The 115,343-nt window shown below is 28.4% G+C and carries 107 protein-coding genes, 5 tRNA genes and 1 riboswitch (1 of these 113 running past the window's edge); of the genes, 98 read left to right on the top strand and 14 right to left on the bottom strand.

Annotated features, from left to right (window positions below; translation table 11 throughout):
* The 19 genes from yedF to QOZ84_RS13310 form a co-directional block, all read left to right on the top strand.
* Positions 1-410, top strand: the 3' portion of a protein-coding gene (yedF, locus tag QOZ84_RS13400; protein WP_026899780.1) for a sulfurtransferase-like selenium metabolism protein YedF. It extends 181 nt beyond the left edge of the window; the window shows 410 of its 591 coding nt (coding positions 182-591); its start codon lies beyond the left edge, outside the window; the stop codon is at positions 408-410.
* Between the two features lie 104 nt (positions 411-514).
* Positions 515-778 (top strand): putative Se/S carrier protein, encoded by a 264-nt coding sequence (locus tag QOZ84_RS13395; RefSeq protein ID WP_284133450.1) that lies wholly within the window; start codon positions 515-517, stop codon positions 776-778.
* Between the two features lie 17 nt (positions 779-795).
* On the top strand, positions 796-981 hold the full coding sequence (locus tag QOZ84_RS13390) for a DUF951 domain-containing protein (protein ID WP_284133449.1): 186 nt from the start codon (positions 796-798) through the stop codon (positions 979-981).
* 95 nt (positions 982-1,076) lie between these two features.
* The gene (locus tag QOZ84_RS13385) at positions 1,077-2,279 is read left to right on the top strand and encodes an aminotransferase-like domain-containing protein (protein WP_284133448.1); all 1,203 of its coding nucleotides are present in this window, start codon (positions 1,077-1,079) and stop codon (positions 2,277-2,279) included.
* 227 nt (positions 2,280-2,506) lie between these two features.
* Positions 2,507-2,785 (top strand): 30S ribosomal protein S6, encoded by a 279-nt coding sequence (gene rpsF / locus QOZ84_RS13380; RefSeq protein ID WP_284133447.1) that lies wholly within the window; start codon positions 2,507-2,509, stop codon positions 2,783-2,785.
* Between the two features lie 44 nt (positions 2,786-2,829).
* Positions 2,830-3,276 (top strand): single-stranded DNA-binding protein, encoded by a 447-nt coding sequence (locus QOZ84_RS13375; protein ID WP_026899785.1) that lies wholly within the window; start codon positions 2,830-2,832, stop codon positions 3,274-3,276.
* Between the two features lie 17 nt (positions 3,277-3,293).
* Positions 3,294-3,521 (top strand): 30S ribosomal protein S18, encoded by a 228-nt coding sequence (gene rpsR, locus QOZ84_RS13370; RefSeq protein WP_026899786.1) that lies wholly within the window; start codon positions 3,294-3,296, stop codon positions 3,519-3,521.
* A 96-nt stretch (positions 3,522-3,617) separates the two neighbouring features.
* Positions 3,618-3,932, top strand: coding sequence for a MazG-like family protein (locus QOZ84_RS13365; protein ID WP_284133446.1), 315 nt, complete (start codon positions 3,618-3,620; stop codon positions 3,930-3,932).
* 14 nt (positions 3,933-3,946) lie between these two features.
* A complete protein-coding gene (locus QOZ84_RS13360; RefSeq protein WP_284133445.1) occupies positions 3,947-4,903 on the top strand; it encodes a YybS family protein in 957 nt (318 codons plus the stop codon).
* A gap of 10 nt (positions 4,904-4,913) precedes the next feature.
* Entirely contained in the window at positions 4,914-6,908 is a 1,995-nt protein-coding gene (locus QOZ84_RS13355; protein WP_284133444.1) for a DHH family phosphoesterase, read from the top strand.
* A 1-nt stretch (position 6,909) separates the two neighbouring features.
* Positions 6,910-7,359 carry a 50S ribosomal protein L9 gene (rplI, locus tag QOZ84_RS13350; protein ID WP_284133443.1) on the top strand — a complete coding sequence of 150 codons (450 nt, stop codon included), beginning with the start codon at positions 6,910-6,912 and terminating at the stop codon, positions 7,357-7,359.
* Between the two features lie 23 nt (positions 7,360-7,382).
* A complete protein-coding gene (gene dnaB / locus QOZ84_RS13345) occupies positions 7,383-8,711 on the top strand; it encodes a replicative DNA helicase (protein WP_284133442.1) in 1,329 nt (442 codons plus the stop codon).
* 205 nt (positions 8,712-8,916) lie between these two features.
* On the top strand, positions 8,917-9,222 hold the full coding sequence (locus tag QOZ84_RS13340; RefSeq protein WP_284133441.1) for a hypothetical protein: 306 nt from the start codon (positions 8,917-8,919) through the stop codon (positions 9,220-9,222).
* A gap of 78 nt (positions 9,223-9,300) precedes the next feature.
* Positions 9,301-10,590 (top strand): adenylosuccinate synthase, encoded by a 1,290-nt coding sequence (locus QOZ84_RS13335; RefSeq protein ID WP_284133440.1) that lies wholly within the window; start codon positions 9,301-9,303, stop codon positions 10,588-10,590.
* A gap of 215 nt (positions 10,591-10,805) precedes the next feature.
* Positions 10,806-10,881: transfer RNA gene (locus QOZ84_RS13330), tRNA-Lys, on the top strand.
* A 5-nt stretch (positions 10,882-10,886) separates the two neighbouring features.
* Positions 10,887-10,961 (top strand) — tRNA-Glu (locus QOZ84_RS13325).
* Positions 10,962-10,969: 8 nt separating this feature from the next.
* A tRNA-Val gene (locus QOZ84_RS13320) sits at positions 10,970-11,045 on the top strand.
* A gap of 10 nt (positions 11,046-11,055) precedes the next feature.
* A tRNA-Asp gene (locus QOZ84_RS13315) sits at positions 11,056-11,132 on the top strand.
* Positions 11,133-11,144: 12 nt separating this feature from the next.
* A tRNA-Thr gene (locus QOZ84_RS13310) sits at positions 11,145-11,219 on the top strand.
* Between the two features lie 92 nt (positions 11,220-11,311).
* On the opposite strand, the gene QOZ84_RS13305 is transcribed toward QOZ84_RS13310, so the two are convergent.
* Positions 11,312-12,301, bottom strand: coding sequence for an ATP-binding protein (locus QOZ84_RS13305; protein WP_284133439.1), 990 nt, complete (start codon positions 12,299-12,301; stop codon positions 11,312-11,314).
* Between the two features lie 8 nt (positions 12,302-12,309).
* Complete coding sequence (locus QOZ84_RS13300; RefSeq protein WP_284133438.1) at positions 12,310-13,371, bottom strand: DnaD domain protein; 1,062 nt, start codon at positions 13,369-13,371, stop codon at positions 12,310-12,312.
* 148 nt (positions 13,372-13,519) lie between these two features.
* Here QOZ84_RS13300 and QOZ84_RS13295 point away from each other — a divergent pair, with 148 nt between their 5' ends.
* The 14 genes from QOZ84_RS13295 to QOZ84_RS13230 all read left to right on the top strand — a co-directional run bounded on the left by QOZ84_RS13295 (position 13,520) and on the right by QOZ84_RS13230 (position 28,871).
* Positions 13,520-14,992, top strand: coding sequence for a M1 family metallopeptidase (locus QOZ84_RS13295; RefSeq protein WP_284133437.1), 1,473 nt, complete (start codon positions 13,520-13,522; stop codon positions 14,990-14,992).
* An 87-nt stretch (positions 14,993-15,079) separates the two neighbouring features.
* On the top strand, positions 15,080-15,874 hold the full coding sequence (locus tag QOZ84_RS13290; RefSeq protein ID WP_026899797.1) for an MBL fold metallo-hydrolase: 795 nt from the start codon (positions 15,080-15,082) through the stop codon (positions 15,872-15,874).
* A gap of 36 nt (positions 15,875-15,910) precedes the next feature.
* Positions 15,911-16,390, top strand: a complete 480-nt coding sequence (rlmH, locus tag QOZ84_RS13285; protein ID WP_284133436.1) for a 23S rRNA (pseudouridine(1915)-N(3))-methyltransferase RlmH — start codon at positions 15,911-15,913, stop codon at positions 16,388-16,390.
* 513 nt (positions 16,391-16,903) lie between these two features.
* Positions 16,904-17,944 (top strand): S66 family peptidase, encoded by a 1,041-nt coding sequence (locus tag QOZ84_RS13280; RefSeq protein ID WP_284133435.1) that lies wholly within the window; start codon positions 16,904-16,906, stop codon positions 17,942-17,944.
* A 238-nt stretch (positions 17,945-18,182) separates the two neighbouring features.
* Positions 18,183-18,830 carry a hypothetical protein gene (locus QOZ84_RS13275; protein ID WP_284133434.1) on the top strand — a complete coding sequence of 216 codons (648 nt, stop codon included), beginning with the start codon at positions 18,183-18,185 and terminating at the stop codon, positions 18,828-18,830.
* A 363-nt stretch (positions 18,831-19,193) separates the two neighbouring features.
* The gene (locus QOZ84_RS13270; protein ID WP_284133433.1) at positions 19,194-21,251 is read left to right on the top strand and encodes an ATP-dependent nuclease; all 2,058 of its coding nucleotides are present in this window, start codon (positions 19,194-19,196) and stop codon (positions 21,249-21,251) included.
* Positions 21,251-23,212 carry a UvrD-helicase domain-containing protein gene (locus QOZ84_RS13265; RefSeq protein ID WP_284133432.1) on the top strand — a complete coding sequence of 654 codons (1,962 nt, stop codon included), beginning with the start codon at positions 21,251-21,253 and terminating at the stop codon, positions 23,210-23,212. Before QOZ84_RS13270 ends, QOZ84_RS13265 begins: the two co-directional genes overlap by 1 nt.
* Before the next feature lie 171 nt (positions 23,213-23,383).
* The gene (locus QOZ84_RS13260; RefSeq protein ID WP_284133431.1) at positions 23,384-23,548 is read left to right on the top strand and encodes a hypothetical protein; all 165 of its coding nucleotides are present in this window, start codon (positions 23,384-23,386) and stop codon (positions 23,546-23,548) included.
* A gap of 79 nt (positions 23,549-23,627) precedes the next feature.
* Positions 23,628-23,993: a hypothetical protein gene (locus QOZ84_RS13255; protein WP_284133430.1), complete on the top strand. Its 366-nt coding sequence runs from the start codon at positions 23,628-23,630 to the stop codon at positions 23,991-23,993.
* Between the two features lie 62 nt (positions 23,994-24,055).
* Positions 24,056-24,526, top strand: coding sequence for a hypothetical protein (locus tag QOZ84_RS13250; protein ID WP_284133429.1), 471 nt, complete (start codon positions 24,056-24,058; stop codon positions 24,524-24,526).
* A 4-nt stretch (positions 24,527-24,530) separates the two neighbouring features.
* Positions 24,531-25,274, top strand: coding sequence for a hypothetical protein (locus QOZ84_RS13245; protein ID WP_284133428.1), 744 nt, complete (start codon positions 24,531-24,533; stop codon positions 25,272-25,274).
* A 125-nt stretch (positions 25,275-25,399) separates the two neighbouring features.
* A complete protein-coding gene (locus QOZ84_RS13240; protein ID WP_284133427.1) occupies positions 25,400-26,314 on the top strand; it encodes an ABC transporter ATP-binding protein in 915 nt (304 codons plus the stop codon).
* Complete coding sequence (locus tag QOZ84_RS13235) at positions 26,314-27,564, top strand: ABC transporter permease (RefSeq protein WP_284133426.1); 1,251 nt, start codon at positions 26,314-26,316, stop codon at positions 27,562-27,564. Before QOZ84_RS13240 ends, QOZ84_RS13235 begins: the two co-directional genes overlap by 1 nt.
* 794 nt (positions 27,565-28,358) lie before the next feature.
* Positions 28,359-28,871: a DUF3189 family protein gene (locus tag QOZ84_RS13230; RefSeq protein ID WP_284133425.1), complete on the top strand. Its 513-nt coding sequence runs from the start codon at positions 28,359-28,361 to the stop codon at positions 28,869-28,871.
* Between the two features lie 603 nt (positions 28,872-29,474).
* Here QOZ84_RS13230 and QOZ84_RS13225 read toward each other — a convergent pair.
* Both QOZ84_RS13225 and gltS read right to left on the bottom strand, forming a co-directional pair.
* Positions 29,475-30,179: a DUF421 domain-containing protein gene (locus tag QOZ84_RS13225; protein WP_284133424.1), complete on the bottom strand. Its 705-nt coding sequence runs from the start codon at positions 30,177-30,179 to the stop codon at positions 29,475-29,477.
* A 628-nt stretch (positions 30,180-30,807) separates the two neighbouring features.
* Positions 30,808-32,067 carry a sodium/glutamate symporter gene (gene gltS, locus QOZ84_RS13215; RefSeq protein WP_331496587.1) on the bottom strand — a complete coding sequence of 420 codons (1,260 nt, stop codon included), beginning with the start codon at positions 32,065-32,067 and terminating at the stop codon, positions 30,808-30,810.
* A gap of 632 nt (positions 32,068-32,699) precedes the next feature.
* Here gltS and QOZ84_RS13210 point away from each other — a divergent pair.
* On the top strand, positions 32,700-32,867 hold the full coding sequence (locus QOZ84_RS13210; RefSeq protein ID WP_284133423.1) for a hypothetical protein: 168 nt from the start codon (positions 32,700-32,702) through the stop codon (positions 32,865-32,867).
* Between the two features lie 370 nt (positions 32,868-33,237).
* On the opposite strand, the gene QOZ84_RS13205 is transcribed toward QOZ84_RS13210, so the two are convergent.
* Positions 33,238-34,194, bottom strand: coding sequence for a PQQ-dependent sugar dehydrogenase (locus QOZ84_RS13205; RefSeq protein ID WP_331496590.1), 957 nt, complete (start codon positions 34,192-34,194; stop codon positions 33,238-33,240).
* A 586-nt stretch (positions 34,195-34,780) separates the two neighbouring features.
* Positions 34,781-35,266, bottom strand: a complete 486-nt coding sequence (locus tag QOZ84_RS13200; protein ID WP_284133422.1) for a DUF2798 domain-containing protein — start codon at positions 35,264-35,266, stop codon at positions 34,781-34,783.
* Between the two features lie 166 nt (positions 35,267-35,432).
* Here QOZ84_RS13200 and QOZ84_RS13195 point away from each other — a divergent pair, with 166 nt between their 5' ends.
* The 7 genes from QOZ84_RS13195 to QOZ84_RS13165 all read left to right on the top strand — a co-directional run bounded on the left by QOZ84_RS13195 (position 35,433) and on the right by QOZ84_RS13165 (position 42,724).
* Positions 35,433-35,864 (top strand): MarR family transcriptional regulator, encoded by a 432-nt coding sequence (locus tag QOZ84_RS13195; RefSeq protein ID WP_284133421.1) that lies wholly within the window; start codon positions 35,433-35,435, stop codon positions 35,862-35,864.
* Between the two features lie 342 nt (positions 35,865-36,206).
* Positions 36,207-37,106 carry an SH3 domain-containing protein gene (locus QOZ84_RS13190; RefSeq protein ID WP_284133420.1) on the top strand — a complete coding sequence of 300 codons (900 nt, stop codon included), beginning with the start codon at positions 36,207-36,209 and terminating at the stop codon, positions 37,104-37,106.
* Positions 37,107-37,537: 431 nt separating this feature from the next.
* The gene (locus tag QOZ84_RS13185; protein WP_331496585.1) at positions 37,538-37,795 is read left to right on the top strand and encodes a hypothetical protein; all 258 of its coding nucleotides are present in this window, start codon (positions 37,538-37,540) and stop codon (positions 37,793-37,795) included.
* A 155-nt stretch (positions 37,796-37,950) separates the two neighbouring features.
* Positions 37,951-39,057: a glycoside hydrolase family 10-like protein gene (locus QOZ84_RS13180; protein ID WP_284133418.1), complete on the top strand. Its 1,107-nt coding sequence runs from the start codon at positions 37,951-37,953 to the stop codon at positions 39,055-39,057.
* A gap of 272 nt (positions 39,058-39,329) precedes the next feature.
* Positions 39,330-40,658 (top strand): Na+/H+ antiporter NhaC family protein, encoded by a 1,329-nt coding sequence (locus QOZ84_RS13175; protein WP_284133417.1) that lies wholly within the window; start codon positions 39,330-39,332, stop codon positions 40,656-40,658.
* Positions 40,659-41,250: 592 nt separating this feature from the next.
* Entirely contained in the window at positions 41,251-42,129 is an 879-nt protein-coding gene (locus QOZ84_RS13170; RefSeq protein ID WP_284133416.1) for a radical SAM/SPASM domain-containing protein, read from the top strand.
* A gap of 250 nt (positions 42,130-42,379) precedes the next feature.
* Complete coding sequence (locus QOZ84_RS13165) at positions 42,380-42,724, top strand: phage holin family protein (RefSeq protein WP_284133415.1); 345 nt, start codon at positions 42,380-42,382, stop codon at positions 42,722-42,724.
* Positions 42,725-42,853: 129 nt separating this feature from the next.
* Here the strand turns inward: QOZ84_RS13165 and QOZ84_RS13160 are convergent, their stop codons facing one another.
* Positions 42,854-43,501, bottom strand: coding sequence for a glycosyltransferase (locus QOZ84_RS13160; protein WP_284133414.1), 648 nt, complete (start codon positions 43,499-43,501; stop codon positions 42,854-42,856).
* 222 nt (positions 43,502-43,723) lie between these two features.
* On the opposite strand from QOZ84_RS13160, the gene QOZ84_RS13155 reads away from it, so the two are divergent.
* From QOZ84_RS13155 to QOZ84_RS13075, 17 genes are all read left to right on the top strand, one after another.
* Positions 43,724-44,131, top strand: a complete 408-nt coding sequence (locus QOZ84_RS13155) for a bacteriohemerythrin (RefSeq protein ID WP_284133413.1) — start codon at positions 43,724-43,726, stop codon at positions 44,129-44,131.
* Between the two features lie 259 nt (positions 44,132-44,390).
* Positions 44,391-45,563 (top strand): NAD(P)-dependent malic enzyme, encoded by a 1,173-nt coding sequence (locus QOZ84_RS13150; protein WP_284133412.1) that lies wholly within the window; start codon positions 44,391-44,393, stop codon positions 45,561-45,563.
* A gap of 23 nt (positions 45,564-45,586) precedes the next feature.
* Positions 45,587-46,558: a 2-keto-3-deoxygluconate permease gene (locus tag QOZ84_RS13145; RefSeq protein ID WP_284133411.1), complete on the top strand. Its 972-nt coding sequence runs from the start codon at positions 45,587-45,589 to the stop codon at positions 46,556-46,558.
* A 250-nt stretch (positions 46,559-46,808) separates the two neighbouring features.
* Positions 46,809-48,407 (top strand): ATP-binding protein, encoded by a 1,599-nt coding sequence (locus QOZ84_RS13140; RefSeq protein WP_284133410.1) that lies wholly within the window; start codon positions 46,809-46,811, stop codon positions 48,405-48,407.
* A 1-nt stretch (position 48,408) separates the two neighbouring features.
* Positions 48,409-49,083, top strand: a complete 675-nt coding sequence (locus QOZ84_RS13135) for a response regulator (protein ID WP_284133409.1) — start codon at positions 48,409-48,411, stop codon at positions 49,081-49,083.
* Between the two features lie 365 nt (positions 49,084-49,448).
* Positions 49,449-49,868: a HutP family protein gene (locus QOZ84_RS13130; RefSeq protein WP_284133408.1), complete on the top strand. Its 420-nt coding sequence runs from the start codon at positions 49,449-49,451 to the stop codon at positions 49,866-49,868.
* 462 nt (positions 49,869-50,330) lie between these two features.
* Positions 50,331-51,329, top strand: coding sequence for an ABC transporter substrate-binding protein (locus tag QOZ84_RS13125; RefSeq protein WP_284133407.1), 999 nt, complete (start codon positions 50,331-50,333; stop codon positions 51,327-51,329).
* Position 51,330: 1 nt separating this feature from the next.
* A complete protein-coding gene (locus QOZ84_RS13120; RefSeq protein ID WP_284133406.1) occupies positions 51,331-52,206 on the top strand; it encodes an ABC transporter permease in 876 nt (291 codons plus the stop codon).
* Positions 52,199-52,993, top strand: coding sequence for an ABC transporter ATP-binding protein (locus QOZ84_RS13115; protein ID WP_284133405.1), 795 nt, complete (start codon positions 52,199-52,201; stop codon positions 52,991-52,993). Before QOZ84_RS13120 ends, QOZ84_RS13115 begins: the two co-directional genes overlap by 8 nt.
* Positions 52,994-54,035: 1,042 nt before the next feature.
* Positions 54,036-54,196: riboswitch (M-box (ykoK) riboswitch) on the top strand.
* 363 nt (positions 54,197-54,559) lie between these two features.
* The gene (gene mgtA / locus QOZ84_RS13110; protein ID WP_284133404.1) at positions 54,560-57,256 is read left to right on the top strand and encodes a magnesium-translocating P-type ATPase; all 2,697 of its coding nucleotides are present in this window, start codon (positions 54,560-54,562) and stop codon (positions 57,254-57,256) included.
* A 209-nt stretch (positions 57,257-57,465) separates the two neighbouring features.
* Positions 57,466-58,521: an ABC transporter substrate-binding protein gene (locus QOZ84_RS13105; RefSeq protein WP_284133403.1), complete on the top strand. Its 1,056-nt coding sequence runs from the start codon at positions 57,466-57,468 to the stop codon at positions 58,519-58,521.
* Positions 58,522-58,617: 96 nt separating this feature from the next.
* Positions 58,618-58,785 (top strand): hypothetical protein, encoded by a 168-nt coding sequence (locus QOZ84_RS13100; protein WP_284133402.1) that lies wholly within the window; start codon positions 58,618-58,620, stop codon positions 58,783-58,785.
* Between the two features lie 75 nt (positions 58,786-58,860).
* Positions 58,861-59,307, top strand: coding sequence for a MarR family winged helix-turn-helix transcriptional regulator (locus QOZ84_RS13095; RefSeq protein ID WP_284133401.1), 447 nt, complete (start codon positions 58,861-58,863; stop codon positions 59,305-59,307).
* Positions 59,308-59,382: 75 nt separating this feature from the next.
* Entirely contained in the window at positions 59,383-59,988 is a 606-nt protein-coding gene (locus QOZ84_RS13090) for a nitroreductase family protein (RefSeq protein WP_284133400.1), read from the top strand.
* Between the two features lie 248 nt (positions 59,989-60,236).
* Entirely contained in the window at positions 60,237-61,553 is a 1,317-nt protein-coding gene (brnQ, locus tag QOZ84_RS13085; RefSeq protein ID WP_284133399.1) for a branched-chain amino acid transport system II carrier protein, read from the top strand.
* A gap of 405 nt (positions 61,554-61,958) precedes the next feature.
* Positions 61,959-63,587, top strand: coding sequence for an amidase family protein (locus QOZ84_RS13080; RefSeq protein WP_284133398.1), 1,629 nt, complete (start codon positions 61,959-61,961; stop codon positions 63,585-63,587).
* A 216-nt stretch (positions 63,588-63,803) separates the two neighbouring features.
* Positions 63,804-64,148 carry a zinc ribbon domain-containing protein YjdM gene (locus QOZ84_RS13075; RefSeq protein ID WP_284133397.1) on the top strand — a complete coding sequence of 115 codons (345 nt, stop codon included), beginning with the start codon at positions 63,804-63,806 and terminating at the stop codon, positions 64,146-64,148.
* Positions 64,149-64,200: 52 nt separating this feature from the next.
* On the opposite strand, the gene QOZ84_RS13070 is transcribed toward QOZ84_RS13075, so the two are convergent.
* Both QOZ84_RS13070 and QOZ84_RS13065 read right to left on the bottom strand, forming a co-directional pair.
* Positions 64,201-65,154 carry an L-threonine 3-dehydrogenase gene (locus tag QOZ84_RS13070; protein WP_284133396.1) on the bottom strand — a complete coding sequence of 318 codons (954 nt, stop codon included), beginning with the start codon at positions 65,152-65,154 and terminating at the stop codon, positions 64,201-64,203.
* 31 nt (positions 65,155-65,185) lie between these two features.
* Entirely contained in the window at positions 65,186-66,385 is a 1,200-nt protein-coding gene (locus tag QOZ84_RS13065; RefSeq protein WP_284133395.1) for a glycine C-acetyltransferase, read from the bottom strand.
* Positions 66,386-66,573: 188 nt separating this feature from the next.
* Between QOZ84_RS13065 and QOZ84_RS13060 the strand changes: the two genes are divergently transcribed.
* From QOZ84_RS13060 to QOZ84_RS13025, 8 genes are all read left to right on the top strand, one after another.
* The gene (locus QOZ84_RS13060) at positions 66,574-67,236 is read left to right on the top strand and encodes a YitT family protein (RefSeq protein WP_284133394.1); all 663 of its coding nucleotides are present in this window, start codon (positions 66,574-66,576) and stop codon (positions 67,234-67,236) included.
* A gap of 269 nt (positions 67,237-67,505) precedes the next feature.
* Positions 67,506-68,696 carry a MerR family transcriptional regulator gene (locus tag QOZ84_RS13055; RefSeq protein ID WP_284133393.1) on the top strand — a complete coding sequence of 397 codons (1,191 nt, stop codon included), beginning with the start codon at positions 67,506-67,508 and terminating at the stop codon, positions 68,694-68,696.
* 335 nt (positions 68,697-69,031) lie between these two features.
* Entirely contained in the window at positions 69,032-70,255 is a 1,224-nt protein-coding gene (arcA, locus tag QOZ84_RS13050; RefSeq protein WP_284133392.1) for an arginine deiminase, read from the top strand.
* A 148-nt stretch (positions 70,256-70,403) separates the two neighbouring features.
* Positions 70,404-71,399 carry an ornithine carbamoyltransferase gene (gene argF, locus QOZ84_RS13045; protein WP_284133391.1) on the top strand — a complete coding sequence of 332 codons (996 nt, stop codon included), beginning with the start codon at positions 70,404-70,406 and terminating at the stop codon, positions 71,397-71,399.
* 112 nt (positions 71,400-71,511) lie between these two features.
* A complete protein-coding gene (gene arcC, locus QOZ84_RS13040) occupies positions 71,512-72,453 on the top strand; it encodes a carbamate kinase (RefSeq protein ID WP_284133390.1) in 942 nt (313 codons plus the stop codon).
* A 186-nt stretch (positions 72,454-72,639) separates the two neighbouring features.
* Positions 72,640-74,178 carry a YfcC family protein gene (locus QOZ84_RS13035; protein WP_284133389.1) on the top strand — a complete coding sequence of 513 codons (1,539 nt, stop codon included), beginning with the start codon at positions 72,640-72,642 and terminating at the stop codon, positions 74,176-74,178.
* A gap of 73 nt (positions 74,179-74,251) precedes the next feature.
* Entirely contained in the window at positions 74,252-74,677 is a 426-nt protein-coding gene (locus QOZ84_RS13030) for a hypothetical protein (protein WP_284133388.1), read from the top strand.
* A gap of 137 nt (positions 74,678-74,814) precedes the next feature.
* Entirely contained in the window at positions 74,815-76,305 is a 1,491-nt protein-coding gene (locus tag QOZ84_RS13025) for a phytoene desaturase family protein (RefSeq protein WP_284133387.1), read from the top strand.
* 126 nt (positions 76,306-76,431) lie between these two features.
* On the opposite strand, the gene QOZ84_RS13020 is transcribed toward QOZ84_RS13025, so the two are convergent.
* On the bottom strand, positions 76,432-77,157 hold the full coding sequence (locus tag QOZ84_RS13020; protein ID WP_331496584.1) for a tRNA 2-thiocytidine biosynthesis TtcA family protein: 726 nt from the start codon (positions 77,155-77,157) through the stop codon (positions 76,432-76,434).
* A gap of 307 nt (positions 77,158-77,464) precedes the next feature.
* Between QOZ84_RS13020 and QOZ84_RS13015 the strand changes: the two genes are divergently transcribed.
* The 4 genes from QOZ84_RS13015 (at position 77,465) to QOZ84_RS13000 (ending at position 82,103) form a co-directional block, all read left to right on the top strand.
* Positions 77,465-77,920 carry an S-ribosylhomocysteine lyase gene (locus tag QOZ84_RS13015; RefSeq protein WP_284133386.1) on the top strand — a complete coding sequence of 152 codons (456 nt, stop codon included), beginning with the start codon at positions 77,465-77,467 and terminating at the stop codon, positions 77,918-77,920.
* A gap of 5 nt (positions 77,921-77,925) precedes the next feature.
* Positions 77,926-78,651, top strand: a complete 726-nt coding sequence (locus QOZ84_RS13010) for a vitamin B12 dependent-methionine synthase activation domain-containing protein (RefSeq protein WP_284133385.1) — start codon at positions 77,926-77,928, stop codon at positions 78,649-78,651.
* Positions 78,623-81,016, top strand: coding sequence for a homocysteine S-methyltransferase family protein (locus QOZ84_RS13005; protein ID WP_284133384.1), 2,394 nt, complete (start codon positions 78,623-78,625; stop codon positions 81,014-81,016). Before QOZ84_RS13010 ends, QOZ84_RS13005 begins: the two co-directional genes overlap by 29 nt.
* Positions 81,017-81,143: 127 nt before the next feature.
* A complete protein-coding gene (locus QOZ84_RS13000; protein WP_284133383.1) occupies positions 81,144-82,103 on the top strand; it encodes a carbohydrate kinase family protein in 960 nt (319 codons plus the stop codon).
* Between the two features lie 306 nt (positions 82,104-82,409).
* Here the strand turns inward: QOZ84_RS13000 and QOZ84_RS12995 are convergent, their stop codons facing one another.
* Positions 82,410-83,639: an aminopeptidase gene (locus QOZ84_RS12995; protein ID WP_284133382.1), complete on the bottom strand. Its 1,230-nt coding sequence runs from the start codon at positions 83,637-83,639 to the stop codon at positions 82,410-82,412.
* A 333-nt stretch (positions 83,640-83,972) separates the two neighbouring features.
* Between QOZ84_RS12995 and QOZ84_RS12990 the strand changes: the two genes are divergently transcribed.
* From QOZ84_RS12990 to carB, 4 genes are all read left to right on the top strand, one after another.
* Complete coding sequence (locus QOZ84_RS12990) at positions 83,973-84,827, top strand: nitroreductase family protein (RefSeq protein ID WP_284133381.1); 855 nt, start codon at positions 83,973-83,975, stop codon at positions 84,825-84,827.
* 386 nt (positions 84,828-85,213) lie between these two features.
* A complete protein-coding gene (pyrF, locus tag QOZ84_RS12985) occupies positions 85,214-85,930 on the top strand; it encodes an orotidine-5'-phosphate decarboxylase (RefSeq protein WP_284133380.1) in 717 nt (238 codons plus the stop codon).
* A gap of 12 nt (positions 85,931-85,942) precedes the next feature.
* Positions 85,943-86,989 (top strand): glutamine-hydrolyzing carbamoyl-phosphate synthase small subunit, encoded by a 1,047-nt coding sequence (gene carA, locus QOZ84_RS12980; protein WP_284133379.1) that lies wholly within the window; start codon positions 85,943-85,945, stop codon positions 86,987-86,989.
* Positions 86,990-87,021: 32 nt separating this feature from the next.
* Positions 87,022-90,231, top strand: coding sequence for a carbamoyl-phosphate synthase large subunit (gene carB / locus QOZ84_RS12975; protein ID WP_284133378.1), 3,210 nt, complete (start codon positions 87,022-87,024; stop codon positions 90,229-90,231).
* A gap of 42 nt (positions 90,232-90,273) precedes the next feature.
* Here carB and QOZ84_RS12970 read toward each other — a convergent pair whose 3' ends face one another.
* Positions 90,274-90,987, bottom strand: coding sequence for a DUF3298 and DUF4163 domain-containing protein (locus QOZ84_RS12970; protein ID WP_284133377.1), 714 nt, complete (start codon positions 90,985-90,987; stop codon positions 90,274-90,276).
* 213 nt (positions 90,988-91,200) lie between these two features.
* On the opposite strand from QOZ84_RS12970, the gene QOZ84_RS12965 reads away from it, so the two are divergent.
* From QOZ84_RS12965 to QOZ84_RS12945, 5 genes are all read left to right on the top strand, one after another.
* Positions 91,201-92,073: a class I SAM-dependent methyltransferase gene (locus QOZ84_RS12965; RefSeq protein ID WP_284133376.1), complete on the top strand. Its 873-nt coding sequence runs from the start codon at positions 91,201-91,203 to the stop codon at positions 92,071-92,073.
* Positions 92,073-92,738 (top strand): RluA family pseudouridine synthase, encoded by a 666-nt coding sequence (locus QOZ84_RS12960; RefSeq protein WP_284133375.1) that lies wholly within the window; start codon positions 92,073-92,075, stop codon positions 92,736-92,738. Before QOZ84_RS12965 ends, QOZ84_RS12960 begins: the two co-directional genes overlap by 1 nt.
* Before the next feature lie 125 nt (positions 92,739-92,863).
* Positions 92,864-93,568, top strand: coding sequence for a peptide arginase family protein (locus tag QOZ84_RS12955; protein WP_284133374.1), 705 nt, complete (start codon positions 92,864-92,866; stop codon positions 93,566-93,568).
* A 96-nt stretch (positions 93,569-93,664) separates the two neighbouring features.
* Positions 93,665-94,171 (top strand): SEC-C metal-binding domain-containing protein, encoded by a 507-nt coding sequence (locus QOZ84_RS12950; RefSeq protein WP_284133373.1) that lies wholly within the window; start codon positions 93,665-93,667, stop codon positions 94,169-94,171.
* A 9-nt stretch (positions 94,172-94,180) separates the two neighbouring features.
* Positions 94,181-94,342, top strand: coding sequence for a hypothetical protein (locus QOZ84_RS12945; protein ID WP_284133372.1), 162 nt, complete (start codon positions 94,181-94,183; stop codon positions 94,340-94,342).
* A gap of 84 nt (positions 94,343-94,426) precedes the next feature.
* Here the strand turns inward: QOZ84_RS12945 and QOZ84_RS12940 are convergent, their stop codons facing one another.
* Positions 94,427-95,347 carry a pseudouridine-5'-phosphate glycosidase gene (locus tag QOZ84_RS12940; protein ID WP_284133371.1) on the bottom strand — a complete coding sequence of 307 codons (921 nt, stop codon included), beginning with the start codon at positions 95,345-95,347 and terminating at the stop codon, positions 94,427-94,429.
* Positions 95,341-96,435 (bottom strand): PfkB family carbohydrate kinase, encoded by a 1,095-nt coding sequence (locus QOZ84_RS12935; RefSeq protein WP_284133370.1) that lies wholly within the window; start codon positions 96,433-96,435, stop codon positions 95,341-95,343. Before QOZ84_RS12935 ends, QOZ84_RS12940 begins: the two co-directional genes overlap by 7 nt.
* Before the next feature lie 170 nt (positions 96,436-96,605).
* Between QOZ84_RS12935 and yabG the strand changes: the two genes are divergently transcribed.
* The 19 genes from yabG (at position 96,606) to QOZ84_RS12840 (ending at position 115,108) form a co-directional block, all read left to right on the top strand.
* A complete protein-coding gene (gene yabG / locus QOZ84_RS12930) occupies positions 96,606-97,466 on the top strand; it encodes a sporulation peptidase YabG (RefSeq protein WP_284133369.1) in 861 nt (286 codons plus the stop codon).
* Between the two features lie 147 nt (positions 97,467-97,613).
* A complete protein-coding gene (locus QOZ84_RS12925; RefSeq protein WP_026899885.1) occupies positions 97,614-97,880 on the top strand; it encodes a Veg family protein in 267 nt (88 codons plus the stop codon).
* 92 nt (positions 97,881-97,972) lie between these two features.
* On the top strand, positions 97,973-99,523 hold the full coding sequence (locus QOZ84_RS12920; protein WP_284133368.1) for a DUF3794 and LysM peptidoglycan-binding domain-containing protein: 1,551 nt from the start codon (positions 97,973-97,975) through the stop codon (positions 99,521-99,523).
* 109 nt (positions 99,524-99,632) lie between these two features.
* Positions 99,633-100,523, top strand: coding sequence for a 4-(cytidine 5'-diphospho)-2-C-methyl-D-erythritol kinase (ispE, locus tag QOZ84_RS12915; RefSeq protein ID WP_284133367.1), 891 nt, complete (start codon positions 99,633-99,635; stop codon positions 100,521-100,523).
* Positions 100,507-101,187, top strand: coding sequence for a GntR family transcriptional regulator (locus QOZ84_RS12910; protein ID WP_284133366.1), 681 nt, complete (start codon positions 100,507-100,509; stop codon positions 101,185-101,187). The genes ispE and QOZ84_RS12910 overlap by 17 nt, the downstream gene beginning before the upstream one ends.
* Positions 101,188-101,278: 91 nt before the next feature.
* Positions 101,279-101,935 carry a stage II sporulation protein R gene (gene spoIIR / locus QOZ84_RS12905; RefSeq protein WP_284133365.1) on the top strand — a complete coding sequence of 219 codons (657 nt, stop codon included), beginning with the start codon at positions 101,279-101,281 and terminating at the stop codon, positions 101,933-101,935.
* Between the two features lie 17 nt (positions 101,936-101,952).
* On the top strand, positions 101,953-102,462 hold the full coding sequence (locus QOZ84_RS12900; RefSeq protein WP_284133364.1) for a cell wall hydrolase: 510 nt from the start codon (positions 101,953-101,955) through the stop codon (positions 102,460-102,462).
* 144 nt (positions 102,463-102,606) lie between these two features.
* A complete protein-coding gene (locus tag QOZ84_RS12895) occupies positions 102,607-103,674 on the top strand; it encodes a D-alanine--D-alanine ligase family protein (protein ID WP_284133363.1) in 1,068 nt (355 codons plus the stop codon).
* Positions 103,675-103,688: 14 nt separating this feature from the next.
* Positions 103,689-104,498 carry a glutamate racemase gene (gene murI / locus QOZ84_RS12890; RefSeq protein WP_284133362.1) on the top strand — a complete coding sequence of 270 codons (810 nt, stop codon included), beginning with the start codon at positions 103,689-103,691 and terminating at the stop codon, positions 104,496-104,498.
* Positions 104,499-104,558: 60 nt separating this feature from the next.
* Positions 104,559-104,975 carry a YwiB family protein gene (locus tag QOZ84_RS12885; RefSeq protein ID WP_284133361.1) on the top strand — a complete coding sequence of 139 codons (417 nt, stop codon included), beginning with the start codon at positions 104,559-104,561 and terminating at the stop codon, positions 104,973-104,975.
* A 205-nt stretch (positions 104,976-105,180) separates the two neighbouring features.
* On the top strand, positions 105,181-106,566 hold the full coding sequence (gene tilS, locus QOZ84_RS12880) for a tRNA lysidine(34) synthetase TilS (RefSeq protein ID WP_284133360.1): 1,386 nt from the start codon (positions 105,181-105,183) through the stop codon (positions 106,564-106,566).
* A gap of 31 nt (positions 106,567-106,597) precedes the next feature.
* A complete protein-coding gene (gene ftsH / locus QOZ84_RS12875; protein WP_284133359.1) occupies positions 106,598-108,586 on the top strand; it encodes an ATP-dependent zinc metalloprotease FtsH in 1,989 nt (662 codons plus the stop codon).
* 324 nt (positions 108,587-108,910) lie between these two features.
* The gene (locus QOZ84_RS12870) at positions 108,911-109,888 is read left to right on the top strand and encodes a biotin--[acetyl-CoA-carboxylase] ligase (protein ID WP_284133358.1); all 978 of its coding nucleotides are present in this window, start codon (positions 108,911-108,913) and stop codon (positions 109,886-109,888) included.
* Between the two features lie 172 nt (positions 109,889-110,060).
* Entirely contained in the window at positions 110,061-110,657 is a 597-nt protein-coding gene (locus QOZ84_RS12865) for an ECF transporter S component (RefSeq protein ID WP_284133357.1), read from the top strand.
* Between the two features lie 17 nt (positions 110,658-110,674).
* On the top strand, positions 110,675-111,445 hold the full coding sequence (locus tag QOZ84_RS12860) for a type III pantothenate kinase (protein ID WP_284133356.1): 771 nt from the start codon (positions 110,675-110,677) through the stop codon (positions 111,443-111,445).
* Between the two features lie 100 nt (positions 111,446-111,545).
* Positions 111,546-112,520, top strand: a complete 975-nt coding sequence (gene dusB, locus QOZ84_RS12855) for a tRNA dihydrouridine synthase DusB (protein ID WP_284133473.1) — start codon at positions 111,546-111,548, stop codon at positions 112,518-112,520.
* A gap of 100 nt (positions 112,521-112,620) precedes the next feature.
* On the top strand, positions 112,621-113,100 hold the full coding sequence (gene greA / locus QOZ84_RS12850; protein WP_284133355.1) for a transcription elongation factor GreA: 480 nt from the start codon (positions 112,621-112,623) through the stop codon (positions 113,098-113,100).
* Between the two features lie 15 nt (positions 113,101-113,115).
* Positions 113,116-114,639, top strand: coding sequence for a lysine--tRNA ligase (lysS, locus tag QOZ84_RS12845; protein ID WP_284133354.1), 1,524 nt, complete (start codon positions 113,116-113,118; stop codon positions 114,637-114,639).
* 283 nt (positions 114,640-114,922) lie between these two features.
* Positions 114,923-115,108, top strand: a complete 186-nt coding sequence (locus QOZ84_RS12840) for a hypothetical protein (protein WP_284133353.1) — start codon at positions 114,923-114,925, stop codon at positions 115,106-115,108.
* The last annotated feature ends 235 nt before the right edge of the window (positions 115,109-115,343 follow it).

The raw sequence follows: 115,343 nt of genomic DNA, 5'->3' as shown, positions 1-115,343 counted from the left end.
AAAAAGATTTGATTGTACTAGAGATAAAAAAAGGAAAAGATGTTATAATAGAAAATAAAAAAAATGAGGAATTAGAAGATAAATGCATATTTATATCTTCTGATAAAATGGGACAAGGAAACGATGAATTAGGGGATGTGCTTATAAAAGGATTCATATATACACTAACAGAAGTTAAGCCTTATCCTAAACACATAGTTTTTGTAAACTCAGCGGTAAATCTTACAGCTAAAAATAAAGCAACAATAGAAAATCTTAAAATACTTGAAGAATGTGGTGTAGAAATATTATCTTGTGGTACATGTTTAGACTATTACGGACTAAAAGAAAGTTTAGAAGTTGGTTGTGTAACTAACATGTATAATATAGTGGATATAATGAAAAATACATCACAAACTATATCTATATAAAACAATGAAGTAAGGCTACATATTAATTATGTAGCCTTACTTTCATAAAAGAATATATAAGTAAAAGACTATAAAAATAAAATATTAGAAAGAGGATATAAGAAATGAATGAAATGTATATAGTATCATTTAACTCAACGCATCATGCAATAAGATCAGATAAGTTATTTGAGCAAAGTGGTATAACATCTACGACATTACCAACGCCAAGAGAAATAACTGCGAGTTGTGGAATATCAATTAGATTTTTATATAAAGATATAGAAAATATAAAAAAAATATTAGAAACAAATAGCATAGAATATAAAGGAATATACAATATAAAGAAGTTAGATGATGGAAAAAAAGAAGCAAAAAAGATAGGATAATAAAGGAGTGATTTTACATGCCTAGAAATATTAACGTAGGAGATATTGTCGAATTAAAAAAGCAACATGCTTGTGGATGTAAGGAATTTGAAATAACAAGAACAGGTATGGATATAAAAATTAAATGTACACAATGTTTAAGAGTTATTATGTTAGATAGAGAGACATTAGAGAAGAGAATAAAAAAGATAATTGATAAATAAAAAGAAAATTCAGACAATTTAAAAGTGAGTATCGAATTATAGAAGTAATTGTTATAATTAAAGTAGGGAAAACAATTTCAGGGGGTGCTTTAATTATGGCTATTAAATTTGCGAGAAGAATGAAAGGATTAAAGGGATCAGAAATACGTGAACTTTTAAAACTTACAGAAAATCCAGAAGTTATATCTTTTGCTGGTGGATTACCAGCACCAGAATTATTTCCAATAGAAGAAATGAAAAAAATATCAACATTAGTTTTAGAAGAATCAGGAGCAGCAGCGCTTCAATATTCTACAACAGAAGGATTTCCTGCTTTAAGAGAACATATAGCAGATAGAATGAATAGTAAAAATAAAACTAATATTACAAAAGATGATATATTAATAACTAATGGTTCACAACAAGGATTAGATTTTGCGGGGAAAGTTTTTTTAGATGAAGATGATGTAGTTTTATGTGAAAGTCCATCTTACTTAGGAGCGTTAAATGCATTTAAAGCATATTCTCCTAAATTTATAGAAGTACCAACAGATCAACATGGTATGAAAATGGATGAACTAGAAAAAATATTAGAAACTACTGATAGAGTAAAAATGATATATGTAATTCCAGATTTCCAAAATCCAACAGGTAGAACATGGCCTATGGAAAGACGTCAAAAGTTTATGGAAATAATAAATAAATTTGAAATACCAGTTATAGAAGATAATCCATATGGAGAATTAAGATTTGAAGGTGAAAATTTACCATCTTTAAAATCAATGGATATGAAAGGTTTAGTAGTTTTCTTAGGAAGTTTCTCTAAAATATTCTGTCCAGGATATAGAATAGGATGGACATGTGCTCCTAAGGAAATATTAAGCAAATTTGTATTTGTAAAACAAGGTGCAGATTTACAAGCATCAAGTATATCTCAAAGAGAAGTAAGTAAATTTATGGATATATATGATTTAGATGCACACGTTGAAAAATTAAAAGAAGTATATTCTAGACGTAGAGACCTTATGTTAGATACTATGGCTAAAGAATTACCAGAAGGATTAGAATACACTCATCCAGAAGGTGGATTATTTACTTGGGTAGAGTTACCAAGTCATTTAAATGCAAAAGTTATAATGCAAGATTGCTTAAAAAATAATGTTGCATATGTTCCAGGTGGATCATTCTTCCCTAATGGAGGAAAAGAGAACTGCTTTAGACTTAACTATTCAACTATGACTGATGAAAGAATCGTTGAAGGTATAACTAGACTAGGAGCTGTATTAAAACAACATATGGAAGTAAAAGCAAAAGCTTAATAAGTACATATGTTAAAAAGGGTGGTCATTAGGCCACCCTTTTAGTGGTATAGTAAAATCAATTAATACGTATTAATATAAAAAAATATGTAATACTACAAAAAGAGATTTAAAATCAAATTGACATTTATAAATAGTAATGATAGAATGTGTAAGTATGAGATTTAAATCTCATTTCTCTGCTCTATTAAGATAGAGCCGTTAAGTCCAAAGGGAGGTGAAAAATAATGAGAAATTATGAATTAGTTTTCGTAGTAAAGCCAAACGCTGATGAAGAAACAAGAGAAGCTGTACTTAACAAAGTTAAGGAAGTTGTTGCTACTGAAGGTGAAGTTGTTAAAGTTGACGTATGGGGAACTAAGAAATTAGCTTATCCAATAGCTAAGTTCAACGAAGGTCACTACGTATTAGTTAACTTTAAAGCTGGCGTTGAAGTACCTAAAGAAATAGACAGAAACTTAAAGATAAACGAAAACGTAATAAGACACATGATAGTTGTTGCTTAATAACTAGTTTTATTATGTAAAAGTATGTTAAAGGCGGTGTTATTATGAACCATGTTGTATTAGTGGGTAGATTAACAAGGGATCCCGAGTTAAGATACATCGCGGGAAGCGGAACTGCAGTTGCAAATTTTGCAATAGCTATAGATAGAGAATTTTCAGGTAAAGATGGGAAAAAAGAAACTGATTTTATAGATATACAAGTTTGGGGCAAATCTGCAGAGAATTGTGCTAACTATATAGGTAAAGGAAGTTTAGTAGCTATACAAGGTTCTATAAGAATCGATAGCTACCAAAATCAAGCTGGAGAAACTAGAAGAGCTACTAAAATAAATGCTACTAGGGTACAATTCCTAGATACTAAGAATAAATCTGAAAGTTCATATAAAGGAAATCATCAAGGGTTTGAACCGAACTTTGAGCCTAGCTTTGAACCAAAAGGACTAGATCCTCAAGGATTCCAAGCTATAGATGACGACGATATACCATTCTAAGAAGGAGGGAAATTACTATGATAAACAAAAAGAGACGTAAGAAAAAGAGAGTTTGTCAATTCTGTGCATCTAAAGATTCTAGAATAGACTACAAAAACACTCAAAGATTATCAAAGTACGTAACTGAAAGAGGTAAGATATTACCAAGAAGAATCTCTGGAACTTGTGCTAAGCACCAAAGAGAATTAACAGTTGCTATAAAGAGATCTAGAAACATAGCACTTTTACCATATACATTAGACTAAGAAAAGGACGAGCCCCGTGGCTCGTTTTTTTGTTTATCTGCTTAAATATGCTATGATTTATGTTATAATATTTATATATTAAGGAGGGGGGCAACTGTGAGATTAGATAGAGGTTCCGATGTGACTAGAAATGTTAAGATAATCGAATGGATGAAGACAGAGTTGCTAATGAGTATAGGAGATTTGTTCAATCTTATTTTAAAAGGGGTAAAACCGTTAGATGAAACACTTCAAGATACTTTAGCGAATATAATAATGATAACGTATCTTTTAGCAAAAAGATTAGGGATAAGTTTTACGGAAATAGATTATAAAGTAAAAGAAAAGATAAAACTAGGAATAAGTGAAGATCATAGTGTTGAAAGATGGTATGGAGACCTATCAGAATTAAAAAAACACATGGATCAATAAGGAGTGAATTTAATTTGAATAATAAAGTAAAGCTATCTCGAACATTGATGATAGTTACGCTTGGTATATTGTTAGCTGTAATAGCAGCCTATGTTCCTATGTTAGGGATATTAAGTGCTGTAATACCAGTACCTTATGCAATAATAGGTACTTTAACTGACAATAAATACTCAATATTATCTTTGATAATAACTTTCTTTGTACTTATGCTTGGAGTTGATCCAGTATATTCAGTTAGTATATGTATAGTTAGTGCGTTGCCGGGTATAGTTATAGGTAGTGTTGTTAGAGCTAACATGAAATCAGATGAATGTAATAAGTTTGAACCTATATATATTGGAACTATCGTAGCGGTAGTATCTATTATTATTTTTTATGTAGTATCAAATATAGTTTTTAAAACTAATATACTGGATTCTTTCACGAGTATTATGAAGGAAGCTATTAGTTCTCAGACAGAGCTTTTAAAAAGCTCAGGACTAAATTTAGCATCAGGTGCAAAAATAGAGGATCTTATGGATTCGATTTCTAACATGCTCCCAACTATGCTAATTTTCCAGGGTATGATAGTAGCATTTATTACGTACTATTTAGAAGTATTTATTTTGAAAAGGATAAAAACATTAAATGTAGAGTTTCCTAAATTCAGAGAATTTTATTTACCGGGTAATGCTATAATAATATCATTTATGTTATATTTGCTTGTGTTATTTATAGAGGTTATCGGAGTAAAATTACATACAGACTTAATAATGATGAATTTACAATTAGTATTTAGTTTTATGTTTATGATTCAAGGAATAGCAGTTGCTATACATTACTTTAATAAATGGTTTAGAGGCAGGGAAAATAAAAAAGTATTTATATCAGGGTTTATTTTATGTATATTTGGATTTATGGGAATATCTTTTGTAGGGATGTTAGATAGCATAATAGACTTTAGAAAGGTAAGAAGTTATAAATCCACATAGGAGGTTAGAAATGAGGAATAAACCAACCTTTAAAATAAATATACCAGAAGCAAATTTATATATATTAATTATAGGTATAGCTAGTATGTCATTACTTTTTTATAATTTTTATCTAGGATGTCTGCTTTTCTTTATTTTTTTATATTTAGTGTATCATAACTGGAAATTAACTAATATAAGAAAAAAAGAATGGACTAAGTATATTCAAAACTTGTCTTTAGACATAGATGAAACAACAAAAAAAGCTATAATGAATTTACCTATACCATTGTGTATACTTGAATTTGATGGAAAGATATCATGGTATAATAATAAATTTCATCATATGACAGAAAAAGAAAATTTGTTAGGCATAAATATTGATGATATTATAAAAAATCTAGATTTAAGAAAAGTATTAAATGAAAATAAAGAAATGTACACAGATATAAAATATAAAGATAGAGAGTACACTATTGTTTATAATGTTATAAAAAATGATCAAGAAAATAATGCTAAATATTTAATGATGTTATATTGGTTAGATAAAACTGAGTATTTAGATTTAGAAAAAAGATATAATGATGAAAAAAATTCGATGATGTTAATACAGGTTGACGGTTATGATGATGTACTAAAAAGTGCACCAGAAGAAAATAGACCGTTAATAAATGTAGAAATAGAACAAATATTAACCTCTTTAGAAGTAAGTTCACAAGGTGGTATAAAGAGGACATCAAAAGATAAATTTTTCTTTGTGATGAACAAAAAAGAATTGAAAAAATTAGAAAGTGAAAAATTCTCAATACTAGATAAAATAAGAAACATTGACTATGCAAATAATCTTCCTGTAACAATAAGTATGGGTATTGGTATAGATGGAGATACAATAAATGAGAATCTAAAACTTGCTTCTGGAGCTCTTGATTTAGCACTAGGTAGAGGTGGAGATCAAGCTGTAATAAAAACTAAAGATAAGTTTGTTTTTTACGGTGGAAAATCAAAAGCAGTTGAAAAGACAACTAAGGTGAAATCTAGACTGATAGGGCATGCTTTAAGAGAAGTTATAAGAGAAAGTGACCAAGTATATATAATGGGACACAAATATCCTGATATGGATGCTATGGGTTCAGCAGTTGGAATATATGACATATGTAAATCATGTAACAAGCATGCAAATATAGTACTAAATAGTTCTAATGAATCTATAGATGAATTTGTAAAAAGGATGAAAACCTCAGATTATTATAAAAATATATTTATAGACCATGAAGATGCTATAAAAAACTGTACAAAAAACACATTAATAGTGGTAGTAGATACTCACAGACCAAACTTTACAGAATGCCAAGAACTATTATCTGAATCAGATAAAGTTGTTGTTATAGACCATCATAGAAGAGGTGTAGAGTTTATTAATGATACAGTTCTTTTATTCCATGAAATATATGTATCATCTACATGTGAGATGGTTACAGAGTTAGTACAATATATGGAAAATAACATTAAAATAAACAAATTAACAGCAGAAGGTTTATTAGCGGGAATATGTTTAGATACTAAAAACTTTGCATTTAAGACAGGTGTAAGAACCTTTGAAGCTGCATCTTACCTTAAGAAAGTAGGAGCAGATACAATAGAAGTCAAAAAATTATTCAATTCAGAAATAGGTGATTTTGTAACTAAAGCAGAAATAATACAAAGTGCCAAAATAATTGAAGAGCATATATGCTTAGCATATACATCAACAGAAGCTGACAATATAAATATAGTAATAGCACAAGCAGCAGATGAGCTATTGAATGTAAAAAAAGTTGAAGCATCCTTTGTCCTAGGAATGAAAGATAATAAAGTATTTATAAGTGCGAGATCTTTAGGAAAAATTAATGTTCATGTACTTATGGAAAAGCTAGGTGGAGGTGGGCACATAGATATAGCAGGTGCTCAACTAAAAGATGTTTCACTACAAACAGCATATACAATGGTAAAAGAGATAATTGACACATGCTTAGAGGAGGAAGAATAAAATGAAAGTTATATTATTAAAAGATGTAAAAGGAACAGGTAAAAAAGGAGAAATGAAAGAAGTAAGCGATGGATATGCTAGAAACTTCTTACTTGCTAAAAAATTAGCTGTTGTAGCTGATAATACAGCTGTAAAAGAATTAAATGAGAAAGCTAAGGCTAAAGAGAATAGAGCACAAAAAGAATACGAAGCAGCAGTTGAATTAGGTAAAAAAATGGAAGAATTAAGTATAGTTATATACTCTAAAGCTGGAGAAGGCGGAAGATTATTTGGTTCAATAACTTCAAAAGACATAGCAGAACAAGTAAAGAAACAACACAATATAGAAGTAGATAAAAGAAAAATATCTTTAGATGAGCCAATAAGAGTATTAGGTTCAAGAATAGTAGAAATAAAAATACATCAAAAAGTAGTTACTAAAATAAGAGTTGATGTAAAAGAGAAACAATAGATATACACTCGAGGTGATTAATAATGGAGGATATGACAAGAATTCCTCCACATAGTGTGGAATCAGAACAATCTATATTAGGATCTATCTTACTTGATAAAGATGCTATGATAACAGTTACTGAGACTATAAGACCAGATGACTTTTATAAAGAAGCACATAAAATCATATATGAGTGTATGATAAAATTAAGTAATAAAAACGAACCTATAGATTTAATAACACTAACAGAGGAATTAAGAAGACAAGGACACCTAGATGATATTGGAGGAATAACTTATATAACCAGCCTTTCTACGATTGTACCAACTACATCAAATGTAAAGTATTACGCTGATATAGTAAAGGAAAAATCAGTTCTAAGAAAGCTTATAAAAGCCTCTAACGATATAATAAATTTAGGTTATGATGGATCGACAAAGATAGAAGATGTATTAGACAAAGCAGAAAAAAAGATATTTGATATATCACAAGAAAAGGCAAGTGATGATTTTAAATCTATAAATTCAGTATTAATGGATGCTTATGATATGATTGAGCACTTATATACCAATAAAACTGAAATGACTGGTATAACAACTGGATTTACAGATTTAAATAAAAAGATAAATGGAATGCAGAGAACTGATTTATTACTTATTGCAGCTCGTCCTGCAATGGGTAAAACTGCATTCTCTTTAAATCTTGTTCAAAATGCAGCTTTAAAAGGTGATGCATCAGTAGCTGTATTTAGTTTAGAGATGTCTAAAGAACAATTAGTACAACGTATGCTATCATCGCAATCTAATGTTGAACTTAGTAAGTTAAAGACAGGTAAATTAGGTGAAAATGATTGGCCGAGAATAATTGATGCTATGGCAGTTTTATCTAATGCTAAGATACATATAGATGATACTGCGGGTATAAAAATATCAGAGTTAAGATCAAAATGTAGAAAGTTAAAAATAGAGCAAGGTTTAGATTTAATACTTATAGATTATCTTCAACTTATGGAAGGTGAAGGTAATAATGAGAGTAGACAACAAGAGATATCTAAGATATCAAGATCTCTAAAAATGATAGCTAAAGAACTTAACTGTCCTGTAGTTGCATTGTCTCAGTTATCTCGTGCTCCTGAGCAAAGAGCTGACCATAGACCTATGCTATCGGATTTAAGAGAATCTGGAGCAATTGAGCAGGATGCAGATATAGTTATGTTTTTATATAGAGATGAATATTATCATCCAGATTCAGATAGAAAGAATATTGGTGAAGTAATAATAGCAAAAAATAGACATGGTGAAACTGGAGCAGTAGAGCTAGTATGGCTTGGAGAAGTGCAAAAGTTTGCAGATAAATCAAGAGAGTTGTAGTAAATTAATATCTACAAATATCCACAGAACATACTTTTGACCCACTCGAATGTTGTGGATACATGTCAAAAAACATGTATAAGTATTGAAAAATAGATAAAAAGTTATCCACACTGTCCACAGGTAGCATGTGGATAAATACAAAAGCAAGCTATTAGCTTGCTTTTGTTGTGCATAAATATAAATTTATATGGGGGAAAATAAATTGAATATAACGCTACTATATATTTATCCAAAAATAAAAGAAATAAACAAAGAAATAAATTTATTTAGAATAATTGATAATAATATAAAGGAAACTATAATAATTTATTGCTTAAAAGAAAAAGATAGTTATAAAGTATTTATGATTAATACCATGCTTGGAGAAACTCATGAAATTTGTAATGTAGCTGATTTAGTTCAATTAGATACAATAATAGACAAGTTTAAAAAACTAGAAAAACACATAATATGTATTGGCAATTTACAAGAAATAGAAAAATACATATTAAAAGTAGTGTTAAATTAAAAAAGTTTGAAAATATATCGAATGTTTGATACACTATATTAGTAAAGTGTTCGAATATCGATAGTAGAGGTGAATTATATGAAAACAGTTGCAGTTGTCGGATCTCAATGGGGAGACGAAGGAAAAGGTAAAGTTATAGATTATCTTGCTACACAAGCTGATGTAGTAATAAGAGGACAAGGCGGAAACAATGCAGGACATACTTTAGTAGTAGCAGGAAAGAAATTTGCACTACGTTTAATACCTTCAGGTGTTTTAAACCCTAACACAATAAATGTATTAGGTAATGGTATAGTATTTGATCCAAGAGGTTTCTTAGAAGAAATAGAAATGCTTAATAAAGACGGTATAGATACTAAAAATATAAAAATAAGTGATAGAGCTCACATTGTATTCCCATATCATAGAGAATTAGATGCTTTAGCTGAAGAAGCTAGAGGAGATAATAAAATAGGAACAACTAAAAAAGGTATAGGTCCTTGTTATATGGATAAAACTGAGAGATCAGGAATAAGAATATGTGACTTAATGGATAAAGAAATATTTGCTAGAAAGTTAAAGCCTCAAATAGAAGCTAAAAATAAATTAGTTACAAATATATATGGAAAAGAAGAAATGTTTGACTTTGAAACAATATATAATGAATACTTAGGATATGCAGATGCAATAAGACATTATGTTGCAGATACATCTGTTATAGTTTACGAAGCTGTAAAAGCTGGTAAAAAAGTTTTATTTGAAGGTGCTCAAGGTACATTATTAGACTTAGATTTAGGTACTTATCCGTTTGTTACTTCATCTCATCCAATATCTGGAGGATTTGCAGTAGGAGCTGGAGTAGGTCCTAATATGATAAAAGACGTTGTTGGTATAGTAAAAGCATATACTACAAGAGTTGGAGAAGGTCCTTTCGTTACTGAATTAGATAACGAAATAGGAGAAAGAATAAGAGTTCAAGGACATGAGTTTGGAACAGTAACAGGTAGATCAAGAAGATGCGGTTGGTTCGATGCTGTAATAGTTAAATATGCAGCTAGAGTAAACGGATTAACTAGTATATCATTCATGTTATTAGACGTTCTAAGTGGATTTGATAAAGTAAATATCTGTACAGCTTATAAAATGGGAGATAAAGTAATAACTAACTTCCCAGCTTCATTAGAAGACTTAGCAAAATGCGAGCCTATATATGAAGAATTAGATGGATGGAATGAAGATATAACTGGAGTAGAAAGATTTGAAGATCTTCCAGAAAATGCTAAAAAATATGTAGCTAGAATAGAAGAATTAGTTGATGTAAATATTGATATGGTTTCAGTTGGACCAAACAGAACACAAACTATAATCAGAAAAAACATATTTGGATAAAGAAAAAGTGTAGTGAGATAAAATCTCACTACATTTTTATTTTAAAATTAAACTATAAAAATAGCTAGATTTCAACGGTTTACGGGTAGTTTAACAAAAAATTATAATATTATTGAAAAAAATGTAAAAAAAGTGTTGACGAAAATATAAAAACCTAATATAATAATATTTGTAAGCGAGACATCGCGAAACAAGTCGAAAGACAACTAAGATATGATCCATTAGCTCAGTTGGTAGAGCACCTGACTTTTAATCAGGGTGTCCCGCGTTCGAGTCGCGGATGGATCACCATTTTAGGCCCATTGGTCAAGCGGTCAAGACACCGCCCTTTCACGGCGGTAACAGGGGTTCGATTCCCCTATGGGTCACCAAATTCCCAGGGACTATAGCTCAGCTGGGAGAGCACCTGCCTTACAAGCAGGGGGTCACAGGTTCGAGCCCTGTTAGTCCCACCATTTAAAATGCGGCCTGGTAGTTCAGTTGGTTAGAATGCCAGCCTGTCACGCTGGAGGTCGAGGGTTCGAGTCCCTTCCAGGTCGCCAATTAAATACTTTGCTAGTGTGGCTCAACGGTAGAGCAGCTGACTTGTAATCAGCAGGTTGTAGGTTCGATTCCTATCACTAGCTCCAATCAAACTCTTAGATTTTCTAAGAGTTTTTTTTATTTTAAATTGTATATAATTTAAAATAAAAAAAGTAGAAGATAGTGTTAACATCTTCTACTATATTTGTTGAGCCCATCTTAAATCGTCTCCTATAAATTTAACCATTCTAAACCTATCAAATATTCTTGAGAATATTCTTTGAGTATAGTCTTCACCTAATTGAGAAGGAGTTAAGTTTGTAGAGATTATTGTTTTCTTTCCGTTTAGTAATCTAGTATTTAAAATATTGAATAATTCACTGTTTGTGAATGAATTTGCTAGTTCAGTACCTAAATCATCAATAATTAATAAATCACATTCAAAAATGTTATTATAGTTATCTTTACTTATATGTTCGTCTGCATTTTTAAACTTATAATCTTCTATAATCTCAAACATCTTAAAGGCCGTTTGATATATAACTATATGCCCCTTATCTAGAATTTCTTTAGCTATACAGTTACTCATAAATGTTTTTCCTAAGCCTGTATCACCATAAAACAATAAGTTCTCGTTATTATCAATCTCAAAGTTTTTAACAAAGTCATCACATATATTAAAAATTTCACTTATGCTTTGTCTTGGAGAAACGTTAAAGCCTTCAGCTTTTTTTGCAGAAAATAAAGAACCATCAAAATTAGAAAAATTTTGAGTGTTAAGCATTCTAGATAAATTAGACATTTTGTAAGCTTCATTTACTATTTCTTGTTTAAAACAGTTGCATTTTTGTCCACTTTGTAAGAATCCTTTGTCGTTACACACTTTACAATTATACATAATCTCTAAATAACCACTAGGTACATTAAATTTATTTAGTAAAAAATCTTTTTTTTCTTTTAGTTTATCGATTTTATCTTTTGCATCAGCTACAATATAATCTTTATCCTTAGGATTTTGAAGAACCAATTTTATAAGGCTTAATCCTAATTTAGATATTTCCTCATCTATATCTTTAATTTCTGGAATTTGAGAATAAACATCTTTTTGTCTTTCTTCTAATTGAAGTTTGGCTAAGTCTCTTCTTTTTTCATATGATCTTAATATATCTCTTAAAGTTAATTCGTTCATTTAATCACCTACTTAAATTTATCTTTTTGACTTTCTTGAAGAATTTTTTCAAGTTCATCAGGACTATATTTATTAAAAGTTTGATTTATATTGTGGAACCTAGTTTTAACTGTCGGAAGAGATTTTTTATTATGAGAAGCAGAAGATTTTTTTTCGCTAGTTTTAGTTTGCTTATATTCTTCTTCAAATAATTTTAAATCACTTAAATTTTTAACATTTTTTTCATTCCACTTTTTAATTACACCATTTATAAATGTAATAGAAGGATTTGACACATTTTTAGCCTTAGAACACGCTTCAAGTATTAACTCTATGTCCATGTTGTAATCATCTAACCAAGTATCTATAGTGCGCTTCTCAGGATTAGATGCTTGTCTATAAAATCCTAATTCATTGAATACAGTTTTATATAAATTATAACGTTCACTTTTTAAAGCAAAGCTATTTTTAACGTCTTCAGTAGTATGTAAGTTAGAATCATACCAATTTCTAATTACACCTTCCATATATTTAACTGGTTTTGATGAACCAGTTGAATCCTTTATATATTGATAAGCATAAATCATTAAATCATAAGTTACATTGTATTTTTCCATTATGCTCATTATAGCTGTGCTTTCGCTTGGTTCTAGATATCTCCCAACTATCTTACTTATAGAAGAAAACATTTTGCTCATACTAGGGTTTTCAGCTGTAGAAGCAATTCTATCAGAATCAGATTTTATTGATGCTGTATTGATTAATGTATTTTCAGTACACAATCTTTTTAAATCTAAAAATTCTATTGAGTAATCAAAATCATCAGATCCTTCATTTTTATGCATTTTGATTATCCCTTTATTTTGCCAAAATTTCCATGCAGCTATTACATCAGAAAGAGGAATGTTTAAATCTCTAGCAATTGAATTATTATCATATTTAAGATTATTATTTCGGTCGCAAACTATTCTATATGCTAATAGATAAACTTTGACGTATAACCCGTCCGCCATTGGCATAAATATATCTATAAAGATATTTGCAATAGCAGTTTCGCCTAAGTCAGTTTCATTAACTTCTTTAAAAAACATTTTATCACCTCATTCTAGATTATATCATAAATATATAGTTTTAATTGTAAGCTATAAGTCATAACAATGAATTATAGCATAAAAATCATTATAAATTTATCTTGTATAAAAATAAATAAATTATTCATATTAAATGGGAGGGGATAATTTGGTAATAAATTTCAGTAAAAAAGTAAGAAAAAATTTATCAAGAATACTAGTATTAGCTTTGTTGATAGGAGGGGGAGGTCTATATTTACAAAGAGATAAAAAAAGTGTGCAAACATCAAATGCTGTTACTGAAAAAAGCATAAATAGATATACCATGGATGTAGTTTTTGATGATCAGACCAAAAGATTAATGTGTAATCAGAATATAGAATATGCAAATAACACAAAAAATGATTTAGATAAAATATACTTCCACATATATCCTAATGCATTTTCTAGAAAAGAATTTGCTCCTTTTGAAAAATCAGAAATGAAACAAGCATATCCTAATGGTTTTAATGAAGGGTACATAGATTTAAAAAATATTTTAAATAATAATGAAAAATTAGAATACAAGATAAAAGGTGAAAAGAATGATTTATTAGAAATAAAATTAGATAAGCAGCTAAAGCCAGGAGATAAAACATCAATAGATATGAAATATAATGTTAAGATACCTAATTCAGAAGGAAGATTTGGTTATGGAGATAATACTATAAATGTAACTAATTGGTTTCCTATAGCGTGTGTTCAAGATGAAAGAGGTTGGAACTTAAAAGGTTATGAAACTTTAGGAGATCCTTTTTATAGTGAAACTAGTGATTTTTATATAAATATACTAATTCCGCAAAAATATAAAATGGGTTCTACAGGCAAAGTAGTTAGTGAAAAATCAGATAAAGAAAAGAAACTTTATAAAATAGAAGCAAAAAAAGTGAGAGATTTTGCTTTTGTATTGAGTACTAAGTTTGATATAAACAGAGACTCATATAAAGATGTATCTATAAATACATATAATTTAAATAAAGAAATTTCAGGCGATGTTACTAAAATTGCAAAAGATTCTATTAAAATTTTTAGTGAGCTATTTGGCAAATATCCATATGATACATATTCTGTAGTGGCTAGTGATTTTTATATAGGTGGCATGGAATATCCTACATTAGTAATGATAGATCAAAGTTTATATAATAAAAAAGATAAGTTTTTATTAGAGTATGTAATAGCACATGAAACAGCTCATCAATGGTGGTATTCAGTAATAGGCAATGATGAGATAAGTGAACCTTGGTTAGATGAAGCACTTACTGAATATTCAACAGTTCTATATTTTGAAAAGAAATATGGAAAAGAAGTTGGAGATAAATTAATTAAAACTATGGAAATTCAAACAAAGAATCAAATTTGTGAAAATATATTTAAGCCAACAACTAAGTATAAAGATTCTACAGAATATAGTTTAAATGTATATACTAAAGGTGCTGTAGCTTTTAATGAAGTTAGAAATAAAGTTGGAGATAAAGTATTCTTTGATACATTAAAACAATACTACAGTACATATATGTATCAGAATGTAAATGGTGCAAAGTTTGTAGAGATGTGGAACAGTAAAGGTGTAGATATAGATAAAATTATAAGAGAATATAAGTAAATTTTACCCAGAGTATTAAATTTTTATTTAATGCTCTGTTTTTTTGGTATAATATATCTTATGATTATGAGAAAATGAGGTGACTGAATGCTAAAATATTGTTCAATAGGAAGCGGAAGTAGTGGGAACTGTCATTATGTAGGATATAAGGATACATCTATATTAGTTGATGCAGGTCTTAGTGGCAAAAGAATAACAACTGGGCTTAACGATATAGAGGTAGATATAGATAAAGTAAAAGGAATATTTATAACACATGAACATTCAGACCATATAAAAGGTGCGGGGATAATGTCTAGGAAATTTGACTTACCTATATTTGCAAATATAAAAACATGGTGTGCTATGAAAGATAAGATAGGCGATATTAAGGACCATAATATGAAGGTATTTGAAAATGATAAAACATATTCACTAGGGGATGTGGTAGTAAGACCGTTTTCAATATCTCATGATGCATCTGATGCGGTAGGATATAATTTTTATGCTGATAATGAAAAGATGTCTATAGCTACGGATATAGGAATGATAACAGAAAATTTGAAAAAACATTTATATAAATCTAAGCTAGTTATACTAGAGTCAAACTACGACCCTAACATGCTTATGATGGGATCTTATCCATATGCTTTGAAAAAGAGGGTAATGTCTGAGGAAGGCCATTTATCAAACGAAGATGCAGCTAATTTTTGTATTGAACTTATAAAAGAGGGAACTGAAAGAATTTTATTAGCCCATTTAAGTAAAGAAAATAACTTCCCAGAATTAGCTTATGAAACTTCTAAGGGAATATTAAGTCAAAGCGATATAATAGTTGGACAAGATGTTAAGCTAGATGTTTTATCTAGAGAACAGATATCGGATGTTTATAGTATAAAGTAGTAATTTTAGATAAGAACGGATTAAGGAGACAGTTTTATGAATATAACAGTTATTAGTGTAGGAAAGTTAAAAGAAAAATATTTAAAGTTAGGTATAGAAGAGTTTGTTAAAAGGCTATCTAAATATTGTAAATTAGATTTAGTAGAACTTGATGATGAAAAGTGCCCGGAAAATTTAAGTCCAAAGGATATGTTGATAGTTAAGGATAAAGAAGGTAAGAAGATACTTAGTAAGATTAAGAATAATAGCTATGTTATAGCTCTTGCTATTGATGGTAAGAATTTGTCGTCTGAGGAGTTAGCAGATACTATAAGCAAGCTTGGTGTTAGAGGACATAGTCATATAACTTTTGTTATAGGTGGATCGTTAGGGCTTTGTGATGAGGTTTTAAGTAGGGCTGATTATAAATTATCTTTCTCTAAGATGACTTTTCCACATCAAATGATGAAGTTGATACTTTTGGAGCAAGTTTATAGAGCGTTTAGAATAAATAACAATGAACCGTACCACAAGTAAGGGAGCACGATTTTAAATAGAAAATTGATTGTTTATTTTGAATTGAAATCTGATATAATAAATATATAAATAAAAAAATGCTTAGTGCGTCAACACTAAGCATCCTTAGAACATTTATTTTGTTTTAGGGCTATCAGATAAAAATCATATAATAACTTTAAGAATGAAAAGTACTAATCTTGCGAGGATGGGTACTTTTTTTCTTTGTTTTTAATCTCAATATCGAGACCAATGATATTAACCTTAATTCTTATGTAACTTGAAAATATATTATTTTTAAGCAGGATTACAATAAGTATTGTAGAAAGAATACATATTAATAAAAATTCAAACATATCTAATACCACCTCCTTTGAGCTTAGTGAAAATCACCAACAACCCAGGGAGGGTAAAATGTTCAAAACCTCCGTAGCCATCCATCTACGGGAATTAATTTACCAATATAGTATATCATAAATCAGATTAAATAATAATATAAATGATTTTAAAGTATGAACGAGGGGGACGCTATTGATGATAAATTTAATAAAACCAAAAGCGCTTAAAAAAGGAGATAAAATAGCAACGGTAAGCTTATCTTGGGGAGGAGCTGGTGATAGAGATATATTGTGGAGATATGAACAAGGTAAGGAAAGATTAGAAAAAGAATTTGGATTTGAAGTTGTTGAAATGGAAAATACTTTAAAGGGGAGTAATTACATATACAATAATCCACAAAAAAGAGCAGAAGATTTAATGAATGCATTTAAAGATAAATCTATAAAAGGTATTTTCTCTTGTATAGGTGGAGATGAAAGCATAAGAATATTACCATATATAGATTTTGATATAATAAAGAATAATCCTAAAGTATTTATAGGATATTCAGACACAACAGCATCACACTTTATATGTTTAAAAGCAGGCTTATCTACTTTTTATGGTCCATCAATTTTAGCAGAATTTGCAGAGAATGTTGAAATGTTTAATTATACTAAACACTGGTTTGAGAAAGCTGTATTTAATACTAATGAAATCGGAGAAATAAACCCTTCTGAAATTTGGACTAGTGAATATTTACCATGGGATATTACTAATAAAAATATACAAAGAAACACCTATAAAAACGAAGGATATGAAGTCTTACAAGGAAATGGAATAGTTAAAGGTAACTTAATAGGTGGATGTATAGAGGTGTTAGAGATGATTAAAGGAACTGAAATATGGCCACATAAAGAGATATGGAGAAATTCTATACTATTTATTGAAACATCAGAAGATACACCAGAGCCGACATACTTGGAATATTGGTTAAGAAATTATGGTTCTCAAGGGATTTTGAGTTTAGTAAATGGAATAGTAATTGGTAAGCCTTATGATAATAAATATTATGAAGAATATAAACTAGTAATATTAAAAATAGTAAGAGATGAATTAGGTTTAAAAAATTTGCCCATCATGTATAATATGAACTTTGGTCATACAGCACCGATGATAACAATACCTTATGGATGTATAGGAGAAATTGATTGCAAAAAAGCTACATTCAAAATATTAGAATCAGGAGTAATATAAACGTGATCCGTAGGGTACGTTACGGAGAACCGTATCACAAGTAACGGAGTGCGTTTTAGCTATTAAATCCACAATATATTAACGAATACTATTATTTAAATTTTATTTCTCAAAAGTATAGGGTTTAAAAATGATGATCTTAGTATTGTTGATAATGTAAAGAATACATATAAGATTGATAACTTTATATGTATAGGAGTAATCTATTTTACAGAGTGATTGTTTTAGGAGGAGTAAATTGAAGAATTTAAATAGGAAAGATTTGAGTAAGATATCAAGAGAAGATTTAGAATTAAATGAAAGAGATAGAGAATATGGACCAATAATAATACGTAAAGTAGTTACAACACTAGTAAAGCATGGATTGTTAAATATAAATGACATGGATAGAAGTGACGTTTTAGGTGAAACACTTAAACTTATTGAAGATATGGACTTTAAATTTGTTTTAGACTATAAAGAAAATATATTAGAGCATGCAAGAAAATTTCGTATGAATAATGAAATCCAGTTATCATATTTATTGTACGCAACTTGGTTTGAACATTGGATAAATGAAATGATATCTATTTTAGCAGGAAGAAAAGATTTAAATGACAAGGAAATCTATGAAATAATTCGAAACATATCTATTAGAGGTAAATATACTTGGTTATTAAAACTATTTGAATTTGAAGAAATTGATGAAGGACATTTAAAATTAATATTTAAGTTAATAGAGTTAAGAAATGGTTTTGTACACTATAAATGGAATGAAAAAAATGATGATTTAAAAGATAAAGAAACTATTGTTATGGAAAATATTGAAGAAACTGTAGAATATCTAATGGATATCGAAAATAAGTATATATATAATAATTCAAAAGAAAAATTATTATATATATGATGTATTTAATAAATTTAAAAATATTAGAAAAATATAGGCTAAAAGAGTATAAACCTAGAATAATGTAAGGCTATATATATTAGCAAAATTATGTTCTATAAATGAAATTAGTATGTAATAAAATTAATATTTACTATTAAGATAGTTAACTTTTATACATGATTTAGTAAAAACACTGAGTAATAAAAACGTATAGCTAGATATATACTAACTACGCTCCGCTAGCTGCTATACGGAGAACCGTATCACAAGTAAGTGATACGGTTTTTTTATAAGCAAATATAGTATTATCATACAATAAATAAAAAATATAGTAATTTATGGTAATATAATTATATATTTGAAAATAAAGGGGAATAAAGTATGTTTTTATCAAAATTAAGAATATGGAATTTTAGAAAATATGGTACAGAAGAAAATGGAGATGCAGGAATTGAGGTATTATTTAATGATAAGTTAAATCTAATTGTTGGTGAAAATGATAGTGGAAAAACAGCTATTATAGATGCAATAAAATTAGTTCTAGGTACTCAAAGTTATGACAATATTAGATTAGAAGAGAATGATTTCTATAGAAGAAAAGATGGAATCAGAGCAGATTCATTAAAAATTGAATGCACATTTGAAGAATTATCTGATTTAGAAGCAGGAAGATTTTTAGAGTGGATTTATATAGATACTGAAGGTAAAGCTAAATTGAAAGTTAGATTAGTAGCAAGAATAAAAGATAACAAAATAACAATAAGAAAAACTGGAGGTAAAGAAAGGTTAGATATTAACTTTGAAGCGTCAGAAAATCTAAGAGTTACATATTTAAAGCCGTTAAGAGATGCAGAACATGAATTAAATCCAGGATATAGATCAAGATTTGCGCAAGTATTAAAGAGCCATCCTATATTTAAAAAAAATGGGGATCCCCATAAAATAGAAGAAATTATGAAAGGTGCAAATAAAAACATTGAAGAATATTTTAAAGGGAGTATATCTCAAGATACTAGTGAAAATGTAGATAGTAATCCAGCAGAAGAGAATGAGTCAGAGCTTGATTATAAAGATGACCCATCAAGTATTATAAATTCAATTTCAGACACATTAAGCAACTTTTTAGGAAATAATAAAGATCAATATGATATCAATATTAATATATCTGAAATGGAATTAAACAAGATATTATCTAGGCTTATGTTAAAAATAGATGAAGATAAGGTAGGACTAGGAACGCTAAATCAATTATATATGGCGATGGAATTATTATTATTAGATATAAAGGAAAAAAATAATGAATTTGGGCTAGCTTTAATTGAAGAAATTGAAGCACATATACATCCACAAGCTCAGTTAAGAGTAATAAAACATTTAGAAGAAAATATTAAATCTCAAACTATACTTACAACTCATAGTATAACGTTAGCATCAATAGTTAATTTAAATAGTTTGATTCTTTGCAGGAATAATAGTGCGTATTCATTAAATAATAAATATACTCGTTTATCTTCAGGTGATTATGAATTTTTAGAAAGGTTTTTAGATTCAACAAAAGCAAATTTATTTTTTGCAAAAGGTGTGATTATGGTTGAAGGCGATGCTGAGAATATATTAATACCGACTATTGCGGAAATTATAGGAAAACCATTATATAAGCATGGAATTTCAATTGTTAATGTAGGAAATGTTGCTTTTTTAAGATACTCAAATATATTTATTTCAAAAAAAGAAGATAAAACAATAGGAATACCTACATCAATAGTTACTGATTTAGATGTAAGACCTATTCAGTATTACCAAGATGTGGATAATAAAAGTGCATTAAAAAAGTATACAGTATATAAAATAAAAAGTAACAATGAGCACTTTATAAAAGAAGAAGATTCAAAAAAGATATTAAGAGAAATTTTAGATAAAAAGCAATTAAGAAAAGATGATTTTGAAAAAAATGTTGAAATTATTGAAGATAATTATTATAAATATAAAGATATTGTAAAGAAAGAAAAAGAACAAAAATATAATTTAGATGATATAAAAGTATTTACAAATAACTGGACTATGGAATTTGATTTAGCATTAAGTTGTATAAGAGAGTACATATATGCAGCTATTTTAATAGCAAAACATATAAAGTCTAATGAAGATGTTATTGATAGTATTGATATAGAGAGGTATATTAATGATTCTAAAGAAGAAATAAATCAATTTATTGCAGACAGTAAAGATGATATGGATATAGCATATCAAATATATAAGCCACTATTAAAAGGAAATGCATCTAAAGCTGTGTGCGCACAGTATTTATCTAAAATTTTATTAAATAAATCAAATGAAAGTGGTGAATTAGTTAATAAAATTAATGAAGATGAGAATATAAAGTATATATTAGATGCTATACATCATGTGACTAATACTATAAGTGAGGATACAGAATAATGAATAGAATTCTTAATAATATTGAAATAACAGAAGATGATATTAGATATGCAGAGGAGATACTTTTTGGTAAAACTAATGTGTTTGATGATAAAGAGAGAAATCCAATAATAAAAGATTTCAATAAATCATTTGATGTAAATGCATGTCCAGGAAGCGGAAAGACTACAGTTTTATTAGCTAAATTAATTATATTATCTAGAAAGATGCCGCTAAATAATGGACAAGGTATATGCGTATTAACTCATACTAACATAGCTATAGATGAAATTAAAAGTAAGTTAGGTGATAAGAGTGATATACTATTTAAATATCCAAATTATTTTGGAACTATACAAAATTTTGTAGATAAATATTTATCGGTACCGTATTTTAAAAGAAAATATAAAGAAAATATTAAAAGTATAGATAATGATATATATTATGATCATATAAGAAAATTACCAAAACTAAGATATACTCAAATAAGAAATTCAATACAGTATTCTGTTCAAAAGGGATGGGGTAACTATACAAATGAATCTTATGATAAAAACTTTGTTACATTTATTGATAGTAAGTATTTTGATATAGATACTGAAGAAATAAAAGGAAGTAATGATACAGTATTGACCAAAAGGAAATTCTATGAAGAGCTAAAAGATATAATGATAAATAATTCTTTAGATAAAGGTATTTTAAGATATAAAGATGCATATTTTCTAGCAGGGTTATACTTGAAAGAGTTCCCAGAATTACAAAACTATTTCTCAAATAGATTTAGATATGTTTTCATAGATGAAATGCAAGATGTAGATGAAATTCAAATAAAAATTTTAGATAAACTTTTTAACGATAAGGTTATCATTCAAAGATTTGGAGATATAAATCAAGTTATAAATAACTTTAATAGTAATTCTAGTACCTGGGTATTTAACGAAGACATTAGGGCTATAAATTCGAGTAAAAGATATGGAGATGGAATAGTTAAGTTTTTAGAACCATTGAGAGTTGAAAAAATTGGTAGTATGAAAGGTAATGATAAGATTAATACTTTAAACCCTCATATAATAATATTTGATAACGTTACAATACATAATGTGGTTCCAAAATATATAGATATTTTAAGAGCGTATGATATTAAGGAAGATGAAAACAAAAAGATAAAAATAATAGGGAAAGTAGGAACTCCGGTTAGTGAGCAATATAAATCAATATCATCGTATATAAACGGATATAATACAAAAGGTAATAAACATGTATCTTTAAATAAAAAAATTATTAAGAAGTTAAATGAAATAAGTAGCCCTAAAGAATTTTATGAGTACTTATTGTCTGTAATTTTATTAGCAATAGATGCCAATAATAAAAAAATTAGTAAAGAAGAACTAATAAAATTACTGGAAGATAAATATATGAGTGAATTTATATCATATCGCTCTAACATATTAGATTGGACCAAAAATTTTAGAGTTGATACAAGTAATGTATTAGAAGAAATATTATTAAGAACTCAGGAATTATTTGATTATGTTAAAGAATTAAATTATAGTGGTGATATTTTAAAAAATAAGATTATTATAAACACTGCAGAAGAAGCTATGACTTCAGAGGAGACTGAAGTTAAAGAAGAAATTATAAAAATTAATAATATCAATACTATTAGTGGAACTAAAGGCGAGACACATAAATCAACATTATATTTGGAAAGTAAATTAAAATTCAATAGTGGAAAAGACATTAGTGATATTAGTAGGATTTTAGATTATATGGTAAATAAAAGAGAGGAAGTAGACGATAGCGATAAAGAAGCATTAATGAATGGGTATGTTGCCATGAGTAGAGCTGAAAAATTAACTTGCATTGCTATTCAGTATAATACAATTAAGGGGAGAATAAAAGATTTCAAAGAGTATGGATATGATATAATTGGATGCAATACGGATATGGACGTGTTAATAGATATGGAACTTAAAGAATAACTTTAAAATGAATAAATAGAAATGTTGAAGTTTAGAGTGGATGAACTTTAACAAGAAATAATGATTTCAGAAAGAGATACGATATATTTTGAGCTAGTAAGTCAATTAATGAAGAAGTTTGGACAAGTATTCGACGAAAGTAGTACAAGATAACAAAGGGAGAAATTACTATTGAAAATAGAAGATTTAGCAAAAGTAATAAAAGAAAGTAGAGAGTTGTTTAGTAAAGATGAATTAGCGTATCTTTCATTAAATATCAAAAATGATATGGTAATAAGAAATAAAATAGCATATAACCTACATATAGAATTGAAAAAATTAATAGTGAGGGTCTAGTGTCAAAGGGGTAAATTCTAGAATTGATTTGACTATATTAGAAAACAATGAGATAAAATATATAATTGAGTTGAAATCTATGTACACATTTGATGCAGTAGATGGATTAGATAAGTTCATAGGTTCAGCAAATAGAGACTTTGATAAAAATAGTAGTTTAAAAAATGATACTACAAATCAGTTTACCATAATAATAGGAACACATCTTAGAACCATACCAAAGGAAAAATATAAGGATTTTGTAAAGTACTATAACTCAATAAAGAGGTATATGAAAAAAATAAGTAGAGATAGAATTCTAATTGATAAAATGGATAGAAAAGTAAGAAGCGATTTTGAAAAAGATAGATACAAAGTAAAAGATATTATAATGAATGTATGTAATGCCTTTGGAAGTGATAAGGTTTTTATTTTGAAGAAGAATTTGAAGAGTGTCCTTATATAGATTTAGACAAAACAGACAAGACAGTTTTAGAAAATAGATATTTTGGAATCGATAGCTTTCCAATGCAAATGAAAGCTAACTCTGCATATGGAGTATTAGATACTTTTTGGGATTTAGAAAAAGATAAGACAAGATACTTAAAACAAGAAGAGAAATTTTTAAGAGCGTTGTTACTTATAATGAGTTATAGTGATGACATAATAATATCAGATGGATATTTTCATAATGAGCGTAAAAAGTATCTAAAAAAGGTATTGAATAAAAAAGAATTAGAATATATTAAACAAGTAAAAGACTCTCTATTTGATTTTAAAGAAATTGATTTTGATTATGATATTATAAATTCATTAATGAAATTAGCATTGAGGGAAAGAAATAATTTAACAGTATATATGATAGACCCAGAGATAGCATTAGAAATAAATTCTCTGTATAGCAATGTATACTTAGGGTTAAATGGGAACTTAGATATTGTAAAATATATTTGCAATGTAGAGGGACTATATATTAGGGATAGATATTTGGAGGAGTAAAAAATTGAAAAATAGTTGGTTTGCATATATAAAAATTAATGAAGATAATAATAAAATAAAAATATCTGGAATAAAATTTAAAGAATTCATACAAGGTATAGCTGAAAAACCTAAAAACTTATTAATTCTATCAGGGGATCCTGCAAATAGTGAAATAGACATTGAATGGAATTTAGAATATATTAGTAATTATAACTTAAGTGAATTTTATAAAGAGGAAGTATATGATTTTGGAGATTTCCATTGGATAGATTTTGAAGAAGAATATAATTTAAATAAGATTGATAAGTCTGATTTAGCTAAAATTTTGTATTTCAATCATAAATGTACACCATTTGATACATTTTTATTTGAGAGTTTGAACAACAAATACGCATATTTTGCTCATGATGATGATTATAGAGTTGATATATATATGAAAAATATTGAAGATTATAAACAAGTTATAAATCATAAGATTCTAAAGGAATTTAAAGGTAGAAAAAAAAATATAGCGAGTTTACCACAAGAAATATTAGATTATATATATGATTTATGCAAATATGGTATAGTTATAGATTTTGAAAAACTATCATATGATAGCGTAAATATATACTCTATAGGAGATATTGGGTTTGTAGAGGAAGCACATGAAAAGCTTGATAAATGCAGAAGAACTTTACGTGGAGTTTCATTAAGCTATGACAATAGAAAGAAAACTTGGTGTGTATATGACTGGAGCAAAAGACGATATCCTTTGGAAGTGTAACTGAGAACCGTATCACAAGTAAGGGTTAAGTATTTTAACATAAAATGGAAAATAGTTGAAATATAAAAGTTGTTAATGTAGTATGTTAATTAATATACAATGATTTTTTCAAAGAGGGGGAAACTATGAAGTTAGAAGTAAAAGGACTAAAGAAAAGTTTTTCGGGAAACGAAGTATTACATGGAATATCATTTTCAGTTGAAAGTGGGAAGGCACTTGGATTATTAGGAAGAAATGGAGCAGGGAAAACTACAACAATTCGTATATTGATGGATGTTTTTAAAGCTGATTGTGGAGAAATATTGATAGATGGAAAGAAGTTTGAACCAAGAAATTATCAAATCGGATACCTACCAGAAGAAAGAGGTTTATACCCTAAAAAGAAAGTTACAGAGCAGATAGTTTATTTAGCACAATTAAGAGGTGTATCAGCTAAGGATGCAAAAGAAAATACAAAAGTATGGCTTAAAAAGTTAGGTATAGAGGAGTATGCAAACAGAACATTAGACAGTTTATCAAAAGGAAATCAGCAAAAGGTTCAATTAGCACAAACCTTAGTATGTAATCCTGAGATTGTTATACTTGATGAACCATTCAGTGGACTAGATCCAGTTAATGCACAAATACTTAAAGATACTGTTAGAGAATTAATAAGCCAAAATAAATTAGTTATATTCTCTAGCCATCAAATGAGCTATGTTGAGGAATTTTGTGAAGAAATAGCTATAGTAAATAAGGGCGAGGTAGTATTAAGTGGAAATCTTAAAGAAATAAAAAAAGAATTTGGTAATAATCGATTAATATTAAGTGCAAATAACTTAACATTAAGTGGTTTAGAATCTATATGTAAAGATAAGTTTAAGGATTTAGTAATTGTAAATGAAGTTAAAAAGAATTATTTAATATTAGAGCTATTTGATAGTGTAAATAAAAATCAATTATTAGAAAATATATTAAAAGAAAATGTAGAGATAGAAACATTTTCTATATATGACCCAGACTTAACAGATATATTTGTAAAGAAAGTAGGTGAAGAATAATGAAACAATTTCTTACTGTATTAAAATTTGAGGTTGAAAATTATTTTCAAAAAAAATCTTTTATAATAAGTACTGTAATAATTGCATTAGCAATGATTGTTGGCTTATCACTACCTAACTTTATAGATATGTCATCTATATTACCAAACCAAGGTAAAAATGAAACCAAAGCTGAAAAGGTATTAGAAGAAGATAAAACTAAGTTTGCAATATATGACGAAAAGAATATTATTTCTAATCAAGAAAAGTTAAATACTTATTTTCCAAACTCAACTTGGAAAGTAGTAAAAAATCAAGCTGAACTAAATAAGTTAGTTGAAAATCAAGGTGTAGAAGCAGGTTTCAATGTTAAAAGCTTGACTGAGTATGATTATGTTGTTCAAAATACTAAATTTGATGATGAAAATAAGAACATATTTGATGAACTTTTGAAAAAAGAGTATAGAGAAAATAAAATTACTAGCGAAGGAATAGACTTCAATAAGGTAGATAAAATTTATAATGCTCAAATAGATTCAAATGTTGAAATATTAGGTAAAGATAGTGCAAATAATTATTTTTATGCGTATATATTAATTTTTATTATATATATGATGATTATAATGTACGGTCAATTAATTGCTATGGGTATAACTGCAGAAAAAAGCAATAGAGCAATAGAGGTATTAGTTACTAGTACAAATACAAATAATTTAATATTTGGTAAGGTTATTGCAGGTGCAATCGCAAGTATAATACAAGTTGTAGTAATAATGTCATCAGCGCTTATTTCATATAAGGTAAATAGTGAAGTATGGAATGGAATGCTAGATAGTATATTTAAAATTCCTTCAGAATTGATAGTTACATTTGCTATATTTGGAATACTAGGTTACCTATTCTATTCATTTATATTTGGAGCATTAGGGGCTTTAGTGTCAAAGACAGAAGAAATAGGAACAAGTGTTGGTCCTATAATGATGATATTTATGATAGTATTCTTTATTAGTATGTATGGATTAACTAATGGGGACAGTACACTTTTAAAGGTTTGTTCATATATACCATTTGCATCTCCAATGACAATGATAGTAAGAGTTGCAACAGGAGCTGTTACATCAATGGAATTCATAATATCTGCATTAATATTAATAGTATCAACAGTATTAGCAGGGATGGGTGGTGCTAAGATATATAGAATGGCTACATTAATGTATGGAAATCCAGTAAAATTGAGAAATGCGCTAAAATGGTTGAAAAGTGAAAAGTAATTGAGATGGTAGAAGGAAATTTAAAATTATTTGAAATACTGATGATCTGATAATGTAAATTTAGAATAATAAAGTAAGACGATCTCTGTTGGATGTGTAACAAAGAACCGTATCACAAGTAAGTGATAGAATTGCAGTAAATAATATTGGGGGTAGTAGAATGGATAAAGAATAAGAGACAAGCGCAGAAAGAAAAATTAGAATAAATATTAATACCATATTGCACTTGCTTAGAATCAACTATTAAAGAGATTAACAAAGTGTATTTATATAAAGAAGAAAAATTTCAACAGTACTCGAAACCAGGTGTACGGTGAATAACCGTATAATGGCTTCAAATACCACTCTTTCAGTCAAAGTCAAAGGTTCTAGCAGTTTATGCTAGAGCCTTTTTAACAGGATTTTTTGTTGGAAATGTGGTTAGAGACCCCTTTTTGATGACAAAATAGGAAGGATTAAACGAAAGTGGATTAGAGTTACCTTTGAATATAATCAAAATCATTACGTTATTTTCTTCAAATCATTGTAGGTAAGTGATACACACAAATCTGAGGATATAGGTGGTTTTGGTAAAGTGTATAATATTGCAGTCGGCACAGGCCTTACAGATGATGATGGAAGTGCACATACATTAATGGAATTATTAAGAGATTAGGTTTGGTAGTGGTAACGGATTGTAGAAGCATTGAAGACTTTTGATAGAATTTGTTCAAATATTGTTTAGTTGTAATATTTAATATATATACTATAATTGTCAAAATAAAGTAAAAAATAATAAGAAATTAGGTGATTTAATGATATACATATATAATTGTTATGGAGGAACCCATTCATCTATTCTAGCAATGGCTTATCACTTAGAAATGCTGGATGAAACTCGAGAACCGACTAAGGATGAAATATTGAATTTACCTAACTTTAACAAGTTAGTATATGGAAATCGTGGAGAATTTTTTTATTATGGAAGTGATAAAGATGGAAACGAAGTTTATGTTGTAGGGAGGGGACGTTCAAAGGTTTTAATTCCAGGATTATATAATTTAGCTTCTATGCTCCATAAACAAAAGTTATTAAATGAGAAAATTATATTTTCCAATACGTCGCCAACAGTTCCATTACCAATGACCTTAGGTGGATTATTTTCTAGATGGTTAAAAATTGATTTTATAGGAGTTCCCTTACTTGTAAAGGGAGCGAAACAATCATACAAGGACGTTATAAAACTAGTAAATCATACAAAAGAGGCAGCAAATGAAGATAAGTCAGAGGTTATTATTTTAGATAATAAGGAAATTAAGAAAAAATGATTTTTAATATTCCTTGTTGCTAGGTAAATAGATCCATCTTTACTTTGAATAACTTCTCGTAAACGATCATACTCATCCTTTAGCCATGGGCCTTTGTTCACGAATGCAATACCAGAGGGTGCCATGTAACTTCATCGCTTATATTTATGGCCTAAGGTACATATAATTTGTCAGCGATAACTTCAATATCATATGGAAACTGTCTTGATGTTATTGATCTTACTTTCACTTTGGCTAATTTATGATTAGGAAATATTATATTATATAAAATATTGTGAATAATTTTTTTCATAGGATATCCTCCAAATTATTTATCTAATCACTATATTATTCTTTCAAGAGGCTAATGTTACTAGAGAATTACTAGATCCTTCTGAAGATGAATTAATTGATACTGTAGATGAGTTTGCAGATCATGCATTAAGGAAAGTCAATTAGAGGGTGATACAGCAATAAAGATTGAGACTAAAACTTTATAAATTTATTGTAATTTGTATATTAATAAAAGCTACCTTCTTTGGAGATTTAACAGAAAATCGTATCAGAAATAAATGAGGCTTAAACTAATCTGTATATAAATAGATGTGTTTAAGCCTCAATGGGTTACTTATACAAAAAAACTTTTAGGTTATCTTTATTATCAAGGGTGGCAAGCAAAACATTTTTTACTCCAGTTTGATATAAATTTTCTAACTTGGAAACAACCCAGCCTTCATCTTTATGAAGCTCTTTTAGCTCATTGGAATTAATTTTACCTTCTTTAATAATTGTTCTTGGAAAATTAAAAGATTTTGTTTCTATATGCAAGGATGAAGGTGTAATTGGTTCGTATTGTGGATGTAGAAAAACGGAGATTTTACCATCAGGCTCCCAAGTTGCTAATGCTACCTTTTTCACATCCTCTACTTTTTCTTCACGTAATTCTTCTAATAATACATCAATTGATATTCTTGATTTTTTTAATCCGTTATAAAGGATTTCGCCATTTTGAACAACTGTAATTGGTGAATTATTAATAATTCTTCTAAGAGACGGAAATTTAAGAACTATGAATACTCCACCAATATATAGGACAACTAACACAAGTGTTGTAATGATGGAGCCTGTTAATCCAAGTTTTTCATCAGACAACGGATGGGCAATTATATTACCAATCACTAAAGTAATAGCAAAATCAAGTAGTCTTAATTGAGAAAGGGAACGTTGACCTAAGAGTTTTGAAATAGCCAGCAAAAAGAAAAAAGCAATAATAGCACGAAATATCCAGTCGATGGTGCTAAGTGTTTCCTGACCATGTAAAAAGTCCATATAAAGATCTCCTTTATCTAAAAAATTTAATACTTATGTTATTTTAACCAATAATTGATGAAAAAATTAAAAGAATTAGAGTAATTCACAAATTACTCTTTTGATAAAATAAAGTTAACTGATGATGTGATAACGCCTTAATGAAGTATAGAATTTAGTAAGAGAATCAGTCAGATTAATATTATTGGGATAAATATAATAGTTTATTAAAATGGATAGGAAAATTCATATTAGTTACAATTATTTTAGTAATAACATCATTTGTAACTCTAGGATTTACAATCAATGGAATATGGTCACTTTTAATAGCTGTTATTGCAATGTCTGGATTAAATTTTTTTAGTAGGATTACTTATGAGAGTAAGTATTATAGGAGCACCATTAGCAGATATAGTTATTGGAGTTTTAGATGCAATATTTCCTGCTAGAGCTATATAATTTTAAATATATTCAATAAATTTTATTAAGATAACAATTTTTAGAAAAATAATCTCATTTAAAGAGATAACAGAGAACCGTATCACAAGTAAGGTAGGCTTTTATCGAATAAGTATAATTAAGAGGAGCATTTTATATAATTTTAAAAATTAAACTCACGATAGTTATTATCGTGAGTTGTTATGTATATTTATAATAGATTCATAAGGGTTGTTATAACTGCTGAGTTTAAAAACTCTATAAATAATGCTCCAACTAGTGGTAATATGAAAAATGCATTAGGTGCTGGACCATACTTAGAAGTTACAGACTTCATATTTGCTATTCCGTTTGGAGTAGCTCCCAAGCCAAATCCACAGTGACCTGATGCAAGTACTGCTGCTGTATAATCTTTTCCCATAACTCTGAATGTAATAAAGTAGGCAAACAGTATCATTAATAATGTTTGCAAAGTTAGCAGTATTAATATAGGTATAGCTAGGTCTACAAGCTCCCATAGCTTTAAGCTACACATAGCCATTGATAAAAATAATGATAAACATATTGAACCTAGGCTTTCTAATTCATTACTTGCTATTGGCCATATTCCTTTTGCATCTGAAATATTTCTCATAATAGCAGCTACTATCATAGCACCTATATAAGCCGGCATTGTTATGCCTATATCTGAAAATAAGTTTGATACTATAGTACCAAGTCCCATAGCTATTATTATTTGCATAGCTGAACTTGTTAATTTACTTTCTGAAAGTTTTCCTATAGATGCCTCATCACATGATATCTCACTATATGATGCTTCTCCATGTGCGTTTGTTGATATTACTTCCTCTTTTACTCCTATTTCCTCTGGTTGAAGTTTATGTTTTTGAACTAATCTATTTGCAAGAGGACCACCTATAATACTTCCAGATACTAATCCAAATGTAGCACAAGCCATAGCTATACTAAGAGCACCTTCAAGTCCATTTGCTTCCATGATAGGTCCAAATGCGCCAGAAGCTCCATGGCCACCTGTCATAGAAACAGAACCTGCAATCAATCCTAATAGTGGGTCTACACCTATTGCCTTAGCAGATAAAATCCCTACTATATTTTGAGCTAATACCAACATTACTGCTACAATTAAAAACTTAATTACTTGTGTTCCACCTTTTTTTAAAACTTGAAGACTCGCAGTAAATCCAACTGTTGTAAAGAAGGCTGTCATTAATATATTTTGTAAAGTTGTATCAAATACTATAGTAATTACTCCTGTTTGTCTTAATATAAATGCTATTATTGCAAAAGAAAACCCTCCTACAACTGGTGCTGGTATACAGTACTTATTTAATACATAAACTTTACTTTTTATAAAAGAGCCTATCAAAAGCACAACAGTAGTGAATGCAATGCTTTGAATTATGTCTAAATTTAGTGTCATCATTTCTAATTCGCTTGAAAATTGAAACATAAATTTTTCCTCCTTAATATAAATTTAAATTTTAAATCTTGTAATGAATAATTTTGAAATTTAATTTCTTTTGAATTTATTTTCTGATAATTGAGTTAGAAAAAGACCTCATTTTATAAATATATAGCTTGCTAAAAAGTCTCATATAATTTCACATTTATGATCTGGTTTGCTGGTCATTGTTTGCTTTTATAAATAAAGTTGTTGCCATTTTCTTTTCCTTTTGTCTGTTTGTTATATTTATGCTGTTATACGAATGGTTAAAGATAGATAGTTTATTACAATTATTATTAGATTTTTTACTAATTGTGTATATTTAATAGTAAAAGTAATATTAGTCAAATTGATGAGATATATTCCATATATTACAATAAAATTTTAACGAAGTCAACTTAATTAATTTTTATGTTAGGAGATTCTATAGATGAATTATAACGTATTTAGTGAATTAGATTTTACATCACTGTTGCTATTATATGTTGGTACATCAGCTAATGAGCTATATGATAGATTAAAAAAATTGGGATTATGCTTTAAAGGATGACCAAGTAATGATACTTGTATATGTATCTTTAGCAGGAAAAAATGCTGAAGATATTTTAAAGTAAAGTGGAATAAAAATAGGTACAAGCATGGCAAAATATTTAGTAAAAAAGATACCCAATGAAGTAATTAAGAATATTAATCAAAAAGTAGGATTTAGATTATTAACTAAATTTAGAGAAAAAGGCGTAATCAACTTAGGTAAATGTATACCTTTAGTTGGATGTTTAACGGAGAACCGTATCACAAGTAAGTGATACGGCTTTTAAACTATAGAATTAATATTTAACCTTATGAACCTTTAAGATAATATTAGTGAAGCAACCATCTATTAATAAAATGCAAATATCCAACGATTATGAATTTATCAAAAAATAAATATAACTTAAGTTAAGATTATGAAGAGGATGAACTATCTACTAATTTAATGCTAGGTGGTTTTATGATTGGAATGGCAATAGGATATGTATTAGAATGTATAAGAAAAGAAGATATAAGAAATGAAAGTTGAAACTAATTATTTTAAAATAAAAATCAATATAGATGGAAAATAGGTGCTATTTCAAACACCTATTTTTTAGTTATATATATTTAAATCAGTAGTACCCTATGAAGATAGTTCTTAGTTTATTTTGGAATAAGACGGATAATTTTATCATCAGTTATATCAGGATTTCCATTACTATCCCTATTACTTGTTGCTAGGTAAATGGATCCATCTTTGCTTTGAATAACTTCACGTAAACGACCATACTCATCCTTTAGCCATGGTTCTACATCTTTCACGGATGTTCCTTTTCCATTCAATGAGATAGATAGTAGTTGCTGTCCACGTAAATTAGCCACGAGTAATTTTCCTTGCCATAGTCCTTGATTTACAAAGGCAATACCAGATGGTGCCCATGTATCTTCTTCACTATGTATCAAAGGTTTTTGTACTGTGATTTGTGTGGATTCTTCATCTCCTTGAACTAGAGGCCAACCATAATTAGCACCTGGTTGTATTATATTTATTTCATCATGTGCTGATTGTCCATGCTCTGATGCATATAATATATTTTTTGAGTTCCATGCTAAGCCTTGGGGGTTCCGATGACCTAAGCTATAAATAGGTGAATTAATAAATGGATTATCTTTAGGAATTTTACCATCTAATTCTATTCGTAGTATTTTACCGCCTGTACTTGTGAGGTCTTGAGACAATGCAGAATTTCCGGCATCTCCTGTTGCTATATATAATTTATTATCTGAACCTATCTTTATTCTTCCTCCATTGTGAATTTGTCCTCCAGATATTTTATCAAGGAGAGTTTGGTCAATAAATGCTACATTATCTCTTTTTATTAATCTAACAACACGGTTATAAATTTGGTTATTTTCAGCATATGAATGCATAACATATATATAGTTGTTTTGTGAAAAATTTGGGTCTAGGGCAATTCCCATTAAACCACCTTCACCCTGACTTATAAATGGTGCACGAAATGTGATGAGAGGTTGTGGATTAAGCTTACCATCTTTAATAACTCGAATAGTACCAGAACGCTCAGTAAAATATATATTTCCTTCATCGCTTATATCTATGGCCCAGGGTACATATAAATTTTTACTTCTTACTATTTACTATATTATTCATTTAAGGGGTAATGGTGATGTTTTAATATATAAGTTCTAATAGAATAAAAAATACTGCCTTCTTTTATGTTAATCAGGCATTTATCAAAAATGTAGATTTCATATAATTAGAACGTATAAAGATTTATCTAAAAATATTATATAAATTTGAAGGAAAGTCTTAGCTATATATATAAATAACAATAGAAAGCTTGATTATAACAGAGAATAATGTTTTGGATTGTGTAGCATCTAGGTATAATATAATGGAAAAAGGTATATATATGGAAACAAAAGGTGCAACAACATCAAAGGATAGTAGTAGGAACGGTAAAGTATTTTCAAGAAGTTAAATAAATAATCATAAAAATACATATAAAAGTAATTAAAACAGTAGAAAAAACACTAAATTCTCTTGAAATACTAATGATTTGGTATGATTGAGTAAATGTTACAATAGATGAAAGTAGTAAGATTTTAGAAATAATAGAGTAAAACGACCTCCTTTGGAGGTGTAACGAAGAACCGTATCATAAGTAAGTGATACGGTTCATTGTTATACAGCATTTCCTTGATTATTAATATTTGTAAAGGGTGGAAACATTTTGAAGAATAAAAACCTCATCAAAGGAGATACAATTAATAAATTCAAAGGAATTGCAAAAATAAAGTTTGTAATTATAGCAATACCATAAGCAGAAATAAAATTAGAAGAAAATCCTATATTAGTGAGCACTCCAAATAAGGACATCCAAATAACCATCCCACATCCTGTAAAAAATGACATGCACAGTCCTACTTTTGCCATACTATCATTTGGCTTTAATATTTTACTTGTAATAATTTTTACAATCTTACCAACTATAAAAATATCTCCTATTAATGCATATATAAAAGCTAGTGGGAATCCCATTAATGCATGTCTAAATATAGATAATGTAAATCCTTCAATCATGGCTACATTATAGCAACTCATAATAAATACCATTGTTGTGCATATCATTAATATAAATATAAAATGCTGTTTTTTATTTTTAAACAAATTAATTACCTCTCTCTTGTCATATTGTCAACTTAGTTGACTAATGTATGATAGCATTTTTACAACAATGATGTCAACTAAGTTTACTGAAATTATATTATTTATTTGAAAAATTATATATAATAATAGAGATAGAGAGATTTAATTAAAATAAAGGAGTTTTAATATGAATACAGAGTTTAAAAGTTTAAATATAATAGATTTAATAAGTGAAAAACACGCAAAGCTTAGAAAAATGGTTATAGAAATTTGGGTTGAAATGGGAGAAGAAAGAGTTAGTGATACAGAATCATATATGCTTGCACTAATTGAAAAAAATGAATTAACGGTTGCGCAGATTGGGAGGATAATAGGAATATCACGTCAAGGTGCTCATAAATGTGCAAAAGGCTTAATTGAGAGAGAATATATTATAATAGAAAATCAAGATATAAATTCTAGGGATAAAATACTTGCATTAACTGAAAAAGGGCTGCGATTTTGTAGAGAGACATTAATTTTAAAAGAAAAGTTAGAAGCCGATGTTGTAAAATCTATAGGTGAGGATAACTTTAAAATATTAAAGGATTGTTTGAGTAAAAATTGGTTTACAATATAATTGCCGTAAAAAATAAAGGTTTTTAGAGCCGTATCACAAGTAAGTGATACGGATTTTTGTATTTAAAGTAAAAAAATATAAAATTTTTTCATGAAAATAATAAAATTCAAAAAATGTAGGTCAACCCCTAGAATTATAACGAATAAAAGTTATTATAATTAGTTGTTATTTGTATTTTTTGTAACTATTTTGTCACTTTTTAGGCCTTAGGTGTTTACAAAGGGGTAAAAATATATTAAACTTAGAAACAAGTTACAAAACGGTAACAAAATTTGAAAGCATGAATTTTATAACGAGATAGTTAATCATATATAAATTTTATTAATTAAATGGAGGTACTTTATGAGGATAAATAAAAATATAAAAAAATCATTAATACTAACGATAGGTTTAGTAGCTGGAGGATTATATACTTCAACACATAATATATATGCAGCAGAAAGAGAAGTAGTAAGAGCAGAAACATTAAATGTAAGAAAAGGACCATCTATAGAAGAATCTAAAATAGAGTCTTTAAATAAAGGGACTGTTGTTGAAATATTAGAAAAAAACAATGGATGGAACAAAATTAAAGTTGCAGAAAATGAAGGATGGATACATGCAGACTATACTAGTAATGAAAAAGGTAAAGTAACTGCTAATAAATTAAATGTAAGAAAAGGAGAATCTATAGAAGAAGAAAAAATAGATTCTTTAAGTAAAGGAACTGATGTTGAAATATTAGAAGTAAAAGATAATTGGTTCAAAATCACATCTGAAGATAAAAAAATCGGTTGGGTAAGTGAAGAGTATATATTAACAGAAACTCAAGCTAAACAATTAGAAAAAGAAGCTTCAGTTGCTAAAAAAGCTACTAGTCAAAATAATAATAAAGTAGAATCAAATAACGATGAAAATAACAATAAAGAAGTACAAAGTACTCCTCAAAATAATAATACTAAAGAAGATGAAACTATAACTTCTAACAATAATAATGGACGTTCAATGACTGTAAATGCAAGTGCATATTCAGGACATACTATAACAGCTACAGGAACTACTCCTAAATGGGGAACTATAGCGGTAGATCCTTCAGTAATTCCATACGGAACTAAAGTATATATACCTAAGTTTGATAGAGTATTTATAGCAGAAGACTGTGGAGGAGCTATAAAAGGTAATAAAATAGATATATTTATGAATAGTGAAGCAGAGTGCAATAGTTTTGGGAGACAAAATATAGAAATACAGATATTAGGATAACTAGTAATTTAATAACATATATAATGAAGGATGGATTACTTGAAAATATAGGTAATTCATCCTTTTTGATTTTATAGACAAAAGTCAAGTTGATGTAAAGAAATAGACACAATTAGAAAATGTATACTTAGGTTTAGATAGAAATTTAGATGTTATAAAATATATTTGTAATGGGATAAATGTAATTAATAATTGAGACATGTTCATGAATACTCAGAAAGCATTAAGCTAGCTGAAGAAGGTGATGCATAATGAATTTGAAATCTAAATTATTTGTAGAATTTTATATAAATATTTATCTATTAGAATAGTGTCGCTCTTCTTAGAAATGAATATCATAATACTAGAGAGGAGTTGGTTAAAAAATGGCGTCAGAAAGAAATAATTACAATAGAGATATACAGAAAATACAGGATAAATGTGAAAGGTTTTTGACCTATCATGCTATTTTCACAATGAAAGATGGAAGCACATTCGATGGAATTATTGAAGGTGTAGATAGAGATTGTGTTATCGTATTAGTTGGAGAGGATGTAATAGAACAAGAATGTGAAAATCAATCTGATCAACGACAATATGGGCGTCCTAGAAGACATAGAAGATTTAGACGTAGATCTTTCCCACTTGCTACCTTGCTTGCATTATCATTATTATCTTATCCTTATGTCGCTCCGCCGTTTCATTATTAGGAAGGAATATCTAATAAATAGTTGAATATTTAGTATATATAATAAAGCAATAATTAGAATGTACATTAAATTTATATATTATAAACATTAAAAACTCTAAGTATTATTATCACTTTGCAATAAATAATCATACTATTTTATAGGAGTGTGAGGATATGAGAAATGATTGTAAACAAGTAGAACTTAGGGGAGTATGGATAGCAACTGTATACAGTATTGACTGGCCTAAAGAGCAAAATAATCCTAAAGCACAAATGAAAGAATTCATAGAGATATTAGAAACTTTAAAATCATTAAATTTCAATGCTGTATTTGTTCAAATAAGACCAGTATCAGATGCATTATATAAATCATCTATAAATCCATGGTCAGAATACCTTACAGGTAAACAAGGAATTAACCCAGGATACGATCCGCTAAAATTTATGATCGAAGAATCTCACAAAAGAAATATGGAATTTCATGCTTGGATAAATCCATATAGAGTAACTGCACAAGGAACTGATTTAGATAAATTAGCAGAAAATAATATAGCAAAATCAAGACCAGACTGGGTGCTATCTTTTGAAAATGCATTATTTTATAATCCAGAAAATCCAGAAGTTATAAAATATATTGCAGTTACAGTCTATGAAATAATTAAAAATTATTGTGTAGATGGAATTCATTTTGATGATTATTTCTATCCATATAATTATCCTCTACCAGAAGGAGAAGATAGAGAAGGGGAAATTGCAAATAATAGACGTGAAGCTGTAACTCAAATGATTAGATTAGTATATCACGTCATAAAATCAACAAGACCATCTGTTCAATTTGGTGTAAGCCCTTTTGGTGTGTGGAAAAATAAAAGTAGTGATATAAAGGGATCAGAGAGTAAAAACCTAGAGAGTTATTATGATGTATATATGGACACTGTAACTTGGGTAGAAGAAGGTATTGTAGACTATATAGCTCCTCAAATTTATTGGGCTATAGAAAATAAAAATAGTCCTTATGAAAGCTTAGTAAAGTGGTGGTCAGATTTAGTAAAAGGTACAGGTGTTAGGTTATATATAGGTCACAATATAGGTAATGTAGATATAGCAAAAGAGATAGCACAAGAGATAACTATAAATAGAACTTACGATGAGGTTGAAGGAAGTATATTTTTTAGTATGAGAAATATAGAAGAAAATACAGGAAATGTAGTAGAACAATTTAAACAAGTATATAGTTGTAAGGCGATTACACCTGTACAATGGGACAACAGGTATAGATAGTCAAAAAAACCTAATAAAATATGAACTTAGATTAAATATACTAAGTTGAATTATTGTAAAAAGCTATTGGAATTATAATTCCTATAGCTTTTTTGTATTGTACAAAAAATGAGTTTTAAGCATTGTTGACAGGTAAATAAAAATACAATAATATTGTATCGAAGGAAATAAAAAAAGCATCATTATTCTATTAAAATTAAAAGAGAAGATATTTAGAAATATCTTCTCTTTAGTTGTATATTAAATAAGAGTTTAGGAAGGTATTACGAAATATGGAAAATATGACAAAGACAAAAGAGAAATCAAACAATAAAGGTAGTTTATTAGCATTAAGCCCTATACTAGTATTTTTAGTATTATTTTTAGGAAGTGGTATCATAACAGGAGACTTTTATAAAATGCCTGCATTAACAGCATTCGTAATTGCGGCAGGAATAGCTTTTATGATTAATCCTAAAGAATCTCTAGACACTAAAATGGAAGTATTCTGTAAAAGTGCTGGAGATAGTAATATATTAATAATGCTTGTAATTTTCTTATTAGCAGGAGCTTTCGGCAGTGTAGCTAAAGCAATGGGTGGAGTAGATTCTACAGTTAACTTAAGCTTATCAGTTTTACCACCAAATTTATTAGTACCAGGGCTATTCTTAGTTGTATGTTTTATATCTACATCTATGGGAACATCTGTTGGAACAATTTCAGCATTAACACCTATAGCACTAGGTATTTCTGAAAAGACTGGAATGCCGCTAGAATTATTAGTAGCAATAATAGTTGGAGGGTCTATGGTTGGGGATAACTTATCTATGATATCTGATACAACTATAGCAGCAGCAAGTACACAAGGATGTCAAATGAAAGATAAAGTAAAAATGAACTTCTTTGTAGTATTACCAGCAGCATTAATAAGTCTTGTAATAATAGCTGTAATATCATCGGGATATGGAACTACTTCAGCTGAAGCAGGATCTTTTGAAATAATAAAAGTTGTACCTTATGTAGCTGTTTTGGTAGGAGCTTTAGCTGGTGCGAATGTTTTCGTACTTCTTGGAGGAGGAATTTTATTTGCAGGAGCAATAGGAATCTTTACAAATACTATAGATATATGGGGATTTATAGGCGCTGTATCAGAAGGTATGGCTGGAATGCAAGAATTATGTATCTTAGTTTTAGTAGTCGGAGGAGTAATCGGATTAATAAAGCATAACGGTGGCATAGAATTTATATTAAACTTTATAACAAGTAAGATAAAAACCGCAACTGGTGCTAAGTTTGGTATAGCTTTACTTGCTAGTATAATAGATTTATGTACGGCTAATAATACAATAACAATAATAACAGCTGGTCCTTTAGCTAAAGATATTGGAGAGAAGTATGACCTTGATCCAAGAAAAATAGCTAGTATGTTAGATATTTTTGCATCATGTTGGCAAGGAATGATACCATATGGAGCACAAATATTAACTGCTGTTGGTATAGCAGGAGTTTCTTCTGTGGCAATAATAAAATATTTACATTATCCTATATTCCTACTTATATTTGGAATCATATCAATAACTATAGATTTTTCATTCTTAAAAAAGAAGAAAAAAGCAAATTAATTGATAGTATAGGTATATGAAAAAGATTATTTAATAATATGTTTACTGATAGATGGGCTGCCTAAAGAATAAGGCATCCCATTTTTTTATTTTTAAATTTAGTATCAAGATCAATATATTTATTAAAATAAATTATATATAACCACTTGAATAAAAATTTTTTCATATTTCTTAGTTCAAAGAAGCATACAACATTTTCTTAAATAAAAAATAATATTATTTTCTGAAATTTTTAAAAAATTGTTCTTTTATAGGTACTTTCAAAACATAAAAAACGTATTGAATTATATAATAAACAAGTGGCATTAATTGAAGTTCAGAAATGATTGTCTATTTTAGATTGAAATCTGATATAATAATCATGTAAATAAAAACGCTTAGTGCATCAACACTAAGCATCCTTATAACATTCATTTTGTTTTAGGGCTATGAGATTAATTAAACTATATTTAATTTTAAAAAATAAGCACTGATCTTTACTGGATAGAGTGCTTTTTTATTTGCTTCTAATAGTCAGACAACTAAGGTTAACAGAGTATATTAATGTTTTTATCAAAAACTTTAATATAAAGACAGAAAGTAGGAATTAAAAATGAAAAGATTTAAAAGTGTATATATAGAGATAACAAATATATGTAATTTGAGCTGTGATTTTTGTCCGAAAACAAAAAGAAAATATAAGTTCATGGATAAAGATGAGTTTAATCATATAATAGAGGAAATTAAGCCTTTTACTAATCAAATATATTTTCACTTAATGGGAGAGCCATTACTCAATGAAAATATAGAATACTTCTTAAAAGAAAGTGCTAATAATGATTTAAAGGTTAATTTAACTACAAATGGAACGTTGTTAAATAAAAATACAGATAAATTAATTAATTCAGATGCATTAAGACAAGTTAATATATCACTTCATAGCTTTGAAGCAAATGAAAAAACTTTAGAACTTGAAGAATATATAAAGAATGTTACTGAATTTGTTAACAAAGCTAGCGAAGACAAAGATATAATTTGTTCCATAAGACTATGGAATATCGATAACGAAGATCTAAAGGGAGCTAATGGATTAAATAGTGATATTTTAAAGATGTTAGAAGAAAATTTAGGTTTAGATTTTTCTTTAGGCGAAAAGCTTCAGGAAGTTAATAAGCTTAAGCTTAAGAATAAAGTGTATTTAAATATGGCAGAAAAATTTGAATGGCCAGATATTGAAATAGCAAGTATTGGTGAAGATGTTTTTTGTCATGGACTTAGAAATCAAATGGGCGTTTTAGTTGATGGAACTGTAGTGCCTTGTTGTTTAGATAGTGAAGGGAATATATCTCTTGGAAATATATTTAAAAAATCTCTCAAGGATATATTAAAAGTAAAAAGATCAACTGATATATATGATGGATTTTCTAGAAGAAAAGCTGTTGAGGATTTATGCAAAAAATGTGGTTATGCAACTAGATTTAAAAAGTCTTAATTTGTATTGATAAATAATGAATCGTATCATGGTAAATGATACGATTTTTTGTTATATGTTATATAAATAAGGTTATAGAGAATATTATTTAATATAGTGGTCAATATATAACTATATTAAATAATCCTAGGATATAAATGTATATACTTTTATTTAGTATGGATATTTAGTCATGACAAAGCAATTAGATAGTAAGCAAAAACTTTGTGCAAAATAAATAAAATAATATTTTATTAAAGGAGTAGTTTTTATGGAAAATGATAATAGTTTATTAAGATGGATAGGAAGATTCATATTAGTTGCAATTATTTTAACAATAACATCATTTGTAACTCCAGGATTTACAATCTATGGAATATGGTCATATTTGATAGCTGCTGTTGTAATATGTGGATTAGATTATTTAGTAGAATCATTTATGGGAGTTGATGCATCTCCTTTTGGAAAAGGTGTAAAAGGATTTGTAATTGCAGTGGCAATAATATACTTAGCACAATTTTTAGTTCCTAATATGAGAGTATCTATTATAGGAGCAGTATTAGCAGCTATGGTTATAGGAATTTTAGATATAGTATTTCCAGCTAGGGCTATGTAGTTTTAAAAATTTTTATCAGATAATAAGTTAGCAAAAAACATATTATTTATAGATATAATATAAAACCGTATCACAAATAAGCGATACGGTTTTGTGTTGTAAATTTTAAAATAAGATTATAAGTGATAACTATTTAAATTTTTGAGGGAATTGTTTGATTATCCCATCACTAAGTATATCAGCAAACTCAATCATATGATTTTCACCTTTGTCGTATGCTTTAATATCTGCATTCCAATCTTTATTTAATCTATAAACTACTTGATCTGTAACAAATTGTAAATGCATATATAGCATATCTTTTAGAGTTTTATTTGAGTAATTAGGATTAGCAGAACTTAAAAAATTAGCTATTTTATCAGCATTTTCATACCATAGTTTATTATATTTTTCTAACTCATCTTTATTTCCATTTTTAGCTGCATCAGTAACTTTCCCTGCAAGCTCTATATGTTCTCTAAGTAAAGCAGCAAGTTTATTTCCAGCTTCTTCTCCATAATAAGGTTTAATTGAATTTCCAATGTCATCTTGATTTTTAAGAAGTCTTTCTAATACAGGACCTTTATCTTCAAGTGAAGACAAATCACTTACAATAAAACTTCTAGTCCATGAAACATGATCTATCCAAAGTTTTCCCTGAACCATTCTTAAATTACAGGCCGCTTTGTTAAAAGGTATATCTTTAGAATAGGTACATTCTAAAGCTTGAGATTTAAATGGTACTAAAATCAAAGCCAATAAAAATAATGATAATAAATTTCTTAAAACTTTCTTCATTGTTATATGCTCCTTTGTCATTAAATTTCAATTTTAGTTTACCCAAAGTCACATATGTATACTCTTAATAAAGAGCATTATTAAAGAATGAATAGAGCAATATGAAATATAAATTTTAAGAGTAATAGGAACGTTATTTTGGAAATTGACTTTAGTAAGATATAATGGTATAATATCTGTTAATATTTACCAAAAAATATTAACAGATTGTGGGGAAGAAAAATGGCATATAAATGGTCTGATGAGTTACTAACAGGTAACGTACAAATTGATACAGAACATAAGGAACTGATAAAAGCAATTAATGATTTATTAGAAGCTTGTAGTAAGGGAAAGGGTAGAGCTGAATTAGAAAGGACAGTAAAATTTTTGTCTTCTTATACAAAAACTCACTTTGGGCATGAAGAGGTTTTACAAATGAAATATAACTATCCTGATTATAAGAATCATAAAGAATACCATAAATACTTTATAGATACAGTTGAAAGTGTACATAAGAAACTTTTATCAGATGGTCCAAGCATTGTTTTAGTTGGAGAAATTAACAGTAAAGTTGCTAGTTGGATAATTAAACATATAAAAACGGAAGATGTTAAAGTAGCAGCACATATAAGAAATAATTCTAAATAATTTTTTGATTTAGAGCGTAGACATAGTCTACGTTTTTTGTTTTTGTAAATATACATGAAGAAAATAAATTGATTTCTATTTTAAGCAGCACACTTATAATTTATAGGTGTGCTTTTTTTATAATATTACCTGTTAATATAATATCAAAATATTCTTTATAACCAAAACTTATTTTAAACTTTCGAAATATTTTAATATATATAAATACTTGATATTATTAAATCATAAAAATAAACAACAAAAAGGAAGGATGATATATATGAATTATTACGAAGAAAGTTTAAAAATACATGAGGAGAACGTTGGTAAAATTGAGATTGTAAGCAAGATAAAAGTTGAGACAAGAGATGATTTAAGTTTAGCATATACACCAGGAGTTGCAGAGCCTTGTAGAAAAATTTACGAGGATGAGGAAAACGTATACAAATATACATCGAAAGGTAATTTAGTTGCAGTAGTAACAGATGGTTCAGCAGTTCTTGGATTAGGTGATATAGGACCAAAAGCTGGGCTTCCAGTTATGGAAGGTAAATCAATACTATTTAAAGAGTTTGCAGATGTAGATGCATTTCCTATTTGTATAGACACAAAAGACGTAGATGAAATAGTAAGAACAGTTAAGCTTATAGCTCCTGGATTTGGAGGTATAAATATAGAAGATATAGGTGCTCCTAGATGTTTTGAGGTTGAAGAAAGATTAAAGAAAGAACTTGATATACCAGTATTCCACGATGATCAACATGGAACAGCAATTGTTGTTTTAGCGGGTATTATAAATGCTTTAAAGGTAGTTGAAAAGAAAATAGAAGATATTAAGGTCGTTGTAAATGGTGCTGGTGCAGCAGGAACAGCTATATCAAATTTATTATTATCTTCTGGAGTAAAAAATTTAATTGTTTGTGATAAGGTAGGTATTCTTCATAGAGAAATAGAAAATGTTGACGATGCTAAGTTGAAATTAGCTGAAATTACAAATCCAGATAATATAAAAGGAAAGTTATCTGATGCGTTGGTAGGAGCTGATGTATTTATAGGGGTATCTGCTCCAGGTATTGTATCAAAGGATATGGTAAGGTCTATGAACAAGGATTCTATATTCTTTGCTATGGCAAATCCAACTCCAGAAATTATGCCAGATGAAGCTAAAGAAGCAGGGGCAAGAGTAATAGGAACTGGTCGTTCAGATTTCCCAAATCAAGTTAATAATGTATTAGCTTTCCCAGGTATATTTAGAGGTGCTTTAGATGTTAGAGCAAAAGAAATCAATGAAGAAATGAAAATAGCAGCAGCATATGCTATAGCTTCTATGATAAAAGATGAAGATTTAAATGAAAATAATGTAATTCCATATGCGTTAGACAGAACAGTTGCAACTAATGTAGCTGAAGCTATAAAAAAAGCGGCAAGAGAAAGTGGAGTAGCAAGAATATAAATATATAATGGGAGGAAATCAATATGCAAATTCCAATTAAAAAAACGCTAGATAGAATTCCAGGGGGAATGATGGTTGTTCCCCTTTTCTTAGGAGTATTAGTTAACACATTTTTCCCTGAAGTTTTAAAAATTGGTGGTTTTACAACTGCATTATTTGGACCAAAGGCATCATCAACAATTTTAGCTTGTTTTATGTTTTTAATTGGTTCACAAATTAACTTTAAATTAGCACCAAAAGCATTAAAAAAGGGTGCAATATTAATAACAGGTAAGTTTATAGTAGGTGCTGGAATAGGTATACTTGTAGGTAAAATTTTTGGACCTTCTGGAGTTTTAGGACTATCACCATTAGCTATTCTTGCGGCACTAACAAATTGTAATGGTGGTTTATATGCGTCTCTTGCTTCACAATATGGGGATGAAACTGATGTAGGTGCTTATGCTTTATTATCTTTAAAAGATGGACCATTTTTCACATTAGTTGCATTAGGAGCATCGGGGCTTGCTCAAATTCCTATTATGTCGCTTGTAGCAGTAATGATTCCGATAGTAATAGGAATGATTTTAGGTAACTTAGATTCAGATATGAGAGCTTTTCTTGGAAGTAGTAAGCTATTATTAATACCATTTTTCTCATTCCCATTAGGTACAGGAATGAATTTAGAAACTATCATAACAGCAGGTGGACCTGGAATATTATTAGGAGTAATAGCTTCTTTAACTGGAATAGGAGCTTATATGTTACTTAAATTATTTAAAGAAGAACCTATAATTGGGTTGGCTACAGGGTCAACAGCAGGAAATGCGGTGGCAACACCAGCAGCGGTTGCAGCTATAGATCCAACAGTTGTTACGATAGCAACAGTAGCAACAGCACAAGTTGCAGCAGCATGCGTAGTATCTGCTATAGTTTGTCCATTCATTGTTTCTTATGTATTTAAACTAGCTAAAAATAAACAAATGAAAAAAATAAATGATGGATTAGCATCCTGATAAAACTAAATCTAAATAGATACATAAAAAATACCCTTTCTTTGATCTTATGATTAATAACTTTTCTCGAAAAAGAATCATAACTACATCAATAAAGGGTATTTTTATACGTTATATTAATTAAATTTTATTTTGAAATTCCAAAAGTAGATGGTTGTTTATTCCGAAAATACAAGACAATTATTAGCAGAGTACTATATAATAGGATAGGGATAATGATTTCCTTATACGCAAAAACGAGGTGACATATGTGAAAAAAAAGATGAAATTACAAACTAAGCTTACTATATTAATTATTGCAGTAGTGTTTATATCTATATCTATAATAACTTTTTTTGTTGCATCTTGGATTAATACAAATATTGAAAGTACGGCAAAAACTAATGTGATGAATGTCGGTGAAATAATTGCGAATTCTAGACAAGTTATAGATGCACTTAATAAAAAAGATTTCAATAAAGAAATTAGTCCATATGTTGATACACAACTTAAAAAATTAAGTGAAATTGAGTATATAATAGTAGTCGACAATGATGGTATTAGGTATTCACATCCAAATCCACACAAAATAGGTAAAAAATTTGTTGGAGGGGATGAAGGTAGAGTTGTTAAAAAAGGGGATACATATATTTCAGAGGCTACAGGTACACTTGGAAAATCTTTAAGAGCTTTTATTCCAATTTATGATACAGAAAGTAAAAAAGAAATAGGGTTTGTTTGTGTAGGAACACTCTTACAGAGTATTGGAGAAACAAAGCAGATAGCGATATTATATATAATTTTAACTTCATTAGGTGCGCTTACGGTAGGAGTTATAGGTGCATTTATATTATCAAAAAATATAAAAAATATTTTACTAGGTCTTGAACCAGAAGAAATAACAAGACTATATAATGAAAAAATGGGAATTCTAGATGCTATTTATGAAGGATTAGTAGCTATTGATAATAAAGGAAAAATAACAATTATAAATGACTCAGCACTAAATATATTACATTATGGAAATAAAGTTGAAAAAAATGAAATCATAGGAAAAAATGTAGAAGACTTCTTCCCTAATACACGATTACTTACTGTATTAGAAACCGGAGAAGGTGAGTTTGAAAAAGAACAAAGAATAAATAATACTGTAATAATGACAAATAGAATTCCTATAAAAGATAGAGATAAAATTGTAGGAGCTATCGCTACGTTTAGAGATAAAACAGAGTTAACTAAATTAGCTGAAGAGCTTACTGGAGTTAAAAAGATGGCGTGGTCTCTAAGAGCTCAAAATCATGAATTTATGAATAAGCTTCATACTATAACAGGATTAATACAGCTTGAAGACTATGAAGAAGCGATACAGTTTATATCAGATGTAGCTAAAAGTAGAAACAAAATAAGCAGTACTTTAACTAAAAATATAAAAGATTCATATTTATCTGCAATACTGTTTTCTAAATACAATAAAGCTGAAGAAAATAGAGTTAAATTCAAAATAGATGAAAATTCTATTTTTAATAATCTTCCTCAATTTATGACTTCTGAAGACATTGTTTCTATAATAGGTAATTTAATAGAAAATTCATTAGATGCAGTTAGTAATGATGGAGAAGGCCAAATTTATATAAAAATAGAACAACAAAATGAATATCTTAAAATAAAGGTTAAGGACAATGGTCCTGGAATCAAAGAAGAGCATATAGATAAAATTTATGAGCAAGGTTTTACCACTAAAGACGGTGATAGAGGACATGGTATGTCTATTGTAAAAGAAATAGTAGATGATGCTAATGGAACTATTGAACTGAAGGTAGATAAAGGTGTTATTTGGAATATTACTATACCTATGCTAAGGAGTGAGTAGTTTGATTGAAGTAATGATTATTGAAGATGATCCAATGGTGAGAGAAATTAATTCTAGATTTTTAAAAAGAGTGGATGGGTTTAATTTGTGTAAGGCTGTAGGTAGCCTTAATGAGGCAAAAGAGTTTATTAAAGGTAAAAAGCCGGATTTAATATTATTAGATGTATTCTTACCAAATGAAAATGGGATTGATTTTTTAAAATGGTTAAGAAATAAAGAAATTGGTATTGATGTAATATTAATTACAGCAGATAAGACTATAGAAAGAGTTCAAGAAGCTTTTAGGTATGGAGCTATAGATTATTTGATAAAGCCTTTTGATTTTGATAGATTTAAAGATTCTCTTATTCAATTTAAGGAAAGATATTCTGAGTTTAAAAAAGTCGAAGAAATTGAGCAAAGTAAATTAGATAAATTAATATTAAATTCTGAAGTAACTCAAAAATATGAAGGACTTGCAAAAGGGTTCAATAAGTATACATATAAATCTTTATGGGATGAAATTGGAAAAATGAATAATGAATACTTTACATCTGAAGAAATGTCAGAAAGAATAAAGGTTGCTAGAGTTACAGTTAGAAGGTATTTAGAATATATGGAAAAAGAGGGTCACCTAGAAAAACTTGTAGAATATGGAAAGGTAGGAAGACCGCAACATAAGTTTAGAAAATTATAAATTTAAATAATCTAGTTTTTGAATAGTTAATTATGAAAGTATATAATATAAAGTCAAAATAAATTAGGTGAAGAATTATACAAGCTTAAGGTTACAATATTAATATTTTCAGAACTATATAACTTTGTAGTGTTAGCTATATAAAATGCATAAGACTAAAGCATTAAGGGAATTTAAATACATTTGAAAAGTTATGTTAAGTTTATTGAAGGATATAATATTAGCTAGTATAATTATATTTTTTTATTTGAAAATATATGCTTAGTGATATAATAAGTTATAAAATATAAAAATTTATTTTGATTTATAGAACTATTAAGATATAAAAAATCATTATATAAATAGCTTATTTGGGAGGTTTACTTATGAAAGAAAAGAATAGCGTAGATATAGCAAAAGCTTCTATTAATATGGCTGTATCTTCAAGACAGGAAGAAGAAAGACTTATAGAAGAATTTAAAAAGGACAATGTTTTAGCTGTAGCAGTAGATATTGGTGGAAATTTAAATTCATCTATTCAAAAAATTATAGAGAGAGCTTTGGTTGCTTCTAAAAGAACGGGAATAATTAAAGATTGCCATGTTCATGATGGCGCTATTGCAGGAGCTACTAGAGAGGCAATAATGCAAGTTGCAGACAAAGCAAATGGTCTTAGCGTAGGTGGGAAAATTGGAGTTGCAAGACAAGGAGAGCATGTAAGTGTATGTATTTTCCTTAGTGTAGGATTACTTCATTTAAATGAAGTAGTAATTGGACTTGGGCATAGATCAATAGCAGATTTATAAATTATATAGTTGACATAAGTTGAAAATCTATATATAATTCACTTTAACAGGAAAGTAGTATAGATAATATAGATTATCTTAGTAGGTAGAATAGTAGAACAGTAGTTTAATAGTAGAGATGTTATGGTGAATTAAAAGGATAGTAAGTAAAAGTAGAATAGGAATTATTAATTTACCAAACATTATAAGAATCAGCATCAAAAAATATAAGTGTATTTAAATATATTAATTTTATATATCTAAAATACACAAATATTAAATAGTAGCACAGTAGTATAAGTAGGAGATATAGCTTTAATAGTTAATTATTTTGGAATTAAAACAGTCCTCTCCATATAAATTTGTGGAGGGGTTTTTATATTTAACGAGTTATATCTAATTTTGGCTACAGAAAAATACTATTTAAAAATTTGTTCTATTAATCATATACAAATTAAAATAAAATATCAGGAGGATGGTAGTATGGTAGCGAAAAAAATAATTTTATTAAGTTCAATTCTAGTAAGCATGTCTTTATTTTCAGCATGTTCAAATGGGAAGGTAAATTCTTCATCACAGGAAAAGATGGTGAATATAGGTATATCCCAAATAGCATCTCACCCAGCTTTAGATTTAGCTAGGGAAGGATTCGTAGAAGCTTTAAATTCTAAAGGATTTAAAGATGGAGGAAATCTTAATCTAGAAATACAAAATGCAGAGGGCGATATTGCAACATCTCAGATGATATCTAACAATTTTGCCTCAGATAGCAAGGATTTAATATTTGCTATTGGAACTCCCGCAGCACAGGCAGCTTTTAATACAACGCAGGATATTCCAATTATAACTACAGCGGTAACCGATGCGCTAGAAGCAGGCCTTGTGAAATCTAAGGATAAGTCAGGAACAAATGTTGCAGGAACTAGTGATGCAGTGCCTATAGAAAATCAATTAAAACTTATGCAAGAAATAGTTAAAGATGTGAAAACTATAGGCGTTTTATACAATACTAGTGAGGTAAATTCTGAAATTCAAGTAAATAATTTAAAGAAATTAGCGAAAAAAAATAATATAGAAGTAATTGCAAAGGGTGTAAATAGTGTAAATGATATAAGCCAAGGGTTAGATTCTATCTTAGATAAAATTGATGTTTTATACACACCAGCAGACAATATGATAGCTTCTTCAATGGCAATAATAGCTTCTAAAACAACAGATAAGAAAACACCAATAATTGGAGCGGAAGAAGCTCACGTTCAAGGTGGAGCTTTAATTACAGAAGGTATCAATTACAAAAAACTTGGTTTTGAAGCTGGCCTTATGGCAGTTGAAGTTTTACAAGGAAAAGATATAAAAGAGTTATCTATAAAAACTTTAGAAGAAACAGAACTTGTTATAAATGAAGATACACTTAAAAAGCTTTCTATAAATATTGATGAAGATATAATGAATAGAGCTAAACTTATAAAAGGAGGTAAGTAATATGAACTTCTTTATAGGTACTTTAGAGCAGGGGCTTATCTTTGCTATAGGAGCATTAGGGGTATATATAACTTATACTATATTAGATTTTCCAGATCTATCTGTGGATGGAACATTTAGTTTAGGTGCTGCAATTACTACAGCATTTATATTAAAAGAGATTAATCCATTTTTATCATTGGGATTAGCATTTATAGGAGGAGCTATTGGAGGATTAGTTACTGGAATACTTCATGTGAAATTTAAAATAACGAATCTTTTATCAGGTATCTTAGTTATGATAGGGCTATATTCTATAAACTTAAGGGTAATGGGAAAGGCAAATCTTCCTATGATTAATAAGGCTAATATATTCTCTAGTAATATATCGATAGTGTTAATTTTAGCGTTAATGGTTCTAATAGTTAAATTATTAATGGATATTTTATTTAAAACTAAGTTTGGCTTTATATTAAGAGCTACAGGGGATAATGAAACATTAGTTACTTCCCTTGGAGTAAGCAAAGGAACAATGAAAATATTTGGACTTATGATATCTAATGGACTTGTAGCTTTAAGTGGAGCTATAATGGCGCAATATCAACGATTTTCAGATATATCTATGGGAAATGGATTTATAGTGGTTGCTTTAGCTTCTATTATACTTGGGCAGTCTGTTTTTAAGAATAGTAAGTTGTTAAAAGGAACTACAGTAGTCATAATAGGTGCATTTTTATATAAATTAAGTGTGGGTCTTGCCTTGAATTTAGGCTTCCCGCCAACAGATTTAAAACTAATAACATCATTAATAGTGGTTATTGCGATAGTTATGAATAATAATAATATATTTAATAAATTTAAATTTTCTTTAAGGGAGAGGGGGAATTTAAATGCTTAATATAAAATCCATAAACAAAGGTTTTAACAAAGGGACAATAAATGAAACTAGCATCTTTAATAATTTCAATTTAGAGATAAATAAAGGAGATTTTATAACTATTGTTGGAAGTAATGGAGCAGGAAAATCAACTCTTTTAAATATAATATCTGGTGCTTTAGAGTTAGATTCAGGTAATATAAGTTTAGAAGAAAAAGATATAACTAATTTAAAAGAACACACAAAATCAAGATTTATAAGTAGGGTGTTCCAAGATCCAACTAAGGGAACATCACCATCTATGACTATTTTAGAAAACTTATCTTTGGCAGATAATAAGGGAAGTAGTTTTGGACTTTCTTTAGGAGTTAATAAAAAAAAGATAGAGGAATTTAAAAATCATCTTTCTATATTAAATTTAGGTCTTGAAGATAAGATAGACACAAAGGTAGGAATGTTATCTGGAGGACAAAGGCAAGCTCTTTCGCTACTAATGGCTACTTTAAATACACCAAAGATTTTACTTTTAGATGAGCATACGGCGGCGCTAGATCCAAAGACATCAGAAACTATTATAAACCTTACAAATAGTATAGTTAAAGAAAAAAATATTACAACAATTATGATAACTCACAATTTAAATCATGCTATAGAATTTGGAAATAGATTGCTTATGATGCATAGGGGAGAAACAATTCTTGATATAGGAAAAATAGAAAAGAGTAATTTGACTAAAAATGATCTTATAGAAGAGTTTAATAAAATTACTTTTAAAGAAGAACTTTCAGATAGAATCATGTTTGCTTAATATATTGAGGTTATAAAAATTATTTGATATAATATGTTTTAATAAAAGAATAAGCAGAGGGTTAATACAGCCTTCTGTTTATTCTTTATGTTTTTTTCATTATTTTTAAGATAAAACAAAAATTCTTTAAGTTTAAATTAAGGTATATATGGTATCAGTTTTATGAAACAAATAAAAACTTAGATTATTGTATACGCAGATGTAACGGAGAGTCATATCACAAGTAAGTGATACGGTTTTATATAGAATTTTCTATAAACAGATTATAGCTGAGACCAATAATTACTAAAACACCTCCAACTATTTGATAAATAGAAATATACCTATTAGCTATATAATCTATTAAAACTCCAGGAGAAGTAATGCAAGATGAAGAAGGTATGCAAATAATGAGAGTTCTTGGTAAAAATATGGTAAAGGAATAGCCGTTATAGAAGAATATGAAGGGATAGACTTTATCATAATAAAACAGAGAATAATAGAAGATATTGTAGTAATTAAGTAATTTATAACCCCCTCTCTTTGAGCCAGTTTTACATTTAACATCATATTTATAACTATTGTTATCTCAATTAAAAAAGATAGAAACTTTATGCTTGAAAATTGACTTTAGTATAATATAATGGCATAGTTTGTTAAAAAATTACCAAAAATAATACATCCATGGATTGTGACGTACAAAAATGGCATACAAGCGGCCCAAGTATTATTTTGGTTGGGGAAATCAATAGTAAAGTTGCAAATTAGATAATTAAACATATAAAAACCGAAGATGTTAAGGTAGCAGCACATATAACAAATAATTCTAAATAATTAAATAAAAATAGATAGTATGTAAATGTAAATAAATAATTTTTATTCTTGTCAATATCATGTTATGAGGTGATAAATAATCTGATAGAAAAAGTGAACAATGAGTTACTATTTATTATGTCATCCTTGCATAGGGAGGTATTAATGAACTTTAAAAATGTAAATAATGGATGTATATAGAATACTTGACATAATAGATATATGTATATATTATATAATTTATAAGAATTAAAAATTTCGGTAGGTGAGGTTACCTTAGGGATACGGGTTGCTGCCGCGAAATAGTGGAGACACTATTAGATGGTTAGCAGGATACATCGAACAAGAAGGTGTATTTTAATGCAATTACATTGCCCTAAGAAGCTAAAGCTTGAACGAATTAGATTATTATATTACTTTGTATGTAATTAAAATCCTTGTTCAGCTATAGCTAAACAGGGATTTTTTAATTCCAAAAATTTAATTAGAAAAATAAGTGAGGTGAGAATAGGTGGATTCAAAAAGTGGCAGTTATACATGAATAGATAGTTTTAACTGGGGAAATATATATTTATATAAGATAATAATATTAGGATGTATGATTATTAAAAACTATTATAATTATCAAATGATTGAAACCTATTGTTACCTTATAAAAGTATAAATATTACTCAGTTTTTGATTAGAACTGTTTATATAGTTACCCTATTATAAATAGCATTAATATCTATTCCCGTAATTTATAAAAAACTCGACATATTAGGAGGGAATAACATGAAATTAGGATTCAACAGAGAAAGAGCAACATTAATAAAACAATTAAACAGAGATGAAAGTGTAAAAAAATTGATTAAATCATCATCTTTAGAAATGGATAATTTATTAAAGGAACTTGATACTAATCAAATTGGTTTAACTCAAGAGGATGTAGAAAAAAGAGTTGAGATATATGGCAAAAATGAAATAAAACAATCTGACGAAAATAGTTGGTATAAAAGATTATTTGAAGCATTTATTAATCCATTTACATTAGTTCTTTTTATGTTAGCAATAGTATCTTTTGCGACTGATTTTTTAATAGCAAAGCCACAAGATAGAGATTTAACTACTGTGATAATAATAATAACAATGGTAACATTGAGTGCTGTTTTAAAATTCATACAAGAAGGTAAATCTAGCAATGCTGGTAAAAAACTTAAATCTATGATAAAAACTACGGCAACAGCGCTTAGAGATAATCAAGTGTTAGAAATACCTATCGACGAATTAGTACCTGGAGATATTATAAGATTAGCGGCAGGAGATATGATTCCAGCTGATGTTAGAATAATAAACGCTAAAGATTTATTTATAAGTCAAGCATCCATGACAGGTGAATCTGAACCAGTTGAAAAATTTGCTGATTTATCAGCCTATAAATTAAACGAAAGTAATTATCTAGACTCTCCAAATCTAGCATTTATGGGAACAAATGTTGTAAGTGGCTCAGCAACGGCGGTTGTTGTTGTTACAGGAAATGATACTTGTATAGGTAATATAGCAGATACAATAACAGAAAAGAGAGAATTAACTAGTTTTGATAAAGGAGTAAACTCAGTTAGTTTTGTGCTAATCAAATTTATGGCTATAATGGTCCCTACAGTATTTTTTATAAATGGATTCACAAAAGGAAATTGGTTAGAGGCTTTCTTATTTGCAATATCGATTGCTGTAGGATTAACTCCAGAAATGCTACCAATGATAGTTACGACTAATCTTGCAAAAGGTGCATTAGCAATGGCTAAAAGTAAGACTATAGTTAAAAATTTAAATTCAATACAAAATTTTGGAGCTATAGATGTCTTATGTACTGATAAAACAGGGACTATAACTGAGGATAAAATTATACTAGAAAGACATTTAGATATAGAAGGAAATGAAGATTTAAGAGTATTAAGACATGGATATCTAGTTAGTTACTTCCAAACAGGTCTTAAAAATTTACTTGATGTAGCTATATTAGAACGTGGAGAAGAAGCTGGATTTTCAAATCTTAATGAGGCTTATGAAAAAGTTGATGAAATACCTTTTGATTTTAATAGACGTAGAATGTCTGTTGTTTTACAAAATAAAAATAAAAAAACACAACTTATAACAAAGGGTGCAGTTGAAGAGATGTTAGACATATCTACATTTGCAGAATATAAAGGGCAAGTTGTAGAACTTACAGAATCTATTAAACAAGAAATTTTTAAAACTGTTGATAAATTAAACCAAAGTGGTATGAGAGTTATAGCAGTAGCTCAAAAAACTAATCCTTCACCAGAAGGTGTATTTTCAGTTAAAGATGAGAGTGATATGGTTCTTATGGGATATATAGGATTTTTAGATCCGCCTAAGGAGTCTTCAGCGGAAGCGATAAAAACTTTAAATGAGTATGGTGTAGATGTAAAAGTTCTTACTGGTGATAATGAGAAGGTTACTATACATGTATGTGATAAAGTTGGAATAGATGTAAATAATATACTTTTAGGCCATCAGGTAGAAGTTATGACTGATGAAGATTTAAAAATTGAAGTAGAAAGAACTAATGTATTTGCAAAGTTATCACCTCAGCAAAAATCTAGGATAGTTTCAATTCTAAGAAGTAACGGGCATGTAGTTGGATTTATGGGGGATGGTATGAATGATGCTCCTGCTATGAAAAAAGCTGATATAGGTATTTCAGTAGATACGGCTGTTGACATAGCTAAAGAATCAGCAGATGTTATCTTATTAGAAAAAGACTTAATGGTATTAGAAAGAGGTATAGTTCAAGGAAGAAAAACTTTTGCAAATATAATTAAATATATAAAGATGACAGCTAGTTCTAACTTCGGTAATATGTTTAGTGTTTTAGTAGCGAGTGCATTACTTCCATTTTTACCTATGTTGCCTGTTCAATTATTGGTACTAAACTTAATATATGACATATCATGCATATCGATTCCTTGGGATAATGTGGATGAAGATTTCTTGAAAGTTCCACGTAAGTGGGATGCAAGTTCTATTGGAAGCTTTATGAAATGGATAGGACCTACAAGTTCAGTGTTTGATATAACTACCTACATCTTGATGTTTTTCGTTATATGTCCTATGGTATGTGGAGGAAGTTACTGGTCACCAAATGTTGATAAAACATTATTTATGATGGTGTTTAATGCAGGTTGGTTTATAGAATCTTTATGGTCTCAAACACTAGTTATTCATATGATTAGAACTCCAAAGATACCATTTATACAAAGTAGAGCATCTATGCCCCTTACTATATTTACAACTATAGGAGTATTAGTAGGAACTATTATACCATATACTCCTTTTGGACTTAAATTAGGTATGTATCCTATGCCACCTATATATTTTGCATGGTTATTATTAACTATAGTAGGTTATATGCTTTTAGTTACATTAATAAAGAAAGTATATATAAGAAAATACGGAGAATTATTATAAGAGTTTAAATTATAAGAGGCTGTTTCAAAATGAAAAATTTTATTTTGAGATATCCTCTTTTATTATTTTATTATTAAATTACATTTATATTTTATCACCAGCTGCAGTGGCAGATGATAGAATAAAATGGGAAATTATAAGGTAAATTAGATTGACCACTACTAGTTTGGGTATTAGAAGAATTGTATAATAAAGAAAGGAATTAACGTATGAAAAAATCATTTAAATTATTGAGTTTATCAATTTGTATTGTAATAATGGGGGTATTCTCTGTAGGATGTAGTAAAGATTCTTCTGAAGAAATAAACTTTTTTAACTATGGAGAAAATATAGATAAAGAAACTGTAAAAGAATTTGAGAAGCAATATGGTATAAAAGTTAATATTGAAGCTTTTGATGATATGGAAACAATGTATCAAAAGGTTAGTAACAAAGGAGTAAAATATGATGTTATTTTAGTATCTGATGCTTTAATGCCAAGAATGATTAAAAAAAATCTTGTTCAAGAACTAAACAAAGATAATATACCTAATATATCTCAAATGTATGAAGATTACTTAAATCTAGAAATAGATTCAGGTAATAAGTATTCAGTTCCTTATATGTTTGGAACAGTAGGACTTATTTATAATAAAGATTTAGTGACAGAAGAAGTAGATAGTTGGGATATATTATGGAATGAGAAATATAAAGATAAAATTTTTATGTTTGATACTTATAGAGATACAATGGGAGCAACTTTAAAGAAGCTTGGATATTCTTTAAATTCAACTAATCCAAAAGAGATTGAAGAAGCTAAAGAATTACTATTAAATCAAAGAAAATTAGTAGATCCAATATATGGTGTTGATAATGGAACTACAATGATTCCATCAGGAGAATCTGATATAAACATGATATGGTCTGGAGAGGGGTTAAATCTTCAAGATGAATATCCTAACTTAGCTTATGTAGTACCTAAGGAAGGTGCAAACTTCTGGATTGATAGCTTATGTATACCTTATAATGCTAAAAATGTTGAAGGAGCTGAAAAGTTCATAAACTTCGTAAGTGATAAGGAAAGTGCATTAAGAATAGCTGATGAAATAGGGTATACAACTCCAAATAGAGAAGCAAGATTAGAACAACCAGAGGAAGTTAGAAATAATCCTAATGCATATATGTCTAAAGAAATAATGGATAGATGTGAAATCTATGTTGATTTACCTATGGATGTTAAAAAATTATATGATAATGCATGGATAAACATAAAATCAAATAATTAAAAAAAATAATGAAAAGCTAATAAATAAGCTAGGTAGAGTAAATAGAAGTTACTTTATTTAGCTTATTTTATTGCAAAAAAATTTATGGATGACAGAATGATTAAATTGAAATATAATTATCGCACAAGATTAATCGTATACGATAATGCAACTTATACAGATAGAGCACTTAGACAAAATGCACTATCAGTAGTATTTGAAAATAAAGGTCTAGCAAAAGAAAATGAGACTATATATTTATCAATTCACAGTCAGAAAGTTTAACTTCATTAAGAGAAAATAGAGTTATGAAGTTATAGTAAAAAAATCTAGTAACGGTTTAAAATAGGAGGATGTAATATGTACGAAAATTTAAAATTAGAAAATCAACTTTGTTTCAAGATATACTCTGTATCAAAGAGCATAGTTAGAATATATGGACCTTTATTAAAGGAGATAGATTTAACTTATCCACAGTATCTAGCAATGATGGTGCTATGGGAACACAAGAAGCTGCCTTTCAAAGAGATAAGTTCAAAGTTAAAGATGAAGACTGGTACATTAACTCCTATTCTAAGTAAATTAGAAGGCAGTGGATATTTAGAACGAATTAAAGATGAAAATGATGATAGAAAAATCTATATCTCTATTACTCAAAAAGGATTAGAGATTGAAGATAGAGCTAAAGATATTCCTAAAAGAATAGCCGAAGATCTTAATTTAGAGGAAAAAGATTATCAAAAATATCTACAGGAATTTGACGATTTAGCAAATAAATTAGATTGTATAGAAGAATATATTAAATAAATACAAAATAAAGCGAGTGTAGAACTAATAAAAAATTAAGTATAGATTCTATGACTTATGCATGGAGAATTTAAAATGGAAATAAAAGAGCAGTGGATTGAATCTGTAAAATATAGAACATCAAGAAGGACATATATATGTAAGCCCTTAGAAAATAGAGATGTAAATGAGCTTAAAAAATTAATTGATAAAATAAATAAAGAAAGTAATCTAAACTTTCAATTTATAGAAGATTGTTTAAAACTTTTCAAAGGATTTTCAGCATCTTATGGAATGATAAAGGGACTAAATTCATGTATAGCATTAGTAGGGAATATAAACATAGATAATTATAAAAATAAAGTTGGATACTATGGTGAGATGTTAGTACTAGAATCAAATCATATGAATCTAGGAACATGCTGGATAGGTGGTACTTATGATAAAAAAGAATGTAAAAAATACTTAGATATAAAGCAAGATGAAGAACTAATCTGTGTAATAGCAGTTGGTAATGTTTTAGAGAATAAAAGTATAAGGGAAAAACTAATATCTAAAATGAATAAAGGGAAAAAATGTTTTGACCAAATTTTATTAGAAAGAGATGTTGATTCAATACATAACTGGTTAAAAGAGGGAATTAATTTCGTAACAAAAGCACCTTCTGCATTAAATAAGCAACCAGTTGGATATTCACCTTAGACTGTATTGCTTACAGCACTACTTGGTAGTATTGGGTTATCTATGATTTTTAATAAATGTCCTAGATACTTCCTTTTTATTATATTAATTTTTGAAGTATACCTTGCAAATATTGATATAATATATGAATTAAATTGAGAAATGCTAAGATTGTGTTAAATATTTTGAAAATTGTTGCAATTTAGAATGAAAAACTATACAATTACTTCAATATAGGAAATGCTTATAAATTTTTATAGGGGGTTTATATGAAAAAACAATATCTAGATACAGTAGTTGTAGGATTTGCCTTATTTGCCATGTTCTTTGGTGCTGGGAACTTAATATTTCCACCATACTTAGGGCTAGTATCAGGTAACCAGTGGTTACTAGGGTTTAGCGGATTTGTTATAGCAGACGTTGGATTAGCTTTATTAGCAATATTAGCAGCAGCAAAATGTCAAGGTGACATAAGCAAGGTTTTAGGTAGAAGTGGAAAAGTTCTATCTAGAATATTAGCAGCATCAATCATGATTTGTTTAGGACCACTTTTAGCAATACCTAGAACAGGAGCAACAACATTTGAAATGGGTGTGGCACCTATTATTGGAGGATTTAGTCCAATATTATTTTCAGTAATATTTTTTGGTTTAACGCTTGTGCTTACAATAAAACCATCTAAAGTTGTAGACATAATAGGTCAATACTTAACACCGGCATTATTAATTGCATTAATATTTTTAATTGTTATGGGAATTGTATCACCACTTGGAGATTTAAATCAACCAGCAGTAATAGAGGGAATATTTGCAGAAGGAGTTAAACAAGGATATCAAACAATGGATCCATTAGGTGCAATAGCTTTATCAGCTGTAGTAATAATATCGCTTGGACAAAAGGGGTATACTAAGGAATCTGATAAAATTAAGTTAACATTACAAGCAGGTCTTGTTGCAGGGGTAGCTTTATTCATAGTATATGGAGGACTTGCATATTTAGGATCTACAGTTGCACATCAGTTTAAGGGTATAAACCCAGCTGATATAAATCAAACATCATTAATAGTAAATATAACAGAACAGTTATTAGGTCAACCAGGAAAAATAGTATTAGCATTAATAGTAGGATTAGCTTGCTTAACAACATCTATAGGTCTTGTTTCAGCAACAGGTCAATATTTTGCTAAGATTTCTAATGGAAAGGTAAAATATGAAACTATAGTAATTGGTGTATGTATATTTAGCGCAGTAGTAGCAAACTTTGGTGTTAGTACAATAATAAAATTCTCAGCACCGATATTAACAGTTATTTATCCAGCTACAATAGTATTAGTGTTAATGACATTATTTAATAAACAGATTAAAAATGATAATGCATTTAAATGGGCTACATATGTAGCTTTAGTAGTAAGTATACTTACAGTTGTTGATGGTATGGGAATCAAAATGTCATTTATACATAAATTACCTTTTGATGGGATAGGATTTAACTGGATAATTCCAGTTTTAATTGGTGGTATAGTAGGTAATTTCATACCATCAAAAAATAATATAGATTATAATAGTAAGAATGAACAAATAATGTAAATATATCAAAAAATAATATATATTAATTAGAATTAACAATATATCTAATATATAAAATAAGAACCGTATCACTTTATTGTGATACGGTTCTTATTTTATATAAAAACTATAAAAGTAATATTTTGAATTAATTAGGATATCTAATATGTTTAAAATTATATATAAAATACGTATTATAACAATATATAAATTATCATAATATATAAATTATCATAATATAAATTGGAAATTAAATAACATTTTAATTATACAAACACAAAATAATTGTTTGTTTAAGATATTTTGTGTATGAATTAAGAAATTTTAAAGATGTATGCATATATAATATCAAAAAGAGAATTATAAAATTAAAAATGTATTTAACATAACTATTAAATTAAAAATATTAGTATGAGGAGACATATTATGAAGAAATTTTTAATATACGCAATATCCATAATTGCAGTAATTTCAGTAGTTATAGTATTAAATTTTCAAAAAATAACTACAAAATACATTACTCATGTAATGGAAGAGCAAGTTTCAGATCAGGTGAAATATCAATATGATGATGAAAAAACTACTAAACTAAAAAATAAAATTAATATAGATCAATTTAAAAGTGAACTTACAAAAATGGATGATGCTAGATTTAAAAGTATCGATAAATTAGTAGTAAATGCAAATATAAAAGATATACAAAATATGTATGATATAAAACAAATTACTTGTGAAGAATTAGTTACATATTATTTAAAGAAAATTGAAAAATATGATATAAATAAACTTAACTCAATAATAGAATTAAATCCTGATGTAATTAAAATTGCAAAAGAAAAAGATTCAGGAGAGAAAAAAGGAAAATTATATGGGATTCCAATAACTTTAAAAGGAAATATAGGAACTGCGGACAAAATGCACACTACTGCAGGTGCATATGCTTTAAAAGATTCTGTTTTAGACAAAGATTCTTTTGTTGCACAAAAACTAAGAGAAGAAGGAGCTATTATACTAGGAAAAACTAACCTTAGTGAATGGGCAAATTATATGTCTGATAAGTCATCTAGTGGGTATTCAGCATTAGGAGGCCAAACACACAATGCTTATGGAAAATATGATGTAGGTGGGTCAAGTTCAGGATCAGCAGCTTCTGTTGCGGGCGGATTTTCAGTAGCTTCTATAGGAACTGAAACTGCTGGATCAATGATATATCCTTCAAGCCAAAATTCAGTTGTTGGAATAAAGCCTTCGATAGGATTAGTAAGTAGAGACAGAATAATCCCAATAGTAAAAGTACAAGATACAGCAGGTATAGTAGCAAGGAATGTTGACGATACAGCTTTAATACTTGAAGCTATATCTGGATATGATGCAAATGATGTTGATACAAAAGAAGCAGAACAGTATAAAGAATATTATACTAAATATATAGATGAAAACTCTGTAAAAGGTCTTAAAGTAGCAATTATTAAACCTTTAGGAGCCAGAAATGAAGAGCTTGATATTCTAAAAAGGATAGGAAAAGAATTTAAAGATATGGGAGCGAAAGTAATAGAAACTAAATTCTCAGATGAAGCTAATAATATAGAAATGAGTAAAGCGCTAGAGGTTGGTTTTAAGTATGATATTAACAAATATCTTAAAATGGCAAAAGTTAAGGGAATTAATGAGTTAAAGGACATAGTCGAATTTAATAAAAAAGATTTAGATAATAGAGCACCTTATGGTCAAGAGTTATTAGAAAATTCATTAGAAGACAAGACTTCTATTGAAGAATATGAAAAATTAATTAATAAAAATAGAGAAAAAGCTAGTAAAGTTATAGATGATGTATTAAAAAATGCAGATGTTATAATATCATTAAGCAATCAAACATCTATGGTATATGCACCAGCAGGATATCCAGCACTTACTGTACCAGCAGGATATAAAACTACTGGAGAGCCAATAGGGGTTACATTTGTAGGATCTAAATTCCAAGAAGGTAAATTAATAAAAATAGCAAACATATATGAAGATAATACTAAGCATAGAAAAGATCCAAATTTAAAATAAAAATCAGTAAATATATTTACTAAATTTTAAAATACGTCCTAATGTATAATAATATATTAGGACGTATTTATATATAAAAAATCAGTTCACAAATTTATGAAGAATATTGATTGAAATTTGTCAACATAACGAGAATATGATATTATATAATTCTATAATAAGTTCTCTATAGCTCATAAAAGGGAATTGAAAATAATGAACGGAGGAAATATAATTATGGAAAATTTACCAAATTGCCCGAAATGTAATTCAGAATACACTTATGAAGATGGAAGTCTTCTTGTCTGTCCAGAATGTTCTCATGAATGGTCTTTAGAATCAGGAAATGGTGAAGATACAGACGTTATAAAAGATGCAAACGGAAATATATTAAATGATGGAGATGCTGTAACAGTAATCAAAGACCTTAAAGTAAAAGGAAGTTCATCATCTATAAAAATAGGAACAAAAGTTAAGAGTATACGTTTAGTTCCTGGTGCATCTGATGGACATGATATAGAATGTAAAATAGATGGCTTCGGAGCTATTAAATTAAAATCTAGTGTTGTTAAAAAAGCGTAGTGTTACGTTTTAAATAAAAAAAATCCCCATATCAATAGATACGGGGATTTTTTTAGTTACAACCAATTCCTTTAATTTTTAATTTTTCTAACATATCAATGGTCATTTTACTTAAATCATAATTAACTTTAAAACCCCATTCATTTATAGCACATGTTGGATCAATAGAATTAGGCCAAGATTCTGCAATTGATTGGCGTATTGGATCTACATTATACCCAAACTCAAATTCAGGGATATGTTTTTTTATTTCATTAGAAATTTCATCTGGATCAAAGTTCATGGCTGTTATATTAAATGCATTTCTATGAATTAATTTAGAACTATCAGCCTCAATTAAATCAACTATAGCATCAAGTGCATCTGGCATATACATCATATCCATTTGAGTCCCTTTAGCTATAAATGAATCATATTTTTTGTTTTTTAAGGCTTCATAGTATATATCAACAGCATAATCTGTAGTTCCACCTCCAGGAGGCGTTACATATGATATTAAACCAGGGAATCTAACACCTCTAGTATCTACTTTAAACTTGTTGAAATAATAATCACACAGTAATTCTCCAGCTACTTTAGTGACGCCATACATAGTGCTAGGTCTTTGTAGAGTATCTTGTGGAGTTAAATTTTTAGGAGAATTAGAACCAAATGCGGCTATAGAACTAGGTGTAAATAATTTACAGTTAAGTTCTTTACAAACTTCTAATACATTACTCAATCCACCCATATTAAGTTTCCAAGCAAATTGTGGATTTTGTTCACCTATAGCAGAAAGTAAAGAAGCTAAATGAATTATTGTATCTACATTATATTTCTTTGCAATTGAAGCCATAGAGTTAATATCCATAACATCGAGTGTTTCAAATAAACCATTATTTATAATTTCACTAGTAGAACGTATATCAGTAGCAACAACATTATCAACACCGTATTCACTTCTAAGTTTTGAAGTTAGTTCTGACCCAATTTGACCAGAAGCTCCAGTAATAAGGACTTTTTTCATCTATTTTCCTCCTAATAAATTAAAATAAAAATTATATTATTTCTAATTCTTTTCCAACTTTTTCATAAATAGCTAAAGCTCCATCAAGCATTTCTTTTGTATGGGAGGCTGTTGGCATATTTCTAACTCTTCCACTTCCTTTTGGAACAGTAGGAAAAACTATAGATTTAGCATAAACACCTTCTTCTAAAAGTCTTTTACTAAATAATTGAGTTTTAGTTTCATCACCTATTATGCAAGGAGTTATAGGTGTTTCGCTTTTGCCTATATTAAAACCTAAAGATTTTAAACCTTCTTTTAAATAATTTCCATTTTCCCATACTTTATTAACTAAATAATCATTTTTCATAAGAATATTTATAGATTTTGTACAAGCAGCAGCAGATCCAGGAGTTAAAGATGTTGAAAATAAGAAAGGTCTACCTCTGACTTTTAACCAATCAATAAGATCTTTTGAGCCAGCAACATACCCACCTACTACTCCAATAGCTTTAGATAAAGTTCCAATTTGAAAATCGATTTTATCAGACAAGCCAAAATGTTTACATGTTCCAGCGCCATTACCAGTAACTCCTGATCCATGAGCATCATCAACATATGTAATTAAATCAAATTCTTGAGCTATTTCAACAATTTCTGGCAACTTAGCAATATCACCATCCATAGAAAAAACTCCATCAGTAATGACCATAATTTTATTATATTGATTACTTTCTTTAGCTAGCTTAGCTTTTTCTTTCAAATCATTCATATCTGAATGTTTATATCTTATGACTTTAGATCCGCATAATCTACAACCATCTATTATTGATGCGTGGTTTAATTCATCAGATAAAATGGCATCATTTTTGTCCATGACAGCGGATATAGCACCCATATTACAATTAAATCCTGATTGGAATGCGATAGCAGATTCTGTTCCTTTGAACTTAGCAATAGTAGACTCAAGAATATCGTGAACTTCAAGAGTACCATTTATAGTTCTTACAGCTCCAGCTCCTGTACCATATTTATTAGTTGCATCAATTTCAGCTTTTTTTAATCTATCATCTGTAGCTAAACCTAAATAATTATTAGATGATAAATTTATTAAATTTTTATCGTTTATTTTTATAATTGGACCATTAGAGCTTTGAAGTGAATCTATTTTGTTATAAAGTCCATTTGACTTTAATTCTGTTAGATTTTTTGATAGAAATTTGGATAAAGACTTATTTTCAGAACCATACATAGTAATGTAAATCACCCCTCTAATTAGTAACTTTCATATATAAGGATTGTCATAAAACATTAGCAATAAGACTGTTTTTATTGATTAAATGTATTTTAAATAGTATTATATATGATATATATGTATGTTTTAAGCTAAGAAATAATTCGAAATTTAATAATCATATCAAAGGAAAAGGAATGAAGACAATGGAAAAAATTAATAAGGCAAATATATTAAAAGATTACGTGCTAATAACAATAGGAGTTGTTTTAGTTGCTTTTGGAATACAATATTTTTATGCCCCTAATGAAATAGCAGGTGGTGGATTAAGTGGTATAGCTATAGTAATAAACTACTATATACCTCAGTTATCGATGGGAACTATAATATTTATAGGTAATCTAATATTATTTACAATCTCATTTATATTAATAGGTGGAGATTTTGGATTCAAAACGATATACGCAAGTATTATGTTATCAGTTGCTATGGATATTATGCAAAAAGTATTCCATTCATATGCATTAACAAATAATATGATATTAGCGGTGTTGTTAGGAACAGTAGTATGCTCTATAGGATTAGCAATCGCATTTTCAATAAATGCATCTACAGGTGGAACAGATATACTTGCGAAAATATTAAATAAATATACAAACTTTAACATAGGAGTATCGTTATTAGTGGTAGATTTACTTGTTGTTATATTTGGAGGATTTACTTTTGGTTTAGGAAAAGGTGTATATTCTTTAATGGCAGTTGTAATTAATGGACTAACAATAGACTTCTTAATAGCAAGAATAGAAAAGAAAAGAAAAGAAAAAGAAGAGAATAAGGATGAAGTATTAAAGCCTCAACAAGTTCAATAAATTTCAAAATTCCACATAAAACGAAAAATACTGCCAAAAATAGGTGGTATTTTTTATTTTATGACAAAAAGTGATGATATAATATAAAATAAATAGTTTTAATTAATTTTTTTAAAAGGGTAAAAACTTTATAAAATAAAGAGGAAATAAGATTTTAAAAGCCAAAATATTATTTTTTAAGGAACTTAATAAAATTTAAAAATACTTATTGACCATTACGTAACGTAATCTTATAAAATGATATTAGGCAATAACTTGGGGGAGATATAGTGAAAGAAAAAAATTTATACACTACAGGTGAATTTGCTAAAATGGCTGGGGTGACAATAAGAACCATTAGATACTATGATGCTAAAGGTATACTTAAGCCATCACATCATAATAGCTCAGGTCATCGATTATACTCAAATGAGGATTTTATAAAGCTAAAGAAAATATTAGCTCTAAAATACTTAGGTCTATCATTAGACGAAGTTATGAACACTGAATTATATAGTTTTGAAAAAGATGATATGGTGAATTCTTTGAAATTACAAAAAAATATTATCAAAAACAAAATAAATCATATGAAAACAGTGTTAAATGCCATAGAGACAGCAGAAGTTAGTATTCAAAAGGATGAAGACTTAGACTGGAACAAAACGATAGACATAATAAAAATCCTAGAAAATGAAAAAGAATTATTGCAACAATATGTAGATTCATCAAACTTAAATGCTAATGTTAAACTGCAAGATAGATTTAGTTCTAATAAGCATGGATGGTACAACTGGACATTTAATAATATAAAATTAAGAAAAAAGAGTAAGGTTTTAGAAATAGGATGTGGAAATGGAGCTTTATGGGCTAAAAATATAGAAAGTCTAAATGATAAAGTAGAAGTAACTTTAACTGATGTCTGCCAAGATATGATTAATGATGCAAAGCTTAATTTAGATGGATATAATAAAAAATTTAATTTCAAAATAGTAGATCCAAATAATATTGCATATGAAGATGAAAGTTTTGACATAATAATAGCTAACCACATATTATTTTATATGAATGATTTAGATAAAGTTCTTTCTGAGATAAAAAGGGTTCTAAAAGTAGGAGGGCGTTTTTATTGTTCGACTATTGGCGGTGACCATATGAAAGAGTTAGAAGAGCTTATGATAAAATTTAATAGCAATATAAAAATTTCTGAAGAAAAACTTTCGAATAAATTTGGATTAGATAATGGGGAATATATATTACAGAAATACTTTACCGATATACATAAACATTTGTATAAAGATGAGTTAGTAGTAAATGATACAAAAGGTATACTAGAATATATATATTCAATACCAGGTAACATTTTAGAAGTAATAGATACTAAGAAAAAAGAGTTTGAAGTTTATATTGATAAGAATATACAACAAAATGGCGCAATTAACATAACTAATAGTAACGGGCTGTTTGAAAGCATAAAAAGGTAAGACTTTAGTTGGTTTTTAATGAAATTTATATTTTATATTTTGTAGAATAGAAGTTAAAGCGTAGATTTAAAAAAACGTTTTCAATGTTAAAATATAATCAAAAAATATATTTAATACTTAAATAAATATATATTGATTAATATAAGAAATATTGGGAAAAATATTTAAGTCTATGAAAAACGTTTTTCTTAATTATTTAATATGAATTTTTTAAAAATATAGATTTTTGGTAATTAAGGAATTAAAAATAAAATTGTCGATAAGTTAACAATAAGTAATATATAGTTAGCGAGTTTATTAGACAAAATTTGACAACAGATTGAGAGGAAAAAGTTATGGGAATTAAAGTAACAAGTGAAATCAAAACGTTGAAAAAAGTTCTACTTCACAAACCAGGTTCAGAAATAGAAAACTTAACACCTGATTATCTAGAAAGATTATTATTTGATGATATTCCATTTTTAGAGGTGGCTCAGCAAGAGCATGATGCATTTGCAGAAATATTAAGACAAAATGGAGTAGAAGTTGTTTATTTACATGAATTAGCAGCTGAAGTTATAGCTGATGAGGAAATAAAAGAACAATTTATACAACAATTTATAAAAGAAGCTGGAATAACAAGTCCAGAATTACATAAAAATGTTTATGAATTCTTAAAAAGATTTAAAAATAATGAAGATCTAATAAGAAAAACAATGGCAGGAATAAATAAAAATGAATTACCACAATTAGGTAAGAAAAGTTTATCTGATTTAGCAGAAGATGATTATCCATTTGTAGCTGATCCAATGCCAAATTTATACTTCACAAGAGATCCATTTGCAACAATAGGAGAAGGTGTAAGTTTAAATAAAATGTACTCAGTAACTAGAAATAGAGAAACTTTATATGCTGATTATATATTCAAATATCATAAGGACTTTAAAGGTCAAGTAGAAAGATTCTACGATAGAGATTTTGAATATCACATAGAAGGTGGAGATATATTAAACTTAACTGAAAAAACTTTAGCTATAGGTATATCTCAAAGAACTCAAGCTGATGCAATAGAGCATATAGCTAAGCAAATATTCTTTAAAAGTCAAAATAAAGATATAGAAACAATATTAGCTTTCAATATTCCAAATAATAGAGCTATGATGCATTTAGATACAGTATTTACTCAAATCGATGTTGATAAGTTTACTATTCATCCAGGAATACAAGGACCATTGCAAGTATTTGAAATAACTAAAGGTAATGTAGAAGGCGAATTAAAAATAGAAGAACTTAATGCGAAATTAGAAGATGTATTAGCTAAATACCTTGGAGTAGAAAAAGTTACATTAATCCAATGTGGTGGCGGAGATAAAGTTATAGCAGATAGAGAACAATGGAATGATGGTTCAAATACATTATGTATAAAACCAGGTGAAGTTGTTGTTTACTCTAGAAACTACATAACTAATAAGTTATTAGTAGATAATGGTATTAAAATACACGTAATACCATCAAGTGAATTATCAAGAGGACGTGGGGGCCCAAGATGTATGTCAATGCCTCTAGTTAGAGAAGTATAACAATTAATATTTAAGTAATAATATTAAAAAATAGCTTAAGAATATACACATACTAAAAATTGTCTAAAGGTTTAATACTAAGCCTTTAGACAATAAATTAAATTAAATTTTTTAAAAATATAATATAACTTATTAGGAGGATTTTACCATGGCAGTTAATTTAAGAGGACGTTCATTTTTAAAATTATTAGATTTTTCGAGTGCAGAAATAAGATACTTATTAGATTTATCTAAAAACTTAAAGGATTTAAAAAGAGCTGGAGTAGTAAATAAAACTTTAGAAGGAAAAAACGCTGTTATATTATTCGCAAAAGACTCAACTAGAACTAGATGTTCATTTGAAGTTGGGGCAATGGATTTAGGTATGGGTGTTACTTACCTAGGACCAACTGGTTCTCAAATGGGTAAAAAAGAATCTATAGCAGATACTGCTAGAGTTTTAGGAAGAATGTATGATGGTATAGAATATAGAGGATTCGAGCAAGAAATAGTAGAAGAATTAGCTGCTCATGCTGGAGTACCAGTTTGGAATGGATTAACAAATGAGTTCCATCCAACTCAAATGATAGCTGACTTATTAACTATAGAAGAAAAATTAGGAAGATTAAAAGGTGTAAACTTTGTTTACATGGGAGATGCTAGAAACAACATGGGTAACTCTTTAATGGTTGCTTGTGCTAAAATGGGATTAAATTTCACAGCTTGTGCTCCAAAAGAATTATTCCCAGCTGAAGAATTAGTAGCTACTTGTGAAGCAATAGCTAAAGATAATGGTTGTACAATAACATTAACTGAAGATGTTATGGCTGGAACTAAGAACGCTGACGTTATATACACTGACGTTTGGGTATCTATGGGAGAACCTGTTGAAGTTTGGGAAGCTAGAATAGCTCAATTAAAACCATTCCAAGTTAATAAATCTGTTATGGACAATGCTAACCCAGAAGCAATATTCATGCACTGTTTACCAGCATTCCATGATACAAAAACTACTACAGGAAAAGAAATGGCTGAAAAATTCGGTATAACTGAAATGGAAGTTACTGATGAAGTATTTGAATCTAAGCAATCAGTTGTATTTGATGAAGCAGAAAACAGAATGCATACTATAAAAGCTATAATGGCTGCTACTATAGGACAATAAATTATAGAAATAAAGTTAAATTAAGCAAAACATGTAACCCCCATTTTGTTATCGGAGAATTTAGATGGGGGTTATAGTTGTATAAAATATATTTAGATAGAGGTGTCAAACTATGAAGAGATTAGTTATAGCTTTAGGTGGAAATGCATTAGGAAACAATCCAGAAGAACAATTAAAATTAGTTAAACAAACAGCAAAGACAATAGTAGATCTTTCAGAAGAAGGATATAACGTAATAGTTGGACATGGTAATGGACCACAAGTAGGTATGATAAATTTAGCTATGGATTTTGCAGCTAACAATGGTGCTAATACTCCAAGTATGCCATTTGCAGAATGTGGATCAATGAGTCAAGGTTATATAGGTTATCATTTACAACAATCAATAAAAAATGAATTAAATGCTAGAAAACTTAATAAAAACGTTGCAACAATAGTAACTCAAGTTGTAGTTGATGAAAAAGATGAAGCATTTAAAAACTTAACTAAACCAGTTGGTATGTTCTATACTAAAGACGAAGCAGATAAAATAGCTGCTGAAAAAGCTTTTACTTTTGTAGAGGACTCAGGAAGAGGATATAGAAGAGTTGTTGCTTCTCCACAACCACAAAAAATAGTTGAGTTAGAAACTGTTAAGCAATTAGTTGATAACGGAAGTATAGTAATAACTATTGGTGGTGGTGGTATACCAGTAATAGAAAAACAAGATGGGTCTTTAGAAGGTGTAGCAGCAGTTATAGACAAAGACAAATCAAGTGCTAAGTTAGCAAAAGACCTTGATGCAGAAATGTTAGTAATATTAACAGCTGTTGATAGAGTTTGCATAAACTTCAACAAACCAAATCAAGAAGAATTAGCTTCTATAAACTTAGAAGAAGCTGCTAAATATATAGCTGAAGAGCATTTTGCAAAAGGATCTATGTTACCTAAAGTAGAAGCATGTGTAGATTTTGTAGCATCATCTACTAACGGAAAAGCATTAATAACTTCTCTAGAAAAAGCTAAAGAAGCTTTACATGGAAAAACAGGAACTATAATATGTAAAGATAGATAGATCTTTAATGCATAATAATAAGCACGTTTACAAAAAGGAAATATTATTCTTAGATAGAATAGTATTTTCTTTATTTACAGAAAATGTTATTATATAATTGAATTGAATGTTATATTTTAAACGATTTTTATAGAGATTAACTCTTAAAAATAATGTGAAAATTAAAAAATAAAGGGGAAATGTAAGATGTCAAAAGACAAGAAAAAGAAATTTAAGTTCCCATCTGCTTATACGGTATTATTAGCAATAATGATATCAATCGCACTAATAACTCAATTTGTGCCAGGAGTTAAAAAAGCTCAATTATCTGACTTAGTTATGGCACCAGTAACAGGTATGGTTGGGATAAAAGATTTAGCTTTAGACGAACAAATAAGTACATCTATGGACAAAGGCGGAGTAGAAGCTGCTTTAAAAACTATAAATGACTCAGAAACTAACTATATGAGTGTATGGAATGAAGGACAACTTAAAGGTGCAATAGATGTTGCACTATTCGTACTTATAATAGGTGGATTCTTAGGGGTTGTAACAAAAACAGGTGCTTTAGATGCTGGAGTTGGAGGACTTGTTAAAAAATTAAAAGGTAAAGAATTAATGCTAATACCAGTTTTAATGTTATTATTCTCATTAGGTGGTACTTCTTACGGAATGGCAGAAGAATCATTAGCATTTTATGCACTAATAACTGCAACTATGATGGCAGCAGGTTTTGATCCATTAGTAGGAGCGGCTACATTATTACTTGGTTGTGGAGTAGGGGTTTTAGGATCAACAGTAAATCCATTTGCTATAGGAGCGGCTGTTTCAGCAGCTGGAGCAGCAGGAGTTACGATAAATCAAGGTAGTACAATAGCATTAGGTGCTGTATTATGGATTGTAACTTTACTAATAGCAATAGCTTACGTTATGAGATATGCTAAAAAAGTATATGCTGATAAAAATGCTACTTTATTATCTAAACATGAATTAGAGACAGCTAATGAAGCTTTTAGTCAAAACTCTGAGGAAATTTTAGAATTAAACGGAAAAAGAAAAATAGTATTAGTATTATTTGGATTATCTTTTGCAGTAATGATAGCAAGTGTTATACCATGGAATGATTTTGGTGTAACAATATTTGATAATACTGCATGGTTTAATGGATCTCCATTAGGAAAATGGTGGTTCCCAGAGTTAACAGTATGGTTCTTCTTAATGTCTGTTGTAATAGGTTTAGTTTACAGAATGTCTGAAGAAGACATAGTTGGTTCATTTATAAATGGATGTGCTGATATGGTCGGGGTTGCCCTTGTTGTAGGTATATCAAGAGGAGTATCTTTCATGATGGCAAACTCAGGATTAGATTTATACATATTAGATAAAGCATCAGGAGTATTAAGCGGAGTATCAGGTATGTTATTTGCTAACATGGCATACTTAATATACATAGCATTATCATTCTTAATACCATCAACTTCTGGACTTGCTTCAGTTTCTATGCCAATATTTGCACCATTAGCACAAAAGTTAAATATTGCACCAGAGATAATAGTTTCAGCTTTCTCTGCTGGTTCAGGTATAGTAAACTTAGTAACTCCAACATCAGGAGTTGTTATGGGTGGTCTTGCAATATCAAAGATAGAATATAGTACATGGATTAAGTTTGTAACTAAATTATTAGTGATGATATTTATTGCAACAGTAATTATATTAGCTGTTGGACCTATGCTTTTAGGTTTATAAAATTACTCAAAAACCATAAGGCTTTTAATAAAAGCTTTATGGTTTTATTTTTAAATAAGGATAGGTGATTGATATGGGTCTTGTTAGCGTTTTAAGTTCTTTTTATTTTGTATTTACAGTTTTATTGATATTTAAGAAAAGTACTATGGGTAAAACATATTTTTTATTTGGAATATTGACATATATTTTCGTAATAGGATATTCATTTATTCCTAAAGTTCCAGCAAACTTACAACAATTAGGAATTTTTATTGTATTTTCATTGATGATATTACTGTTTGGTCTGATGTCTGGTATTACCATCAAACTATTTAAGAAAAGCAATAAAACTTCTGTAATAATGGCAATAATATCTTCTGTTTTATTAATACTTTTAGTATTTAATACTAAGGGATACCTAACATATATGTATATTCCTGTATTATTATATATGGTTCAAAACAAGCTTAATGTAAAAATAGATAACTCAGTAAAGCCATTAAATAAAAAAATTATATAGTTAAGAATAAAGACCTCAAAACACCTTAGGATTTGGCATTTGTAGGTCTATTATTTTGTGAAAATTACAAATAATAATAAGCTTAAGAGGAATACTAATTATATTATAAAAAATTAGTACTTAAGGAAGTGTAAATTATGAAAAGTGTAATTACTGTGGGGGCTGGAATAGGAGGACTTTGTACAGCAATAAGATTACTGAAACAGGGATACAAAGTAACCATATTAGAAAAAGAAAAAGAAATAGGTGGAAAAGTTAATATAAAAAATATAGAAGGTGCTACGTTTGATTTAACAGCATCTATATTAATGACTCCTAAAATATACACTGAAATTTTTGATGAAGTTGGAAAAGATTATAAAGATTATTTTGAGCTAATAAAAATAGATCCTATATATAGAGTTAATTATCATAATGGAGATAGATATGATTTTTATAGTGATTTAAGCAAAATGGTAAGAGTATTGGAACATATGCAAGAGGGGTTATCTATTGAATATTTGAACTTTACATCTAAATCTTTGGAAAAATATATCTATAGTAAAAAATATTTTTTAGACAAATCAATGACAGATATAAATGATGTATCGATTAGTAAATCTCTAAAAGTATTATCACAAATAAAGCCATTTACTAATGTTAATAAATACGTAGAAAATATAATATCTAACAAACAATTAAAAGAATACTTAATATTTCAATCTATGTATATAGGAATAAACCCATACACAAGTTCTAACCTATACACTTTAATACCAGCTATATCGCATACATATGGATTATGGTATATAAAAGGTGGTTTTTACAAATATATAGAAGCTCTAAAAAAATTAATATTAGAATTAGGTGGAGTAATAGAAACTGAAAATAATGTAGAAAAAATATTGATACATAAGGATAAGATTGTAGGTGTTGAATCGAATAAAGGAATTTATAAATCTGATATAGTTGTATGTAATGCTGACTATCCTTATGCTATAACTAATTTAATCAATAAAGGAAAAAATAATAAGATAAAGAAAATAAAAAAAGAAGAATATTCTTGTTCAATTTTTATTATGTACCTAGGACTTAATAAAAAATACGATGATTTACAAGTACATAATATGTATATAGGAGACAATTTCAAAGAAAATATTGAAAGTTCATTCAAAGGTAAATTACCAAAATCTCCATCAATATATTTATATTATCCAAGTAAAATAGATGAATCTGTATCAGGTTCTTTTGAAAGTATACTGAATATAATGGTGAGAGTGCCTAATTTAGAATATAAAAGTATAAAGTGGAACAAAGAAAATATAAGAAAATTTAGAAACATTATTATAAATCAATTAAAAAATGTAAAAGGTCTAGAAAATCTAAACAAAGAAATATTATATGAATCATATTTAACGCCAATACAACTAAAACGTAGATTTAATTCTTATAATGGAACAGCATTTGGAATAAGTCATAAATTAAATCAAACCACTTATTTTAGACCTCATATAAATGATGAAAATACAAATGGACTTTATTTTATAGGTTCGTCAACTCATCCTGGAAATGGGGTATCTGTAATAATAGATGGAAGTAAACTTGTATGTGACGAGATTTGCAAAAAGTACGATAATAGCACTATTTAGCTAATAAATATTTAGAATTATTAAAACAAGATGATATATTAAATAAGCCTAAAATTCTATGAAAAAATAAGAAATACACTATTTTATTTCTTATTTTTTCATAAATAAAATAGTGCATTTAAAAATTTATTTTATTTTATCTTTATCCCATATAAATAATTTTTCTGAATTATTTAATGCTCCAAATATATGTTTTTTAACTCCAGGCATATCTGCGTTTAATTTTATTATAAGTTCTTTTATATCTTGTCTTTTAGTATGTCCATTAGCAGGACATGGATTTTCTATGACTGGGTAATTGCAATCTTTAGTGATTCTTTTAGTCATATATTCGTCTATATATACCATAGGTCTTATCACTGTTAAGTCTTGATTATCCATATAGCTCTTTGGAGAAAAACAATTTACTCTTCCTTCATAAAACATAGACATTAAAAAAGTTTCTATAGCATCATCTTTATGATGTCCAAGAGCAACTTTATTACATCCTAATTCTTTTGCATTACTGTTTAAAGCACCACGTCTTAAATTTGCACATAAAGAACATGGATTTTTTTCTTTTCTTATATCAAATACAATTTCTTTTATATTTGTTTGAATTTCATAAAAAGGGACTTCTAAATCTTCACATAATTTGTATAAAGGAGAATTATCTACTCCCCCAGGATTTAGAGTAATAGCTATTAGTTCGAATTTTTGAGGCGAAAATTTCTGGTAATTTTTTAGAATGTGAAGTAAAGTTAAACTATCTTTACCTCCAGAAAGTCCAACTGCTATTTTATCATTTTCTTGTATCATATCAAAATCTTGTATAGCTTGACGAGCTTTACTAAGAAGTTTTTTCATAGACATATTTATATCCTCCGTTGAAAAATACTATATAAATAAGTATTTATATTTTAGTTAATTAAAATTTTATAGAATTATCTAAAATATTATAACAAACTTGCTAATACTAAACAATAAGGCTTCATATAAAGGTTTAGCGTGAAACATTCAAAAGTTGTGTTTAACAGGTTGAATTTTAGCATTGTAATAGTTAAATTTAATTCATTTGAAAAATTAGAAATGATATTTTTATTATAAAAAATGTTATATAAGATTATTCCAACATTTTGAAGTATAATATATATAATTTAAAATAGGGGAGGATAAAAAAATGCAAAAAGTAGAGAGTTTTAAATTAGACCATACAAAGGTAAAAGCACCGTATATAAGAAAATGTTGTGTGTTAGATGGAGTAAATGGCGATAAAGTGACTAAGTTTGATTTAAGATTCTTACAACCAAATGCAGAAACTTTTGGGACAGCTGCTATACATGGATTAGAGCATTTATTAGCCACTTATTTAAGAGAAACATTAGACAATATAATAGATTTATCTCCAATGGGATGTAGAACAGGATTTTATTTAATAATGTGGGGAGAAGTAGAACCACAAGCTGTAAAAGAAGGACTAGAGAGTGCATTAGATATGGTATTAAAAGTAAATGAAATGCCAGCTGCTAGTGCTATAGAATGTGGAAATTATAAAGATTTATCTTTATTTGGAGCAAAAGAATATGCTAGGGAAGCTTTAGAAAAAGGATTCTCTCTTAATATTTATGGAGAATAGATAATATGTCGTTTAAATTTGATAATCTGATAAAGATAGAGGAAAAAGAAGTTTTAAGATATTTAGAATATAAAGGTCAATACATAAGTGATAACCTTAAAAATAACATTTATGAGTGTATAAAAATAACTAAAGAAAAGATAAACCCTCGATATATTTTGAGGGTTTATCCTATATTAATAGAAAATAAGGGTGCTTGCTATAATAAAATATCTATAAAAGGTAGTAACTTAAAATTAAAAAGTAGAGATTTATATAATATATTAAAAGATTGTGACGAATGTATTATTATTAGCGCTACATTAGGAATAGAAATTGAAAAAGAAATAAGAAAATATTCATATAGTCAATTAAGCAAAAGTATAATACTGGATGCATGTGCAACTACTGCAATAGAAGAAGTATGTGATGCAGTACAGTCTAATATTGAAAAAGAATTAAATCAAAAAGGAAAACACATAACCATGAGATATAGTCCGGGCTATGGAGATTTACCATTAGAATTAAATAAAGAAATATTAAATTTACTAAATGCTCAAAATCAAATAGGATTAACAATAAATGATAGTGGAATAATGATTCCAAGGAAATCAGTAGTTGCAATAATGGGTATAACGCACAAAACAATAAACAGGGTACAACCTTCATGTTTAAATTGTGAGAACCATAAAACTTGTAAATACAAAAAAGGGGATGTAGATAATGAATGTAGTAGAGTATATAAAAAATAATATATTATTATTTGATGGAGCAATGGGAACAATGCTTCAGCAAAAAGGATTGAAAATAGGTGAAAACCCAGAGCTATTTGCACTTGAAAATCCAGAAAAATTAATGGAGATACATAAATTATATTTAGAAGCAGGGTGTAACGTAGTTACTACAAATACATTTGGAGCAAATGGATTAAAATTAGATAAGCTTGGATATACAGTAGAAGAAGTTGTAGAAAATGCAGTCAAAATGGCTAGATGTGCAATAGAGAAAGTAGATAAATCAAAACCTAGATATGTAGCACTTGATATGGGACCAATTGGAGAGATGCTAGAACCTATGGGAACTTTAAGTTTTGATAATGCATATGAAATTTTTAAAAGACAAGCAATACAAGGGGAAAAATTTGGAGTAGATTTAATTATTATAGAAACTATGATGGATCTATATGAAGCAAAAGCAGCTGTTTTAGCAGTAAAAGAAAATACTAATTTACCTGTATTTTGTACTATGACATTTGATGAAAATGAAAGAAGTTTTACGGGATGTATGCCAGAAAGTATGGTAGCAACTATTGAAGGCTTAGGAGTAGATGCAATAGGTGTGAATTGTTCATTAGGTCCAAAACAGTTATTACCAATAGTTAAAAAGATATGCAAGATAGCTACTATACCAGTTATAGTTCAAGCTAATGCAGGTCTACCAGATATAATAGATGGTCAAGCTATATACAATGTGAACAAGGATGATTTTTATGAAGGCGTGCAAAAATTTATAGAGGCGGGGGCATCAATAATAGGTGGATGTTGTGGTACTAATCCATCATTTATAAATAAAATATCACAAAACTTAGATAAACTTGAAATAGTTGAGATAGAAAAAGAGATAAAAAGTATAGTTTGTTCACCATCTAAATGTGTTGAAATAAAAGCACCTACAGTTATGGGAGAGAGAATAAATCCAACAGGAAAGAAATTATTACAACAATCTATTAAAAATGGAAATTTTGATTATGCAATAAATTTAGGATTAGAGCAAATTAATGCAGGAGCGGAGATTTTAAATGTTAATGTTGGACTAGCAGATATAGATGAATCTAAAATGATGCCAAGAATTTTAAAAGAAATACAGTCAGTAATAGATGTACCTCTACAAGTTGATTCATCGGATATAAAAGCATTAGAACAAGGTCTTAGATATTATAATGGAAAGACTATAGCAAATTCAGTAAACGGCAAAGAAGAGTCACTAAATAGTATACTTCCAATAGTAAAAAAATATGGAGCTTGTGTAGTAGGCCTTACATTAGATGAAAATGGAATACCACAAAAAGCACAAGATAGATTTGAAATCGCAAAGAAAATAGTAGATAAAGCTATGGAATATGGTATAAAAAAACAAGATATATTCATAGATTGTTTATCTTTAACAGTATCAGCACAACAAGAAGAAGCGATAGAAACTTTGAAATGTATAAAAATGGTTAAGGAAAAACTAGGAGTAAAAACTATATTAGGAGTATCTAATATTTCTTTTGGAGTACCAAATAGAAAGGCTTTAAATAGTTCATTCTTAACATTAACTTTAGGTTATGGGCTAGATTTACCAATAATAAATCCTAATGAAGAAAACATGATGGAAGCTATAAATTCTTTTAAGGTAATAAAAAATATAGATAAAAATTGTGTTGAATATATAAATAAATACAATACTATTACAAATAATAAAAATATAAATAAATCAAAAGAAAACAATAGTGAGTTAACTTTAAAGCAAGTAGTACAAAGAGGATTACAAGAAGACTGCAAGTCTATAACAACATCACTTTTACAAAAATATTCTGAAGATAAAATTTTAGATGAAATTTTAATACCTGCATTAGATGAAGTTGGAAAAAAATATGACAGTGGTGAAATATTTTTACCGCAACTAATTCAATGTGCAGAAACAGTTAAAGTATCACTAAATGTAATAAAAGAAAGCTCACTTCAAAAAAATGATAAATCTGTATATAAAGGTAAAATAATTTTAGCTACAGTAAAAGGCGATATTCACGATATCGGGAAAAACATAGTTAAAATTATGATTGAAAACTATGGTTATGAAGTAATAGATTTAGGAAAAGATGTGCCCATTGAAGTAGTAGTTGAAGAAGCAAAAAAGAGAAAAATAAAATTAATAGGATTAAGTGCATTAATGACAACAACTGTTGTGAGCATGAAAGAAACAATAGAAGCATTGAGAAAAGAAGATATGGATGTAAAGGTATTTGTAGGTGGAGCTGTACTTAACGAAGAGTATGCAAAAGAGATAGGATCAGACTATTATTCTAAGGATGCTAAATCTGCAGTAGAAATAGCTAAATTGCATTTTGAAAAATAAATTTTATAAAAAATAACATTGTTCGACAAAAAAATAGCTGGAAATGATAAGAATATACAAAATATATAGAAAAAACTAATAAAAATATGATAAAATAGGTAGGTGATTCTTAGGGAGGGTAAATAAAATGATTGAAAAAAAACTGCCTTATGCATTAGTTTTCGGAGTATCAGTTTTTGATATTTGCGGATTTACAGATAGAAATTATAGATGTAATGATTCTAATCCTGGTAAAGTAAAGACTTCTTTTGGAGGTGTTTGTAGAAATATAGCTGAATGTATGGCAAGAGTTAACGTCAATACAAAGTTTATATCTATTTTAGGCGATGATGAGCCTGGAAATAGAATGATTGAACACTCTAAAAAGATGAAATACGATATGAGTGAGTCTTTAATTATTAAAGATGGTCATACACCTACATATATGGCTATTTTAGACGAACAAGGTGAAATGGTATCTGCTGTAGTAGATATGAAAATAATAGATATGTTTACTACAAAATTTATAGATTCTAAAGCAGAAATAATAAAAAATTCAGAGTATATGATACTAGATTCAGATAGACCTGATATAGTAGAATATATAATAAAAACATTTAGCGGAGAAACTAAATTTATATTAGATCCAGTATCTGCTGCAAAAGCAAAAAATGTAAAACATTTAATAAGTCATTTCCATACAATAAAGCCTAATAGATATGAAGCAGAAATAATGTGTGGATTTAAAATACACAATGATGAAGATTTAAGAAAAGCAGGTCAATATTTTATAGACTTAGGAATACAAAATGTATTTATAACATTAGATGAAGATGGAATATACTACAATAATGGAACTAGTGAAGGTAAGATAAAAGCTAACAATGTTAAAGTTGTTAATGTTACCGGAGCAGGAGATTCTTTCGTTGCAGGTATTGCTAATGGATATATGAATAACATAGATGTAGTTGATACTGTAAAGTATGCAATAGCTATGTCGACTATAACTATTTCTACAGAAGAAACTATACATCCAGGTATATGCGACGACTTAGTTGAACAATATATGGATAATATAGAATGGACTGAATTAGAATATAGTAAATAAAAATTTATTATAAAAATAAGATAAACAAAACTAAGGTATAAATTAATCTATTTTAGATTAATTAATATAAATATTTTTCGTCAACTTAAAAAAAGATTAGTGGAATTTTAAAATTCTATTAATCTTTTTTTATTTATTAAAAAAGTTTGTTTAAAATGTATATCTTTCTTTTTTCTGTACATAATTAAGGTATAGGAGATATTTACTCCCCCAAATAATAAATATCTCCTATATCTCCCCCAATGAGCATCTATAACGGAAATAGATGCTTTTTTTTGTCTAAATACTTAAAATTCAAAAACTAAATTAGAAAGCCCAGTTTCCATCTTTGAAGATTTGAACTTCTTCTCCAGAATAAGTTTGTCCAACTATATTCATGTCATTAGAACCAATCATAAAGTCAACGTGAGTTAAACTTTGGTTTACTCCACGGTTGTCACAATCTTCATCTTTTATTTCAGCTCCATTTTTGATACATGTTCTGTATGCAGCACCAATAGCAAAATGGCAAGATGCATTTTCATCAAATAAAGTATTAAAGAATACTATGTTTGTATCAGATATAGGTGATTTAAAAGGTACTAATGCAACCTCACCTAAGTAATGAGAACCTTCATCTGTATCTATAAGTTTTCCTAAAGTTTCAGCACCTTCTTTAGCAGTAAAGTCTACTATTTTTCCATCTTTAAAAGTTAAAGAGAAATCGTCTATAACGTTTCCACCATAAACAAGAGGCTTAGTACTATGAACGATACCGTTTACCTTGAATTTATGAGGCATAGAGAAAACTTCTTCTGTTGGCATATTTGCATTAAATTCAATTCCATTAGGGTCCTTTGAAGATCCACTTAACCAAGCATGTCCTTCTGGTAAATCCATAGTAATATCAGTTTTTGAAGATTTGAATTTTAAAGTTTTAAAGTTCTTGTCATTTAAGAAGTTCATTCTTAATTTTAAATCAGCATTATGGTTTTTCCAAGCTTCTATTGGATCTTGTCCAGAAACTCTTGTACATTTAAATATTGCTTCCCATAGTTTGTCTACAGACTCGCTACTAGATGCGCCAGGGAATACTTTTTTAGCCCATGCTTCAGTTGGAACAGATACTATACTCCATTTACATTTATCAGATAATGTGTAAGTTCTCCATTCTTTTAGAGCTACAGCCGAAGCTTTTTGGAAATTAGCAACTCTCTGAGGATCTACATTTTTTAATAAATCAGGATCTTGAGCATATATAGTTAAGAAAGCTCCACCTTCTTTTGCTATATCAACATATTGATCTGAAGTCCATTTTGGGAATTCATTAAATGATTCTTCTGGTGCATTTAAATATCTTAATAAAGTAGATTGTTCATCTGACCACTCTATATGTACGTTTTTAGCTCCACATTTGTAAGCATGTACTAAAACTTTTCTTGCGAAAGCAGCACACTCTATTGGTGATCTTACAAGTAAAGTTTGATCAGGTTGAATATTAACACCAACTTTAACTGCAAGCTCTGCGTATTTATCTAAATTTCTTTCAAATTCCATAAATATTACCTCCTAATATTAGCTAATTTTAACTCTAGATATATTTTAATATATAATTGAAATTAAAAATAGCCAAAAAAATAAAATTTATAATGAATTTATAATAATATATATATTTTTATAGTAAAACTGTACAAAAAAATTAAAAAAAACTTATAATATAATATATAGATTTTATTAAATTATTAATAAGTAAATTACTATTTAAGTAGATGATAAATAAATAGTTTTGCATATGAATTTAATTTTAAATAATTATAATTATAGGGAATTAATTATGTTTGATAGTTTAAATTTTTTAACATACAAATGCAATTAAGTAGGAGGACGTAGATGGAGTTATACGACGCTATTTTTTATAGAAGAACTATAAGAAATTACTCAAATAAAAATATAAATGAACTTTTGATGAAAGAAGTAAAAAAAATATGTAGCGACATAACTTATTTAAATGAAGATTTAAAAATTACAGCTCATGTTATAGAAAGAGGTCATTTAATTCATTTTTTAATGGGAAAAGAATGCAAGGTTAAAGCGCCACATTATATAGTGGTAAGTTGTAATAAGGGTGAAGATTATCTTCAAAATATAGGATTTGCGATTGAAAAAGTAGTGTTGCAATTAACTACTTTAGGACTTGGAACATGTTGGGTGGAGTGTGATATAAAAAGAGAAGACATTGAAGAATTTGTATATTATGAAGATAAAGAAAGAGTATACGGTAAATTGCATGAAAATAAAGTATTATCTGAAGACGAAAATATAGAAGAAGAAATTGAAGATGAAGACGAAATTGAAAAGCCGTGTATGGTTATAGCTTTTGGATATGCTAAAAAAGAAGAAAAGTTGTTTGAGCTAACGGATGCTCATAGAAGAAGAAAAAGAATAAAACATATATCTAAAAAAATGGATAGAAAATGGATAAAAATTCTTAATTCAGTTACAGTAGCTCCATCTATAAAAAATTCTCAGCCATGGATGTTCTATAACTATAAAAATAGAATAGACGTGTATGAAGAAAAACCAAAAAAAGGTTTAGAGGATATGAGTAAGGTAAGTATGGGAATTGCATTAAGACATTTTGATATGGCTTGTGAAAAGTATGATATTGATGTTGAATATCAGAAAAGCGATGCCAAAAAAAGATTAGGGAAAAATTATTATATTAGTATATTAGAAAAAATATAATAAATAATAATAAAAAGAATAGTTGACATCAAAAGTAATAAATGTAATAATTGTAAACAAGATAAAGCTTTAAATTATCACAGAGAGGGTATGAAGCTATTAAACTAAAAATAAAATTCCTTAAAATAGTCCAGAGAGGCTAAAAAGGTTAAATATAAAATGATTGTCTAAATTTGTATTTATAACCTCTAGCTATCTTAGTTAGGGGTTTTTTTAATAAAAAAATAAAAATAAAAAAGAATAAAGTCTTTTAAACTAGTCCAGAGAGGCTGGGAAAGATATCTCATAGCTTAAAACGTATAAAAGCTATGTATAGATAAAAATCCTTACACCTCTATTTGGTGTAAGGATTTTTTATTGGGCTTTATTAAAAAGGAGAATTCAATATGATAAAAGGAAAAGAAAAATTAATTGTTGCAATTGACACTAATGAATTTGATAAAGCTAAAGAGTTAATAGATAAACTAGAAGACAGTGTAGATATATTTAAAGTTGGCCTAGAGCAATATGTTTCAACTAGAGGCAAAACAGTAGATTATTTAAAAGAAAAAGGTAAAAAAATATTCTTAGACCTTAAATTCCACGATATACCAAACACAATGGAAAGCGCAGTAAGAGCAGCAGTAAGAGATAATGTATGGTTAATGACAATACATGTATCTGACATGGAAGGTATGAGAAGATGCGCATTGGCTGCGAAAGAAGAAGCAGCAAAGCTAAATATAGAAAAACCATTAATAGTAGGTGTTACAGTTTTAACTTCATTAAGTAATCAAGATTTAGCTGATATAGGTTGTAATCTAAATACAGAAGAGTTAGCTATAAAAAGAGCTAAGTTAGCTAAAGAATCAGGAATAGATGGAGTTGTTTGTTCAGCTCAAGAAGTTCATAAAATAGTAGAAGCATGTGGAAATGATTTTATAACAGTATGTCCAGGAATAAGACCAGCCTCGTCAGAAGTAGGAGATCAAAAAAGAGTTGTTACTCCAGCTGATGCAATAAAAAGAGGTGCTCACTACTTAGTAGTTGGAAGACCTATAACTCAAGCTCAAAATCCAAATGAATCAGCAACTAGCATAGTAGCTGAAATAGAGAATGCTTAGGAGGTAAGGTATATGAAGGGGAAATTAATATTACAAGACGGAACAATATTTGAAGGAAATGCTTTTGGATACTTAAAAGACAGCATAGGTGAAGTAGTATTTAATACTTCAATGATAGGATATGGAGAAGTACTAACTGATCCATCGTACTATGGCCAAATAGTAACTATGACTTACCCTCTTATAGGAAACTATGGAATAAACCTAGAAGATGTAGAATCAAAAGGAGTTCATGTAAAAGGATTTATAGTAAGAGAAAAAAGTGATAATCCAAATAACTTTAGATGTGAAATGGATTTAGACACATACTTAAAACAAAATAAAGTTATAGGACTTGAAGGCATAGATACAAGAGCTTTAACTAAAATATTAAGAAATAATGGAACTATGAAAGGCATAATAACTTTAGAAAGTGCTTCATTAGAAGATGTTGCTTCTAAATTAGATAGTTTCTCAAATACAACAGCTGTAAAAACAGTAACTAGAAAAGAAGTAGAACATATAAATGGAGATGGGCCTAAAGTAGCAGTTATGGACTTTGGAGTTAAGCAAAATATATTAAGATCATTTGCAAAACGCGGGTGTGATATAACTGTATTCCCTGCAAACACTAAGCCAGAAGAAGTGCTATCAATAAACCCAGATTTAATATTCTTATCTAACGGACCTGGAGATCCAGAAGATTTAGAAGATGTTATAGAAAATATAAAAGAATTAGTTGGAAAAAAACCGATAGTTGGAATCTGTTTAGGACATCAACTTTTAGCACTAGCTTTAGGTGGTCAGACATCTAAGTTAAAGTTTGGACATAGAGGTGGAAATCATCCAGTTAAGGATTTAGAACAAAATAAAGTATTTATAACATCTCAAAATCATGGATACTATGTTTCACAAATGCCAGAGAGCATGAAAGTAACTCATGTGAATTTAAATGATAATACTGTAGAAGGAATGAGACATACACAGTTACCTATATACAGTGTTCAATATCATCCAGAAGCTTGTCCAGGACCACAAGACAATGATTACATATTTGATAAGTTTTTAGAATTAGTATAAATCATAAATCGTTTAGATAAGGAGAAAAAATTATGCCTAAAATAGATAGTATAAAAAAGACGTTAGTATTAGGTTCGGGACCTATAATAATAGGACAAGCAGCAGAATTTGATTATTCTGGAACGCAAGCTTGTCAAGCTTTAAAAGAAGAGGGAATAGAAGTAGTATTAATAAACAGTAACCCAGCTACAATCATGACGGATAGAGAAGTAGCGGATAAAATATATATAGAACCATTAACAATAGAGTTTATAGAAAAGATAATAGAAAAGGAAAGACCAGATAGTTTACTTGCAGGGATGGGTGGACAAACAGGACTTAACTTAGCAGTTGAATTACATGATGCAGGAATATTAGAAAAGTATAATGTAAAAGTAATAGGTACTTCTATAGAGTCCATTAAAAAAGGTGAAGATAGGGATACTTTTAGAAATGTAATGAGAGAAATAAATCAACCTGTTGTAATAAGTGACATCGTAACTGATTTAGAAAGTGGATTAAAGTTTGCAGACCAGATAGGGTATCCGGTAGTTGTTAGACCAGCTTACACATTAGGTGGAACTGGTGGAGGTATAGCTGAAAGTGTAGAAGAATTAACAGAAATACTTACACAAGGTTTACAATTAAGTCCAGTTAAACAAGTATTACTTGAAAAGAGTATAAAAGGTTGGAAAGAAATAGAATATGAAGTAATGAGAGATGGAAACGGAAACTGTATAACTGTATGTAATATGGAAAATATAGATCCAGTTGGAGTGCATACTGGAGACAGTATAGTTGTAGCACCTAGCCAGACTTTAAGTGATAAAGAATATCAAATGCTTAGAACTGCATCAATAGATATAATAAATGCAATCGAAGTTAAAGGTGGATGTAATGTACAAATAGCATTAAATCCTCACAGTTTAGAATATGCAATAATAGAAATAAATCCAAGAGTTTCAAGATCATCAGCTCTAGCATCAAAGGCTACGGGTTATCCAATAGCAAAAGTGGGAGCGAAAATAGCACTAGGATATACATTAGATGAAATACAAAATGCTGTAACAAAGAAAACTTATGCATGTTTTGAGCCAACACTAGATTATGTAGTAGTAAAGATACCAAAGTGGCCATTTGATAAGTTTAAACAAGCGAATAGAAAACTAGGAACAAAGATGATGGCAACAGGGGAGATAATGAGTATAGGAAGTAACTTTGAAGCAGCACTACTTAAAGGTATAAGATCTCTTGAAATAGGAAAATATTCTTTAGTTCATGCAGAGTCTGAAGAAAAAAGCATAGAGTTATTAAAGAAAAGTGTAGTAGTACCTGATGATGAGAGATTATTTGATTTAGCTGAAATGATAAGAAGAGGCTATAAATTAGAAATGATAGAACAAATCACTGGAGTAGATAAGTGGTTTATAAATAAATTTAAGTGGATAGTAGAACAAGAAGAAAAATTAAAAGAGATGAAGATAGAAGATTTAAATAAAGAATATCTACTACAATTAAAGAAAAAAGGATTCTCTGATAAAGGTATAGCTGATTTAATGAAAATAAGTCCAGAAAGACTATGTGAATTAAGAAAGTTATACAACATAAAGCCATCATATAAAATGGTTGATACTTGTGGAGGAGAGTTTGATGCACTATCTCCATACTATTATTCTACATACGAGCAATATGATGAAGTAGAAATAAGTGATAGAAAAAAAGTTATGGTTTTAGGGTCTGGTCCAATAAGAATAGGTCAAGGTATAGAATTTGATTATTGTTCAGTTCATTGTGTAAAAGCACTAAGAAAAATGGGAATAGAAACTATAATAGTAAATAATAACCCAGAAACAGTAAGTACAGATTTTGATACATCTGATAGATTATATTTTGAGCCATTAACTGAAGAAGAAGTATTAAATATTATAGAAAAAGAAAATCCAGATGGAGTTATACTTCAATTTGGAGGTCAAACTGCAATAAAGTTAGCTAAGTTCTTAGATGAAAAGAAAATAAAGATATTAGGAACTGATTTTAAGGATATAGATGCAGCAGAAGACAGAGAAAAATTTGAAGAACTATTAGAAAAACTAGATATAAATAGACCAAAGGGAAAAGCTATATGGTCAGTAGAAGAAGGTATTAAAGAAGCTAAAAAATTAGGTTATCCAGTATTAGTTAGACCATCTTATGTACTTGGTGGTCAAGGTATGGAAATAACTTATGATGAAAATAAATTAGCTAGATATTTAGAAAATGCATTTAAAAGAGATAATAAAAATCCAGTTCTTATAGATATGTATTTAGTAGGTAGAGAAATAGAAGTAGATGCAATATGTGATGGGGATGATATATTAATACCAGGGATAATGGAACACTTAGAAAGAGCAGGAGTTCACTCAGGGGATAGTATAACAATGTATCCAAGTCAAAATATAAGTGATGAAATAAAATCTAAAATATTAGATTATACTAAAAAAATAGCATTAGATTTAAATGTACTTGGAATGGTAAATATACAGTTTATAGAATTTAAAAACGAATTGTATATAATAGAAGTTAACCCAAGAGCGAGTAGAACTGTACCATATATAAGTAAAGTAAGTAATGTGCCTATAATAGACTTAGCTACTAGATGTATGTTAGGATCTAAATTAAAGGACTTAGGATATGGAACTGGCGTATATAAAGAACCTAGATTAGTATCAGTAAAAGTACCAGTGTTCTCTATGTCAAAACTTGCTAAAGTAGATATAAGCTTAGGTCCAGAAATGAAATCTACTGGAGAAGTATTAGGTATAGGTGAAAATTTAGAAGAAGCACTATGTAAAGGGTTTATAGCAGCAGGAAAAACTATGTCTGATAAAAGAGGTGTAGTATTGGCTACTATAAATAACTATGATAAAGAAGAATTTATAGCAATAGCAAAAGACATGAATGAATTAGGATATACTTTCTTAGCTACAGAAGGGACAGCAAATATTCTGAAAATAAATGGAATAAAAGCAGATATAGTTAATAGGGTAGAAGAATCTAGACCTAACATATTAGATGCTATAAGAAATAAAGAAGTAGATATAGTAATAAATACAGCTACTAAAGGAAATGATTCTACTAGAGATGGATTTAAAATAAGAAGAACAGCAACAGAGTTCTCAACTGAAATAATGACATCATTAGATACATTAAGAGCTTTAGTTGGGGTAAAAAAGAAAAAAATAATAAATGCTGGATTAGATGTATACAATATAGCAAAATTATAAAAATAAAAAGGATAAATTCACTATATAGTGAATTTATCCTTTTTATTTATTTAGTTTTTTCTTTCTCACAGGAGGAGAATAAATATTTTGAGCATAGCAATAAAAACGAGGATTAATATAAGATTTAAATTTTTCAAATGGGATTTTGAATTTAGGTACACCAAATTCTATGGGCGCAATTTGAGCTAATTCAAAATATACAACTATTCCAGAATCAGTTAAATAAAAAGCTTGATCTTGTGGAATATCTATAAATACATCTTTATAATACCATTCTTTATTTTGAAAAATTTTATAACTAACATATTCAGTAATAATCTTCATATAATCTACACCATGGTTAAAAATATCCTTAAGTAAAATTGTATCTCCAGTAAGTAAATCAATATTATAATTATTTATTTGACTGTATTCAGCAATTGACGTTCCGTCAAGCGCCATTAGGCTTAGCTTAGAACTTAATATATGATTTTTGTTAAATGTAACGTTATAAGATGAACGTACTGTATAATTAGTGTTTTGAGAGCTCTCATTATACTCTTCAAGTAAGCCATCTTTAAAAGTATAAGCATCACTTTTGATTGTATCATTTATATTATTAAGCACGTTGGGATTTACATTAAAGTAAGTATTATTAAAATTATAAAATGATGGATACTGCAAATTATAATAAAAGAAACCGTCTCTTTTCATATCTTCGTTGAATTTTACATGAATTAAATTATAAATACAACCGTCATATCCTCTAAAATTCATTATTATCATTCACCCCTTATTCAAAAAATTAGTTACAATATAGTATGCTAAATGAAAGAAGATAGTTAATGCAAAATTAAATAAATAAGTAGTAATACAAATAGTAGCTTAAATAATTTATAATAAGTATAGAAAGTGGTTAAAATACCGAAAATATGAATTAATAATATGGTATAATACATAAATTGAGATTAAAAAATTAGGAGGACATGAATGTTATTATTAGCAGATAAATGGAAAGACTATGAACTTATAGATATGGGTAACGGAGAAAAATTAGAAAGATGGGGAGATGTAGTTCTTAGAAGACCGGATCCTCAAGTAATGTGGCCTATACAAAATGAAAGCGGATTATGGAAAAATCCTCATGGACATTACCACAGAAGTAGTAGAGGTGGAGGTCAATGGGAAGCTAAGAAAAAATATCCTGAAAAGTGGACTATAAGCTACAAAGAATTGAAGTTTAACATAAGTCCTACTGGATTTAAACATACTGGATTATTCCCAGAGCAAGCAGCTAACTGGGATTGGTCAATGGAAAAAATAAGAAATGCTAACAGACCTATAAAGGTATTAAACTTATTTGCATACACAGGTGGAGCTACAGTAGCTTGTGCAGCAGCAGGAGCGGAAGTTTGTCATGTTGATGCATCTAAAGGTATGGTAACTTGGGCTAAGGAAAACTTACAAACATCAGGACTACAAGATAGCAAAGTAAGATTTATAGTTGATGATGTTGTTAAGTTTGTTGAAAGAGAAGTTAGAAGAGGAAATAAATATGATGCTATAATAATGGATCCACCTTCTTACGGAAGAGGTCCAAAAGGTGAAGTATGGCAAATAGAAGAAAAATTATATGGTTTAGTTGATTTATGCACTAAAGTATTATCTGACGATCCATTATTTTTCTTGATAAATTCATACACTACTGGATTATCTCCAATAATATTAGAACATATATTAGATGCTACTGTTGAAAAGAAATCAAAAGGTGGAAAAATATATGGTGGAGAAATAGGTATACCTACTTCTAGAGACGGTAAAGTTCTTCCTTGTGGTATATTTGGAAGATGGGAGTCTAAGTAATGATAAAGGTTATATATGAAGATAACCATTTATTAGTTGTAGAAAAACCAGTTAACATATTATCACAAGGTGATGATACTAACGATAAAGATATGGTTAATCTTTTAAAGCAATATGTAAAAGAAAAATACAATAAACCAGGAAATGTATATATAGGTTTGATACATAGGCTAGATAGACCGGTGGGTGGGGTTATGGTTTTTGCAAAAACATCTAAAGCCGCATCTAGATTATCTGAGCAAGTGAGAAATAAGACTTTTAAAAAGACTTATAGAGCTGTTATACATGGAACAATGAGCAAAGACAAAGATACTTTAAAAGATTATCTTTATAAAAATAGAAAAACTAATATGGTTACTGTAGTTAAAAAAGACCATAATGAAGCTAAAAATGCAGAATTAAGTTATGAAACTTTAAATAAAAAAGATGGATTTAGTTTTGTTGAGGTTGATTTAAAAACAGGAAGATCTCATCAAATTAGAGTTCAGTTTGCGAGTAGAAAGCATCCTCTATTTGGAGATCAAAGATACGGACAATCTGTAAATAAAGTTGGACAACAAATATCTCTATGGGCGCACAAAGTAGAAATAGAACATCCAACTACTAAAGAAAAAATGGAATTCACATGTGAACCACCACAAGAATATCCTTGGAATTTATTTTAATAAATAGGAGCTACCTTCAAAATAGAAGATAGCTCCTATTTATAATAGCTTGGTATCAAAAAATATTTAATCAACATAGCATAAATATTTAATATATAATTAAACTATAGTTAAGAGGAGACAATATGGAAAGATACATAGGATTTTATATTGAAAAACCTATTGGTAATAATATTTTTTCTTATGAAGAAAGAGAAAATAAAAAAATTTATGTTCCAAAATTAATAGAAGGTAATTTAAATGATATTAAGGTTGGAGATAAAATTGTATTTAATGAAATAGATGAAGAAAAAGAAATAAAAGCAAGAGGTCTTAAAAATATGGTCAAATATAACATAGACCAAAAAGATGTATATATATTTGATAATCATAACCATGCTCTTTATTTTTGGATAAAAAGTCTAAAAAAAGATAAGTTTAGTAAAGGGTGCAAATTAGTACATGTAGATCAACATAAGGATATGAGAGAGCCTGATGATTATAATGTTAATATGGATAACATAGAAGATGTTTTTACATATACTAATGAAGTTTTAAATGTAGGAAATTTCATTCAACCTGCATTAAAACACAATATATTTTCAGATGTTGTTATAATAGATAGTTCTTATGGATTTGATTTAGATATAAAAGGAGAATATGTATTAGACATAGATTTGGATATATTCTCTAAAGATATGGATTACATACCCCATGAAATAAAAATTTGTAAGATACAAAATCTTATAAAGAAAGCTAAAGTTATTACCATAGCAAGTAGCCCATTTTTTATAGACCAAGAGTATGCTATAAAAGTATTAAAAGAATTATTTAATTATGATATAATGTAAGAGTTGATTTAAAGAAAATATGGTATAATATAGAGTTATAAAAATTAAAACAAAATTTATTTGTACTATAAAAACGAAATTTTAGGAGGAAAAAGTATGAGTTTATATACTGAATGGAGAAATTTAAGTGATAATCACGAAAGTCAAGAAACAGAAGTGAAATTCTGGGAAGAGTACTTAAAAGTAGAAGCTGGAATATACAATGAGATTTTAAACAATAAGAAGCAAGTTATAGAAGGAAAAGTTAGTGAATTAGCAGCTAGCCACAATGCTTCAGTTGAATATTTCATGGGATTCATAGATGGAATAAGCGAGAGTTTAAAAGAAGATATGAATGAAGACGTTTTAGAAACTATAGAAGCTGATAGTACTATAAAATTAGATATAGACTGGGAAAAATTATACTACAATATGGTAGCTGTAGAAGCTCACTGGTTATATAACTTACAAGGATGGAATGATATATTACCAGAAGCTACAAGAAAAGAATTACAAAAATCATATAAAAACTCTAAAACAATAGTTAAAGAAGATAGAGTTGGAAGAAATGACGCTTGTCCATGTGGAAGCGGTAAAAAATACAAGAAATGTTGTGGAAAGTAAGGTAAGTTTATGTTTATCTTAAGATTTATGAATGATGAAGATGATTTATCTGTTAAAGAATTTACTTCTTTGACAACTGTTAAAGAATATATAAGTCAAAATAATCTAGAAAAAACATGGCATGAAATTGAAGAAGTTAAAAAAGTAATACCTAACTTAAAAGAAGATTAAATAAAAATAAACTATCTATAATTTAAATTACAGATAGTTTATTTTATTTATTTTAAAATTAATAATAAATTTTATTGGCTTATATTATTTATTTATATCAGCTAAGTCTTTAGCTATTTGAGCAGCAACCTTAGCATTGTTATAAACTAATTCTATGTTAGAATCTAAACTTTTACCAGCTGTTATAGTCTTAACCTTGTCTAACAAGAAAGGCGTAACTTTTTTACCAGCTATATTGTTTTCCCTAGCTTCTTTTAAAGCAGTTTCTATAGCATTAGTTATACCATCATAATCCATTTCAAATTCTGTTGGTATTGGATTACCTATAACCACTCCACCTTTTAGGTTTAAGTCCCACTTAGCTTTTAAAGCAGTAGCAACTTCCATAGAAGAATCTACTCTATAGTCAACACCAAATCCACTTTTTCTAGTATAGAATGCAGGGAATTCATCTGCACCAAATCCTATTACAGGAACTCCGTTAGTTTCTAAATACTCTAATGTTAGTCCTATATCTAATATAGATTTTGCACCGGCACAAATTACTGCAACATTAGTATTAGCTAATTCTTGTAAATCAGCAGATATATCAAATGTTTCTTGTGCGCCTCTATGAGCTCCACCTATACCACCTGTAGCAAATACTTTAACACCAGCTAAGTCAGCTAAAATCATTGTAGTAGCAACTGTAGTAGCTCCATTTAATTTTTTAGATATTATAAAAGGTAAATCTCTTCTACTAGCTTTAACAATGTCTTTGCTTGTTCCTAAAAATTCTATTTCTTCCTCAGTAAGACCAACTTTTAATACCCCATCTATTATTGCTATAGTAGCAGGAATAGCGCCGTTTTCTCTTATTATCTTACTTACATTTTTAGCCATCTCTACATTTTTAGGATAAGGCATTCCATGAGATATTATAGTTGATTCTAGAGCAACTACTGCTTCACCATTTTCTATAGCCTTTTTAACCTCTGGGTGTACTTGTAAATATTTTTCTAACATAAGATCATCTCCTTAAGTATTTTTTCCACATTGTCTATAGACATATTAGGGTTAATTGTATTTTCATGAGAAAGTGCTATTACAGATGCAGCCATAGAAAATTTAGCAGCATATTCAATGTCAAAGCCATTTAAATGACTATAAACAAGAGCGGCTGTAAAAGCATCTCCAGCACCTGTAGCACTAATGATATCAACTTTCACACTGTCAATTTTTATATTAGTTTCTTTGTTAGCACAGTATACTCCATCTTTTCCAAGTGTAATAAATAAGTTTTCTACACCTTGGTCTAATAAATACTTAGAACATTTTTCTAAATCATCTTTAGTATTTATTTTCATATTAGATAAAGCTTCAGCTTCATATTTATTTAATTTAATAGTATTAAATTTACCTATTACATCTTTTATCTTCATACACTTTGTTGTTGAAACAGTATCAACAAAAATAGGTATATTAGAATATGTTGAAGTAATATAATCTATCACTTCTTTAGATAAATTAGTATCGATAACGATAGCTAATGAATCGTTGATGTATTGGTGTTTTGAATTAATATAAGATATATCTATTTTATTTAATATATCCATATGAGATATAGCAACCTGCATATCATTAGAATTATTAAGTATTGAAACATATATTGAAGTAGGTATTTCATTTGAAACATAACAATCATCGATATCAATACCATAACTTTTACATTCTGATAATATTTGATTACCATATAAATCATTTCCAACTGCAGAAATAAGCTTTGTATCTATACCTAATCTACATATATTATCAGCGATATTTCTGCCAACACCGCCTAAAGATATATCTACTTTACCAGGATTAGAGTCAAACATAACAAGAGATTTGTTAGGAGCACCTTGTATATCGATGTTAGATCCACCTATAACAGTTATATAATCACTCTTATTTAAAATGTATCCTTTACCCTTTATATATCCTTTTTTCATAAGATTAGTTATATGCACTGCGATAGAAGATCTAGCAATACACAGTTTGTCGGCTAATTCTTGTTGAGAAATCATAGGGTTTTCTTTTAAAATTTCTAAAATTTCTTTTTCTCTATCAGTCATACTCATCACCTTGTTATAAATATTTGTTTACTCTAGTAAACATTTGCTTATGAAGATAGTAACACTATTTTATTAATATTTCAATAAAAAAATGTTTTATTCTCTCAAGTAACAAAAATAAATATAAAACATAGTATAAATTAAGATAAAAGTTATTAGGGAGGACATCTATGAAAGTAGGAGACATAGTAGCAAGGAAATCATATAATAAGGATATTATTTTTAAGATAGTAGGATTTAGCATAGATGAAAAAAATGAAAAAATAGTTATATTAAAAGGCGTTGCATTTAGAATAATAGCAGATGCTTATTTAGATGATTTAGAAATAGTAAAGATGCCAGACATAAAAGAAGTTTTTTTAGATAAAGGCGTAGAAACTTTACTTAATCAATCTATGAGAAAGGCACAAGAGAGACAAAAAAAGATGAACAGAGCAGTACCTAAACTTCAAGCAAATGCTAATGTTTATGGTATGCCAGGTAAAGTATTACAAATAGATGGGGATAAAGAATATTTAAAAATATGTTTAGATGTATATACAGAGTTGGGAATTCCAGCTGTGGGAGTAGCTATACCAGAAGCAAATCAATATAAAGAAGTACGAGCACTATTAGAGAAGCACAACCCAGATATACTTGTAATAACAGGTCATGATGCTATGACATCTAGAAAAGGCAATATAACTGATTTAAGTAACTATAAAAATTCAATGAATTTTATAAAAACTATAAAGCAAGCTCGCAAGTGGCAACCTAACTTAGATAGTTTGGTTATATTTGCTGGTGCATGCCAATCTAATTATGAACAACTAATAAAAGCTGGTGCAAATTATGCAAGTTCACCGGGTAGAATAATGATACATGCACTAGATCCAGTTTTTGTAGTAGAAAAAATAGCTTGTTCAAGAATAGATACTATAGTACCTATAGATGAGGTCATAGAACAGACTGTGACTGGGATTAAAGGCGTAGGAGGCTCAGAAACTAGAGGTAAATTTAGATGGGCGATGCCTAAATCAGTTTTGTATTAACCAAAAAAATTAATATTATACTGTATATCTTAAAAAATACTATTGACTTTTGTATAAATAAAATATAAAATATTAGTTTAAACATTTGACAAAAAAACAAATATATGATATTATGTAAACATACAAACGTTTAAAGAAGGTGATATTATGGCCACTGTTCAAACTCTAGATAATATAAGAGCAAGTTTGGAAAGACACTTAGGTAAGAAGATATTACTTAAGGCTAACAAGGGAAGAAAGCAGATTGTTACTAAAAAGGGAATACTAGAAAAAGTTTATCCAAGTGTGTTTGTTGTAAAATTAGATGATGAAGGTAATGGATGCTCTAGAGTATCTTATAGTTATTCTGATTTATTGACATCTAATGTAAAATTGCAAGTATTTAAAGATCAAAATAAATTACACGTTAGTTAAAATTATGCCTATTAAAAATAGGTGTAATTTTTTTTTTGTTCCTGAAATATAAATATAGTGTGATAGTTTTATTTAATACAGGGGGGATAAACATGGAATTAATTAAAGATGTAATAAAAGTAGACAATAGAATGGACTTTGGAAAGTTTCAAACGTTTATAGAATCAGAAGCTGTTGTACCAGATAAGAAATCAGATGTTTATGATATTGTAAAAACAGAAGGGTACATATCTATTAAGAAGATAGAAGTAACAGATGGTAAAATAGTTTGCAGGGGAAGTTTTAATTACAACGTAATATATATAACAGATGATAAAAATACAGTTTCGAGCGTAGATGGAAAAATAGACATAAATGAAATTATAGAAAAAGATAATATAGTTCAAGACATGGAATACATGTTGTTCCCAGAAATTGAGCATATAGATTGTACTATAATGAATGAGAGAAAAATAAGAGTTGGTGCCCTTATGAATATAAGAGGAAGCCTATTCGATAAACAAAGATTAGATATAGTAAAAGATGTATCTCAAGTTGAAGGAATACAAAAGCATAGAAAAGAAATAAGCTATCAAGATATTATAGGAATAGAAAAATCAGAAAGTGTAATAAGAGATACTATGACTATAAATACTGAAGAAATTCAATCTATAATAAGCTTAAATCCATATGCTAAGATAAAAGAAAGCAGAGTAGCTGATAATAAAGTTATAATAGGTGGAGTATTAGAGATAAATCCGTTAGCTTGTACATATGATGGTGAGCTAGTTGAATTAGATAGAATAGGAATAGATTTCACTCAATTTATAGAAGTACCAGGTGTTTGTGATGGTATGACAGAAGAAGCTTTATTATCTATGGGAGACTTTAATTATACATTTAAGAAAAATGAAGATAATAATACAGGAATATTAGAAATTGATTGTACAATAGGTTGTAAAGTAAAAGTAACAGATGATATTACAAGAGAAGTCTTACAAGATGCATATTCTCCACAAAAAATAATTAAATTTGACCATAGAGCAATAGAAGTTAATAAAACTTTAAATAGTTCATCAGAAAACTTTATGGTGAGAGAGAGTATAAAAAATACTAATGATGATATACAAATAAAAGATATAGTTAGTGCATGCGCATCTATATCTATAGAAAATAGTTATTCAGAAGAGGATAAAAGCATAATACAAGGTATAATAAAAGTAGATGTATTATATGTTCCAGTAGAGGGCTTAAGGATAGTTTATAAATTAAGCGAAGAAATACCTTTTGAACATGATGTTATGATAGATAATTTAACAGATACTTGCAAAGTATTTAATACAGCTTCTATAGAAAAATTAGATGTAGATTTAAATAGGGATCAAGTAGATTTGAATATAAAAATAAAAAGATTTACAGAGGCTGTAGATAAAAAATCAGAAAGCTTTATAGTAAAAGGTGATGATCTAGGTGTTTATGATTTATCTAAAGCTCCAAGTATAATAGTTTATATATGTAAAGAAGGCGAAAACCTTTGGAATATAGCTAAAAAATACAATACTACTGAAACTGAAATAGCAGAAATAAATGAAATAAAAATGGAAGAACCTTTGAAACCAGGTAAGTGCTTGATATTAGAAAAGAAAGTTGCTTTAGTAGATTAACATTATATCAAAATAAAACAATAGGGGATTATAATCCCCTATTGTTTTATTTTTTGTAGTATAATATTAGTAGTTAGGAATACATTATACTATGTACAAGGAGACTACAATGAATTCTATAGAGTTGAAAAGTAGAGCTAAAATAAATTTATCGATAGATGTGCTAGGAAAAAGAAAAGATGGATACCATTTAGTCGAGATGATAATGCAAACAATCGATTTATATGACATTATAAAAATAAAAGAATTAGGCACAGAAGATATAGTTATAAAGAGCGATAGTTCTGATATACCACTAGATAAGGAAAATATTGTTTATAAAGCTATTAATTTGTTAAAAAATAAATTTAAAATAAATAAAGGTGTAGAAGTATTTATACAAAAAAATATTCCGATAGCGGCCGGTATGGCTGGGGGAAGTTCGAATGCAGCTGCAGTTTTAGTAGGACTTAATAAACTATGGAAACTTAATCTATCAGAAATAGAATTACAAAAAATAGGATTTAAGTTAGGGGCAGATGTACCATTTTGCATTTGTGGAGGAGCTGTTTTAGCAAGCGGCGTAGGAGAAGAGCTAACTTATATAAAAGGATTACATAAAGATATTAGTATATTGGTGTGTAAGCCAGATTTATTTGTATCTACTAGAGATGTTTATGGTGGATTAGATTTAGAAAGTATTCAAAATAGACCAAATAATAAATTATTAATAGATTGTCTCAATAGAGAAGATATAAATATTGTAGCAAGTAATATGGTTAATGTTCTTGAAACTGTAACAAGTAAATATCATAAAGAAATAAATGAAATTGAAAAAATTATGATAGAAAACAAGGCTTTAGGATCTATGATGAGTGGTAGTGGTCCAACCGTATTTGGTTTATTTGAAAATAAAGAACAAGCCCTAAGGGGTAAAGAAAAACTATTAGAAAAATACTCTCAAGTATATGTTGTTAATAGTAATGAAAAAGGAGTTGAAATTGATGGAGAATTTAAATAAATTAAATTTAGATGATTATAAGCCATTAAGGGATGTAGTGTTTGAAAATTTAAGAGAAGCAATAGTAGAAGGAAAAGTAAAACCTGGACAGAGATTAATGGAAGTTCAGTTAGCAGAACAATTAGGGGTAAGTAGGACACCTGTTAGAGAAGCGATAAGAAAACTTGAATTAGAAGGTTTAGTTATTATGCTTCCTAGAAAAGGTGCTTATGTAGCTAGTATGTCTTTAAAAGATATAATCGATGTTTTAGAAATAAGAGCAAGTGTAGAGGGGTTAGCAGCATCACTAGCATCTGAAAGAATAAGCCCAGAGGATATAAAAAAACTTGAGGCAATACTTAAAGACTTTGAACAAAGTGCTGCTGGTTCAGATGTAGAAACTTTACTTAAAAAAGATGTTGAATTCCATGAATGTATATTTAAGGCAACTAAAAATAAAAAGCTGCATCAATTAATAAATTCATTATGGGAGCAAGTATATAGATTTAGAGTAACTTATATATCTGATTATGATTCAACTGTAGATATAGCAAGAGATCATAAACTTATTTTAGACGCTATAAAAAAAGGTGATAATGAGATGGCAAAGAAACATGCCACAGAACATATAGAAAAAATAGAACATTTTATGATAGAGAGAACAATGAATAATAAAGATCTTTAAAAAAAGAGGGGTATCCTTCTTTTTTTTATTGGTATAAAAAGTATTAGACTGGATATACTCAAAATAGAAATATTTTGAGGGGGAATTAGTTATGAATAAAATAAAATTTAGAGTAATTATATTAATATTAAGTCTTATAGCAATTATATCTGTCATGACTATAACAATAAGTGGGGAAGTAAAAAAAGTAGATTCGATATCAGATGATTATAAAAATAAATTAATAAGATTTCATGTAATAGCAAATAGTGATACTGACGAAGATCAAGAATTAAAACTTAAAGTAAGAGATGCAGTTATAGCATATTTACAGCCAAAGCTAATAGAATCAACTAGTATAGAACAAAGTGAAGAGATTATAAAAAATGAATATGATGAATTGGAAAAAATAAGTAAAAATATTATTTGTAAAAATGGATATAATTATGACGTGAAGATAGGAATTAAAAACAGTACATTTCCTACTAAACAATACTCTAGTGTTATACTTCCAGCAGGAGAATATAAAGCATTAAAAATAGTTATAGGCAAAGGTCAAGGGAAAAATTGGTGGTGTGTTATGTTTCCTCCATTATGTTTTGTAGATGAAGAAAATGGAGTTATAGACAAGGCTACAGATAAAAAATTAAAAGAAGTTTTAACTGAAGATGAATACAAATTAATAACACAAAAGACACAAAAAGATATGAATAAAATGAAAGTTAAATTTAAAGTAGTTGAAATACTAGACAAATATTTTAAGAAGTAAAAGGAGTGATTTTAACTATGGGTAGGTACTATAAGTTTATAGTGTCATTATTAGTTTTAACTTATGTGTTAGTGCCATGTAGCCAAGTTTTAGCATTAAGTCAAGATTTGAATAATAAAAACACTGTGCCATCAGAATTTGCAAAGCAGGAAAAAAGAGAAGTTATAAATATAAGTAATGATGAACTTTTATTATTATCAAAATTAATTACAGGAGAAGCCAGAGGTGAAAGTTACGAAGGTCAAGTAGCTGTAGCTGCTGTAGTTATAAATAGAGTGAAAGATTCTAGATTTCCAAATAGCATAAAAGATGTCATATACCAAAAAAATGCATTCTCAGTAGTTAATGATGGATCAATAAACATGCAATACACTGAGAGTGCATACAAGGCTGCTCAAGAGGCGTTATATGGACAAGATCCAACCAACGAAGCAATATATTTTTGGAATCCAGATATAGCCACATGCCAGTGGATAAGAACGTTAGACCCATACATGAGAATTGGAAATCATGTGTTTGCCAAATAAGTACATAACATACTAGAATTTTAGATTAAAGGAGCTTTTGCTCCTTTATTTTTTTATTAAAATAAACTATAATAATCATTTAGATGGTAAAATGCATATAATATTTGATATTAATAAATACAAAGCAGGAAGGTGAGCAAAATTATGAATAAACTTAATGTAGCTTTAATATTTGGTGGAAAGTCAGGAGAGCACGAAGTTTCATTAGCATCATCAGCTTCGATATATACTCATATTGATAAAAGTAAATACAATATTTTTACTATAGGAATAACTAAAGATGGAAGATGGATGTATTATGAAGGAAATGAAGAAAATATAAGAAATGGGGAATGGGTTAATTTAGCTAATAAAAATGTTGAAATTAATTTAGTTCCAGTTGGAAATAAAGAAGTAGGAATCGTATTTGAAGATGGAAGATTAGAAAAAATAGATGTATTATTCCCAGTTTTACATGGTCCTTATGGAGAAGACGGAACTATTCAAGGATTATTTGAAATAAGCCAAATACCATATGTAGGATGCGGAGTTTTATCTTCAAGTGTAGGTATGGATAAACTTATATGCAAAAAAGTATTTACACAAATAGGATTACCACAAGTTGATTATACAGATACACATAAGAGTGTATTTAATAAATATACACAAGAAGAATTAAATAAAATAGAAGAAAAATTAAATTATCCTATATTTGTAAAGCCAGCTAATTTAGGTTCGAGTGTAGGGATATCAAAAGCTAACAACAGAGAAGAACTTCTAAGTGGAATTAATGAAGCTTTAAAATTTGATGCTAGAATAGTTCTAGAACAAGGTATAGATGCAAGAGAAATAGAAGTTGCTGTACTTGGGAACAATGAAGTTAAGGCATCTATAGCAGGAGAAATAAAACCAGCTAAAGATTTTTATGACTACGAAGATAAATATATAAATGGTTCATCAACATATGATATACCAGCAAATATAAATGAAATAGACATGGAAAATATAAGAAAAATGGCAATCGAAGCATTTAAAAGTATAGATGGAAAAGGACTTTCTAGAGTTGATTTCTTTATAGATAAAAATTCAGGAGAAATATTTATAAATGAAATAAACACATTACCAGGATTTACAAACATAAGTATGTATCCTAAAATGTGGGAAGCGACAGGATTAAGTTATTCTAGCCTTATAGATAGTCTTATACAATTAGCTTTAGATACTAAAAAGTAGAGCAGGTGTGGAATATGAATGATAGACCTATCGGTGTGTTTGACTCGGGGTTAGGAGGACTAACTGTTTTAAAAGAAATAATGAAAATTTTGCCTAATGAAAATATAGTTTATTTTGGAGATACAGCTAGAGTACCTTATGGAGCGAGATCAAAAGAGACAATAATAAAATATACATTTCAAGCTATAAATTTTTTAATGTCTAAGAATGTAAAGGCAATAGTAATTGCTTGTAATACAGCGACTGCTAGAAGTTTAAAAGAAGCTAATGAGAAATATGATATACCTATAATTGGAGTTATAGAAGCTGGGGCTAGAACAGCAGCATATTCTACTAAAAATAAGATAGTAGGCGTTATTGGTACAGAAGGAACTATTCGTTCAAAAGCTTATAACGTTGAAATAGGAAAAATAGATAAAGAAATAAAGATAATTGACAAAGCATGTCCTTTATTCGTACCTATAGTTGAAGAAGGATGGTCAAATACGGAAATTGCATCATTAACTGCTCAAAAATATTTAGGTGAGTTAATAGAGCAAGGAATAGACTCTTTAGTTTTAGGTTGTACACATTATCCATTGCTAAAGAGGACTGTAGGTGAAATAGTCGGAGAAAATATAAAACTGGTAAATCCAGCTAAAGAAACAGCTAAAGATTTAAAAAAAATACTAGAAAACAAAGAATTAATTAGATTAGATGATAGCATTAAACCATCATATGAATACTATGTTTCTGATATACCTGAAAAATTTGCTAGTATAGGCGAAGAATTTTTAAAAAAAGAAATTCAAGATATAAAAAATGTAGAAATACAAAAATATTAGTTAGATGAGATAAACTTTAGTCTATATAGCCTAAAGTTTATACTTATTTAGGAGGAAAAAATGAACGGAAAAGTTAGCATAACCACAAAACAATATGATGAAAGTGGTAAAGTAGATACGATAAATCTAAGCACATTTGCTGATGTATATTATAAAAATAACGATATATATGTAGTTTATAAAGAAAACGAAGATGGAAATAAAACAACAAGTACAATAAAAATATCAGAAAATGAAATTAATATAAAAAGATTTGGGGATACTAATTCCACTATGAATTTCAAAAAAAGTAGTATTTATGAAACGAAATATAGGACACCTCAGGGTCTATTTATAATAGAAACAAACACTAAAGAACTAAAGATAGATAAAAATAAAAAAAAATGTATAAAGGCAGAAATAGAGTATGATATAAAAATTATGGAATTGTTTAAAGGCAGAAATAAAATAAACATTATAGTGCAAATAAATGAATAATTTATATAATTAAAAATTTATTATAAATCTTTAATTATATAAATTTTATAAAGGTAGTTAAAATACTACCTTTTCTTTAATTTATTTGGTATTATAATAATTATACTAAACTTTGCATCTTTTAAAAAAAGATACAAGGGTTTATGGTTTTTTTATAGAAACTATACATAAAAGTTAATAAAAACTAAATGTAAGAGGTATAAATATGATTTTTGAAAAATTACTAAGTACTATAAATAAATATAAGTTGATAGAAGATGGTGACAAAATAGTATTGGGTCTTTCAGGAGGACCAGATTCTGTTTGTTTACTACACCTACTTTATAGATTAAAAGATGTATTAGATATAGAGGTGTATGCTGCACACTTAAATCATCAAATAAGAGGTATAGAAGCACAAAAAGATGCATTATTTGTATCTCAAATTTGTGAAGATTTAGGAATTACATCTTTTGTTAAATCAATAAATGTTCCTCAGTATTGCAAGGAAAAGGGTGTTTCGATAGAAGATGGAGCTAGAACACTTAGATATGAAATGTTTGAAGAAATCAAACAAAAAACAAAATCAAACAAAATAGCTATAGGACATAATTTAAATGACCAAGCAGAAACTATTTTGATGAGAGTTATGAGAGGTACAGGACTTCAAGGTTTAAGAGGTATAGAATATATAAGAGACAATGGTATAATAAGACCTATTTTAGATATAGAAAGAAGTGAGATAGAAGCTTATTGTAAAAAATATGATTTAAACCCTAGAATAGATAAAACAAATCTAGAAACTATATATACTAGAAACAAAATAAGATTAGAACTTATCCCATATATGAAGGATAATTTTAATCCTAATGTAATAGAATCTATAGTAAGGATGAGTAAAGGTTTAAAAAGTGATAGTGATTATATTGAACAAGAAGCTAAAATTAAATTTAAAGAGGTTTCAGATTTAAATTCTTACTCTGTAGAAATAAACTTAGAAAAGTATACTAACTTACATGATGCTATTAAAGCTAGAGTATTAAGAAATGGTATAAAACATATACTAGGAGATACTAATTTTATAGATCAAAAGCATATAGAAGATCTAATTGAATTAGAAAACGAAAATAAAATAAATAAAATGATAACTCTTCCTAGAGGAATTCTTGCATATAGGAGAAAAAATATCATAATATTAACTACTAAAGAAATAGTTAGTGAAGATATAGATTTTTGCTATAATATACCTAGCAATGGATTTATTAAAATAAAAGAGTTAGACTTAATTTTAGAAACCCAAACAATGAGCATAGATAGATATAAAAGTATAAAAACAAATAAGACATCTAAAGGGTTTGATTTTAGCAAAGTAAAAGGGGGTATAGTTGTAAGAAGTAGAAAGCAAGGAGATAAAATAAAACTCGTTGCAGGTAGTAAGAAAATCAAAGAATTATTTATAGATTTAAAAATCCCAAGAGAGGACAGATGCAAAATTCCTGTAGTAACAGATGAAGAAGGTATACTGTGCGTGGGTGATTATAAAACTAGTGAAAATTATAAAATTGATTCAAAAACAAAAGAAGTCTTAAAGATTAGCTTTAAGAAACTATAGAATAAAACAATGTATGAAAGGAGGGCTTCTTTTGAATAAATTCTTCAAAAATATTGGTTTCTACCTACTGATTTTCATAATAATAGTGGGTATAGTTCAGTTTTCAGGTAAACCTACAGAAAAGATAGAGTCGATGGAATTCTCTAAAGTATATAGAGCTTTATCAGACGGAAATGTATCTAAACTGTATTTTATAAATGAAACTGCAGTAGAAGGTACTATAAAAGACACAGGCGTTAAATTTAGATCATACGTACCAAAAGAGATAATGGGGGATAAACTTGCTGATGAAGTCTTACAACAGGCTAAAGAAGGCAAAATAACATCATTAAGTGGAGAACCTAAACCGTCAGCTCCTTGGTTTGTAGAAATGTTACCAACTCTATTATTAATGTTTGGTATGGTAATAATTTGGTTTGTATTTATGAACCAGTCTCAAGGTGGAGGCGGAAAAGTTATGAATTTTGGTAAATCAAAAGCTAAAGTTCATAAGGATGATGAAAAAACAAGAGTTACTTTTAAAGAAGTAGCAGGGCTTGATGAGGAAAAAGAAGATTTACAAGAGGTCGTTGATTTCTTGAAAAATCCTAAGAAATATATTGATTTAGGAGCTAGAATACCAAAAGGTATACTTATGGTGGGTCCTCCTGGTACTGGGAAAACTTATTTATCAAGAGCAGTTGCAGGAGAAGCAGGTGTACCATTCTTTAGTATAAGTGGTTCTGATTTCGTTGAGATGTTTGTTGGGGTAGGAGCTTCGAGAGTTAGAGATTTATTCGAACAAGCTAAAAAAAATGCTCCAGCGATAATATTCATAGATGAAATAGACGCTGTCGGTAGAAAAAGAGGCGCTGGTCTTGGCGGTGGACACGATGAGAGAGAGCAAACTCTAAATCAATTATTAGTTGAAATGGATGGATTTGGTGTAAACCAAGGGATAATAATAATGGCTGCTACAAATAGACCTGACATACTTGATCCAGCGTTACTTAGACCTGGTAGATTTGATAGACAGGTTGTTGTTGGAGCTCCAGATGTTAAAGGTAGAGAAGCTATATTTGAAGTTCACTCTAAAAACAAGCCATTAGCAGAAGATGTTAAGATAGAAGTTTTAGCAAGAAGAACTCCTGGATTTACTCCTGCTGATATAGAAAACTTAATGAACGAAGCTGCTATATTAACAGCTAGAAAAAGAGAAAAGAAAATCCATATGGATACTATAGAAGAAGCTATAACAAAGGTAATAGCAGGTGTTGCTAAAAAATCTAAAGTTATAAGTGAGCCAGAGAGAAGACTTACAGCATATCATGAAGCTGGTCACGCAGTTTGTGCCCATATACTAGATCATGTAAGCCCTGTTCATCAGGTTACAATAGTTCCAAGAGGTAGAGCTGGTGGATTCACTATGCAACTTCCTGTAGAAGATAAATTCTATGCTACTAAAAAAGAAATGAAAGAAAATATAATTGTACTACTTGGAGGTAGAGTTGCTGAAGAGTTAGTATTAGATGATATATCTACTGGTGCATCAAATGACTTAGAGAGAGTAACTTCTACCGCTAGAGGTATGGTTACTAAATATGGAATGAGTACAAAACTTGGGCCAATGACATTTGGTGATAGCAATGAAGAAGTATTCTTAGGAAATAGTTTTGGAAGTAAACAAAATTATTCTGAAGAAGTAGCTGCTCAAATAGATAACGAAATAAGAAAGATTGTTGATAATTCATACAAAGCAACAAAAAAATTATTAGAAGAGAATATGGACAGATTAGAGTATGTAGCCCAAGCTTTATTAGTTCATGAAACTCTAGATGCAGCTAAATTTATGAGTGCATTTAATAAAGAATTATCACTAGAATTACCAGAAATAAAAGAAGAAACATCAGCTATAACATTAGATAAAAAAGAAGAATTAACTGAAGAAAGTATTTCTAATGTAGATTTAGCAAAAAAAGAAAGTATTGAAAATACTGTAGAAGAAACAAAAGATATAAATGATACAGATGAAAATAAATAGTTAGCAAAATAGGACCTAAATTTAGGTCCTATTTTTATTGGAATAATAGAATTGATTTGGAAATAATGAATATAATGATATCGTGAGAATTGATATATAGCTATTAGAAGTGTTTTTTGCAAACAAGTTGAATATTATTATAATATTGAATTTGGAAGGGTTTATTATTGCTTAAAATCGATTTTGTATATAAAATTAAATATAAAAAAATATTATTAACATAAGCAGCAATAGGATAGAATTTTTATATAAGCATTCAAAAATAAATTTCATAAGGTATAATTAATTATTAGATGTAAAAATTACATTAGATAGAGGTGTAATATGAGAGATAAAATAATAGAGATTATATTGAATAATCAAGATGAATTTACTTCAGGAGAAATTTTGTCGAAACAATTAGGTGTGTCTAGAGCCGCAATATGGAAACATATAAAATCATTAAGAGAAGAAGGATACAATATTGAATCTGTAAATAAAAAGGGATACAGGTTAATAGAGAAGCCTGGAGATTTATTAACTTATAAAAATATTTCTCATGAATTGAATACTAAATTTATAGGAAATAAAATAATACACTTTAATACAATAGCTTCAACTAATGATTATGCAAAAGAAATAGCCTCAAGTTTAGAAGAAGGAACTGTAATTATCAGTGAAGAACAAACCAAAGGAAAAGGCAGACTAGGAAGACAGTGGCATTCTAAAATTAATGAAGGTATATGGATGAGTATTGTATTAAAACCGGATATAATACCATATAAAGCACCATTTATAACTTTAATAGCTGGAGCAAGTATAGTAAGTGCATTAAACAAATTGGGTGCTAATACTTTAATAAAATGGCCCAATGATATTATACTAAATAATAAGAAAATATCAGGAATACTTACAGAATTGTCTGCTGAAATTGAAAGAGTAAATCATATTGTGTTAGGGATTGGGATAAATGTAAAAACAATGGAGTTTTCACAGGAAATATCTGATATAGCAACTTCGTTATATAAAGAAGACTTTAAAATGTCTAGAGTTGATATAGTTAGAAATATTTTTATGGAATTTGAAGAGTTGTATATGGATTACATTAATAATAATTGTAAAGAAAAAACTTTAAATATATGTAGAAAATATTCTGCTATAATAGGCAAAGATATATATACATTAAAAGGTGATAGTAAAGAATTAGTAAGATGTTTAGATATAAATGAAGATGGAAACTTAGTCGTACAGACTAAAGATAAAATCATAAAAGAGATAATGTCAGGAGAAGTTTCTATACGTGGAATTAAAGGATACATATAATCTATTAATAAGAATTATTGACAATGTCATTTGCTATTGATAAAATTATTTTGTTATAGCTGGTATCTAATATATTTTAGAGCTTGACTTAACAATAGCTAAAAAGACGAAAGTCAAAATTAAAAATTAAAAGTCCGGCATCTTTTATGAGCTGGAACGGAGGTATGAGATTATGATAAATGTACAGTCAACAGCAACGAAAAAGTTAAATGTAAGAAAAATGACTATAATAGGAGTGCTATCAGCAATATCTATTATGTTATCTATGACGCCATTAGGATTTATTCCGATTGGCCCAACTAACGCAACTATAATGCATATACCAGTTATTATAGGCGCGATAATTGAAGGTCCTGTAGTAGGAATGACAATAGGATTAATATTTGGAGCTACGAGTTTGCTTAGAGCTATAACTATGCCGACAATAACTTCATTTGTGCTTATAAATCCGATTGTATCTATACTACCAAGGGTATTAATAGGGTTGATAGCTTACTATGTATATAATTTAGTTATGAAGTTAACTAAGAATGTATTAGTATCTGGTTGGATAACTGGGATGGTAGGTTCTTTAATCAATACAATAGGTGTTTTAGGAATGGTATACATTCTATATGCAGAAAGATATGCTCAGGCTTTAGGAGAAAGTGCTTCTACTGCTAAAACACTTATATTTACGATAGCAGCTACAAATGGAATACCTGAAGCTATTATTGGAGGGTTTGTAGTATCAGCTGTTGCAGTTATACTTAATAAAAGGAAAAAATAGAAAGAAGGTTAAAATATATGCTTCTAGTATTTGACGTTGGAAATACCAATATGGTTTTAGGTATATATAAAAATAAGGAATTAATAAAATATTGGAGAATTAATACTGATAAAGATAAGACATCAGATGAGTATGGAATGCTTATAAATAGTTTGTTTCAATATGAAAATATAGATATGAAATACATAGATGATGTTATAATATCATCTGTAGTTCCTGATGTTATGCATGCATTAGAGAATTTCTGCATAAGATATTGCAATAAGCAACCTAAGATTGTAGGCCCAGGAATTAAAACAGGATTAAATATAAAATATGATAATCCTAAGCAAGTTGGAGCTGATAGAATAGTAAATGCAGTTGCAGGAATTGAAAAATATGGATATCCGTTAATAATAGTAGATTTTGGAACAGCTACTACATTCTGTGCTATATCTGATAAGGGTGAGTACTTAGGAGGAACGATAGCTCCTGGTATAAAGATATCAAGTGAAGCTTTATTCCAAAGAGCATCAAAGCTTCCTAGAGTTGAATTAGCAAAATCTGGGTCGACTGTATGTAAAAATACTGTTTCAGCAATGCAAGCTGGGATAATATATGGATATGTAGGACTAGTTGACAAGATAATAGAAATGATGAAGCAAGAATTAAACTATGATGACATTAAAGTGATAGCGACAGGTGGATTGTCTACTCTTATAGCATCAGAGACAGATAGTATAGATAATGTAGATAGATTTTTAACTCTTGAGGGATTAAAGACGATACATGATAAAAATAAAGAATAGCAACAAGGGAATTGGGTTATATACCCAGTTCCTTTTTTATGATAGTAGGCAAACTTATATTATAATGATAAAAATTGCAATTTAGAGGAGGACAAAAATGATAAAAATCGGTAATGTAGAATTAAAAAACAAAGTTTTTTTATCACCTATGGCAGGTGTTACAGATCTTCCGTTTAGATTAATATGTAAAGAACAAAATTGTGGGCTGCTTTATACAGAAATGATAAATGCTAAAGCATTATGTTACGATGATGAAAATACTAAAAAAATGTTAAAAATAGAAGAAGCTGAACAACCTGTAGCTGTACAAATATTTGGTTCAGAACCTGAATTTATGGGACGAGCTGCAGAAATAATGAACGATTATCCTAATGAAATATTGGATATAAATATGGGATGCCCTGCTCCTAAAGTTATAAAAAATGGAGATGGATCAGCTCTTATGAGAAATCCTAAATTGGCAGAGGAAGTTTTAAAAGCTGTAGTTAAAAATTCTAAGAAACCAGTAACTTTAAAAATAAGAAAAGGTTGGGATGGTGAGCATATAAATGCTGTGGAGATTGCTAAAATAGCAGAAGCTTCAGGCATAAGCGCATTGGCTATACATGGTAGAACAAGAGAGCAATACTATTCAGGTAAGGCTGATTGGGATATAATATCACAAATAAAGAAAAGTATAAGTATACCTGTTATAGGCAATGGCGATATATTTACTGTTGAAGATTCAATAAATATGTTAGACAAAACTAACTGTGATGCTATAATGATAGGTAGAGGCTCACAAGGTAATCCATGGATATTTAAAAGAATAAACCATTATATGCAAACTGGAGAAATTTTACCAGAGCCAACACTGGAGGAAAAAATTAATACAGCTATTAAGCATTTAGGTATGGCAGTTGATGAACATGGAGAATATGTAGCAGTAAGAGAAATGAGAAAACATATTGCGTGGTATTTAAAAGGACTTAGAAATTCAGCAAGAGTAAGAGATGAAATCAATAAGATAGAAACTTATGAAGAAGTAGTATCTAAGCTTAATGGATATATGGACGATTGCTTGACATTAGAATAAGAGTGACTTATAATATAGCGCATAATAAAACAAATATAGTATAAATTAAAATAAAATTGAGATCAATCTCAAATATATAAAAGAAGGAGTTGTAGGGGTTATGGAAGATAAAAAAGAAATACTGTTAACTCAAGAAGGGTATCAAAAGTTAGAAGATGAGGTAGAGCTTCTAAAAACTGTAAGAAGAAGAGAAGTTGCGGATAGAATAAAAGTTGCTATATCTTTTGGAGATATATCAGAAAATGCTGAATATGATGAAGCTAAAAATGAGCAAGCTCAAATGGAAGAAAGAATATTAAAATTAGAAAATATGATAAGAAATGCAGTTATCATAGATGAAAGTAAAATAGACATTAATGTTGTTACTATAGGATCTATAGTTAAAGTAAATGATATGGAATTTGATGAAGAGGTTGAATATACAATAGTAGGTTCAGCAGAAGCAGATCCATATGAAGGAAGAATATCAAATGAATCTCCTGTAGGGAGAGCTCTTTTAGATAAAATAGTAGGACAAGTTGTAGATGTTCACGTTCCAGATGGTGTTGTAAAGTTTAAAATATTAGAAATAAGAAGATAATCGGGAGGGGAAAAAATGAATAACGATCAATCAAATGTTAATAATCAATCACAAGAAGACCTTAGTGAGGTTCTTCAAGTAAGAAGAGATAAGTTAACTAAACTACAAGAAATGGGAAGAGATCCTTTCCATGTTAGTAGATATGATAGAACTAGTAATTCTATGGAAGTAAAAGACAATTTTGAAAACTTCGAAGGTAAAACAGTTAAGATAGCTGGTCGTATAATGAGTAAAAGAATTCAAGGTAAAGCTGGATTCATAGATATACAAGATCAAGAAGGAAAAATACAATGTTACGTTAGATTAGATAGAATAGGTGAAGAAGAGTATTCAATATTCTCTACATATGATATAGGTGATATATTAGGTATTGAAGGTGAAGTATTTAAAACTAAGAAAGAAGAGATATCTATAAAAGCTAATGAAGTTTTACTATTATCTAAATCTCTTCAAATATTACCAGAAAAATACCATGGATTAAAAGATCAAGATTTAAGATATAGACAAAGATATGTTGACTTAATAGTTAACCCAGAGGTTAAAAATGCTTTCTTAACAAGAACAAAAGCATTAAAAGCTTTAAGATCATACTTAGATACAAGAGGATTCTTAGAAGTTGAAACTCCTATATTAAATACTTCAGTTGGTGGAGCTAATGCTAAACCATTCATAACTCACCATAATACATTAGATATACCAATGTACTTAAGAATAGCTAATGAGCTATATTTAAAAAGACTTATAGTTGGTGGATTTGATAAAGTATATGAAATGGGTAGAATGTTTAGAAATGAAGGAATGTCTATAAAGCATAATCCAGAATATACTGCCATAGAATTATACCAAGCTTATGCAGATTACACAGATATGATGGAAATAACAGAGAATGTTATAGCTCATATGGCTGAAGCTGCTACAGGAAGCATGAAAGTAAATTACCAAGGAACTGAAATAGATTTCACTCCTCCGTGGAGAAGAATGACTATGGAAGATTGCGTTAAGGAATATACTGGAGTAGATTTCTCAACTATAAACACAGACGAAGAAGCTTTAGCAGTAGCTAAAGAAAAAGGAATAGAAATAACTCCTGGAATGAGAAGAGGAGAAGTTATAAACTCATTATTTGAAGAGTTTGGAGAAGATAAACTTATCCAACCTACATTTATAACTCATCATCCAGTTGAGGTATCTCCATTAGCTAAGAGAAATGTAGAAGACCCAAGAAGAACTGATAGATTTGAAGCTTTCGCAAACAAGTGGGAGTTAGCTAATGCTTTCTCTGAACTTAATGACCCAATCGACCAAAAAGGAAGATTTATGGATCAATTAAGAAAAAGAGAATTAGGTGACGATGAAGCTTGTGATATGGATGAAGACTTCATAAATGCTTTAGAAATAGGATTACCTCCTACAGGTGGTCTTGGAATAGGTATAGATAGAGTTATGATGTTATTAACTAATTCTCCATCTATAAGAGATATTATATTATTCCCAACTATGAAACCGATAGAAAATTCTTCAAGTAAAATAGAAGAATAATATATTTTATAAAAAAGCTTATGTTCTAAAGTTAATTTAGTACATAAGCTTTTTTTATATTTGTAGTTTATACGTAATTATTTTCAAAATAATATTTAGATAAAAATTTAAATTTTAACAGTAAACAATAAAAATTATTAAGAAATAGTGGTGATTAAAAGTTTTTGATGAAATAAAACGAATCAAACCATTGTAATATGGAGTTATATAGAGGAATTTTTATAAAGGTAAGTGTCATTAAACTAGAGAAGTTTATATAAAATAAAAGTTGGAGGTAAAATATATGTCTCAAATTATTAATTGGATATGTTTAATATGTATTAGTTTATTAGTTATGGATGTTATGGTTTATTTTTGTAAAGATGTAATTAAAATATTGAATGGTGCAGAACGTATAAAAAGCAAAAATGTTGTAAAAACTAGGGTTGCAACTAATGAATATACGTATGAAACAAAAATAGCAAAATAAAATTAAAAAAAATTAAAAAAAGTATTGACGATATATAAATGAGATGGTATAGTTATACTTGTCCTTAAGAAAAGGGCAAACAATAACAGCAAAAATCATTTTTTAAAATGATTTAGCTAAATAAGAACTTTGAAAATTAAACAGTAGGTTAATTTATAGAATTTGAAACAAACGAAACATAAAGCCAGATATATAACAGTATCTGAGCCCTAGATAAACTTTTATTTAAGAGTTT

Source organism: Romboutsia sedimentorum, from assembly GCF_030131845.1.
Lineage (GTDB): Bacteria > Bacillota > Clostridia > Peptostreptococcales > Peptostreptococcaceae > Romboutsia_D > Romboutsia_D sedimentorum.
Note: the sequence above shows the minus strand (reverse complement) of the source record. Positions and strands in the feature narration are given on the sequence as shown.

Coding starts and splice junctions, on each gene's coding strand:
- QOZ84_RS13190 (WP_284133420.1), top strand. CDS start 36,207: ATGAGGATAAATAAAAATATAAAAAAATCATTAATACTAACGATAGGT.
- brnQ (WP_284133399.1), top strand. CDS start 60,237: ATGAAAAAACAATATCTAGATACAGTAGTTGTAGGATTTGCCTTATTT.
- ispE (WP_284133367.1), top strand. CDS start 99,633: ATGAATTCTATAGAGTTGAAAAGTAGAGCTAAAATAAATTTATCGATA.
- dnaB (WP_284133442.1), top strand. CDS start 7,383: ATGGAGGATATGACAAGAATTCCTCCACATAGTGTGGAATCAGAACAA.
- QOZ84_RS13155 (WP_284133413.1), top strand. CDS start 43,724: ATGGCATATAAATGGTCTGATGAGTTACTAACAGGTAACGTACAAATT.
- QOZ84_RS13390 (WP_284133449.1), top strand. CDS start 796: ATGCCTAGAAATATTAACGTAGGAGATATTGTCGAATTAAAAAAGCAA.
- QOZ84_RS13265 (WP_284133432.1), top strand. CDS start 21,251: ATGAATAGAATTCTTAATAATATTGAAATAACAGAAGATGATATTAGA.
- QOZ84_RS13225 (WP_284133424.1), bottom strand. CDS start 30,179: ATGGACTTTTTACATGGTCAGGAAACACTTAGCACCATCGACTGGATA.
- QOZ84_RS13020 (WP_331496584.1), bottom strand. CDS start 77,157: ATGTCTATGAAAAAACTTCTTAGTAAAGCTCGTCAAGCTATACAAGAT.
- pyrF (WP_284133380.1), top strand. CDS start 85,214: ATGATAAAAGGAAAAGAAAAATTAATTGTTGCAATTGACACTAATGAA.
- tilS (WP_284133360.1), top strand. CDS start 105,181: ATGATTTTTGAAAAATTACTAAGTACTATAAATAAATATAAGTTGATA.
- QOZ84_RS13010 (WP_284133385.1), top strand. CDS start 77,926: ATGTCGTTTAAATTTGATAATCTGATAAAGATAGAGGAAAAAGAAGTT.
- QOZ84_RS13375 (WP_026899785.1), top strand. CDS start 2,830: ATGAACCATGTTGTATTAGTGGGTAGATTAACAAGGGATCCCGAGTTA.
- QOZ84_RS13335 (WP_284133440.1), top strand. CDS start 9,301: ATGAAAACAGTTGCAGTTGTCGGATCTCAATGGGGAGACGAAGGAAAA.
- QOZ84_RS13250 (WP_284133429.1), top strand. CDS start 24,056: ATGCAAATGAAAGCTAACTCTGCATATGGAGTATTAGATACTTTTTGG.
- QOZ84_RS13270 (WP_284133433.1), top strand. CDS start 19,194: ATGTTTTTATCAAAATTAAGAATATGGAATTTTAGAAAATATGGTACA.
- QOZ84_RS13130 (WP_284133408.1), top strand. CDS start 49,449: ATGAAAGAAAAGAATAGCGTAGATATAGCAAAAGCTTCTATTAATATG.
- QOZ84_RS12935 (WP_284133370.1), bottom strand. CDS start 96,435: ATGACTGATAGAGAAAAAGAAATTTTAGAAATTTTAAAAGAAAACCCT.
- QOZ84_RS12860 (WP_284133356.1), top strand. CDS start 110,675: ATGCTTCTAGTATTTGACGTTGGAAATACCAATATGGTTTTAGGTATA.
- argF (WP_284133391.1), top strand. CDS start 70,404: ATGGCAGTTAATTTAAGAGGACGTTCATTTTTAAAATTATTAGATTTT.
- QOZ84_RS13000 (WP_284133383.1), top strand. CDS start 81,144: ATGATTGAAAAAAAACTGCCTTATGCATTAGTTTTCGGAGTATCAGTT.
- QOZ84_RS13165 (WP_284133415.1), top strand. CDS start 42,380: ATGGAAAATGATAATAGTTTATTAAGATGGATAGGAAGATTCATATTA.
- QOZ84_RS13070 (WP_284133396.1), bottom strand. CDS start 65,154: ATGAAAAAAGTCCTTATTACTGGAGCTTCTGGTCAAATTGGGTCAGAA.
- QOZ84_RS13290 (WP_026899797.1), top strand. CDS start 15,080: ATGCTAAAATATTGTTCAATAGGAAGCGGAAGTAGTGGGAACTGTCAT.
- QOZ84_RS13065 (WP_284133395.1), bottom strand. CDS start 66,385: ATGTATGGTTCTGAAAATAAGTCTTTATCCAAATTTCTATCAAAAAAT.
- QOZ84_RS13090 (WP_284133400.1), top strand. CDS start 59,383: ATGGAAATAAAAGAGCAGTGGATTGAATCTGTAAAATATAGAACATCA.
- QOZ84_RS13195 (WP_284133421.1), top strand. CDS start 35,433: ATGAATACAGAGTTTAAAAGTTTAAATATAATAGATTTAATAAGTGAA.
- gltS (WP_331496587.1), bottom strand. CDS start 32,067: ATGTTTCAATTTTCAAGCGAATTAGAAATGATGACACTAAATTTAGAC.
- mgtA (WP_284133404.1), top strand. CDS start 54,560: ATGAAATTAGGATTCAACAGAGAAAGAGCAACATTAATAAAACAATTA.
- QOZ84_RS13035 (WP_284133389.1), top strand. CDS start 72,640: ATGTCAAAAGACAAGAAAAAGAAATTTAAGTTCCCATCTGCTTATACG.
- QOZ84_RS13210 (WP_284133423.1), top strand. CDS start 32,700: ATGGCAAAATATTTAGTAAAAAAGATACCCAATGAAGTAATTAAGAAT.
- QOZ84_RS12970 (WP_284133377.1), bottom strand. CDS start 90,987: ATGAATTTTAGAGGATATGACGGTTGTATTTATAATTTAATTCATGTA.
- QOZ84_RS12955 (WP_284133374.1), top strand. CDS start 92,864: ATGGAAAGATACATAGGATTTTATATTGAAAAACCTATTGGTAATAAT.
- QOZ84_RS13385 (WP_284133448.1), top strand. CDS start 1,077: ATGGCTATTAAATTTGCGAGAAGAATGAAAGGATTAAAGGGATCAGAA.
- greA (WP_284133355.1), top strand. CDS start 112,621: ATGGAAGATAAAAAAGAAATACTGTTAACTCAAGAAGGGTATCAAAAG.
- QOZ84_RS13145 (WP_284133411.1), top strand. CDS start 45,587: ATGCAAATTCCAATTAAAAAAACGCTAGATAGAATTCCAGGGGGAATG.
- QOZ84_RS13125 (WP_284133407.1), top strand. CDS start 50,331: ATGGTAGCGAAAAAAATAATTTTATTAAGTTCAATTCTAGTAAGCATG.
- QOZ84_RS12910 (WP_284133366.1), top strand. CDS start 100,507: ATGGAGAATTTAAATAAATTAAATTTAGATGATTATAAGCCATTAAGG.
- QOZ84_RS13170 (WP_284133416.1), top strand. CDS start 41,251: ATGAAAAGATTTAAAAGTGTATATATAGAGATAACAAATATATGTAAT.
- QOZ84_RS12885 (WP_284133361.1), top strand. CDS start 104,559: ATGAACGGAAAAGTTAGCATAACCACAAAACAATATGATGAAAGTGGT.
- QOZ84_RS12960 (WP_284133375.1), top strand. CDS start 92,073: ATGATAAAGGTTATATATGAAGATAACCATTTATTAGTTGTAGAAAAA.
- QOZ84_RS13230 (WP_284133425.1), top strand. CDS start 28,359: ATGATATACATATATAATTGTTATGGAGGAACCCATTCATCTATTCTA.
- QOZ84_RS12865 (WP_284133357.1), top strand. CDS start 110,061: ATGATAAATGTACAGTCAACAGCAACGAAAAAGTTAAATGTAAGAAAA.
- QOZ84_RS13095 (WP_284133401.1), top strand. CDS start 58,861: ATGTACGAAAATTTAAAATTAGAAAATCAACTTTGTTTCAAGATATAC.
- QOZ84_RS13100 (WP_284133402.1), top strand. CDS start 58,618: ATGATTAAATTGAAATATAATTATCGCACAAGATTAATCGTATACGAT.
- yabG (WP_284133369.1), top strand. CDS start 96,606: ATGAAAGTAGGAGACATAGTAGCAAGGAAATCATATAATAAGGATATT.
- QOZ84_RS12895 (WP_284133363.1), top strand. CDS start 102,607: ATGAATAAACTTAATGTAGCTTTAATATTTGGTGGAAAGTCAGGAGAG.
- QOZ84_RS13005 (WP_284133384.1), top strand. CDS start 78,623: ATGAATGTAGTAGAGTATATAAAAAATAATATATTATTATTTGATGGA.
- QOZ84_RS13060 (WP_284133394.1), top strand. CDS start 66,574: ATGGAAAAAATTAATAAGGCAAATATATTAAAAGATTACGTGCTAATA.
- QOZ84_RS13160 (WP_284133414.1), bottom strand. CDS start 43,501: ATGAAGAAAGTTTTAAGAAATTTATTATCATTATTTTTATTGGCTTTG.
- rlmH (WP_284133436.1), top strand. CDS start 15,911: ATGAATATAACAGTTATTAGTGTAGGAAAGTTAAAAGAAAAATATTTA.
- QOZ84_RS13255 (WP_284133430.1), top strand. CDS start 23,628: ATGTACACATTTGATGCAGTAGATGGATTAGATAAGTTCATAGGTTCA.
- QOZ84_RS13075 (WP_284133397.1), top strand. CDS start 63,804: ATGGAAAATTTACCAAATTGCCCGAAATGTAATTCAGAATACACTTAT.
- carB (WP_284133378.1), top strand. CDS start 87,022: ATGCCTAAAATAGATAGTATAAAAAAGACGTTAGTATTAGGTTCGGGA.
- QOZ84_RS13030 (WP_284133388.1), top strand. CDS start 74,252: ATGGGTCTTGTTAGCGTTTTAAGTTCTTTTTATTTTGTATTTACAGTT.
- QOZ84_RS13175 (WP_284133417.1), top strand. CDS start 39,330: ATGGAAAATATGACAAAGACAAAAGAGAAATCAAACAATAAAGGTAGT.
- QOZ84_RS13120 (WP_284133406.1), top strand. CDS start 51,331: ATGAACTTCTTTATAGGTACTTTAGAGCAGGGGCTTATCTTTGCTATA.
- QOZ84_RS12925 (WP_026899885.1), top strand. CDS start 97,614: ATGGCCACTGTTCAAACTCTAGATAATATAAGAGCAAGTTTGGAAAGA.
- QOZ84_RS12870 (WP_284133358.1), top strand. CDS start 108,911: ATGAGAGATAAAATAATAGAGATTATATTGAATAATCAAGATGAATTT.
- QOZ84_RS13105 (WP_284133403.1), top strand. CDS start 57,466: ATGAAAAAATCATTTAAATTATTGAGTTTATCAATTTGTATTGTAATA.
- rpsF (WP_284133447.1), top strand. CDS start 2,507: ATGAGAAATTATGAATTAGTTTTCGTAGTAAAGCCAAACGCTGATGAA.
- spoIIR (WP_284133365.1), top strand. CDS start 101,279: ATGAATAAAATAAAATTTAGAGTAATTATATTAATATTAAGTCTTATA.
- QOZ84_RS12920 (WP_284133368.1), top strand. CDS start 97,973: ATGGAATTAATTAAAGATGTAATAAAAGTAGACAATAGAATGGACTTT.
- QOZ84_RS12965 (WP_284133376.1), top strand. CDS start 91,201: ATGTTATTATTAGCAGATAAATGGAAAGACTATGAACTTATAGATATG.
- rpsR (WP_026899786.1), top strand. CDS start 3,294: ATGATAAACAAAAAGAGACGTAAGAAAAAGAGAGTTTGTCAATTCTGT.
- QOZ84_RS12990 (WP_284133381.1), top strand. CDS start 83,973: ATGGAGTTATACGACGCTATTTTTTATAGAAGAACTATAAGAAATTAC.
- QOZ84_RS13305 (WP_284133439.1), bottom strand. CDS start 12,301: ATGAACGAATTAACTTTAAGAGATATATTAAGATCATATGAAAAAAGA.
- QOZ84_RS13280 (WP_284133435.1), top strand. CDS start 16,904: ATGATAAATTTAATAAAACCAAAAGCGCTTAAAAAAGGAGATAAAATA.
- QOZ84_RS13015 (WP_284133386.1), top strand. CDS start 77,465: ATGCAAAAAGTAGAGAGTTTTAAATTAGACCATACAAAGGTAAAAGCA.
- QOZ84_RS13240 (WP_284133427.1), top strand. CDS start 25,400: ATGAAGTTAGAAGTAAAAGGACTAAAGAAAAGTTTTTCGGGAAACGAA.
- QOZ84_RS13395 (WP_284133450.1), top strand. CDS start 515: ATGAATGAAATGTATATAGTATCATTTAACTCAACGCATCATGCAATA.
- lysS (WP_284133354.1), top strand. CDS start 113,116: ATGAATAACGATCAATCAAATGTTAATAATCAATCACAAGAAGACCTT.
- QOZ84_RS13025 (WP_284133387.1), top strand. CDS start 74,815: ATGAAAAGTGTAATTACTGTGGGGGCTGGAATAGGAGGACTTTGTACA.
- QOZ84_RS12900 (WP_284133364.1), top strand. CDS start 101,953: ATGGGTAGGTACTATAAGTTTATAGTGTCATTATTAGTTTTAACTTAT.
- murI (WP_284133362.1), top strand. CDS start 103,689: ATGAATGATAGACCTATCGGTGTGTTTGACTCGGGGTTAGGAGGACTA.
- QOZ84_RS12940 (WP_284133371.1), bottom strand. CDS start 95,347: ATGTTAGAAAAATATTTACAAGTACACCCAGAGGTTAAAAAGGCTATA.
- QOZ84_RS12945 (WP_284133372.1), top strand. CDS start 94,181: ATGTTTATCTTAAGATTTATGAATGATGAAGATGATTTATCTGTTAAA.
- QOZ84_RS13115 (WP_284133405.1), top strand. CDS start 52,199: ATGCTTAATATAAAATCCATAAACAAAGGTTTTAACAAAGGGACAATA.
- rplI (WP_284133443.1), top strand. CDS start 6,910: ATGAAAGTTATATTATTAAAAGATGTAAAAGGAACAGGTAAAAAAGGA.
- QOZ84_RS13180 (WP_284133418.1), top strand. CDS start 37,951: ATGAGAAATGATTGTAAACAAGTAGAACTTAGGGGAGTATGGATAGCA.
- QOZ84_RS13300 (WP_284133438.1), bottom strand. CDS start 13,371: ATGTTTTTTAAAGAAGTTAATGAAACTGACTTAGGCGAAACTGCTATT.
- QOZ84_RS13150 (WP_284133412.1), top strand. CDS start 44,391: ATGAATTATTACGAAGAAAGTTTAAAAATACATGAGGAGAACGTTGGT.
- QOZ84_RS13080 (WP_284133398.1), top strand. CDS start 61,959: ATGAAGAAATTTTTAATATACGCAATATCCATAATTGCAGTAATTTCA.
- arcC (WP_284133390.1), top strand. CDS start 71,512: ATGAAGAGATTAGTTATAGCTTTAGGTGGAAATGCATTAGGAAACAAT.
- QOZ84_RS13355 (WP_284133444.1), top strand. CDS start 4,914: ATGAGGAATAAACCAACCTTTAAAATAAATATACCAGAAGCAAATTTA.
- QOZ84_RS12995 (WP_284133382.1), bottom strand. CDS start 83,639: ATGGAATTTGAAAGAAATTTAGATAAATACGCAGAGCTTGCAGTTAAA.
- arcA (WP_284133392.1), top strand. CDS start 69,032: ATGGGAATTAAAGTAACAAGTGAAATCAAAACGTTGAAAAAAGTTCTA.
- QOZ84_RS12950 (WP_284133373.1), top strand. CDS start 93,665: ATGAGTTTATATACTGAATGGAGAAATTTAAGTGATAATCACGAAAGT.
- carA (WP_284133379.1), top strand. CDS start 85,943: ATGAAGGGGAAATTAATATTACAAGACGGAACAATATTTGAAGGAAAT.
- QOZ84_RS13235 (WP_284133426.1), top strand. CDS start 26,314: ATGAAACAATTTCTTACTGTATTAAAATTTGAGGTTGAAAATTATTTT.
- QOZ84_RS12840 (WP_284133353.1), top strand. CDS start 114,923: ATGTCTCAAATTATTAATTGGATATGTTTAATATGTATTAGTTTATTA.